Raw genomic sequence first — 111,902 nt, 5'->3', positions numbered from 1 at the left:
GATGGCCAGCCCGTCGTGCGCGGCCTCGCCCGGCCGCCCGTCCTCGCCGGCCGGGGCCACGCAGTGCGCGGCGGTCGCGACGACGTTGCCCTGCGGGCTGTCGACGACGCTGGCCGTGCACCAGTGCTCGCCGCCCGCCATGAGGACGCCGACGGTGGGGAACGCGAGCGCGGCCCGGTTCTCGTAGCCGCCGGAGTCCCTGGCGAACACCACGGCGAGCAGCGCGGCGACCCCCACGAGGGCGGCCGTCGCGGCGATCCCCTTGAGCCCGGGGCTCACTGCGGGGCGGCGCTGCTCGCGCCGCCGCTCGGGGCCGGCCGGGGCTTCGGGGTGGGTGCGGACATCACCTTGCTGATCCACTCCAGTGCGCCCTCCCTCATCCCGCGTACGTACGACTTCCCGTTGTGCTCACCATCCTGGATCACCTGCAGCTTGGTGTGCACGGGACCCTTGCCGTACTCCTTCATGAACTGCTCGGCCTTTTCGCGGCCGGTTTCCGCGGTGCCGATCTGGAAGTTCACGTAGACGTCGGGGCCGCCCGAGGCGATCAGCTTCGCGGCGAGCTTCTCGGGGTTGTTCTCGTCCATGGCCTGCTGGTTCCCCTTCCACAGCGGGGAATCGGGGGCGGTGTCGACCCCGCTCGCGATGGCCGCCTTGAAGCGGTCGGGGTGCTTCAGGACGTGCTTGAGGGCGCCGAACCCGCCCGACGAGGAGCCCATGAAGCCCCACCCGTCGCGGGAGGTGAAGGTCCGGAAATTGGCCTTCGCGAAATCCGGGACGTCTTCGGCCATCCAGGTGCCCATCTTGGGCTGTCCCGGGATGTCCGAGCCGTCGAAGTGGTGCTTGGTGTCGGCGTTGATCACCGGCATGACCAGGACGAAGGGCAGGCTCTTCCCGGTCTTCACCCCGTCGCTCACGGCCTGCTGGAGGCCGAGGCCGGGGCCCGTCCCCCAGTAGTTCGTGGGGTAGCCGCGGCCGCCGGGCAGGGAGATCAGGACCGGGAAGGCGCTGTCGGCGTAGGCCGGGTCGTCGTACTCCTTCGGCACCCACACCCAGACGTCGCCCGTGAATCCGGACTTCTGGCCCGTCAGGGTGGTCTTGGCGATCTGCGTGCCGTCGGGCAGCCGGGAGGTCCGGACGAACTCGGCCTTCGGCCCGGTCGGCATGCGGACGCCGGTCCCCTGGTCGGAGGCGGCGGCCGCCGCGGCCGGGGGCTTCCCGAAGGAGACGGGATCGCCTATGTCCGAGAAGAGGCCGTAGTGGTACGCGGCCGCGCCGCCGCCCGCCAGGAGGGTGAGCCCGAGTCCCCCGCTGATCAGGATCAGGCGCAGGCGACGCCGCGCGGGGCGGCGGTCCCCGGCCGGGGCGGCGGCTTCGGCGGTGGCAGGGGCGTCCCCGGTGGAGGCGGCCCTGTCACCCTGCAGGTCTTGGTGCACGGATCGTTCCCGTTCCTTCTCCGGCGCCCGGCGGGGGCGCTGGTTGGACCGATTGGTCCCCCCTCACATCCATAACAGAGGTATGAACGACCGGATGGGTTGCCTGGGACCGGCGGACGTGGCGAGGACCACGCGGGTCAGCCCGCCGCGGGCTTCGGGCCCTTCAGCACCTTGCTGATCCATTCCAGCGAGCCCTCCTTCATGCCGCGCACGTAGTGCCAGCCGTTGTGCTCGCCGTTCTGGATGTCCCGGATGGTCGTCTTGACCGGGCCCTTGCCGTACTTCTGCTGGAACTGCAGCATGCGGTCCTTGCCGCTCTCCTTGGTGCCGACCTGGAAGTTGATGTAGACCTCCGGACCGCCCTTGTCGATCAGCTTCTGGGCGAGCTTCTCGGGGTTGTTCGCGTCCATCTCCGCCTGGTGGCCCTTCCAGAGCGGGGAGTCCGGGACGATCTCGCCGCCGCTGGCGATCACGGCCTTGAACCGGTCCGGGTGCTGGAGGACCTGCTTCATGCCGACGAAGGCCCCGGAGGAGGAGCCCATGAAGGCCCAGCCGTCGCGGGACTTGTACGTACGGAAATTGGCGCGGGTGAAGTCCGGGACGTCCTCGGCGATCCAGGTGCCCATCTTGGGCTGACCGGGGATGTCCGAGCCGTCGTAGTAGTACTTCGTGTCGGGGTTGAGCACCGGCATGACCACGATGAACGGCAGGCTGGTGCCGGCCTGGACGCCCTCGCTGATGGCCTTCTGGAGGCCGAGGCTGCGGTCGGACCAGTAGTTGGCCGGGAATCCGTTGCCGCCGGGGAGCGCGATGAGCACCGGGAAGCCGCTCTTGGCGTACTTCGCCTCGCCGTACTCCTTCGGCGTCCACACCCAGACGTCGCCCTCGAAGCCGGACTTCGCGCCCTTGAGCCGGGTCTTGGCGATGATCGTGCCGTCGTCGAGCTTGGTGGTCTGCTTGAACTCGGAGGCCGGGCCGGCCGGCAGCTGTACGTCCGGGTCCCCGGCCGGCGCGGACGGGCTCGCGGGGACCTGGCCCGGGTTGCCCCGCGCCGCGCCCTGGTCGCCCGCGGGCGGGGTGCCGCCGAAGCTCACCGAGGAGCCGTTGCCGGAGAACCAGTCCAGCTTCCAGGCGGCGAAGCCGCCGCCGGCGAGGAGGAGCACGAAGGCGAGGGCCGCGCTGGTCCACAGCACGCGGCGGGAGCGGGTCCGGCGGGAGGGCCGCGGGGGCTCGGGTATGTGCGGGGGGACGTACGGCTGGTCCTGCTGGTCCTGCCGGTAGGGCTGGTGGGACTGATCCTGCTGGTAGGACTGGTAGGGCTGGTCCTGCCGGTACGGCGGGGGCGGCTGGTACGGCGGGTGGGACTGGTACGGCTGGTCATCGGGCCGCGGACGCTGCGGGTCCTGGTGCACGAACTTCGCTCCGAACGGTCATGACTGCCCCCCGGTGGGACAGAAGGGACTGGGCTCCCCCTAGTCCTGATGTGTCTTTCCCCCGGAAAGTTCCAAATCAGCGCAAAATCATGATCTCAGCCGCGCAGGTAGGCCAGGACGGCAAGGACCCGGCGGTGGGACTCCTGCGCCGGCGGCAGGTCGAGCTTCATCAGGATGTTCCCGATGTGCTTGCCCACCGCCGCCTCCGAGACGGTGAGCCGGCGCGAGACCTCGGCGTTGGAGTGGCCCTCGGCGACCAGGGCCAGGACCTCCCGCTCGCGGGCCGTCAGCCGCTCCAGGGGGTCGCGCCGGCGGCTGATGAGCCGTCGCACCACCTCGGGGTCGACCACGGTCCCGCCGGCCGCCACCCGGGCGACGGCGTCGCGGAACTCCTCCACCTGCCCGACGCGGTCCTTGAGCAGGTACCCGACGGCCGTCCCGTCGCCGGAGTCGAGCAGCTCGGCGGCGTACGAGCGCTGCACGTACTGGGAGAGGACCAGGACGGGCAGCTCGGGCCGGACCTCGCGCAGCCGCACGGCCGCCCGCAGTCCCTCGTCGGTGTGGTCCGGGGGCATCCGCACGTCGGTGACGACGATGTCCGGCCGGTGCTCGGCGACGGCGGCTTCGAGGGCGGCGGCGTCGCCGACGGCCGCCACCGTGCGGTGGCCGAAGCGGGCGAGCAGGCCGACGAGGCCCTCGCGGAGCAGGACGGAGTCCTCGGCGAGGACCACGCGCAGACCCGTCGGGGGGCCTGCCGGGTCTACAGGGCTTTCGGTGCCTTCGGGGACTTCGGTGCCTTCGGAACGCAAGGGATCTCCACACGCAGCAGGGTCGGACCTCCGGGAGGACTGGTCAGGGTCAGTCTGCCGTCCACGACGGACACCCGGTCGGCGAGCCCCGTCAGCCCGCTCCCCCGCCCGGCGTCGGCGCCGCCGATGCCGTCGTCGGCCACCTCCACCGTGAGGCGGGTCCCGTCGTGCCGGCCGGTGACGGTGATCCGGTCCGCGCCGCTGTGCCGGGCCGCGTTGGCCAGGGCCTCGCTGACGAAGAAGTACCCGGCGGACTCGGCCTGTTCGGACAGCCGGCCGGGGAGGTCGAAGTCGGTGTCGACCGGGATCGGCGAGCGGTCGGCGATGTCGGCGACGGCGTCGGGCAGGCCCCGGTCGGTCAGCACCTGGGGGTGGATGCCGTGGACGAGCTCGCGCAGCGAGGTCAGCGCCGCCCCGGCCTCGGCGTGCGCGGTGGCGAGCTGGGCGGCGAGCGGGCTGCCGGGCGGGGCGTCGAGCCGGGCGAGGCCCAGCGTCATGGACAGCGCGACGAGCCGCTGCTGCGCACCGTCGTGCAAGTCCCTTTCGATGCGGCGCCGTTCGGCGTCGAAGGCGGCCGCCAGCCGGGCCCGGGAGCTGGTCAGCTCGGTGACCCTGACGGCCAGGTCGACCGGTCCGGGGCCGAGCATCAGCCGGGCCAGGGCAGCGCGGGCGGCCGCCGCCGCGCCGAGCCCGTAGAGGAGGAGCGGGAGGAGCAGCAGGCCGGCGGCAGCGCACAGCAGGGCCTCGGGGTAGCCGGTGATGCCGTGGATCTTGAGGGGGTTGACCTGTTCCCCGTCGAGGGCGAGCAGGACCGGGGTCGCAAGGAGGTCGGCCGGCACGAGGAGCGCAGTGCCGACGGCGAGCAGCTCCAGCGGCCACAGGAGGGTGGCGGTGAGCACCGCGTACGCCAGTTCCCGCCAGGTCGCCTGCTCTCGGAAGCGGGTGCCGGCCCATGCCGCGAGCCCCGTACGGTCCGGATCGCGGTGCGGGTCGGCCAGCGGCGCGGACCCGGGCGCGTACAGCCGCAGCCGGCGGCGCTCCACCGCCGCGAACGGTACGCCGGCCAGCGCGAGCGCGGCGAGCAGCGGGAGCCCGACCAGGACGACGGCGAGCACCGTCCCGGACACGGCGAGCAGGGTCAGCACGATGAAGGCGAAGGCGCCGGTGATGCCGCCGGTGAGCAGGTAGCCGGCGGCGCGCCAGGGCCGGGCGGAGCGCAGGTAGCGGCCCGGGGTGGGGAGGGGGAGGGAGCGCGGCATGGGCTCCACGGTAGGCGGCGGGCGCGGGCGGCGCGGTAGGGCTGGCCCTACCCCCGGGAGTCGCCCCTGCCCCGCTGACCGGGGGCCGCGCGGCCGGTTGGCTGGGAACCATGCTGAAGATCGCGTTGAAGTCGCTGCGGCGGCGCTGGATGACACAGGTGGGAACGTTCGTCGCCGTGGCCCTGGGGGTCGCGCTGATGACGGTCATGGGGCTGGGGCTCGCCGCCTCGGCGGCGCTGCCGGCCGGGGCCGAGGTGGTGGCCCTCAACTCCATGCTGGGCACCGCGGGCGGGGTGAGCTCGTTCGTGGCGGCCTTCGTCGTGGCGTCGACCTTCTCGTACGCCGTGGCCGCGCGGCGGCGCGAGCTGGGGCTGCTGCGGCTGGCCGGGTCGACGCCGGGGCAGCTGCGGCGGCTGGTGATGACGGAGGCGGCGGCCGTCGGGCTGGCCGGGTCGGCGGCCGGGATCCTCCTGGGCCGGGAGGGTGCGCCGCTGATGGCCCGCTGGACGGTGACGCAGGGGCTGGCGCCCGCCGGGTACGCGATCGGGGACCAGAGCTGGCCGCTGCACACGGCGTTCTGGACGGGCGTGCTGGTCGCGCTGTCGGGTGCGTACGCCGCGTCCCGGCGGGCGGGCCGGGTCGCTCCGCTGGAGGCGCTGCGCGAGGACGTGACCGACGAGCGGCCCATGACTCCGGGGCGCTGGGTGGCCGGGGGCGGACTGCTGCTGTGCGCGGTCGCCCTCGTGGGGTGGCAGCTCGGGTCGGACCCGGGCGCACTGCTCAAGCGCAAGACGTACACCGTGCAGCCGATGCTGCTGATCTCCGCGTGCGGGCTGCTGGCGCCGGTGCTCGTACGGCCGGTGCTGCGGCTGCTGATGTGGGTTCCGGTCCGGCTGACCTCCTACGCGGGCCGGCTGGTGCGGGCGAACGCCTCCGCCGGGATCCGCCGGACGGCCGCGGTGGCGGCCCCGGTGCTGGTGATGGTGGCGCTGACCGGATCGCTGCTGGGCTCGGCCTCCACCCTGAAGGAGGCGAAGACGGTGGAGTCGCGTGCCCGGACCGGGGCGGACTACGTACTGACCGGCGGGCGGGCGGCGGGCTCCGCGGAGCTCGCTGAGGGGGTCGCCGCGATCCCGGGGGCGAGCGCCCTCGCGGTGGCCGACACCCGGCTGACGGTGCTGGAGGAGGGGTTCGTGAAGGTGCCGACGGAGGCCTTCGGGGTCGACCCGGCGGCGCTGGCGGCGGTCTCGCGGCTCCCGGTGGCGGCGGGCTCGGTGGCGGACCTGGACGACGACGGGATCATCGTCACGGAGGAGTGGTGGCAGCACCGGGTCGGCGACCGGGTACCGCTGTGGCTGGCGGACGGCACCGCCGTCCGGCTGCGGATCGTGGCCGTGATGCGGACGGGCACCGGCGACAACGGGGCCTACGTCACCCCGCGCAACGCGCCCGGTGCGAAGGTCTCGCGGATCGAGGTCCGGGCTCCCGCGTCCGCGGCCGCCGCGGTCCGCGAGGAGGCGGCCCGGTACGGGGCCACGGCCCTCACCAAGGAGGAGTGGGTGACGGCGACGCACCCGCGCACGAACCGCTTCACGGTGCTCGGCTTCGTCCTGGTCCTGGGCATCGCCCTGCTCTACACGGCGATCGCGCTGGCCAACACCCTGCTGATGGCCACCTCCGACCGGGCCGGCGACCTGCGCCTGCTGCGGCTGGCGGGAGCCACCCGCGGCCAGGTGCTCGCCGTGACGGCGGCCGAATCCCTGCTCGCGGTCACGGTCGGCGCCCTCCTCGGGACGGCGGTCACCGCGGTCAACCTGGCGGCCATGCGCGCGGCCCTCGCGGTCCTCGGCGTGGACTCGCCGGTGGTCGTCCCCTGGGCGGCGATGGGTGCGGTCGCCGGTGTCTGCGCCGTGCTCTCGGCCCTGTGCACCCTGCTCCCCACGGCCCGCGCCCTGCGCCGCCGGACGGGACGGCGCAGGGCGCGGGGCGGGCTGGGCGCCCAGGGGTAGGAGGGGTGGTGCCGGGTCAGTCCAGGGTCGGGGCCTGGCGCAGGATCTCGACCTCCAGGCGCTGGAGCGCGGGGCTCGAGGAGATGCCCAGGTCCTCGGCCATCCGCCGCTGGTGGATCCGCAGCACCGACAGCGCGTCGGCCTGCCGCCCGGCCCGGTACAGGGCCAGGCTGAAGAGTTCACAGCCGTACTCGCGGAGCGGGTGGGCCTGGGTGAAGCCCGCGAGTTCCGAGACGGCCACCTCGTGGGCGCCGACGGCGATCAGTGCAGCGCAGCGGCCCTCGACCACCGAGAGCCGCAGTTCTTCCAGGCGTACGACCTCGGGCGACACGTGGGTGGCGTCGGAGACTTCCGCGTACGCCCCGCCCCGCCACAGGGCGAGCCCGGCCTCGAACTCGTCGAGGGCCTTCTGCGGGTCGCACCGGTCCAGGGCCTGCCAGCCTGCGGTCGCGCAGGTGCCGAACCGGTGGGCGTCCACGTCGACGACACCGTTGTCGAGTAAGTACCCACGGCCCCGGGTGCGCAGCACCTTCGCGGGCTTGCGCGGTGCGCGGTCCGGCTCCAGCACCCGGCGCAGGTTGGCGATGTAGGCGTGCAGCGAGGAGATCGCCGACTGCGGCGGCTGGCCGTCCCAGAGCGCTTCCACGAGCACGTCGACCGAGACGGGCTGGCCCACCTGGCTGACCAGCAGGGTGAGGGCCGCGCGCTGCTTCGTGGCCCCGAGGTCCACGTGCCGTCCGCCGATGGTCGCCTCGATCGGGCCCAGCACCCGGAACTCCACCTTGGCCGGCGGTGCGTCCCGGGCCTCCTCCGGATCCTCCTGCGCCCACCGGACTCCGCCGTGCGGCCGCGGTGCGGGGGGCCGGGGCGCGACGGCGTGCGCACCGGCCCGTTCGCGGGCCATCTCGAAGACGGCGGCGGGGGGCGGGGACTGGAGGTCGAGCTCCAGCGCCATGGTGAAGTACATCTTCAGCGTCTCGTTCGCCTGCCGGAGTTCCCGTACTTCCCGTTCCAGCTCGGCGACGCTCCGTGTTCCCCTGCTGCTGCCTCCCAAACGCTGTCCGACGACATTGTCCTGACCACGCCTACCGCCGCCCCTGAGGTCCGCGGTCAACTCACCGAAATCAATTTCTTCGTTCACTGCCTCTGTACTCATCAAGCTCCCCCGAAAGATGCGTACGTCCCGGCCTCGGCCGGATGACGAGAGTCGCCACCTCTGCACCAGGAAGGATCCAGCATGGCGATCAAGAATGACAACCCCCGTAAAAAATCTGGTGAGTTGAACATCAGCCAGCCGGATGACATATGCCCGGGGCCCGTCACTGATCACGCTCGGAGCGCCGGGCCGGGGGCCATTCCGCTTCCCCTCCGACCGGCGCTCCGCATTAGGGCCGCCGACTACCGCGCGAAGATCAACGTGGTCGGCGAAGGCGTGCCCTGGAAGGTGATTTCACCGAAGCCCGCCTTGGTGAGCCAGGCGTGGTAATCGGCCCGGCTCCAGGTTCCCCCGTGCCTGCTCTTGAGCAGCATTTCCGAGGCGAAGGTCAGCGCGAAGGCGGGGCCGCTGCGGTCGTCCTCGACGATGTAGTCGGAGACGACCAGCGTGCCGCCCGGTTTCAGGGCACTGCGCGCCTTGGCGAAGATCGCGATGTTGTCCTCCGGCCCTTCCTGGTGGGCGATGTTGGAGTACATCACGATGTCGTGCGCGGAGTCGCCGAAGCCGGTGGTGTGGAAGTCCCCGTCGACGTAGCGGACGCGGTCACCCACGCCCCGCTCGGTGAGAAGCCGGCGGGCGATCGAGTTGATCGGCTCCCAGTCGAGCTGGGTCGAGCGCGCCTCGGGATTCAGTTCCAGCCAGATGCCCGAGCAGATGCCCGAGCCGCCGCCGATGTCGAGGATCGAGATCTCCCCGGCCCCGGCCAGGCGCAGCGTCTCTGCGGCGATCTTCGCGACGGGCACCGACTGGGCGGCGATGGCCTGGACCAGCTGTTCCCAGTGCGGGTTGTCGGCCACCTCCACCACGGCGTCCGTCAGCGGGCCGCCCGCGCGGACGACCTCGGGCAGCACCGAAAGGCTGCCCATGTGGCCCATCTTGAGCCGGGCGAACCCGCTGAGGGATTCGGCGCGGCCCTCCACCAGGAAGGCGGAGGCCTCGGCCGTGTTGCGGTAGCCCTCCGCGTCCACCTCGACGAGGCCGATGCCGACCAGGCCGTCGAGGAGGGCCCGGGCGCCCCGCTCGGAGATCCCGGCGCGGCCGGCCAGCCCGGCGGGCGAGGTCGCGCCCTCCTCCAGGTGCGTGAACAGGGAATGGGTCGCCGCCGTACCGAGGATTCCGGTCGCCCAGTACCCGGTGATGAGCCGCATGATCCGATCGGACGTCGGCCGGCCGTTGCTCATGCGGTCCCCACCATGCTTCCCGAGAGCTGACGCGGCACCGACCGGGCGGCCGGGTGCGCTCCGACGGGCCGCGGGGCGGCCGGAACCCAGCTCCCCAGGACCATTTCCGCGGTGATTCCCGGACCGAATCCGGCGATCACGCCGGTGGAGCCCGCCTGCAGGCGCTCGGCTTCCTCGAACTGCCGGCGAAGGGCGTCGAACACGACCGCGCTGGCGATGTTCCCGTATTCGGTCAGCGTGGACCAGCTGTGGCGGAAGACCGTGCGGTCCACGTGGAGGAATTTGGCGAGATCGTCCAGGATGCGCGGGCCTCCGGCGTGGATGATGTAGAAATCCAGACCGCCGATGTCCCAGCCGTGCCGCGAGGCCAGGTCGCCCAGGACCGGAGCGATCGGCTCCATCGTTCCGGGGACCCGGCGGTCGAGCTGGAAGTGGAATCCGGTGTCCCGGACGGAGTACGAGATCCAGTCCTCGGTGTTCGGAATGAGGTAGGAGGCGTTGCGCTCCAGCAGCACGCCCGCGCCACCGCTGCCCCGCACCACCGCGGCCGCGACCGCGTCACCGAACAGCCCGTCCGACAGCAGCGAGCCGACGTCGTCGGCCGTGGGCTGGTAGCACAGCGAGCACAGCTCGCAGGAGACGATCAGGACGTTGCTCTCGGGGTGCGCCACGCAGAAGTCGTGAGCGCGGTTGATCGCCGCACCACCCGCGGCGCAGCCGAGCTGCGCGATGGGGAGCTGCCGCGTGTCGTAGCGGAACCCCATCTCGTTGATCAGCCACGCGGTGAGCGAGGGCATCATGAACCCGGTGCACGAGACGTAGATGATCGCGTCGATGTCCGTCGCCACCAGACCCGCGTTCTCCAGGGCCTTTTCTATGACTTCCGGGCACCGCTTCTTCGATTCCAGCTCGTAGATGCGATTGCGCTCCCGGAAACCGGGGTGGCTCAGCGTCTTTTCGATCGGCTGGACCAGGTGCCGCTTCCGCACCCCCGTGTTCTCAATCAGTCGAAGGGCCAGCGGAAGCTGCGGCTTTCCCGCGTGCGCCTCCCTGGCGAATGCCAGAGTGTCTTCCATCGTGATGATGTGTTCCGGCACGCTCACCGAAGGCTTGCAGAGAATGGGCATACCCTCAACATCGCGCAGGGCGCTTGCTACTGGCTTGGCGGTGACTTGCGTTCCCCGAAACCCCTTTAGCCCAGACCATTCACCCGCGCCTTTAGCCTGGCCATTTCACCGGGAGGACGGTCCCGGACCGGAGTGGACCGGCTCCGGCACGCTGGCCGGAACTCGCCGTCACGGGGTCTCCGGACGCCAGGAAGCGCCGGCCAGCTCCTGGTCCACGAGGGCCGGCGCGGCGCCGGTGTAGCCCTCCGGATCCAGCAGCCAGACGATCTGGGCGTCCGTCAGGTGCCGTTTCACCTTGGGCAGGGCGCCCAGGATCTCGGCGAGCGAGCCTGCCGTGCGCTCCGCCTCGGCCGAGGCCCGGGCGAGCAGCTCCTTCGCCTCGGCCTTGCCCAGGCGCGGCGCCAGGACGGCGGACATCCTCTCCGACACCACTTGGCTCCCCGTCAATGTCAGGTTCTCCCGCATCCGTTCGGGCCGTACGACCAGCCCCTCGGCCAGTTCCACGGCGGTGTGCGCCGCCCCGCCGGCCAGCCGCAGGCACTCGCGCAGCAGCTGCCACTCGGCGTGCCACACCCCGGCCGAACGCTCGTCCTCACAGACCAGACACTGCGTCACCCCCGCTGCCAGGAGCGGCACTTGGAGCGCGGCACTGCGGATCAGGGTGGCGAGGACGGGGTTGCGTTTGTGCGGCATCGCCGAGGACGCGCCGCGCCCCTCCACCGCGGGCTCGGAGACCTCTCCGACCTCGGTCCGGGTCAGTGACTGCACGTCCACGGCGATCTTGCCGAGGGCGCCCGTGACGAACGCCAGGGCGGCGGCGAGATCGGCCATCGGGGTGCGCAGCGCGTGCCACGGCAGCGGCGGGCGGGCCAGTCCGGTCTCGGCGGCGTAGGCGTCCAGGAGCCGGTCCGCGTAATCGTGTCCGCGGTCCGACCCGGGCGGGGCGAACTCCAGGTACCCGGCGAGGGTGCCGGCGGCCCCGCCGAGCGATACGGGCAGTCCTCCGTCGAGTACGGCGGCCACCCGGTCCCGGGCGTCGAGCAGGAGCCTGCGCCAGCCGGCCGCCTTCAGGCCGAAGGTGGTGGGTACGGCGTGCAGGGCGAGGGTGCGGCCCGCCATGGCGGTGTCCCGGTGCCGGGCGGCGAGGACCGCCAGGGCTTCGGCGGCCCGGTCCAGGTCCGCGCGGATCAGCCGCAGCGTGCGGTCGGCGACCAGCATGGCACCGGTGTCGAAGACGTCCTGGCTGGTGGAGCCGTGGTGGACGAACTCGGCGGCTTCCGGTGATGCGGCGGCGACCAGCCGGGTGAGCTCCCGGACCAGCCCGACCACCGGGTTCGCGGTCTCCCGCGCGAGCACCGCGAGGGCGCGCACGTCGAGGTCCTCGGCCCGGGCCGCCCGGGTGATGGCGGCGGCCGCCCCGGCGGGCACGCTGCCGGTCCTGGCCTGGGCGCGGGCGAGGGCCGCCTCGGCGTCGAGCACGGCCTGCAGCCAGGCCAGGTCGGAGGTGGCGGCCTCGGCGGGCGTGCCGGCCCGGACCGGGGACAGCAGCCCGGCGTCGGGGCCGTACCCGGCCGGCGCCGTGGCGCCCCGGTGGTGGTCGGTCGTCATGCGTTCACCTCGACGGGGTCGGTGGGAGAGTGCCGGCACCGTCCGGGCGGACCGGCGTGGGCGGGGGTCAGCGCGAGCACGGCGCAGGCGATGGCGTCCGCGTCGCCGAGCGTCTGGGAGTTGACCCCGGGGCGACTGCCGGCGGCCGTCACCCAGTGCACGGCCTCGGTGGGCACGCCGTAGGCGAACCGGCGCGGGTGGGCCCGGCCGGCGGCGTCGAGGAGCCGGTAGGGGCGCTCGGTGACGGCCCGGCCGCCCGCCGGTGCATCCGGTCGATGGCCCGCGGGGTGAGCAGCCGCGGCTCGTGGCGCTCGTAGGGGCCCTTCTGGTTCTCGCCGCGCGCGTGGTACGGCACTCCGCGCCGGGACCCGGCGAAGATCCTCGGCTCCCGGCCCGAGGGCAGGTAGCGCAGCGCCTCCCCCTCGCGGGCGAAGGTGCCGCCGCGGCCCCCGGTGAGCAGCGCGAGCACGTCGAAGCAGTTCAGCCCGAGGCCCCGGACGAAGACCGTCTCACCCGGCGCCACCACGGACAGGTCCACGTCCGCGGGGTTGGCGGGCGCGATGTACGTCAGCCCGTGCGCGGCGGCGGCCCGCGCGAGCGCGCTCTCGACCCGGGTGGGCCGGGCCGGCACGTGGCCCAGGGAGAGGACGACGGCGTCCAGGCCGGTGAGCCGGGTGCCGTCGGCCAGCTCCAGGGTCTGCGGACCTCCGTACCCGGCCTCGTCGGTCAGGGCCACGGCCCGGGTGCGGTGCTCGACGATGGTGACGTGCCCGGGCGCGGCCGCGGCCACCGCGCGGAAGGCGTCCTCGAGGTAGGCGCCGTAGAACGCGCGGGTGGGGTAGTCGTCCGGCCCCAGCCGGCGCGCCTCCTCCAGGGTCGCAGCGGGGAAGCGGTCACGCGCCCCGGGCCCTTCGGCGGTGCGGGCGAGACCGGCCGCCCACTCGTACAGGCTGGGGCCCTCCTCCACGGGGCCGTCCATCAGGACGCTGTGGTCGGTGTAGACGGTGACCTGCGAGGCCACCGTGTTCATCAGCAGCTCGCGGGGCTGCTCGGTGCGCCACACCCGTCCGGGGCCCGGCGCGTGCGGCTCCACGACGTGCACGGTCACCGCTCGGTGGGACGGGGATTTACGCTCGCCGGCACAGAGCCGCTCCAGGACCGCGAAACCGCGCGGCCCCGCGCCGACAAGGGAGACCGTAAGCACCAGCACTCCTCACCACACAGGTTCACGGGACGGCGCGGCAGCAGTCGGTTCCTGCCGCCGCGCCGGGGAGGGGTCAGCGGCCGCGCGCGTGGGTGCGCAGCTCGGTCCGCAGGACGTTCACGACCCGCTCGACCTGCGCCCCGCTCAGCTCGGCGTGCATCGGAATGGCCAGGTTGCGCCGGAAGAGGTCGGCCGAGACCGGGCACTTGCGCTTGGACTGGTACACCGGCTGCACGTGGGTCGCCCAAGTGCCGTGCCCGCAGCCGATGTCCTGGGCGCGCAGCGCGGCGGCGAGTCCGGCGCGGTCGACGCGCGGGTCCAGGGTGACCATGTAGGACTGCCAGGCGTGGGTGCGGTCCGCGGGCACGTGCGGGAGCGTCACGAGCTCCTCCTGCGCGAGGAGTTCGCCGTACAGGGAGGCGATCTCGCTCCGGCGGAGCAGGAGTTCGTCGATCCGGTCCATCTGCACGCGCAGGATCGCGGCGGCGATGTCGGACATCTTGTAGTTGTAGCCGATGTCGGTGAACTCGGGGATCGGCAGTCCGACGATCCGCGACTGATCGAAGATGCTGCCGATACCGAAGGAGGACCGCAGCCGCGCGTCCTGCCCGATCACGGGATCGGCGGAGAGCAGCGCGCCGCCCTCGCCGCTGCTGGCCCCCTTGCGTCCGTGGAAGGAGAGGCAGGCCACCGGTGCCAGCGTGCCGGCCTGGCGGCCCTGGTAGGTGGCGCCGACCGAGCAGGCGGCGTCCTCGACCACGAACAGTCCGTGGCGGTCCGCGATCGCGTTCAGCTCGGCGTAGTCGGCGGGCAGGCCGACCGTGTCCACCGCGATGATGCCGACGGTGCGCGGCCCGATCAGGCTCTCCACCGCCTGCGGGTCCACGGTGCCGGTGTCGGCGCGCACGTCGGCGAAGACGGGGACGGCGTCGACGTAGCGCACCGCGTGGGCGGGGGCCGGGAAGGTGTAGTCGGCGACGATCACCTCGTCGCCGGGCTCGACACCGAGGGCGAGCACCGCCAGGTGGAGCGCGGCGCCGCAGTTGCTGAGCGAGACGGCGTCACCGACCCCGTAGCGCTCGACGAGCTGGGCCTCCAGCGCCTTGCCCTGGGGGCCCTGGCCGGCCGGCCAGCCCGAGGAGAACACCTCGGCGACGGCGGCCAGTTCCTTCTCTCCCAGACTCGCGTGAACGAGGGGAATCCTGTCCATGGTGGGCACCTCTCGTCAGGCCGTGCGGTCGGTCGCGGACCGGAGCTCGGGAAGGGCGGGCGGTTCGAAGCGCAGTGGCGTGATCTGGTGGACGTCATTGCGCTCGCGCATCGCCCGGATGGCCTCGATGTCCACCGAGGGGCCGGAGGAGAGGATCTCGATGATCTCCTCGAAATAGGTCTCGTGATGGGGCGAGGGGTAGCTCTGGAAGAGCATGCGCGCCGGCTTGTCGGAGGCGTTGCGGAATGCGTGCGGGGTGTTCGGGGGGACGAACATGCAGGCGCCGGCGGTGGCGCGTACGGCCTTGTCCCCCGCGGTGGATTCCCAGGTGCTCCAGCTGTCCGTCGTGCGTTCGGCGGGCTCGAACGCCAGGAGTTCCAGCTCCCCTTCCAGGACGTAGAAGAACTCCTGGGAATGGGCGTGCGTGTGCGCGCCGACGTCGAAGCCCGGCGGCACGATCACTTCGAAGACCGAGAGGGAAGAGCCGTCCGCCGCGGTGACCTTGAAGGTCACGTCCTGGGCCTTGGTGACCAGTTTTCGCCCCTGGCCTGGGGGGACAATTAGCCCGCTCATGTGATTGGTTTCCTCGTAGTCGGTGCGAATTCCCGCTCAAGGGAGAGGGGCCCGGCGGCCCGGGGCACCGGGGGCCGACGGGGCCGCGCCGCACGCCTGACGCCGGACGGGCGGTCGGGCGGGAGGGCGGACGGGCGCGGGCGCGGCGCGAAGAAATCGAGAAGGAAGAGCCCGACCCGCCTGGCGGCTTCATGCCGCCCCTCTTCAAATGGGTTGCACGAAGAGAATCACCGAGTCGCGACGGATCCGTCAAGCACCCCCTTTCGCCCGCCTAGAATTCCCCAAGTCGAATCGAAATATTCGCGAGAGGACAGGGGCGGGCAGGGGTTGACGGGGGTCCGCACTCCGCATTACAGCCGATACTCGGCGTCTCCGGCCAACCCGTGACTTGGCCGCGACTGTTCTCCGGATTGGTATCGGCTTGCGCCAAGACGACACCAATCCGGTCCGCAGTCCCCGGCAAGTCATTTGGCCGAAGATGACCGTCGCAGTTCGGAAAGCCCGAAATCCTGCGGCCTGAATTCACGAGGAGATCGTCTTGTTGAAACTTCCCGCGGAACCGGACCGGGCTGCGCCGCAGGCCTCCACCGGGAGCGCCGGCGTGGACCACGACGCCGGTGACGCGCTCCTCGCCCGGGTCTCGGTCGTCATCGACGAGCTCCTGGAGGCCGAGGCCGCGCACTGGGGAGCCGTGGACGCCCGCGTGGCGGTGCCGGTCGAGGCGGTCCGGGACATGGTCAGGGCGGGCGGGAAGCGGCTGCGCCCGGCCTTCTGCGTGAGCGGTTACCTGGCCGCCGGCGGTACGGCGGACAGCGAGCGCACGGACACGGTCGTCGCGGCGGCCGCCGCGCTGGAACTCCTGCACGTGTTCGCCCTCATCCACGACGACATCATGGACAACTCCGACACCCGGCGCGGGACTCCCACCGTGCACGCCAAGCACGCCGCCCGCCACGCGGAGCGGGGCTGGGCGGGCGAGCACCGCCGGTTCGGGGAGGGCATCGGCATCCTCGCGGGGGACCTGGCGCTCAGCTACGCCAACCGGCTCGCCGGCGGGCTGTCCGGCCCGGCCCTGCGCATCTGGAACGACCTGGTCACCGAGGTGATCATCGGCCAGCAGCTGGACATCGCCCTCGCCGCCGAGCTGAAGGCCGACCCGGCCCTGTCCCGCTGGGTCGCCGTCTGCAAGTCCGGCCGCTACACCATCCACCGGCCCCTCTCCCTCGGGGCGGCCATCGCCGGGCGGCCCGGGCTCCAGGGCGCCTTCGAGGAGTACGGGGTCGCGGCCGGCGAGGCCTTCCAGCTCCGCGACGACCTGCTCGACGCCTTCGGCGACGGGGTGGCGACCGGCAAGCCGGCCGGACTGGACCTCGTGGAGCACAAGATGACCCTGCTGCTGGCCCTCGCGGCCACCCAGGACGAGCGGGTGGCCCGGCTGGTCGAGGACGGCCGCAGCGGCGGCTGGGACCCGGCCGAGCTGCGCGACGCGCTGTCCGCCTCCGGTGTCCGCCGGGAGGTCGAGGAGCAGATCGACCAGCTCGTCGCGACGGCCTGCGCGGCGCTCGACGACGCCCCGCTGGCGGGCGACTGGCACAAGCGCCTGGTCAGGATGGCCGAGCAGGTGGCCTACCGCGACCGCTGAGCCGGCCGCACTCGGCGCGAAGGGCCTCCCGGCGGGCGCCGGGAGGCCCTTCGCGCGTGCGGAGCTGTCACTTGCCGCCGAGTGCGGGCTCCAGGTCGGGGGTCTCCACCCGGGGCTCGGGGTCGTCCTCCCGCAGGAACAGTTTGCTGGGCCACCACATCCAGCGGCCCACGTCCAGGGTCAGCGCCGTGACCAGCACCGAGCGGACGATCATGGTGTCCAGCAGGACGCCGAAGGCCACCGCGAAGCCCAGCTCGGCGGCGAAGACCAGCGGCAGCGAGGCCATCGCCGCGAAGGTGCCGGCCAGCACCAGGCCCGCCGAGGTGATCACGCCACCGGTGGTGGACAGGCCCAGCAGCGCGCCGCGCCGGGTGCCGTGCTCCATCGACACCTCGCGCACGCGGGTGACGAGGAAGATGTTGTAGTCGATGCCGAGCGCGACCAGGAAGACGAACGTCAGGAGCGGGAAGGAGGCCTCCGCGCCCGCGAAGCCGAAGACGTGGTTGAAGACCAGGCTGCTGACGCCGATGGCCGCACCGAAGGACAGCACCACCGTGGCCATGAGCAGTACCGGCGCCACGACCGACCGCAGCAGCACCATGAGGATCAGCAGCACCACGACCAGCACGATCGGGATGATCACCTTGGAGTCGCGGGCGGCGGCCGTCTGCGTGTCGAGCATGACCGCCGAGCTGCCGCCGACCTGGGCGTCGGCGCCCTCGACCGCGTGGACCGCGTCCCGGGCCTTCTTGACGGTCTCCATCGCGGCCGTGCCGCTGGGGTCGTGGTCGAGCTCCGCGAGCATGACGGCCTCGCCGTCCTTGGCCGTCGGGGCCGTGACCTCGGCGATGCCGGGGACGGTGAGCAGCGCGCTGCGCACCTGCACGCCCCTGTCGGCCTTGCTCACGACGAACAGGGGGTCGCCGGATCCGGCCGGGAAGTGCTCCGAGCGGATCTGCTCGCCGACGGCCATCTGCGGGGTGTTGGTGAACTGGTCCTTGTTGGCGAGGCCGTCGGCCTTCAGGCCGAGCACGCCCAGCGCCATGACGGCGAGCGCGAGCGCGGTGCCGATCCAGACGAGCCGCGGCCGGCCGGAGACGGCGGTGCCGACCTTGGCCCAGATGCCGCTCTCGGCGGTGGCGGGCGCACCGTGAACGGGCTTCACCGGCCAGAAGATCCAGCGGCCGCAGGCCACGAGCAGGGCCGGCATGAGGGTGACCATGGCGAGCAGGCCGACGAGGACGCCGACGGCGCAGGCCGGGCCGAGGCCCTGGGTGGAGTTGAGGGTGGCCAGCATCAGCAGCATCAGGCTGACCGCGACGGTCGCGGCGCTGGCGATGATCGCGGGGCTGGAGCGGTAGAGGGCCTCCGCCATCGCGTCGTGCCGGTCCTCGTGGCGCAACAGTTCTTCCCGGTAGCGGGAGATGAGCAGGAGCGCGTAGTCCGTGGCGGCGCCGAAGACCAGGACGGTCAGGATGAAGCTGGTCTGCTTGTTGACGACCAGGCCGGCGTTCTTCGCGAGGACGTAGATCACCGCCTCCGAGGTGACCAGGGCGACGCCCACGGTCAGCAGCGGAAGGAGCGGCAGCAGCGGGCTGCGGTACGTCAGGAGCAGGATCGCGACCACCACGAGCGCGGTGATCGTCGTCAGGGCCCCTCCCCCGCTGAACGCCTTGATCGAGTCGGCCGCGTAGCCGGACGGTCCGGCGACGTGGAAGCCGAGACCGTCGGCGTTCTTCTTGCCGACCTCGGTCATCGCGTCGACGACCGTGCCGATGCCCTCCCAGCCCGACTGGTCCTTCTTGACCTGGACCACGGTCTGGATGGCCTTGCCGTCGTCGGACTTCACCGGGCCCTGGGCCGGTCCGACGATGTTCTGGATGCCCTTGAAGGCCTCGGCGTCCGCCTTGGCCTTGGCCATGTCGGCGTCGGTGACGCCCGCGGACCGGTCGTAGATCACCACCGCGGGGATGGTGTCGGCGTTCATGAACTTCTCGGCCCGCTCCACGACCGCGGTCGATTCCGCGTTACCGGGAAGCCATGCAGAGTTGTCGTTCTCTTCGACGTCACCGAGCTTTCCGGCCAGCATGAGGGCCGGTACGAGCAGGGCCGCCCAGAGTGCGATGACGACCCATTTTCCCAGCCTTCCACTGGGCAGGGCCGCTATCTTGCGCATCATGTCAATTTCCTCGGTCTTCCGTCGAAGGGCAAAGAGCGCGCTGGTGCTTCTGAGTCGTTAACGGTCAAGAGGCTAGGGCACGTTGATCCCGCACGAAGGGAGGAGGAGGTCCGGGACCTCCTCCTCCATTTCGTACTTTCAGCGGCCGAGGTGACGCTGAGTGGGCGATTCCTCATAGCGCACCGCGAACGGTCCGTACCAATCCCTCAATTCGCTCCCTGAAGCACGGATTCCATGTGCCGGATTCGGGAGCGGACATGACCGAAAGCGAGGAGTACGGGCGCATCCGTCAAGATGGGAAAGCTGTACGGGAACGGGCGCGGGCCGACCATGTCGGGCGGGCCGCCGTAGCCGCCGTCCGCGTTCTGGCGGGCCAGCAGCCAGGACAGCGCGCCCCCGACGGGCCGGTGATCGGTCCCGTAGCACAGCGTGATGAGCCCGTACGCGGTACTGATGTCGTCGCTGGGGTCGCCCGGCTGCATTCCCCAGCCGCCGTCCTCGTTCTGCGTCTCCAGGACGGTGCGCTCGATCCGTTCTGCCATGCGGGCCACGTGGTGGTCCCGCGGGTCCGCGGTGCACGCGGCGAGGCGGGCACGGAAGATCGTGTGCAGCCGGCTGCGGCTCCAGCCGGGTTCGAAACCGCCGTCCTCCAGCTGGCTCCCGACGAGGAAGGCGAGGGCGCGTTCCCGGGCCGGCAGCGTGCCGGGGTGCGCGGCGAGCCCGCAGACGGCCGCGGCCGTCATGCACGGTTCGGAGGAGGCCCCGGCGACGTACGTGGGGAAGCCGCCGTCGGCGCCCTGGACCGCCAGCAGCCCCGCCACCCCGCGCTGCACGGAGTCCCCGTAGGCGATCGGGTCGACGGCCTGGAGGAACTCCAGGGCGCACGAGGTGTCGTCCACGTCGTTCTGCGCCACGATCTCCGACATCGACCAGCCGTCGGTGAGCGTCGCGCCCCGGGAGAGCGAGGCGGGCGCAGCCCCGCCCTGGTGCCGGGCGAGCATCCCCGCCATCCGGCGCAGCAGTTCCGTCGGGGCGCCCGCCGCCACGAGGGCCGTTCCGGCGGTGGAGGTGCACCAGTTGTGCATCTCCAGAACGAACGGGAAGCCGCCGTCGGCGCGTTGGTGGCGCAGCAGCGTCTCCAGGCCGCGGCGGACGGTCTCCTCGTTCCCGGGGAATCCGGCGAGCCCGTGCAGCACCAGCAGGTGCATCAGGGCGTACCCCTCCCACACCGTCGTCGCGGGCTCGGTGGCGGCCAGGGTCTCCAGCGCGGCGGCGGTGACCTCGTTCTCCACCCCCGCGGCGGCGGCGAGGATCAGGGTGACGGAGGCCTGCTGCACGGCCGCCCAGGAGTGCAGCGGGTCGGAGGGCACCTCGTCGGCGACCGCGGCCAGGACCTCGGGCGGCAGCGGGCAGCCGAGCACCGACAGCACCGCGCACACCATCATGCGGCGGCGGGCGGAGATGAACCCCGGGGCGTCGCCGAGGACGCCCTCCGTCAGCTGGGCGACGAGCCCGGTGTCACCGGCGGAGCCCAGGCCGGTGGCCCGCCCGACGGCGAGCGTCGCGAGGACGCGTTCGAGCTGGTCGGGGGCGTCCTGGTGGGCGCGGAGGAACCCGAGCAGGCGCTCCCGGGCCGGAGAGTCCCCGCCGGCGCCGGTGCGCGTCATCAGCGACAGGGCGAGCGCCGATTCCAGGACCCGGCTCCGGCACTCCTCGCGCAGGGCGCCGTCGGCGTCGACCCGGCCGGCGACGTGGGCGATCAGCCGGTCCGTGGCCTCACGAACCCGATCCGGGTCGACTTCGGCGGGCCACGGCATCCGGGCCGCGTACTCCAGATCCGCCAGGTACACGGAGTGCTCCTTCCTGAGGTGCCGGGAGCGCGGTCAGCGGACGCTCTGCGCGAACTGGAAGAACTTGTACGGGTCGTACTTGGCCTTGACCGTGCGCAGCCGCTGGTAGTTCTCGGCGTAGTACGAGCGCTCCCAGTCGGGCAGCCGGGCGTCGATGAAGTTCTGGTAGGTCTCGCCGTTCGAGTAGGGGTCGATGGCGGCGAAGCCCGCGTCGACCCACCGGTTCGCCGAGGCCTTGGCCTCGTCGGACGGGGTGGTGGCGTTCGCGGTGAGGAAGCTGACCGAGAAGAGGGAGTCGCGGTGCACGTACGCGGTGGCTGTGCGCGCCACCGCGTTGGCCTGCCCGCCGAGGGCGGAGATCTGCAGCTGGCGCATCTGGCCGGGCATCCGGTCGCCCTCGAAGACCTCCAGGGCCTTGGCCCAGCCCTCGCGCGGCATCGTCTGCCGGAACAGACGGCTGCGCCAGGCGCCGAACGCGGCGCGCGGTACCTTGCCGCCCGGGCTGGTGTCGTCGCGGTGGCACTCCTCCACGGTGAGCTCGGCGCAGCGGTAGAGCTGCATCATCACGTTCTTGTACGGCGCGGTGAACTTCTGCTTGTACACCGGGGGCACGCCGACGATCGAGAGGAGGCGGGCGATCTCCTCGTCGAAGGCGGGACCGGTGTCCACGGAGCCGAGGAAGATCGACGCGGTGGGGACGGTGCCGGCGGCGGCGTCCGTGAGCGTGACGTTCATGCCGCTGCCGATCGAGTGCGGCGCGTCGACCAGCCACTTCGCCCAGCCGTCGAGCATCTCCAGCGCCTGGGCGTAGGGCCAGACGATATTGACGGCCGCCACGTTGGTGAGGGGCGAGGGGGTGACGTCGTAGTGGGTCACGATGCCGAAGTTGCCGCCGCCACCGCCGCGCAGGGCCCAGAAGAGGTCCCGGTGCCGCTCCGCCGAGGCGGTCACGATGCGGCCGTCGGCGAGGACGACCTGCGCCGAGGTGATCTTGTCCGAGGCCATGCCGATGTGGCGGGTGAACAGGCCCATGCCGCCGCCCTGGAAGAACCCGCCCGCGGCGACGGTCGGGCAGTAGCCGCCGGATATGCCGAACCCGGCCGGGGCGAGGGTGTTCGCGATGTCGACGAGCTGCGCGCCGGTGCCGATCCGCGCGGTGCCGTTGCCGGCCCCGAGGGTGACCTCGTTGAGCCCGGACACGTCGACGACGAGGCCCTGGGTCGTCGAGTAGCCGGCGGCGCTGTGGCCGCCGCTGCGCGCGGCGACCTCGATGCCGTTGTGCTGGGCGAAGGTCAGGCACTTCGCCACGTCGGAGGGGGTCTTGCAGTAGGCGACGGCGCGCGGGTTCACGGCGTCGAACTGGATCTGGAAGAGCTGCTTCGCGCGCTGGTAGTCCGCGTCGGACGGCAGGACCAGGTGTCCGGTGAGGCGCTCGTCCAGCCGGCCCCAGCGGATGCCGGACCGGGTCCGCGCGCCCACCGAAGCGGAGGCGGAAGCGGGGAAGACGGCGGCCGCGCCGGTCGCGGCGAGGGCTGCTCCACCGGCGCCGACAAGGAACTTCCTACGATTGATCATCTGCTGTCTGCCTCTTCTGCCCAGGAATCTTGCGTGCCGGATGGATGGGTTACGGGGCCCTGCTACGGGGCCCTGCTTTGGGGCCTTGCTACGGGGCCTTGCTACGGGGCCTTCTGCTCCAGGACCTGCGCGAGCGCCGCGGTCAGGGCCGCTGCCGGGTCCTGCTCGCCGCCGGTGCTGCGCCAGGCGACGTGGTTGTCGGGCCGGACCAGCACGGCGCCGTCGGCGGCCGTCTGCCGCACGGCCTCCCACGCACCGTCGGCGTCGGCGTACTCGGCGCCTTCGCCGATGGCCGCGGTGGCGACCGGCACCGAGAAGGTCTCCGACGCCCGGGCGGCCGCCTCGGACCAGGCCGTCCCCTCGGGGCCGGTGATCAGGACGAAGCCGGTACGGGTACCGGTCAGGTCGTGCGTGGACAGGCGGCGGCCGTCCCGCTCGATCCAGGCGTGCGGCAGCCGGTGGCCCGGGCGGGTGGTGGGCTCGTACACGTCGCCGAGCGCCGCGCGGGCCGGCGGGCGGCTGCCGTCGGGGACGACCGCGCCCGCCTCGTAGGCGAAGCCGATCTCCACGTCGTGGGCCTGGCACTCGCCGCGGTGGGTCGCGAAGACCTCCGCGGCCCGCTGCCGCTGGGCGGCGCCGACCGGGGTCGGGGCGAAGTAGCCGAAGAACACCGGGGTACGGCGCTCCGCCGGGATGTGCCGGCCGAGGCCGACGGCCCCGTCGATGACGACCTGGTGGTGGGAGGCCGCGGACATGGCCCAGCCCAGGTTGAACTGGCCGACGGGCCTGCGCTCCGCCTCGTAGGTGTCGAGCAGGCTGTCGGGGGCGTGGCCGGCGACGACCGCCGCCAGCTTCCAGGCGAGGTTGTGCGCGTCCTGGATGCCGGTGTTCAGGCCGAGTCCGACGGCGGGCGGCTGGCGGTGCGCGGCGTCACCGGCGAGGAAGATCCGTCCGTAGCGGTAGTGCTCGGCGAGCACCGCCTCCACGGTCCAGCTCGTCACGTCGTGCAGGGTCACCTCGAGCTCGGGCAGGCCCAGGACCTCGCGGATGCGGGCGGTGACCGCCTGCGGGTCCCTGCGGTCCACGCCGGCGAGGTGGAGGTGCAGGCCCCACTCCTCGCAGTTCTTCCCCCAAGTCGGGCCCATCTCGATGAGGGCGCTGGAGAGGTCCTGGTGGTAGGGGTTGAGGAACCAGGTGATGAGCGAGCCCTCGTTCCACACCTCCGACAGGTCGGCGGAGAAGTAGACCGTCGTGGCGTCGAACAGGGAGGGCAGGCCCTGCATGTTCACGCCGAGGGCCGCGCCGACCGTATGGCCGCCGTCGGCCGCGATGGCGTACTGGGCGACGACCGTGGTGATCTCGCCGGTCGCCAGGTCGCGGACCTCGGCGGTGACGCGGTCGCCCTCCTCGAAGATCAAGGTCAGCTCGTGGCCGAACAGGACGCGCCCGGGATTGCGGCGCTCGGCGTGCTCGCGCAGGATCGGCTCCAGCCGGACCTGCGGCAGCTTCGCCGACAGGACGGGCCCGTGCGCCGCGTACGTCGCGCCGAGCTCGCCGCCGCCGAAGCCGTCCATCTCGTGGATCAGCCGCTTGTCCAGCGGGCCCTGGCCGGTCAGCGTGGTCTGGTAGCGGACCTTGCCGAACTTCTCCAGCGGGGCGCCCTGTTCGAGCACCTCCGCGTCCAGACCGTGCTGGCGGAAGACCTCCATCGTGCGCTGGTTGATGTAGTGCGCCTTCGGCAGCCGCGAGGTGTCCGCGCGGCGCTCCACCAGCACGTGGCCGACCCCGTGGTCGGACAGGAAGGCGGAGGCCGACAGCCCGGTACCGCCCCCGCCCACGATCAGGACCGGAACTTCGATGGTTCCCATGTTCGTCTTCGTCCTTCCAGGAAATGACGGCCCGAAATCGAGCAATGCGCAGTGGGGCGAGGGTGGTTACACCGGGTTTTCCAGCGACCCGTCTTCCAATTGCATGAGGTCGAGCACTCCGGGCTGCCACCGGTAATAGGACTGGAGCTTGTAGTACTCGCCGTCGGGCTGGGAGGCGACGGCGTACACGAACCTGGTGGCGGGATCCGCCGCCAGCACGTGCTGCACGAACCGCTCGACCTTCGGGTCGAGCTGCACGGGGAGCGAGGCCGGGTCACCGGTGGCCACGGCGAAGCAGATCCGCTCGACCTTCGGAGAGTCCCAGCTCAGGGTCACGTAGATGCCGAAGGCCTGCCGGCCTAGTTCGAGCATCTGCTCGCTCGGCTCCGCCTGGTCGACCTCGCGGAGCATCGAGCGCACGGCGTCCGGTGCGAAGCCGCCCGTGGGGGGTTCGCCGAAGTACACGTTGACGGTCCGGTGCCGGTAGTCGATGCCGAGCAGGCCGGCCGTGTCGCCCATTCCGTACCGGTCGAAGAATTCGATGCTCTTGCCGAGGCTCGGCGGCATCGACGGAATTCCGGCGAGCTTCGCAACGGCCTGGAGGTCGTTCCGGGGAAAGACCAGCCAGATCTTCTTGAATCCGCCGACGACCCCGAAGTCGATTCCGTAGCTGTCGACCGGGCAGTTGTCCCGGATGTCCGAGAGCAGGGAGCCGACGGGGTGGTCCGTCCGCGGGGTCAGACCGCGTTCGACGGCGAGCGCGTACGGGTCCACCTCCAGCGGGGTCGTGAAGCGGCAGTCGAGCTCGCCCTCGTGCTTCTGGCCGGTCCCGAGCCGGAAGGCGACCACGGCCTGCGCGAGGGCGTCGCCGTACATGTCCAGGATGGGCAGGATCTCGTCCCGCACGCACTCCACGTCCAGCAGGCCGGCCGCTTCCTCGATGGCCGCGTAGAGACTCTGCACCGGGCCTTCTTCGATGCCCCCGGCCGCCTCACTCATGGCGGTCATCATCTTGACGCTTCATGTGGACAAGACTCGGACACCGATCTTGCCCGCCACTGTGCAGCGACTTGAGGCCGACTTGGAGGTTCTCCTCCAGCCGGCGGGACAGTTCCACCCGGCGCGTCTTCATCGTGGCCGTACGGGGCAGTTCGGCCAGCGGGATCTGGATCGGGTCGGCCAGCTGGGGATGGGCGGCGACGGCCGCGCGCCAGCGGTCCCGGTCGAGCGGCTCGTCCCCGCGGGTGCAGACGATCGGGACCCCCCTGGAGTCCGGGCCCAGGACGACGACGAGCTCGACCAGCTCCTCCAGCCTGTCCAGGACGAGGTCCTCGATCTCCAGGCTGCTGCCCACGCCGGGGATCATGTCGATCTCCCGGTCGAGCATGTGCAGGCAGCCGAACCTGCTGCGGTAGCCGACGTCACCGGTGCGCCACCAGCCGTCGTGCACGTTGGCTTCGTAGCGCTCCTGCTCGCCGTGGTAGGTCTTGGCGATGCCGTCCCAGCGGGCGTCGATCAGCCCGGGGTTCTGCGCGGAGGGCCGCTTGCCGTTCTGGCTCACCAGCCGCACCCGCGCGCTGCCCGGCAGCGGGTAGCCCACGCAGCGCCCGTCCATCCGGTGCGCGGACCAGCGGTAGTACGGGCGGCCGACGGCGGGGCCGACCTCGCTCTGCCCGTAGATCTGGAAGAACTGCGCCCTGCGCGCGGAGGCCCCGAGGAGCCGGCGGACCGTCCTCGGGTGGATCGCGTCGAAGGTGCTGCTGAAGTACTTCACCGAGGCGAAGGGCCTGCGGGGATCGTCGGCCAGGTTCTCCCACGCCAGGAAGGAGTTGGGGAGCGCCTCGATCAGCCCGGGCCGGTGCTTCAGGAAGAACTCGGCGACGTCCTCGGGGGCGCCGTGGTTGACCAGCAGCACCGGCATGCCCTTGGCGAGGCACAGGGCCATCGCCGCGAACATCCGGGAGTGGCCGAAGGCGATGTGGATCGCGACCGTCTCGCGCCTGCCCATCAGGGCCAGCAGCACCAGCTGCGGCCGCAGCCGGGCGCGCATCGTGCGCGGGGTGTGCACCACCAGCTTGGGGATCCCGGTGGTGCCGGAGGTGTGCGTGATCATCGCGGGCTCGTCCAGGCCCTGGAGCACGGGGCGCACCCCCGGGGAGCCGGCGAGCTCGGCCAGCGAGACCGCTCCGGGGGCGGCCCCGCCCACGCTGATCACGCCCCGGGTGAGCTCGGCGAGCGGCAGATCCGCCAGCGCCTCCAGCTTCGGGCCGTCGGTGAGCAGGTGCGGCCGGTCGAGCCGCTCCAGCAGGGTGGCGAGGGTCGGGCCGTCCAGCGTGTGCGACAGCATGACCGGGACCGCGCCCGTCCGCGCCACAGCGGTGGCGAGCAGCCAGACGTCGAAGTTGGCCGCCTTGTGGACCACCACGTGCTGGCCGGCCTTCACTCCGGCGGCCGAGATCCGGCCGGCGAGGTCCTCCACGTGCCCGGCGAGCTCGGTCACCGTCAGGTGCCGGCCCGCCGCGGGCAGCACGTCGAGGTCGTGGTCGAGGGTCAGCGGCGGTGAGCCGCCCTTGACCGCCGCCCGTTCCGGCACGGAGCCGAGATAGAGACCCTGCTTGTGGATGGAATTCCGCCTCATGAGACCTCCGTCCAGACCCGCGTCGCTCCTGGTGCTCGCTGGACAACGGCGGTCTGCATCACGACACTTCGGAGCTCCAGCATCCGCCGGGGGACTTGGGCGGAACTGACCCCCGAGTTGGGGTCCGCTTGGCCCCGGCGGGGCGGCCGGGTGACCGGGCGGCCTGGTGACCGGGCGCGGCCGGTCAGGATCCGGTCGCGCCCGGTCGTGATCCGGTCAGGACCCGGTGAGGTGCTCCGGGCGGACCGGGGTCTTGTTCAGCTCCAGCCCGGTCGCCGCCCGGATCGCCGCGAGGACGGCCGGGGTGGAGGACAGGGTCGGGGCCTCGCCGATGCCCCGTACCCCGTACGGGGAGTGCGGGTCGCCCATTTCGAGGTAGTCGACCGGGAGCGTCGGCGTGTCGAGGATGGTCGGGAGCAGGTAGTCCGTGAAGGAGGGGTTCCTCACCTTCGCGGTCTTCGGGTCCACGATGATCTCCTCCATGATCGCGACGCCCAGGCCCTGGACGGTGCCGCCCTGGATCTGGCCGACCACGGACAGCGGGTTGAGCGCCTTGCCCACGTCCTGGGCGGTGGCGAGCTCCACGACCTTGACGAGGCCGAGCTCGGTGTCCACCTCGACGACCGCGCGGTGCGCGGCGAAGGAGTACTGGACGTGGCCGTTGCCCTGGCCGGTGACCAGGTCGAAGGCCTCGGTGGGGCGGTGGCGCCACTCGGCCTCGATCTCCACGACCTCGTCCTCCAGGACGTCCACGAGGGCGGCGAGCACCTCGCCCCCGCCGGTGACCACCTTCCCGTCCTCCAGGAGGAGGCCGGTTTCGGCCCATCCCGCGTGCTCGGCGCCGAACTTGCGGCGGCCGAGCTCCAGGACCCGCGCCCGGACGAGCCCGCAGGAGTTCTTGATGGATCCGCCGGTCATGTACGTCTGACGGCCCGCCGAGGTGGAACCGGCCGAGCCCACCTGGGTGTCGGCCGGGTGGATGGTGACCTGCTGGACCCCGAGCTCGGTACGGGCGATCTGCGCGTGGATGGTGATGCCGCCCTGGCCGACCTCCGCCATGGCCGTGTGGACCAGGGCGACGGCCTCGCCGTTGATGACCTCCAGGCGGACCTTGGCGGTGGAGTAGTCGTCGAAGCCCTCGGAGAAGCCGACGTTCTTGATGCCGACCGCGTAGCCGACGCCCCGGACGACGCCCTCCCCGTGCGTGGTGTTCGACAGCCCGCCCGGCAGTGCGCGCACGTCGGCCGCGCCGTCGGCGCTCTCCCACTGGCGCTCGGGCGGCAGCGGACGCGCCTTGACCCGGCGCAGCAGCTCGGCGACCGGTGCCGCTCCCTCGACGACCTGGCCGGTGGGCATGACCGTGCCCTGCTCCATGGCGTTGAGCTGCCGGAACTCCACCGGGTCCATGCCCAGCTTCGCCGCGAGCCGGTCCATCTGGGCCTCGTACGCGAAGCAGGCCTGGACGGCGCCGAAGCCGCGCATCGCCCCGCACGGCGGGTTGTTCGTGTAGAGGCCGACCGCCTCGATCTCCACGTCGTCGATGACGTACGGGCCGACCGAGAGCGAGGCCGCGTTTCCGACGACCGAGGCCGTGGAGGAGGCGTAGGCCCCGCCGTCGAGCACGATCCTGCACTTCATGTGCGTGAGCTTGCCGTCCCGGGTGGCGCCGTGCTCGTAGTGGAGCTTCGCCGGGTGGCGGTGCACGTGCCCGAAGAAGGACTCGAAGCGGTTGTAGACCATCTTCACCGGCTTGCCCGTGCGCAGCGCGAGCACGCTGGCGAGGATCTGCATCGAGATGTCCTCGCGGCCGCCGAAGGCGCCGCCGACGCCGGCCATCGTCATGCGGACCTTCTCCTCGGGCAGCCCGAGGACCGGGGCGATCTGCTTGAGGTCCGAGTGCAGCCACTGGGTGGCCACGTAGAGGTCCACTCCCCCGTCCTCGCAGGGCACCGCGAGCCCGGACTCGGGGCCGAGGAAGGCCTGGTCCTGCATGCCGAAGGTGTACTCGCCGGTGACGACGACGTCGGCGCGCTCGCGGGCCGCCGCCACGTCTCCGCGGACGATCGGCTGGCGGTGCACGATGTTCGGGTGCGGCACGTGACCGGCGTGGTGGTCCTCGCGGTTCTCGTGGACGAGTACCGCGTCGGGAGCGAGGGCCGAGGCCTCGTCGGTGACGAGGGGCAGCTCCCGGTACTCGATCTTGATCTTGGCGGCGGCCCGGCGGGCCGTCTCCGGGTGGTCGGCGGCCACCAGGGCCACCGGCTCGCCGTGGTGGCGTACCTTGCCGTGCGCGAGGACCGGAGTGTCCTGGAACTCCATCCCGTAGTACTTCACCGGGGTCGGCAGGTCCTCGTAGGTCAGGACCGCGTGGACCCCGGGCAGGGTCAGGGCCTCGGAGACGTCGATGGAGAGGATCTCGGCGTGGGCGACGGTGCTGCGGAGCGTCTGGCCCCAGAGCATGTCCTCGTGCCACATGTCCGAGGAGTACGCGAACTCGCCGGTCACCTTCAGGGTGCCGTCGGGGCGCAGCGTCGACTCGCCGATGCCGCCCCTGGTCCGGGCCCCCTGGGTGACCTCGGTGGGAATGCCGGTGGTGGTGCCAGCCATGATCAGACCACGCCTTCCTGGAGTTCTTGCTGTTCCCGGCGGGCAGCGGCCAGGCGGACCGCGTCCAGGATCTTCTCGTAACCCGTGCAGCGGCAGAGATTGCCGGACAGGGCCTCGCGGATGTCCGCGTCGGAGGGCTCGGCGACCCGCTCCAGGAGCTCGTCGGCGGCGACCAGCAGACCCGGGGTGCAGAAACCGCACTGGACGGCCCCTGAGTCGACGAACGCCTGCTGGACGACGGAGAGTTGACTTCCCTCACCGTCGGCGCCGTCACCCTCGTTCCCGCCCACGACCAAGCGCATGTCGCGACCCCCGTGCGCGACACGCTGCTCGGCGTGGGCGGCCAGTCCCTCGACCGTCACCACGTCCCGGCCCTCGGTCTGACCGGCCGCGACGAGACAGGAACAGACCGGCACGCCGTCGAGACGGACGGTGCAGGAACCGCATTCGCCCTGCTCGCAGGCGTTCTTGGAGCCGGGCAGGCCCAGCCGCTCCCGCAGCAGGTAGAGAAGGGACTCGCCCTCCCAGACGTCATCCGCTTCCCTCTGACGGCCGTTGACCCTGAGGTTCACGCGCATGTCACGCAACTCCTTCCGCGCCGCGGTCCGTTCCGCGGCGGTACGACTCCCAGGTCCAGCCCAGCGCGCGGCGGGCCATGATGCCCACGGCGTGCTTGCGGTAGCTCGCGGTGCCGCGGACGTCGTCGATCGGGTTCGCGGCCCCGGAGCAGAGCTCCGCGAACCGCCCGGCGACCGACGGGGTGAGCGTGCGCCCGTTGTCCCAGAAGCCGCCCTCCTCCAGCGCGGAGTTCAGGAACTCCTCGGCCGCCTCGGCCCGGACCGGCGTCGGCGCCGCCGAGCCGATGCCGGTGCGCACCGTCCTGGTGGCCGGGTGCAGGGCGAGCCCGAAGGCGCAGACGGCGATCACCATGGCGTTGCGCGTGCCCACCTTGGAGTACTGCTGGGGACCGTCCGCCTTGTTGACGTGGACGGCCCGGATCAGCTCGTCGGGGGCCAGCGCGTTGCGCTTCACCCCGGTGTAGAACGCGTCGATCGGGATCAGCCGGGAGCCCCGTACGGACTCCACCTCCACCTGGGCGCCGGCCGCGAGCAGCGCCGGGTGCGCGTCGCCGGCCGGTGAGGCGGTGCCGAGGTTGCCGCCCACGCTGCCGCGGTTGCGGATCTGCGGCGAGGCCACGGTGTGCGCGGCGAGCGCGAGACCGGGAAGCTCCCGGCGGAGCTCCTCCATGATCCGCGCGTACGGGACGGAGGCGCCCAGCCGGACCACGTCCCCGTCCGCCTCCCACGCGCGCAGTTCCCTGATGCGGTTCAGGTCCAGCAGGTGTCCGGGACGCCGGTGGTCGAAGTTGATCTCGACCATCACGTCCGTTCCGCCCGCGATCGGCACGGCCGCGGGGTGGGCGGCCTTCGCGGCGAGCGCCTCCCCCCAGTCGGCGGGGCGAAGAAATTCCATGAGCGGCTCTCCTCGTTCGCATGTGGCCGGAAGTCGTCGGCCGCATGCGCAGAAGTACACCGCGCGCCCCGCGGGGCGAGGCAGTCACCGATCGCTCAGAACGTCCATCCCGGATGGCTGTGGACGAGCGTGCTTTCCTCCGTCAGCACCTCGGTGAGCTGCGACGATTCCCCTCCCTCGGACTCCGGACCGTGCGAAAGTAGCGATCATGCGGCTACGTGAACTCCTGGACGACACCGAGCTGGGACTGCTCCTGCTCGTGGGCCACGACGAGGACCCCTCGGGCGGAACACCGGTCGGAACACCGGGCGGGACCCCGCCCGCAGGCCCGCGCGAAAGCCCGCTCGACCGCACCATTTCCGCCGTCGCGACCAACGACCTGGCCGACCCCGGCCGCTTCCTCACCGGCGGCGAACTCGTGCTCACGGGGCTCGCCTGGTGGCGCGGCGACGGGGACGCCGAATCGTTCGTCCGCGTCCTGCACCGGGCGGGCGTGACGGCCCTCGCGGCCGGGGAGGTCGAGCACGGACTGGTCCCGCACGACCTCGTGCGCGCCTGCCGGCGGCACGGGCTGCCGCTGATCGCCGTACGTCCGGAAACCTCGTTCGCGGCGGTCACCGAGCACGTCCTGCGCCGGCTGCGCCGCCGGGACCCCGGCAGCCCCGGCCGCCTCGCCGGCCTGGCCGCGCTGGTCGAACGCCACCGGCGACTCCTCACCGACCGGGCCGCCCCGGACTCCGTACTGGAACTCCTGCGGCACACCCTCGGGCTCGACGTGCGCGTCCTGTCCGCGACCGGACGCCAGATCGCCGGAGCCCGGCCGGCGCTGCACGCCAGGACGGCGGCGGCACTGGCCGCCCGCCACCTGGCCGCCCGCCGCGCCCGGGAGACGGCCCCCCACCACGTCACGGTCGGCGCCCGCCGCTACTCCCTCGTACCGGTGCCCGCGCCCGCGCCGCTACCCGTACGGGGCCCCGGGCCCGCCCCCGACGCCGCCGAACTGGGCGACTGGCTGCTCGCCGTGGAGGCCGACACCTCGCTCTGGGCGGCCGCCGACCGGGAACTCCTCGACCGCACCGTCGAACTGGTCGCCGACGCCCGCTCCGCCCACGAGCAGGCGAAGACGGCCCGCAACGACCTGGCCGACCGGTCCCTCGCCCTGCTGCACAGCAGCGTCCCGGCCGAGGAGATCCCGGTCCGGCTGCGCAGCACCGCGCAGGCCGTGCTCAGCGGGGTCGGGTACTGGCCGCGCTGCCAGTTCGTGGTCGCCGCGGGCGAGTGGCACGGAGGCCGCCCCGTGCCCGCCGCGGCCCTGCGCGTCCTCCTGGAGGAGGCCCTGGTGCAGGAGGACGGCCCGGTGCCGGTCTCCTCCGAGGACATCGCCGCCACCGTCGACGGGGACCGGGCCGTCCTCCTCGTCCTGGTCCCCGATCCCCGGGAGGGACACCCCGGCCCGGCCTCCGGTCCCACCCCGGCCCCCGGCCCGGCCTCCGCCCCGGCCCTCGGTCCGGCCCCAACCCCGGCCCCCGGTCCCACCCCAGCTCTCGGTCCGGACCCGGCCCTCGAGCCGGCCCTCGACCACGCCGCGCTGGAACGCCGGCTGTCCGCGGCGCTCACCCGCTGGCTCGGCCCCGCGGACAGCGTCTCCGTCGGCGTCAGCAGCCCGGTGGCGGAGCCGGGCAACGCCCGCCGCGCGCTGGAGCAGGCCCACAACGCCCTGCGGATCGCCCGCTCCGCCCCCGGGCGGGTGACGGTCCGCGGCCCCGAGGACCTCACCTCTCACATCCTGACCCTGCTCCCCCTCATCCCGGCCGAAGCCCGCCGGGCCTTCGCCGCCCGGCTCCTGGGCCCCCTGCGCGAGCACGACGCCCGCCACCGGACCGAGCTCCTGGCCACCCTGGAGGCCTTCCTCGACTGCGACGCCTCCTGGACCGCCTGCGCCGCCCGCCTCCACCTCCACGTGAACTCCCTGCGCCAGCGCATCGCCCGCGTCGAACAGCTCACGCACCGCGACCTGTCCCGGCTGGAGACCAGGCTGGACTTCCTGGCCGCCCTGAAATCGGGCTGACGGGCCGGGCGTTCGCGGCCGGCCCGTCAGCCGGTCAGCCCGTCAGCCGGTCAGAGCCGCTTCGCGCTGCGCAGGGTCGCCGCGTAGTAGCCGTTGCCGTCCAGGCGGGAGGTGCCGCCCTTGTCGCCGATGGTCGGGCCGTTGGCCTCTTCACGGCTGGAGATGAAGATCTGGTGGCCGTCGGTGTCGGTGCCGAGGAAGATGCCCGTGTGGTCCAGCCGCTCCCCGGTGCGTCCGTCCAGCTTGAAGAACAGCACGTCGCCGGGCTGCAGGACGTCGATGGAGGTGGGCCGGGCATCGGCGCCGACCCCCTTGAGCGGGATGACGTCCACGCCGGCCTTGGAGCGGGCCATGCCGTTCGCGGTGCGCGGCAGGCCGTCACCGGTGGCATTGTCCGCGGCCATCAGCGGGAAGCGGGCCCGATAGCCGAAGACGGTCCGGATGAAGCCGGAGCAGTCCATCGACCGGGAGCGCATCGCCTCGGGCTTCGCCGTGGTCCCGTTGCGGAAGGTGTACGGGATGCCCAGGTAGTCGTAGAAGTCCGACTCCTCCAGGCGGTAGTCGTTGCCGACCGAGCCGTTGGGGTTGATCGGGCCGAAGTTCGCGTCACCGGCGTACGACACGCCCTCCGCGTCCTTCTTGACCGGCGCCTGGTCCCCGTACTGGAAGGCGATGGCGAACAGGTCGTCCTCCTCACTGGCCTGGTACTTCTTGAACCACTCCTGGAACCACTGCTCCTTCTCGGCCCCGGCCCGCCAGGTCTCCGGCATCAGCCGCACCCAGTTCTCGGTGACCACCCGGGTCTTGGTGGTGGCCGGCTCGGCGAAGGTACGGCTGGGGCCGGTGAGGGTGGCGGTGCGGGCGCCGTCCGTGAAGGTCGCGAGGATCCCGCCCTTGCCGTCGCGCAGCACGGAACGCTCGGGGTTCTTCAGCCGCTCCCACTTCTGGGCGCCCTCGTCGGCCCCCTTCGCCGAGCCAGCGGCGGGGGCGTCGACGAGCGACTGGATCGCGGGCGCCTTGGCCTGCTCCTCCTGGCGCAGCTCGATGGTGAAGTAGACGCTGCCGGCCAGCAGTGCGATCACGGTGGCCGCGTGCAGGACGGGACGTGTGCGGCGCTTTGACGTGGCGGTCATCGGTTGCTCCGGGCGGGGTCGGTCGGGCGGGCGAAAGGACGGGCGGAGGCGGAGGGCCGGGCCGGGGTCACGCGTGCGGCATGACGCCGAGCAGGATGCCGGCGGTCAGTACGACGTACGTCATGAGCGTCGCGGAGCCGGTGGCCAGCAGCGTGGCCCCCTTGGGCTGGCGGACCAGCTGGTAGGCGATCAGGCCGGGCACGATGAAGCCGAGGGTCTGGTTCGCGTACAGCAGCGGGAACTTCATCTGCAGCAGGATCACCACGCCGCCCTGGAGCAGCACGCCGATGAGCACGACGGTCGCGAACAGGCGCTTGCCGTAGAGGATCACGTAGCGCTGCGCGACGAGCGTGAGCGCGTACGTCAGGACGGTGACGCCGAGGACGATCGCGGCGCGCTGGAGGTCCTCGATGAGGGTGAGGGCCAGCCAGCCCGGGGTGATCATGCCGCCGGGCGACAGGTTCGTCGTCAGGTAGCAGACGAGGGAGAACAGCAGGCCCAGGGCGATGCCGATCGCGGCGATCTCGGGGGTGAGGACGGCGGGGATCAACGGGGTTCTCCTGGGTTAGACCACTGCGGGGGCTGCGGGCGCTGCGGGTTCTCGGGGTCGGGTCGCCGGGGCGGCGGCGGGAGCTGCGGCTGCTGCTGCAGGGGCAGGGGCTGGTGCTGCAGGGGCAGGGGCTGGTGCTGCAGGGGCACCGGCTGCGGCTGCTGCAGTTGCGGCCAGGCCGCGGACGTCAGCTCCGGACGGTGCTGGTGCTGCTGCGGCTGCTGCTGCGCCGCGGGCGGGAACTGCCCGTACGACGGGTCGTACTGCTGGGGCTGCTGCGGAAGCTGCTGGTGCGGGTACTGCTGGTTCAGGTACTGCTGGTTCAGGTACTGCTGCTCCTGGTACTGCTGGTTCTGGTACTGCTGCTGCCCGTAGGGCTGGTGCGCGTAGGGCTGGCCCCCGCCGCGCGGGATCGGGATGTACGGAGTGCGCATCCGGCGCTCCTCCTCGGCCGCGGGCAGGTTCGCGTACGGGTCGAGGTGCTTGACGTAGAGCGCCATGGTCTGGTCGTGCCGTACGTGCTGGGCCGGCGAGCCAGGCGTGGACGGGGGCGCCTCGCCGTCCTCCTCGAAGGAGGGCAGCTCGGCGAGGTGCTCCAGCAGGATCTCGCCCTGGCCGTGGATGTTGCCGATGGCCACGAGCGAGGACTCCTGGCCGAGGTGGCCGAGGAGCTCGTGCATGAACTCCTCGCCGTCGCGGTCGCCGCCGAGGTCGACGGCGCGGCCGCGCCATTCGGCGGGGATCGCGTCGATGGCGCTCTTCGTCGGGTGGCCGATGACGAACACCTTGTCGGGCTGCAGGTCGGGGACGATCTGGCCCATCTGGCCGTTGCGCTCGACCCGGTCGGGGCGGCAGTTGATGACCACGTTCAGCGGGCGGCTGATCGCACCGAGGTCGAGGAGCTGGTTGATGTTCATCAGCGTGGACTCGGGGTCGTTCGCCGCGAACACGTTGGCGAACCGCAGCCGCTTCTCGCCGGGGCCGACGTAGCGCTCGACGGAGAGCACGCCCGGGTCCGGCGGGGCGTCGTACATGCCCTGGAGCGCGGTCTCCCGGTCGATGCCGAGGAGCTCGGCCACGACGAGCGCGATGGCCACGTTCTCCTTGAAGGTGAACCAGCTGAAGCCGCGCAGCTCCTCGTCGCTGACGATCTCGGGGTCGGCGTAGATGAGCCGGCAGTCGCGCGCGTCGGCCTCCTCCTGGAGGACGTGGAAGCGGTCCTTCTCGGCGGTGACGCAGATGCCGCCGTGCGGCATGGAGCGGGACAGCGAGCGGCCGATGTCGTCGAGGGTCGGGCCCATCTCGGCGACGTGGTCCTCACGGACGTTGCACAGCACGCCGATGGTGGACTGGATCAGCTTTTCCTGGTTGAGCTCCTGGAGCGGGGGCATGACGGCCATGCACTCCATGACCAGCGCGTCGGGCTTGTAGGCCGCCGCGCGGCGCACGATGCCGATCTGCTCGACGACGTTGGCGATGCCGAACTTGCGGTAGACCGGCTCCTCGGTGGCGTCGGGGTGGATGAAGCGGGCCGCGGTGCCGGTGGTCTTGGCGACCGTGACCAGCCCGCCGCCCCGCAGGGCGCCCGCGACCAGCCGGGTGATGGAGCTCTTGCCGCGGATGCCGTTGACCAGCACCCGGGTGGGTATTTCTTCCAGGTTGGCGAAGTGGCGCCGCTGCTCGATGACGCCGGCTATCAGCATCACCACGCAGCACACGACCAGCACGCTGAAGAGAAAGAGCACGGGGTCAGTTCCTTCCGGCCTTGGCAGCCTGGCCGGACCGGCCGGCGGTGCCGCTCGCTTCCCGCTTGCGCAGCTCCTGGAGCTGTTGCCTGATGACTTCCAGGCTGCGGGTGACGGCGCCGACCTCGTCGTGGTGGCGCGGGTAGAGGACGGTACGGCGGTCGCCGTCCGCCAGGGCTTCGGCGCGCGCCGCGAGTTCGCGCAGGGCCCGGATCACCACGATGTGGAGCCAGCCGAGGCAGACCAGGGCGGCGGTGAGGCCGAGCAGGCCGGCCAGGACCGTCCGGTTCTGCAGGTTGTACTCGGGGATGGCCAGGCCCTTGGCGGGCTGCCAGCTGACCACGGTCCAGGTCAGCGGCTTCGCGGCGCCGCCGCCCACCATCGGTATCGCGGCGGCGATGGTGACGTCGTCGTTGCTGCCGCGCAGCAGGACGCTGCTGGGGCGCGGCCCCTTGCCGACCTTCTGGTTGGCGCCTGCGGCCAGCGCCCGGATGCTCTCGTTGGGCAGCTGCTGGAAGGCCAGGTAGCCGTTGTTGCCGGCGATGACGCGCTGCTTCTCGTCGATGACCCGGATCTCGCCCAGGCCGGGCCGCTTGAGCAGCGAGTTGAGGAAGTCGATGCGCAGCTCGCCGACGACGGAGGCGCCCTTGAGGCCGGGGGCCGCGGCGAACTCGATGATGACCGGAGAGTTGCCGGACTCGACCAGCACCACGGGCTCGTCGACGGGGACCTTGCCGTTCGGGCGCCGGGGCGGGGCCCCGACCTTGGCCATGACGGTCCCGTCCTCCTGGAGCACGTACAGGGACTCGTAGCGCTGGTGCTGGGTGAGCGTGCGCTCCAGGATTCCGGTGATCTCGGCGGGGGTGGTGGCCGGGCCGATCAGCGAGCCCACGGAGGTGAGGTCGGCGTGCCCCTCGTTGAGGGCGCGGCGGACCCGGTCGGCCATGGTGTCGGTGCGCTCGCGCTGGTCGTGTACGAGGGTCTGCGGGACGGGGACGGACTCACCGGCCCGGTTGAGCAGCAGCACCAGGGGCGCGGACCACAGCAGCAGCAGCGCGCCGCAGGTGGCGAGCAGGGCGCGGGCGCCGATCCGGCCGCGGCCGCGGCCGGGGCGGTGGGCCTTCTGGGCCTCGGCGGGCTCGCCCCTCAGCTGGCGGCGCAGCCGCTCCAGGGCGGTGCCGATGCGGGCGGCCTCGCCGTACTTGGGACGGTTGACCGGACGGTTGAGGTCTCCGCGGCTGAGCCGGCGGCTCTCCAGGAAGAGCTGGAGCAGCGGCTTCTGCACGGTGCCGATGAGCAGGGAGACCGCGAGGAGGCCGATGACGAGCAGGACGGCCGCGGCGGCGATGCCGAAGAAGGAGTCGACGACGGCGGTGCTGTCCTCGGTGACGTTGACGAGGGAGATCACGGTCAGTCCGAGGGCGGTGGCGGGGGTGCCCTTGCCCGCCTCGGGGCCGGTCAGGCTCGCGTAGCCGACGACGGTCCGCTCACCGTCGGCGGAGGGACCGAGGAGGCTGCCGCTGACGCCGCGGAAGCCGCCCGAGCCCGGCTCCTTGGTGGTGAGCGGGTTGACTTTGGTCTTCCGCGCGGCGATCTTGGCGTACTTCTTGAGCTGGTTGCGGGCCCGCTCGGTCTCTTCCTTGACGTCGTCCGACTGGATCTGCTCGTCGTTGGCGAGTCCGTCGCTGCTGAGCACGTGCCCGGCGGAGTCGGTGACCGCGATGGCCCGGAACTTGCCGAGGCTGACGCCGGGGAACCGCAGGCTGCTGGAGGCGACGAGCAGCTTCTGGGGCTGGCCGGGCCAGGACAGTACGGCGAAGGTGAGCAGGCGGGTCTCGCCGTTCTCCAGGCGCACCATGCGCGGGACGAGGCCGTTCGCCTCGGCGAGCTTGGTGTGGTCGATGGCGGTCAGCGGCACGTTCTCGCCGCGCTGGGCCTCCAGTCGTCCCGACTTGACCTCGATGACGGCCGTGCCGCGCCACTTCTGGTAGACGTTGCCGAGCTTGTCGAGCACCGTGTCGGCGGAGACCGGGCTGCCCGCGTTGAAGAGGGTGGCGGTACGGGAGATGTCGGTGATCGACTCGTCCAGGGAGGCCCGCATCGCGATGGCGCCGTCCTCCGCGAAGTACTGCTGGGAGGTGCGGACCGCCTCGGGAACGGACTCGTTGGCCACCTTCCCGAGGTGGAAGGCGGTGAGCGCGGCAAGGGCGAGCAGCAGCGCGGACAGCGCGGCGATGGGCGGCCGGATGCCGCCCAGCAGCGACATGTCAGCCCGGCGGCGGGCCTTCTGCCGCCGCTTCGTGCGCGACGCGGACAACGGGACTCCTGAGAATGTGGGTGCAGGTGCAGGTGCGGGTGCGGGTGCGGGTGGGTGCCGGTGGTTCACCGGCTGCTCGTCAGCGGCTCGTCAGGGGCTCCAGTCCGTCCTTGCCGCCGCCCCGGTTGAGCAGGGTGCCCTGGGTCCGCTCGTACGCGAGCTCGTAGCGGGCACGCCGCTCGGGCGTCACCGCGCTGCCGTTCTTCAGAGCGGTGGTGAGGTCGATCAGCCGGTGGTCCTTGACCTGTCCGGTGTCGGGCACCTTGACCGCGGGGTCGGCCACCTCCAGGTCCGGCGGCAGCTCCACGAAGGTGGGCACGTAGCGCGCCTGGACGTCCCACTTGCCGTTCTTCTCCGCGAACTCGAACCAGCCGATCACGCCCTCCTCGGACAGTCCGCTGGGCACCTCGTGCCGGGCGACCTGGTTGCCGAGCCCGTACGCGACCCAGATGTCGCCGACCTTCTCCATGGGCTGGACGACGTGCGCGTGGTGGCCGATGACCAGGTTGATGCCGGTCCTCTCGGAGATCTTCTTGGCGAGGCTCAGCTGGAGCGAGTTCGGGGCGGGCTGGTGCTCCTTGCCCCAGTGGATGCTGAGGATGACGACCTCGGCGCCGGCCGCCCGGGCCGCCTTCTCGGCGGCCGAGATGGCGTCCAGCGAGGTCTTGTTCACCAGCCAGGGCTTGTCCGCGGGCACCTGACGACCGTTGAACCCGCCGGCGAAGGAGATCTGCGCGACCTTGACGCCCTTGACGTCCATGATCAGCGGCGTCGTGCCCTCCTTCTCGTCGCGGGCGGAGCCGGTGTGCTTGAGACCCGCCTTGTCGAGGGTGTCCAGGGTGTCCTTGACGCCGCCCTCGCCGTGGTCGAGCGCGTGGTTCGACGCGGTCGAGCAGGTGTCGTACCCGATGTCCTTGAGGGTCGTGGCGATCTGCGGCGGCACGAGGAAGTCGGGGAAGCTCAGGAACGGCCCCTCCGGCTTGCCCAGCACCGGCTCCATGTGGCAGATCGCCAGGTCGGCCTTGCTGATGACCGGCTTCACCGAGGCCATGATCGGGCCGAAGTCCATGCCGCCCTTGCCCGCGGCCTTGCCGTCCTGCTCGGCCTGGGCGGTCAGCTCGGGGTGGATGAGTACGTCACCGGCCGCGGCCACGGTGAAGGAACGTCCCTTGGCTCCCGCCGCCAGACGGCCCCCGGCATCACCACCGGACCCGTCTCCGAGGAGTCCACAACCGGTGAGGGCGGTGGACAGGAACAGGGTGAGCGCTCCGGTTCGGAGCGTGACGAGAGAGGCGGATATCTTCACTCGGTCTATCTTTATCCGACCATGACTCCGTTCCTCGCGAAACGTATAACGATTAAGGCAACTCTCTGCGCGGTGCTGGCCGTGACGGCGATCGTGGCGTATTTCACGCTGTCGTCAAGGGAACCTGCACGCGAAATGCAGGTGAATTCCCGCCCCTCGGCGAGCCCGGAGGCCGACCTGGAAAAGCGGATCACAGGTTTCACCCAGGGGTTCGGCGAGCGCGGAGGCTACCGGGTCCCCACCGCGGACGAGCGCCGGGCCGTCACCCAGGGCGTCGCCCTGCTGCTGGACGGCGACCAGGACGGGGCGCACAGGCGCCTGGCCGAGGTCGACTTCGCCGTGCAGTCGTTCACGGACTCCGCGAGCGGTCGCCACTTCGCCGAAGTCGCCGACCAGGCGGGCGGTCCGGGCCCCGGGAACCGGGGTTGGGGCCGGGTGTACGTGGACCTCGACGCCCGGCCGAGCTGGAGCGTGCAGGTCCCGCACCCCATCGCCGACCAGGAGACCGAGCGGCTCGGAGCACGGGTGCTGCGGGGGGCGCCGGGCGGGGTGATGGTGCTGGCCGGAGCCCACCGGACGGCCGGCGAGGGGGACTCCGCGGATGTGGCGCACCGCACCGACTCGGTGTTCCACGAGGTGGTCGAGGAGCTGATGCAGCGCCGCCTGCCGGGGATCCAGTTGCACGGATTCGCAAATGAATCTTTCCCCGAATTCGACGCCGTGATCTCCACGGGGGCCGGGGACCGGGCATTGTCCGAGGCCAAGGCCCTGTCGACCGCGCTGACCGGGGAAGGGCTGGAGGTTTGCCGGGCGTACGTACGGAAATGCAAACTGGCCGGAACCTCGAACGAGCAGGGCCAAGTGGCGGCCGACGGGAATTTCCGATTTCTCCATATTGAGCTGGCCCGGGCGATAAGGACGGATAACGACCGCCTCAACGACGTGACCGACGCAATAGCGGTCCTCACCACCCGCTGGTCCCGGCCCTGACCGGACACATGATCGATTCGGGCGCCACCTCGGATCAGCGGGTGGACCCCTCTCGTGGCGGCCGCAATCGCTAGGGTTGCCCCATGACCGCGCTGCCCGACTGGATGCGCCCGCCGCGCGCGGAAGGCTGGTTCGCGGAGGACCTCGACCGCCTCCCCGAGGCGCCCCGCCACACCGAGCTGATCGACGGAGCCCTCGTCTTCATGCTGTGGCCCCAGCGGTGGTGGCACGACCACCTCGTCACCATGCTCACGGTCGCGCTGATGGAGCTGGTGCCCGCCGGCACCAGGGTCGGCCGCGAGATGACCATCAGACTCGACCCGCGCAACCGCCCCGAGCCCGACCTCCTGCTGACCACGGCCGCCTACGACGACGACCGCACCTGGTTCGAGCCCGAGGAAGTCCGACTCGTCATCGAGGTCGTCTCCCCCGAGTCCGCCCACCGCGACCGCACCGTAAAGCTCCGCAAGTACGCGGAGGCCGGCATCCCGCACTACTGGTGCATCGAGGACGGGGACGGGGCGCCCGTCGTCCACGTCTACGAACTCGACGAACCCACCGGCGCCTACGCCCCCGCCGGGATCTTCCGGGGCACCCTCCAGCGCCCGGTCCCCTTCGCCATCACCCTGGACCTCGACAGCCTCACCCCGCCGCGCAGCGGCTGAAGAGCGCACGCAGGCACGCGGAAGGGGCCGGACTCGGCAGAGTCCGGCCCCTTCCGTCGGGTCGACTACACGTTGAAGCGGAACGTTCAGCACAGAGCTCCGACCTGCGAAAACGCGGTTTCTGGAGCCCTCATCCAGCACCGATCCAGCACGGTGCGCGTTCATCCAGCACATCCAGCACACGCGACCGCAGCATCCAGATCTCGCGCCGCCCTCAGGCCGCCACTCGCCTAACTTATGCCGGGTATGGAGGCGCGGTGTCCGGCAGCAAGCCCTCGACCTTCACGTCAGGGTGCTTGAGGCTCCACGCACGGTTGAACCACACCATCACCCGCTCGCGAAGATCTTCCAGCTCCCCAGTGAGCCGATCAAGGTGTTCCACGCTTACGGCCTTGATCCTGAAGCCGCTCGGCTCAACACTGAAGGGCTTGCTGTTCATGGCGCTGAGCACGCCGTCGAGCTCCCCCCACGGCCCGTGAACGTAGGCGTTGCGGTGATCCATGCCAGCCTTCACATCCAAGACGATCCCCTCCAGCGCCGTCCGCATGGAGGGACTGAGGTAACTGGCAACCTTCGCGTACTTCAGGGCGAGCTTCGACAGGCCGCCTATCGTCTCACCCTTCAGCTTGGCTGCCTCGGCTGCGTCGGCGGCCAGCAGTGCCCCGGTTATCTCAACCGTCATCTCGACCGTTGCGGCCGTATAGACCATGCGCCCCAGGGCGGCGTGAACCTGGGCAAGATCCTCGTCAGACATGCGCTCGTCACTCATGCGGCGGATTCTGCCACCGCCATCAGGCCGCGGGGCCGTAACCCGAAGGGTCCTCGGGGGCCGCCGGGCGCATGGCCTTCTGCATGATGTCGCGGCACCGGTCCCACGCCTCGGGAACCAGGTGACCGTAGATGTCGACCGTGGTCTTGATCGACTTGTGGCCGAGCCAGCGGCTCACCTCGTGGATCGGAACGCCGTTCGCCAGGGCGGTCGAGGCGAAGAAGTGCCGAAGGCTGTGAGGGGTGTACTTCGGGCTGCCATCTGCGTTGACGAGACCAGCGGCCTTGAGCGCCTTCCGCCAGTGGTACCCGTACGTCGAGGCCGTGGGCATGACCCCCTTGCCCCGCTCGCGAGGGGCGAAGAAGACCTCAACGACCTTCTTCTTGCCGCTCTTGGCCTCGAACGCCAAGGGGATCGGGCTCCACAGCGCTATGTGCTCGTCGATCTCGTCCCCGATGAAGAGAGGCATGGGGATGTCTCGGTACTCCCCTTCCTCCCTGTGCTTGAGCGGGACCAGGCGGGTACGGGCGTCGCCTCTGTTCGCCTTCGAGCTGACCTGCCAGCGGACCCGTATGAAGTCGCGGCGCCGGCATCCGACGTGGAAGGCCAGGGCTTCGCTTATTCGCAGGCCGAGGCCCGCCTGAAGTGAGATCGTCAGCTTGTACTGGGGAGAGATGTGCTGGTGGATGAGGTTGACCTCGTCCAGCGTCGGGATCTCGTCCTCGTCGACCGCAACGTTGGTCGGCTTGATGTCGACGTCCCTGGCGGGGTCGTCCTGGATCAGCTTTTCCTCCTTGGCCGACCAGAAGATGTGCTTGACCATCTTCATGCGGTCGAACACCGTGCTCTCGGCGAGCACCTTCAGGATCGCCACCTTGAAGTGCTCGATGTCACGCTTCGTGATCGAGGACAGCGACTTTCGCCCAAGGTGCGGCAGGAGGTGGTTGTCGAGGAACCCCTCGTAGTTCGAGATCGTCGAGTCAGCGACCGTTCGGCGCCCAAGCCAGTCTTCGGCGTAGGCCCGAAGGCTGATCTTCCCGGCGTCCGGGTCGATGTAGACACCCTGGTCCTTGTCGGCCTCCATCTTGGTGCCGTGAGCTTCAGCTTTCGTCTTCGAGGGGAACGTCTCCTCGCGCTGCCGACCGGTACGCCCTCCCGGCTCGCGGTACCGAACCGTCCACTCATGCCGGCAGCGGACCGCCTCACACGGGTAGTTCTTGTTCCGCTTGTCGGTCTTGCATCTCTGGAAAACGGTAGCCATGTGGCCCCCCTTGCTTGCTGGGGCAGGGCTGTGCCCGTCTACCCGTAGTTGTCATCGAGGTAGGCGACGATGTCGCGCTCGCGGAACCGCAGGAGGCGACCGACCTTCTGCGGCCGAAGCCCCCACGCCCGGTACTTGTTCTTCACGGTGATCTCGCTGACCTTGAGCCAGGAGGCCACCTCTTCCGGCGTCAGCAGCCGGTTGCTTCCGCCCTGCATCAGCGCCAGGTCACCCGGGTCGCCGTATGCACGGCCCGCCACGCGGTCTCAGCGGAAGCGAGAGCCTGCTTGTGACAGTCCTGGAGGTGCTGGATGCGTGCCGGCACGAGGTCCAGGTCCTCCAGGCCGAGCAGCTTCGCGGCCCGTCCGAGCACCTCCGCCGGTTCGACCGCCGGGGGCTGCTGGGCGGGGCGCGAGTACACCCGACTGTCCTGTCCGCTGACGCCGATGACCCAGCCCCAGCCGTTCTTCAGCGCCTTCTCCGTGGGCTTCAAGCGGCGGCTCCGAAGTAGTCCGCGCGGGAGAGTGACGTCAGGTGGTACATGCCGTGCTCGCATTCGTAGTAGCGGTTCTCGAAGGCGACCCCGCGACCGGTGCCTCGCCGTTCGGCGACGCTGCGCCGCTTGGCCTGCGCCTTGCCGAGGGCTCGCTCGGCAGCTCGCGGATCGGGGTAGGCCCGCTTCGAGCCGCAGGGGCAGGCCCTGAAGTCGATGGTTCTGGTGGTCATCTCGTTCTCCTGGTCCTATTTGCGGAACCCGTTGCAGGGGCAGGTCGGTATCTGACAGGCCCCCCGGGCGGCGGAGGCCGCCGAGTGAGTGAAAGGGGCGTGGCCGCACTCGTCGTGCTGGCAGTAGCCCTTCCACTTCTTGCCGTCATGGTTGGCGAGCATCGCGCCGGGGCTGTGGAGCGGAACGATGCGCCCGGTGCCGCCGAAGGCCATCTTGGAGGCGAAGCTCTTGGCCTCGGCCTCGTTGCCGAAGGGGGCGAAGTTGAGGCCGCGGTGGCCATCGCTCCACGTGTGGACGAGAGCCACCCAGTCGCGCATTTGGAGGATGGATCCGACCTCTTTGATCAAGGCCTTGGCCATCTGATCGGCGTTGTCGAAGCCGGGGTCCTCCAGGACGGCCTTCACCGCGTCGACTTCCTCGCGGCGGGCGGTGATCCTCACGGGCGCCCTGCCGGGGCGAGGAGCCGCTCCAGGCGGCCCAGGACTTCGGGCAGGGCGCCGGCGGATGCGCCAGAGCGGATGTCGGCCACGACGCCGCGCAGCTCGGCCTTCAGCTTTGGCATTGTCACCGGGCCGGTGAGGTCCGCGACGAGTTCCGCCGTGCCCGGGGTGGGGTCGACGACCTCGACAGGGAACCTGAACCAGTCGCCGTCCAAGGTCCAGGCGTAGCCGATGACTTGCCAGCCGCCGCCTCGGGCCTTGAAGCCCACATCGCCGTCGGCGTCACGGACCTCGGTGCCGACCGGAAGCTCGTCAAGGACGGCGGGGGTGTTGATGGGGTTAGTGGTCACTGCGCTCCCCTCCTTCTGAGAGCACACTATTGCAATAACCCCATCAGTTCAACTCTTACATTCGCTCCGAGAAGAGCTGGAGCTTGTGGCCGAGGGCGTAGGCCGAGCGGTCGTTGACGAGAACCTCGTCGAAGGGCCAGCCTGCAAGGGCGCTCTCGCTGGAGTGGTCCGCGGTCGCTATCAGCCTCTGGCCGGGCCGCACGATGTTCACCACCACACCGCCTCGCCGGACGATCTCTGCGGCTTCGTTGGGGAATCGGACATCGGTGATGACCGTCGGACCCCACCCCGCCGCGTCGTGGAAGAGGGCATCGACCCAGACGTTCTCGCCGAGAACGCTCCTGCCGGCCTCGGTACCGCACCGTTGGAGGTAGGCCCGTATTTCAGGGTGGGCAGACTTGGTGTAGCTCCAGCCGAATCGGTCCACCTCGTCGGCGAGTGGGAAGCTGCCGTTGATCTCGTCATCCACGGTCCACGGGTTGACTGCGTAGAGGAAGTCCTTGACCTTGTCTGCGAAGGCGCGGCGCTGCCAGCCGTTCGCCACAAGGGCTTTGGCCGCGGTGTCCTTGCCGGAACCGGCAGCACCGGCCAACCCGATCAGGCTGACAGGACGCGGCGGCTCGCCGAGGAGCTCCAGGTCGGACTCTGCCAGCACGGAGACCCAGTTCTGTCGGTTGGGCTCCGCGTCGGGGTTCTCGTCCACGTGAAGACGAAAGACCTGGCGGCGCGGACCGTCCCAGGCTGCGGTTTTCACCTGGGGATCAGCAACGAGGTAGCCCTCGCGGGTGACAGTGTGGCCTCGCGTGTCGCGGCCGGTGGCGCGGACCCGCTGACCGGACTTCAGCTTGATCTTCATCTTCATTCTCAGATTTCCCTGCTGTCGATGAGGCGGTAGAGACCTGGCGCTCGAACACAGCCACGGCAGACGTCGCAGTCACAGTGGTGGAGACAGAGCGAACAGCCGGGCTCGTCGCAGTACGGATCGGGCCCATGCCAGGTGTGCAAGGGGTCAGGCTCCGGACATCCCCATGCGGCACAGGACGAGTCCCGCGACCACGTTGGGTACACGATGTGCTCGCGCTGGCCGAGGAACCCATGGACGACTTGTTCGCCAGGACAGTCGTCTCGTGAGCGGTCCGCGCTGCCCTGAGTCAGGAAGGCCGCCCGGCATCGGGTGCACTGGAGGCGACCCTCGGGGCGCAGCCGGAGGAGATGCTTCACTGGGCATCCTGCGCGGGCCGACCGTAGAGGCGGCCACACGAGTCCACACCCCACGTGTGGCCGGGGTCCAGCCACAGGTCGAGGGCGGCGTCGATGTCTGATCCGCAGCTAGAGCAGGAGAACTCCCCGCTCGGGACGGCGTACAGGCGGCCACGGCCGCACGGACCGCACCAGACGTAGTCCACCCCGGGCTTCACGCGGAGACCTGCCGCCGACCGACGTGCAGTGCGAGGGCCTGCTTGGCCGCGGTGACCGCCCAGTCGAATCCGTAGTGGCCCCAGCAGGCGTCTATCTCTTCCCAGGTGGACATGCTGGCGCCCTGGTCGTCGGCGCGCAGCCAGTCGACGGCCTCTTCGACGATGTAGCCGTACACGTCTCCCTCGGCCCATGCCTGGTACTCGGCGCGCTCGGCGTCGAGGTACGCCTCGGGCAGCATGCCGAGGTCTTCAGCGTCCTCGCGCATCAGGTACCAGAGGGATACGGGTCCTCGTGCCGGCCGGGACTCGATGACGATCGCGTTGTGGAAGATCCGGGCCCAGCGAGTGAAGGTGTCGATGCCCTTCCACCGGTTCCAGCTCACGCGCTCCCAGGCTTCGGCCAGGGGGCCGCCGTCCTTGTCGACAGGGGCGTACTGGCCGAGGTGGGTGTCGATGGTGATCACGTGCGCCAGGTGGTCGAAGTCCTCGCGCGGGTTGCGGGCGTCCTCGTCGGGGACCAGGCGGACGCGGAAGCGGCCGTCGTTGGTGGTGGTGATGGTCTCAGTCATGGTTCTCCGTACGGGTCAGAGGGTCGGGGCGGGGAAGTGGATGTCGCAGGACGTCCGGCGGCACAGCCGGCCGAGGGCGGTGATGAACTGCCGGTGGGCCTCGAAGGCTTCGGTCAGCCAGTCGTCGCCCTCGACGAAGTCGGGCCGCTTCTCGGCCCACCGGGCGCGGACCTTGGCGACGTCGGGTATCTCGTAGAACTCGCTGGCGCCGTGCTGGCGGATCAGGTCGATCCAGGAGGCTCGGACTCGGTCGTATCCGCGTCGGGAGTGGTCGTATCCGGAGGCAGGGTCGATGTCCTCGATCGCGACGCCGGAGGCGATGCAGATGCCGGCGCGGGCGTCAGCCATGGAGGTGAGCCGGTCCGCCTCGCAGACGGGGCAGTCGAGGGGGCTGCGGGCGTAGTGCATGAGCAGGAGGTTCGCGCGCATGGTCTCTTCCTCGGGTGGTCAGGCGGCGAGCACGTGAACGGGCTCGGCAGGGGTGAGGGTGGGGGTGTAGATGTCGGCGAGGTACCGGCGGAGGTGGTCCTCCCAGTGCCGAGAGAGGAGGCTGCCGATGACGACGGCGCTCATCGGTGGGGCAACGACGTCGCCGATCTGCTGCGTGCAGCTCGACCGGGAGCCGGTCCACGGGTAGCCAGGGCGGAAGCCCACCAGGAGGGCGGCCTCGTCGAGGCTGAATGTCCGGTCCTTGTCGTGCTCCCAGTACCAGCCGCGGATTTTGCTGGTGATGCCGGTCGCGGGTTTGTCCGCCGACCAGCAGTTCCCGCCCGCCGTCTTGCGGACGCCTCTGGTGTTGACGCGGATACCTTCGGGCCAGCCGAGCGCCTGGGCGGCGGCGGTGGCCGGCATGGGCGCCTTGGGCGTGAGAGCGTCCATGTCGACGTAAGCGTGGCGGGCCGCCATGAGGAAGACGCGCTTGCGCCGGGAGGCGAGGCCGTAGTCCACGGCGTCAAGGACGCGGTACTCCGCGCTGCACCAGTCCGCCGACCACAGTTCTTCGCGCAGTCCGTCGAGGATGAGCTCGGGCAGGGCCGAGCTCTGTTCCATGGCCAGCCAGCGGAGGTTGTCCCACTGGGCGGTGAGGGTGAGCGCCCAGATCAGCACCTCGGCGACGAGGCCGATTCGCTCGTCCGTCATGTCGGCGATCGGGGCGCGGACCTCGTCCAGGGTGAGCAAGGGGCCGGTGAACCCCGCGTAGCCGTCCCAGTCGGGGTTGTTGCAGATGAGGCAGATGTCCTCCACCTCGCAGGCGCCGCAGTCTGCGCTGTCGTGCCAGTGTCCGAAGGTGGCCTCGAACGCCGCCGTGAAGATGTCGAGCAGCAGTTCCTGATTGCGGGGGTCGAGTCCGGCGCGCTTGCCGGCCGGTGACCAGCACTGGCAGGGCGCGGAGACGATCAGTCCGCGTACCCAGCGCAGCGCCGGGTGCTTCGGGTTGAGGGAGCGGACGTCGGCGGTGATGCGTCGGAACCCTGCCGCGCAGGCTGTTGCTGAAGCGCCCTTGTGCATCTCGACGCCCACGATGTCGAGCTCGTGTTGCAGCACGTCCCGTACGCCGACGTCCCAGCCTCCCGGTCCCGCGAAGAGGTTGACGACTCGGTCGGGGTCCCCGGGCTTCGGGGGGTAGAGCCAGTGGGCGGGCCAGGGCGCGGCGATCTCCGCGAGTTCTTCCGGTGTCTTGCCGGAGAGATCCAGGTCGTCGGGGACGCCGAGCGCTCCGGCGGTGTCGAGGCGGGTCAGGGACATCAGGCCACGTCCACGACGTTGACAGATGAGCGGAGGGTGATCACGGCGTTCCCTCGGCGTAGGCGGCTATCCGGGCGTGGAGGTCGGTGATCTTCGTGTCGGCCTTGCGCAGCTCGTCGCAGACCTGTCCGCGGTGCGCCTCGGCGTTGCGGAGGTGGGCTTCGAGCTCCAGGCGCTCGCTGATCCGACGCCAGTGCGGGTACTCCGCCTCAAACCGGTCGGCGGCTTCATCAACCATCTGGCCGAGGCGTCGGGCTGCGGACGTGTCCCAACCGACCTCCTTTTCGACCTGGTTGGTGTACTCCCAGCGGTGCAGGGCGTTGTCCCATCGCCAGCGCCCCAGCCTGCTGACCTGCTCGTCAAGGGACCGGATACGCCGTGCGCCGACGCGGTAGTACCGCCCCCGGATCTTCAGGAAGCCGGGCTGCTCCTCGTCGGTCGAGGAGCTGATGGCCAGGCGGGAATAGACGACATGCTTCCGCGTGCCTCCCCAGTTCTCCTCCGCCGTCTTGGCCGGTAGGGCCGTGACGTTGAGGTCTCCCTCGGGGAACGTGAACGTCGCGTGGTGGTTCATGGAGGTCTCCATCGGTCAGGCGGGGATGCTGTAGGGCAGGCCGGCACGGAGGGCGGCTTCAAGTTCCTTGGCCGCGCGCTTGAACTGGCCGAGGGCTTCCATCGCGAGGGCCCAGTCGCCCGTGGGGAGGTCGCGGATGTCGTCCATCCACGTCAGGCAGGCGTGCGGGCTGAGGTAGTGGAGCAGGGTGCCGTCCGTGCCGACGACGACTACTTCGGCGGGGTCGAACCAGGCCGTATCGAGGTCGAGGAGGTGCCCGCAGTGATCGCAGAGGAAGAGGCCGGAGGGCTGGGCCCCGTAGGGGCCGATGCCGCAGTCGCGGCAGGTCATCGAGCTCATAGGTATCCCTTGGAGGGCGCCCGCCCCGTGTCCTTCGACGGGCGGGGCGGGCGCGGACTTGATGTGTGGGGTCAGAGGTCGAGCTGAGCGATGAGCTCGGTGACGAGCTGCTGCTCGTAGAGGGTCAGAGGGGGGCGCGCGGCCTTCGGCTCGTCCTTGAACCAGGCGGCCGGCCAGATGACGGTGGGGAGCGCGAGAATCAGCGCTTCGGCAGCGTCGGCCAGGTTCAGCCCGGCAACGTGCTCGTCTTCCCAGGACCAGGTACGGCCCGGCTCGGGCTCCTGGCGCATCGTGGCGATGGCCTCGTCCAGCTCGGTGACGAGGTGCTTGACCCGGTCGTTCAGCGGGATGTTCGTCGTCATCGGTACGCGTTGGCGATCTCGATGACTTCCTTCGACTGGATCTCCTCGAAGACGGGGCCCAGCTCGTACCACTTGTTCTCGTTCTCGTTGAGCCAGTCGCGCAGGCCGTCCTCGTCGAAGAGTTCACCGTCCTCGTCGACGAACTCCTCCGGTACGTCGAGGTCGATCTCGATCTCCCCGTGGGTGATGGTCTCGACGGGGAACTTCACGGTCATCTTCATCAGGGCGTCCTTCAGGTACAGGCCGATGCGGCAGAAAGCACAGGTCAGGTCTTCGTCGAGGAGCTCGGGAATGGCTCTGCACTCGACACAGGGTTCGGTGTTCATCGCGGGCTGAAGACGTAGATGCCGCCGTACGCGGGCTCGGCGTGAAGGCCGCTGGAGAAGAGCTCCTCGGCGGCGCGGTCCCAGTCGATCGAGTTCCACGGCCAGCGCGTCATGCGCTCCGTGTCCTCGGAAGACTTCTCCTCGGCCCACTCCTGGGCGTAGTGCCCCTCGGACTCGTGGAAGCCGCGGTACTCCTCGCGGAAGCGGTCGAGCCAGTGGGCGTTGTCGACGTCGTCGCCCCACTCGGCGACCCAGGCTGAGAACGGGCCGAGCTCGTCGTGCGTGAGGCCCTGAAGGGCCTCGGCGATCTCGGCGGCGTGCGCTGGGGAGCACTCCCCCTCAAGGGCGCCGTGGAACTCGTCGTGGTCCGTGACCCACAGCTCTTCGTGGTCCGTTGATCCACCATGAAGATCTTCGGGGGTGACAAGGTCTCCCGTGTCGGCGTCGTACCAATCCCCGGTCAGATAACCGGAGTTGTAGCAGGCCAGGCAGCAAATCCAGACGCGCGGCTGGACGGTCATGGACAGGGTTGAGGCGGTCATGTGGTCCTCGCTGTCAAAGGGGGCCGCCGGGCCAGTCGCCCGGCCCGGCGGAGAGTGTTCAGCTCTGGGTGGCGCGGCCGTGGACGTAGCCGCTGAGGGTTCGCACGCCCTTGATGGCGTAGTGGGCGACGAACACCGACGCCACGAACAGCACGATGTTGGGGTTCTTCTCGCCCAGCAGGGTCCAGACGGCGCTGGCGAGGATGACGGGCAAGAGGGCGTCGAAGATCTGTTTCATGGGACTCCTTGTGCGCGATGCGGGCTGGCATCGTCAGGCGGGGCAAACCAGCGCCCCGCGACCCCCTTTCGGAGGTTTCGCCTGGTGATCGCTTAGCGGTCGGAGTCTTCGAGGACGGGCCACAGCTCCCGTGTGCGGTAGGCCCCGCTCGACTTGTGCAGGTCGTCCAGGGCGCCCTGGAGGTCACGGACGCACGGGTCGCACAGGAACCGCCGGCCATTCGGAGAGCGCGTGTACGGGCCTCGGCGGCCAGTCGCGGGGCCGCACAGCTCGCAGAGCCCTCCGCCCTGGACGTGCTGGAAGACGACGGCCTTGCGGCCGTTGTGCGGGCTGGTGCTCTCGACGTAGGCGTGACCCTCGCGGGCGGCGGCCTCGAACGCCTGGCGGTAGCCGTAGTCGTGCCAGGTGCCGCCGTGCCTCCAGGCCCCGCACGAGCCGTCGTGGTCCTCGGGCTGTCCGTATCCGCAGTCGCAGATGTAGAGGTCGTAGGGCCAGGTCACGTGGCCCTCCCCTGCAAGGTCTTCTTGGTGGGCCTCCCGACCAGCACGGTCGCGAAGTTGGCCATGACGACCATGGCCACGTGTTCAAGGTCCGGACCGCCGTCCGGCACGGGCGCTCCGAGCATCCGCAAGGTGGACAGGCAGCGGGCCACGAGACCGGCCATGTCGTTCGTGTCGACGAGCTGCGCGCAGAGGTCGCAGGCTCGCCACCGACCATCGTTCAGGAGGGGGGCCACCACTCCCTCGTTACTCATCAGGGCGACGCGGGCCCGGTCCTGGGGGACGTAGAGCCACCGGGCGCCGGGCAGGCCGCAGAAGTCACACTCGACCATCGCTCCGCCTCAGGCCGTCAGGGCGAGCTGAGACGTCTCGCCCTTGTAGTGGGAGTCGCCTTCGTCGTCGCTCTCGGCGTGGCACTCCAGCCACAATTCGGCAGCACGGAACTGGTCGTGGGCCTTGAGGAAGTCCGCGAGGCGCTCGACCTCCCCGCAGTTCAGGTGCTCGGCGATACCGGACGCCAGCATGCCGTCGTCAAGGAGGTCCACCAGGTCGTCCGCTGCGGTCCGCAGTGCGTAGAGCTCGTCTTCCAGGGCGCCGACGATGTCGGCCGCGATGGTCAGCGCGACAACCGTGCTGTCACGGTGGGTACGCATGACACCCCAGGGATTCAGGAGGCGACGGAGCCTGGACGGGGCGGCCGGCATGCCCTTGCGGTTCATGAAGGGCAGGGTGAGGCGCTTGAAGGCACGCATGTGTGTCACTCCGGTGGTGGTGGGGTCGTCTACAGGCAAAGCAGGGGCGGGGTGATGAGGGAGAGCTCGGGCTTGACCTCCTGAACGGAAATGCCATGGGGCTCCCAGAACCCGCAGTCGGGATCGCCTTCGCACAGGCAGTCACGGCGGGAGGTCTCAACGAGGGCCTCGGCGCCGAAGCGGGCAAAGCTCAGGGCGTCGTCCCGGTCGTCGAACCGGGTCTCCTCGCGGTGGTCGTAGGTGACGACGTATCGGTCCTTGCCGGTCCGCCGGATCTCCCAGAGTCCGAGAAGGTCGGCGACCTCGTTCCAGACACGGACCTCGTACGGGCGGGTGGTAGTGCGCATGTGTCCTCGCATTCGGATGGAGAGCCACCCCTCCCCGGGAGGGGAGGCGCAGGGAGGGGTGGCGGTTCAGGGGAGGGGTCAGGCCGGCATGAGGGCGAGCTGCCCCGAGATCTCGTTGCGCAGGAAGTCACGACCCAGCGCGAGGAAGTGCTCACCGCGGCCGTAGTCGTAGGCGTCTCGCACGCCGTCCCAGTCGGCATGGCCGTCCGAGTCCCGGTACTCCAGGTCCCACAGGCAGTCGGAGGCGTGCTCGACGATGCCCTGGTGGTCGGTCTCGGAGTCGTACGGGTAGTGCAGCTTCACGTCCTCCAGGGCCTCGTCGAGGTTCCCCTCGAAGACCTGGCGGCGCTGGTCGTAGTAATCGTCCTCGTCGAGGAACGGATGGTCGTCCTTGACGAACTGGGCCAAGGCGACGGCCGCACGGAAGGCGGCGGTGTACGCACGGGTGCCGTGGCAGTCGCCCTCGCACTCGTCTCCGAGGCAGAAGTCGACGTCAGGGACACAGCCCGGCCGGCATTCCGCCGTGTGCGTGCCGGGGCAGTCCTCGGGGCAGCCGCCCTCGTAGACCTGGACGAAGAGTTGGGCGTAGTCCCAGGCGCTCGTACCGCGCCCGCAGTCATGCACCTGCTCGTCGGAGACCACGGTGTCCGTGCGTCCCTCGTCGGCCGCCGTGCGGATCAGGTCGCGGGCCACCTCGAAGTTCGACTTATCGCCGATCCAGCCGAAGCGGTCGTCGTGCCACGTGAACATCTCCACGTGGGTCGGGGTGTCCTCATTGGCGTACTTCCCCGTGTACCAGGAAGGCCAGGAGCGATGCGCGTCGTCGAGTCGCGCGGCGTACTCGGCCAGCACGTCTGCGGTTGGGATATCGAGAGTGCGGTACATGGTCCTCGTGATCCGGTCAGGACGGGCGCCCCTTCCTGCCTCAAGTGCGGAAGGAGCACCCATCTAGTTACACTCTTACATTGACGCGTCAGATCACGTCGGATTCTTCGAGCTCCACACCCTCGACGCGAATGTCGGAGTAGGCCCAGACGAACCCCGGCAGGTTCGGCGCGTCAGCGTCCACCGCAGCGCGAACAGCGGCCTCGATCACGTCGCGCCCATCCCGACTCCGGAGCCCTTCGTACGTGATGGTGATGGTGACGTCGGCGCGGTACTCGTCAACGATCGGGGCGAGCTTCAGGGCTTCGAGGATCTCATTGGCTGCATCCCTGGAGATCTCGTCAGCCTGATGGGAGGCAAGGAGCTGATCGCGCACACTGCCGCGGAACTGGCCGGCCTCACGATCGGCTTCCTGGTAGAGCCCCTCCCATCGCCCAGCCTCACCCTTGTAGTGATCGCGCAGTCCGATCAGCTCCGCGAGCTCCAGGCCGTGATCGGTGGTCAGGTCGTTGATCACCTCGCGAAGGAGCTCGAACGCGTCCGAGGCATCCCGCAGCTCCCTGCGGGTGCCGTCCAGCTCGTAGGCGATGGCGAAGTTGCGCTCGCTCAGGTTGCAGGCCATCTCGAAGAAGGAGAGGTCGCCAAGGGGGTGATCCTTGCAGAGGTTCACAGTCATGTTTCTCCAATCGCAGGCCGAGCGGTGCCCGGCTCCGTACCGCAGCGCGAACTGCACTGCGATCTCAGCCGCACTACTTAGTTACACTCTTTCAATCAGTGCGGCCTCAGCGCCTCCCGGTGGCTTCGCACCTACGCCCAAGGCGTCCGGGAGGCCCGGCCCGTAGGGCCGGATGTTCAATTCGAGTGATTTGGGTGAGGCTCACTCGACGCCTCGTTCACCATCCACCGTTCTGCCGTCCACATTCCGCGTGCCTCACTTTCGAAGCGCGCGGTCCGCGCGCCTCACTTTCGAGGTTCGCGGTCCGTTTCCGGCCGTCCGATGGACGGTGAGCCCTGACTCGCCTAGTCACGTTCCTGCCGACCACCTTGACTGACCCCCTGCACACCGAACCGCAGGGCATCCCACGGCGCGGCACAGCGAGTTACGCCAGACAAGGAGGCGTCCGACTACTACCGGCTGGATGACCGGTACGGACAGCGTTCTCTACACCTAAGCGGCTGTACCCGACGGGGTTCTCGATGCCGTCCGCTTTCGCGCCCATCAGCGGCAGGATGCCCTGCCTCCGGGTACGTCAGCTTCAGGGCCGTGGTCGCCCATCCTTCACCCCCGACGCCTGCCTCTCGGCGGTATCGGGACGGTGGTCGTACTGTCCGCTCAGCGGCATGTAGGCCAGCAGGCGGGGAGTGTGTGTGCCGTTCCGGCCGGGCCGGTCTGGCGTTGGCTCCGACCCTAGTGGGCCTCGACCTGGTTTCGCAACTCTTACATTCGCTTGGCTGCGATCCGCCGTTCCGTTCCCTCGGCGGCGCCGCTCATGCGGCCCGTTCTCGGCTTCCCGGTCTGGCGTTGGGTCCGAACCTAGTGGATCGGAACCCGGTTTCGCAACTCTTGCATTCGCTTCGAGTGCCTGCCTCCACCCCATCCGGCCTGCCGTGTGGCTGGCGTTCCGTGGTGGCGACATGGAGAACACTACGGACCGAGTGACACTCTTGCAAATCCACACTCAAAGTCGCAGGTCAGAAGGGGTTTCGACCCTGCCCGTAAGGCCCCTGAGTGGCGCTGTGAGGCCCGTTCTCGGCCTGTTCCTGCCCTCCCTCAGGCCCTGCCCGCCGTGCCCTGAGTCGGGCGCCTGTCCGCCTTGGGGGGTGCGGGGGGTGAGTGCCTGCACGACGCGCGGAGGGTAGCGCACGGGCCGTCAGCAGCCGGAGGCGGGAGCAGGGCAGGGGTGGGGGGTGACCCCCGGTATACGCGCACGCGGACCGCCACGTCTTAGCAGCTCGGATTTTGCCACGGTTCCAAGGTCGTCAGACCGTCGGTGCCTCGTCTTGGCGAAGCTGCGCGTCGAAGGTCATCCGCCCAAACTCGTGGCAGTTCGCACATAGGTGCTCGCACTTCGCGTCCGGCGGCGCCGGCACTCCATCCGGGCGGACCGGGATGCCGACGCGAAGGCCGTGGGGGAGCCGCAGTGGACGAAGACCCGGCCAGGTTCCCGGAACGTGCCAGGCTTGGGCCATCCAGTCCAGTTGCGTGATCATAGCGACCAACGGGTCCGTGGGGTCCGTCTCTGGCGGGCGATGCTCCCACATCATCAGGACGCTGTCGGCGGCCGGCCAAGGCCGGGCGCCGCCCGTCTCTCGGTCGCACCACATGATGTGCCCACGGTCTAGGACGGTTACGAACCGCGGCCACAGCTCTGGGGGTCTCCCCCGCGTCCACTCCGTGACTCGTTCAGCGATGGTGCTCAACTTGAGCTTGCTGCGGAACGCAAACACCCCGCCCTGGGTCGGGAAGTAGGGAAGGGGCGAGCCAGCCTCGCGGAACTCGAAGTGGTCCTCACCGACACGTCGGCGGAACGCTCCCTGGGCTCTGCTCACCTCGGCCAGCGCACTCTTTAGCTCCTTACCGTCAAGCGTGCTCTTCACCTCAACGGTGCAGTGGACGGCGCGAGGGTCGATGTAGAGGCGACCATTCCTCAAGACCCTGTGAGGCTGCACTTCTCTGGAGGCGAAGGCGATGTCCGGCATCCCGTAGCCCTTGTCGGACTCCTCGTCCGCGATGCTGGGCCGGTGGAGGAGCACGGCCTCTGGGAAGTGCTGCGCGAGAGCCTCACGCAGTGCGAACTCCCGGTCGTAGCCAATGTCGTCAGGGTGGTGGTGTGTCGCGCTACTCGCGAACTCTTCCTGGAGGGCGACCACATTGGAGAGGACCTGTCGAAGCCTGTGCAGTGCGGCGTGTGCCACGCAGTCGCGACACCCGTCGTTGGCGGAGGCTGCCGTAACAACATCACCCGCAGGGCCCACCGCAGCTCGGCCTTCGGGCTGGTAGTCACTCGCCATGATCGGAGGCTAACAAGGGCGGGCTCCGCGGGGCGGGTGTTTCCCTGAAGAGCTCGGCACGCCAAGGCCCGGCCGCACGCGAGACCATGCAGCCGGGCCGGGCTCTACTGAATTGCCTGGACTTGGCCGAGGTACCGGTACCCCGATCGAACCGAGCAGCCAAGTCGGTCTGCCAATGTCGGAGCGGTGACCTTCTCGCCGCTGACCTTCATCGCGGCGATGGTGTTCTGCACCACGGCGAGTGGGACGGCCTTCCGCCGCACTGTCTGACGGCGCGGCTTCGGCGCTGTGGCGGCAGGCTCCGCCAGCTCCTCGGCGATCTCGTCGACCAGGTCGGCGGCGTCGGCGGCCAGCTCGTCTATGATCTCTGCCAGTTCGTCGTACCCGTTGGCGACGCCGTGACTCTTCGAGACGAGCTGGCGGCCTGCCAGGTCGAGCGCCTCCGCCAGTTCGCCCGCCAGATAGGCAGCCGTCTCTTCGACTTCCCGTACGCGGTCCCAGGCCGCCAGCTCCTCGGCCGGCATGGCTGCCATGTGCAGCATGTGTGCCACAACGAGCGGCGGCACCGAGGAAACAACTGCCACCAGCAGGGCCGAGGTCGTCATGTACCCACGGTCGATCAGGTGTGCCACGACCTGAGCTGACAGCGCCAGTGCCAGCGCGACCCCGGCGCCGATGGTGGCAGTGACGCGGCCCGGCGCCTTGGCAAGGTGGCGCTGGGTGGCAATGACGGCGGCGCACGCGGCGTAGGCGGAGACGCAGACCGGCATGAGCCAGGTGACCCAGCCGTGCCACCCCGCGATCTCTGCCATCCGGATCTCGCCCGGTACGGACATAACGAGGGCCGCCACTAGGACGAGGGGCCTGCCGCCGACGAAGACGGCCTTGGCGTACCAGGGCATCTGCATGTTGGTCATCACTTCGTCCCTCACGCAGCCATCGCGGCGCGGCAGCGCTCGCGTCCCTGGCGGGCGGTGGCCAGGTCATCGACCTGCGGTTCCGGCTCGACCTGCTCAGTCCCCGCCAGAAGCGCGGCGGCCCGGTCGAGCTCGGCCTTGCAGGTAGCGCACACGTCGCCGTGGCGGCCGAGCGGGAAGGGCGCTCGGCAGACCTCGCAGCGGTCGCGGGTGTCCGGCAACGGCTTGGGCTTCGGTGCCGACCGGTCCGGCATCTGGTTCTTCAGGCGGTAGGACACCAGTGCGAAGGCGGAGTCGACGTGCTCGGGAAGGCGGGCAATCAGCGCTGCGGTGATCTTCGCGGCGTTGTGGCCTTCGGCCAGCCAGGCGGCGGCGAGCGGGGCCAGGCGCAGGACCTCGGCGGTGCTCAGCTTGAGGCGGGGCTCGATCCCGCCGAGGTGGGCAAGCGCAGCGGCTGCCCGGCCCGCCTCGGCGTCAGCCGGGGCTTGGCCGTTGGTTGCGTCGGAGACTTCTTCCTCCTCCTCGACGCTGACCTTGTCGGCCCGCTTCGGCGCCGGATCAAGGAGGAGGTTCTTTCCCCGGTTCTTTATCCCCTTGGGGAGATCGCCGACGCTCCGAGCGCTCGGCTCACCGGCCGCCGGGATGCGGTCCATCGGCAGATCAGAGATGTGGGACTGGGTGCCCCAGAGCCCTGTTTCCGGGTCCTGGCCGCGCTCGCGCCGCAGGTAGCCCGCGGACTCCAGGGCGGTAAAGGCCTTCGCGACAGCGCGCCGGCCTTCCTCGACCTGGTCAGTGATGGTGTCGATGGTGGCTCGTGTTCCGTCAGGCAGGGACAGGAGCGTGACGAGCAGGCCGCGGGCCGTCAGGGACAGGTCGCGGTGCCGCGCTGCGGCGTTGGGCACGACCACGAAGGCGCTGGTGTGCCGGTTACGATGCACTCGCATCTAGAGGTCTCTTCTCTAGGTGAAGACCCCGGCCCGGTGTTACAGCACCGACCGGGGTCGTTTACGTTCTGTGCTCCGCACCGTATGACAGAGTGTGACTCAATTGCAAGAGTTGATGACACGCGGGCCTCGTGCGCCGATTGAAAGAGTGTGACAGTCGTCACGAGTTGATCGCTTCCAGAACGGGCGTCGGCCTCCGTATATATGAGTAGAGGGACAAGCCTCCTGGGGCTTCCCTCTGAGGGCGCCTCCGGCGCCCACCTCTCGAAGCCTCCTTCGCCGCTGCCCCCTGTCGGGGGCTACCTGCCGCAGCTCCTCTTCGCCGCTGCGCCAGACCCGACGTAGGAGGCTCATGTCCTGGACTACGTCCGACCGAAGGCTTCGCCTGCCGCCGAACTGGCCGCAACTCCGGAGCCGAGTCCTGGCCAGGGACGGCCATCGCTGCACAGCCAGAGATCAATACGGCGTGCGCTGTGCCGACCTCGCCACTGACGTAGACCACGTCCAGCCCGGTGATGACCATCGCGAGGCCAACTTGCAATCACTCTGCGGGTGGCATCACCGGGTCAAGTCCTCCCGAGAGGGAGCCGCCGCGAAGGCGGCCAGCCGCAGGCGCCATGACCGCAAGTTCCGCAGGACCGAAACCCACCCGGGCCTGCTGTGACCGCGCAGAGCTCCAGGCCGTGAGCCCGTCGAGCCGCGCCGGCCCCCGAGAACCCCTCCCCTCGGGGGCCCACGACTTCTCCGGAGGTGAGCGAGATCCCCGGCCCCGTACCCAACCGCGAGTCAGACCTTGCTCGCCCCCGCGAGCGCAAGGGCAGCGACGTCCAGCCGGTAACCCGAGGACTCGCCCGCCCCGCCAAGCCTCCGAACGCGGATCGCGACTGGCATCCGATCGCACGACGCCTGTGGGACTCCCTGAAGCAGTCCGGGCAGGCCGACTTCTATCAGGCGAGCGACTGGGCCCTGGCCTACTCCCTGTGCGAAGACCTGTCGTACTACAAGAATGCCGGCAAACGGTCCGGCCAGATGCTCCAGACCATCTACAGCGCCTTCGAGCGCCTCCTCGTCGCCGAGGGCGACCGGCGCCGCGTGCGTATCGAACTGCACGAGCCGGAGCCTGAAGTGCAATCCGCGGCAGTGCTCGCCATCGCCGACTACAAGAAGGATCTCGGACTCGCCGAGTGAGGTCATGCCCACGCCGGGCGGGCCGACTACCGAGGGGAGGTGAGTCCTATCCCAGCCCTCACAGCAGAAGAGATCGACGCTCTCGACCCGAGCTTCCTCGGCCCCACCTGGCAGCAGGAACCGGATGGTTCCTGGAAGCTTCCGGAGCACACCCTCGGGTGGCAGATCGCAGGTTGGTGCGCCGAGTTCCTCAAGGCTGAAGACGGCGGGCCCTGGCGCTTCACGCGCGAGCAGCTCCGCTTCGTCTTGTGGTGGTATGCCGTCGACCAGACCGGCCGCTTCGTCTACCGCAAGGGAGTCCTTCAGCGCCTTAAGGGTTGGGGCTTACGGCAAGGACCCGCTCCTCGCGGTGATCAGCCTCGTTGAGTTCGTCGGCCCGAGCCGCTTCTCGTACTGGAGCCCTGGCGGGCAGCCGGTCGGCGTCCCTCACCCGCAGGCATGGGTGCAGATCGCCGCCGTGTCGCGCGACCAGACCCGCAACACCATGACCCTGATGCCGAGCCTCATGAGCGACAAGCTCATCGAGACATACGGCATTAAGGCCGGGGCCGAGCTGATCCGCGCGAACGGCGGCCGGCAACGGCTCGAAGCGGTCACGAGCTCGTTCCGAGCCCTCGAAGGCGGCCGGGTCACCTTCACCGTGCTGAACGAAACCCACCACTGGGTGACGGGCAACAACGGCGACCGCATGTACGAGACGATCGACGGCAACGCCACGAAGAAGGACAGCCGTTACCTCGCGATCACCAACGCATTCCTCCCTGGTGAGGACAGCGTTGCCGAGAAGATGCGCGAGGCCTTCGAGAAGATCCTCGACGGCCGCGCCGCAGACATCGGCGTCATGTACGACTCGATCGAGGCCCACCCTGCGACTCCGCTGACCCCCGAGGCGATCCGGATCGTGCTGCCGAAGATCCGCGGCGACGCTGTCTGGCTCCGGGTCGAGACGATCCTTCAGTCGATCCTCGACACGACGATCGCGCCCAGCCGCTCGCGGCGCATGTGGCTGAACCAGATCGTCGCGAGCGAGGACGCCCTGTTCGGCCCCGCCGAGTGGGATGTCCTACGCGACGACTCGAAGGTGCTTCAGCCCGGCGACGAGATCGTCATGGGCTTCGATGGCGGCCTCCGCGACGATTCAACTTGCCTGGTAGCACTGCGCGTCAGCGACATGTACGCGACGGTGCTCGGCCTCTGGGAAAAGCCCGACGGGCCACGTGGCGATGACTGGACCGTTCCCCGCGCCCAGGTGGACAGCGCCGTACACGACGCCTTCCGCGCCTTCGACGTGAAGGGCTTCTACGCCGACGTGGCACTGTGGGAAAGCTTCATCAGCGAGTGGTCCGACGCCTACGGCGAAGGCCTGGCTGTGAAGGCCCCCGGTAAGGATTCGATCGGCTGGGACATGCGAGCGTCACTGAAGGCGTCGACCATGGCGCACGAGCGACTGATGCGCAGCATCTTCGACCGCAAGCTCGTTCACGACGGTGACCGCAAGCTCCGCCGGCACGCACTCAATGCGCGGCGCCGGACGAACAACTACGGTATCTCGTTCGGCAAGGAAGGCCGTGAGAGCCCGAAGAAGGTCGACGCCTACGCCGCCCTCATGCTCGCGCACGAGGCCTTGGTCGACCTGCGCGCCCGAGGCAAGAAGATCCGCAAGCGGACCGGCCGCGGATTTTTCCTTTGATTCATTTGCAATAGTGTAACTAAGGTGGTGATCGCGTGGTCACAGCGACGTCCACCACCGCACTTGCCCGGCAGCTCCTTGGCATCCTTCATCGGGATGGCGAGCGGTTGCGGCATATCGACGACTACCTGCACGGTCGGCACGCGGACCCGTACATGCCGCCCCAGGCAGACGACGAGTACAGGCTCCTCGCTCGGCGCGCAGTGTCGAACTGGATGCCCCTGCTGGTCTCCACCCCCGCGCAGGCCCTCTACGTGGACGGTCATCGGCCGGGCACGGGAACCTCCGACTCGACCGAGCCGGACTCCGCCACCCCGGAATGGGAGCACTGGCAGAGGTCCCGGCTCGACGCCCGCCAGGCCGCCGTCTACCGGGGCGCCTTGACGTACGGGCACAGTTTCACCGTGACGGAGCGACGCCGTTCCGGCGCCGTCATGACGAAGGGCCTGTCCGCTCTCAAGACGTCCGCCCTGTACGAGGACCCGGCCAACGACCACACTCCGCACGCGGCGCTGACCGTGACGAGCTGGCCGCAGGACGACCAGCCGGGTACAGCCCGGATGTGGGATGCCAGGCGGGAGTACGCGGTCACCTTCCGGTCGCTGAGCGACGAGAAGTCGGTGCGCGTCCAGGGTGGCCTTCTCCATGGTTCTTCGGAGTGCCCGGTCACGCGCTTCGCCGCGTGGGTCGATCTGGAGGGCAGGACCCTTGGCGTCATCGAGCCGATGATCTGCGTCCAGGACCGCATCAACCAGACCGTTTTCGATCTTCTGCTCGCGCAGTCCTACGGCAGCACGAAGGTCAGGACCGTCACGGGCATGGCCCCACCGATCCAGCGCGATCCGGAGACCGGTGAGCCTGTGCTTGACGCCCAGGGCAACCCCATCCCCGTGCGGATCAACCACAACAGCCGCCGCTTCCTCTTCGCAGAGGACCCCGACGTCAAGTTCGGCTCCTTGGACGAAACGCCGCTCGGGGGCTTCATCGACTCCATCGACATGAGTATCCGCCACCTCAGTGCCCTCGCCCAGGTGCCCCCGCAGACAATCCTGGGGCAGATCGCCAACCTGTCCGCCGAGGCCCTCCAGGCCGCGGAAGTGTCCCTCAGCCGGATGATCTCCGAGGTCCGCACGGGCTTCGGCGAGTCCTGGGAGAGGGTCTTCAGGCTCGCGGCCGAACTAGCCGGCAATGCGTCCTCCGCTGAGGACTTCCGCGGTGAGGTCGTCTGGCGCGACATGGAGTCGCGCAGCCTCGGGCAGTCGGCAGACGCCCTCGGCAAGCTCCGTACACAGCTCGGCATCCCCGAGCGCGGCCTGTGGCGCAGGGTCCCCGGCGTCACCCAGACCGAGCTGGAGGACTGGGAGCAGATGCGCGAAGACGACGACTCGGTGGCCCAGCTCGCGGGCGCGCTCACCCGCGCGACCCCCGAAGCGGTGCCGACCGAGGAGGTGGCGGCGTGACCGGCCCGGCACGCCAGACCGAGACCGACGAGGCCTCGGCCGCCTTCCATGTCGCGCTGACACAGATCGGCGCGCAGACGACCGCCGAGGCCCTCACCCTGTGGGCGAACGTGCCGACCACGCTGCGGGCCGAGACGGCGGGAGGGTGGCTGCGGCAGGCAATCACCCTCGTCATGAGCCGCAGACGTCAGGCCCGCGATCTGGCGCGGGCGTACTTCCGGCTGGCCAGAGCGCTTCAGACCGGTACCACGGTGGCCGACCCGTACCACCCCGAGCCGTCCTACGTGACGCTCGGCGACCTGCGCCGTGAGTTCGCCGCCCTGGCCGGCACCACCGCTCCTCCCTCGTCGCAGGGTGGAGGTGAGGCCGCGACCGGCGAGTCCGGGGAAGTCTCGCCCCCGCCCGTGGCGGAGGAGTTCGACGAAGAGCCGGACGCTCCAGCGGGAGGCGGCGTCGAGGAGGGCCAGGAGCCCGACGACGACACCGACGACTGGGAGCAGGTCCTCGTCGAAGAGCTTGAGGGGCTGCGCGCGGAGGAAGAGCGCGTGGAGCGGGAGGCCGAGGACGAGCTCCGGACGGTCCTGGAGGCCCTCGGAACCCGGAACCTGGACAGACGTCTCGCTGACGTCGACAGCCTTCAACCCGCGAGGGACGCAGACGCGGCTCGCGCCGCAGCGCATCGCCAGGCCGGAGCCCAGCAGGCCGCCGCCTCCGCTCGGGTCGCCATGAACGGCGCCCGCTCCTCGACCTGGACCCACATGCGCCGAGACCGACGCTCCCTCGGGTACGTCCGCCTCTCCCGCAGCGGTACCCCTTGCGGCTGGTGCGCGATGCTCATCAGCCGGGGCCCGGTCTACAAGAGCCGGGCCTCCGCCACGTTCGGCGACGGCGACCGCTACCACGACAACTGCCACTGCTACGCGATGCCGATCTGGAGCTGGGGCCAGTACGAGTCGAGCGAGCTGACCGCGCTGTCGCGGCAGTACGAGTCCCTGTGGCCGAAGGTCACCAAGGGCCACACCGGCAAGGACGCGGTCAGCGTCTGGCGCCGCTTCATCCGTCAACAGCAGAGAACCTCCGCCCAGCAGGCGCGGACCGCGACCACCACCCCGGAGGCGTAACGCCATGTCCGAAGAGAACCCCGCTCCGGCCGAGGACGCCGAACCTGACGAAGAGCAGCCCCCGGCGGTGCCGGCTGAACAGGCGGACCCCGAGGGTGAAGGGGCGCTGCCGGAGTGGGCACGCAAGGAGCTGACGAAGGTGCGCGGCGAAGCCGCGAACTACCGGACCCGCCTGCGGGACGCCGAGACGAAGCTCAGCCAGGCAACGAGCCCCGAGCAGGTCGAGGCCGCGCTCGCCGAACTCAAGTCGCAGAATGCCGAGTTGGAGCGCTCCATCCTGCGGACCTCCGTCGCGCGGCGCTACGAACTCCCCGCCGACCTCGCGGACGCACTCCGCGGTGACGACGAGAAGGCGCTCGAAGCACACGCGAAGGTGCTGGCGAAGTACGTGCCGGCCGCGCTGCCTCCGTCGCTTGGCGGCGGACTTACCCCCGACGACGGGGGCGAAGGCGAGATGGACCCGCGCAAGCTGGCACGCCTCTCTCGCCGCATCTAGCACTCTTGAAGAAACGTTCCTTCTAAACCCCCGTGCCGAACTGGCCCGGGGGTTTTTTATGCCCGGGAGTTAGCACCACTTTGCCTACAGTCCAGCACCAGGTAGTAAAGCCGCAGAAGCTCGTCAACACTGCGGTCGGAATGCTTGAGCAGGAGCTCATCATTCCAAATCTGTTCACCAAGCAGGGCGTTGACCAGTTCAAGGGCGCCGAGAACGACACCATCTCCATGAAGGTCGAGGGAATTCTTCCCTTCCACGACTATGCGTGGCGAAACGACCGCTCCTCGCCGATCCAGTTCGACGAGTACAGCGAGCGGACCATCGCCGTGTCCTTCGGCGGCAACGTGTACTCGGCCGTCAAGCTGACCGACGAGCAGTACGACTTCGACATCGACGGCTGGGCCAAGCTGCTCCGCCCGCAGTCGAAGGCCGTCGCGCGAGGTCTCCAGCGACGGGCTATCAAGCTCCTCACCAGCCAGAACTACAACGTGACCATCGGGAACGTGGGGCGGAACTTGCGCTCCGCGCTGATCGAGGCTCGCCGAGTTCTGAACGCCTTCCACGCTCCGCGCGAAGGCCGCTACCTGCTGGTTGGCACGGAATTCGAGTCCGCTCTCCTCAACGACCCGGCGCTGAACTTGGCACAGAACGTGGGTGACTCCGAAGCCGAGAGCGCGCTGCGCACCGCCTCGATCGGTGAGCGCTTCGGTTTCCGCATCGTCGTCGACCAGACGATCCCTGCGGACAGTGCCTACGCCTTCGCGAAGTCCGGTTTCATCTTCCTCTCCGGCGCCCCGAGTGTTCCCCAGTCGGTTCCGTACGGTGCGACCACGAGTTTCGAATCCATCGCCCTGCGCTGGGTCCGCGACTACGACTCGCTCTACATGCAGGACCGCAGCGTCGTGAACACCTACGCCGGATTCCGCTCGGTACCCGACATCCTCGTGGGCTGGGACGCGGCCAAGGAGAAGGAAGTGATCTCCACCCAGGAGCACTTCGTGCGCGGCATCAAGCTGACCCTCGACGGCAAGAGCGACTACCCGGAAGCGGGCTCCGAGCTCGCCACCATCACAGGTGTCACCTCCGCCCGGGTCTTCACTCCGACCGGTCCGGCGGCAGAGAACGACCCCGCCAACGCCTGATCCGACCGGCGGCCGTGTGCACCTGATCTGAGGTTCGCACGGCCGCCGCGCCCTTCACGGAAGGAGCCGATTTGGCGTACGCCACCCTGGCCGATCTCACAGCCCGCCTGGACTGGGACCTCGACGACGACGAACAGCGCATCGCGGCCGGCGCCCTGGAGGATGCCTCTGAGCTCGCTGCGGCCTACGGCCGTGACTGGCCCGACGATCGCGCACCCCGACTCGTACGGACGCTCGTCCTCAAGGCGGCGTCGCGGTACATGAACAACCCGAACGGCTATACCCAGTCGCGCGCGGGCGACGAGACCCTCGCCTGGTCCGACATCGGCCGCGACGCGGGCACCGTCTTCTTCACCCACGAGGAGAAGCGCCTCCTGGAGGGACTGGCCGGTACCCGCCCCGGCCTCACCAGCGTGGTTGTCAGCTCCTGGGATTCACGCATCCGGGTCACGGACGGCGGGCGGGTTCCGGTCGACTACGGCGGTGACCGCTTCCCCCTGTACGGCGACTCGGTGAGCCCCTGGTGAGCGTGCAGCGTCGTCGCGGCCAGCCCGCACGCATCTGGAAGACGACCACGATCACCGACAGCCGCGGAAACGAAGTCGTGGTCGCGGACGCGGACGGCCCTCATCAGGTGCGGGTCGCCGCCATCCCGCAGCGCTCCGCCCGAGCCGAGGTGCCCGGCCAGCAGCAGATCAACGTGGTGCGGCTCATCGTCGACCCGCACCTCGACGACGTCACCCTCTGGTCCCGCGTGGAGTACGCCGGCCGCCAGTGGGACATCGTCTCCCCTCCCGCCTACCACCACGGCGACCGCCGCACCCGGCACTGGAGCATCGACATCCGGGAGCGGCCCTGATGGCCAAGGTCTACAAGAGCGTGGGCGGCCGGCAGCTGACCAAGATCCTGGCCCTCAACGAAGCCGTTCAGGCCGAGCTCGACGTCCGAACGTTCGAGATCGCCGTCCGGGCGGAGGAGCTGCTTGTCCAACACCGTGCCGACGGCCACGCCCAGATCGACATCGACGAGGGCAAGGTGGACCGCTTCGTCGTGCTGTCCGACGAGCGCGGCCAGAAGGCCGCTCTCAGCATCGAGTACGGCCGCCAGGCCAGCGTCGTCGTCCGCAAGGACAAGGACGGCAACGACTACTTCGACGTGGTCCCGCCCATGGACGGCCTCTACATCCTGGCCACGGCCGCGCACCTGCAAAAGAAGCGGAAGGGCAAGGTGAAGGTCGACTAGTGGCCGGCATCCCCCCGACCATCAAGGCCCTGGCTGAGCTCAGCCCGGTTGAGGACCTCCTCCTAGCCGTGCTCCGCCAGGGCCTTCCCGGTATCCGCGTCCAGTCCCTGATCAACCGAAGCCAGCAGTTCCCGCTCGTCCTGGTCCGCCGCGACCCGAGCTTCGGCGCGTGGGACGGCGACACACGCTTCACCGATTCCGCCCGGGTCGTCGTCAATACCTTCGCCGAGGACCCCGACGGCGACCAGGACGCCGCGATCCTGTCCGAGGCCGTGCGCGTCGTCCTGCGCGACGCCTGGCTCAACAACATCGTCGTGCCGGGTCGCGGCCACCTGACCCGCGTCGAGATGAACTCCGCCGGGCGCCGCGCCTCGGACTGGGCCACGGCCACCGGCCCCGTTCAGTACGCCGACCTCCCCACCGGAGTGTGGCGATACGAGTCGATCTTCGACATCACGATCCGGAAGCCGCGCGCCCGCCCCTTCCCCCTCTGACCACCCCCGGCACCAGCCCGGCCCGCTCCCCGGCAGGCCGGGCTTTCGCGTGCGCCCGCAAGAAGGATCCGCTCTTTGCCCATCAACGACCTGGCGACCCTTGTCGTCGGCACCGGCAACTACCTCACCGCCCCGGTGGGAACGCCGATGCCGGACAACCTGCTCACGCCCACCTCTCCGTGGTCTGCCGTCGGCCACACCTCCCTTGAAGACCTCTTCGGTCTGACCTCCGAGGGCGGCGAGGCCACCACCATCGGCACTCTCCAGAACAAGTCCCTCAGGACCAAGTACAGCCAGCGCACGGAGCAGATGACCTTCACGCTCCAGCAGTTCGACACCCCGGCGCTGAAGCTGTACTTCGGCGCCAACGCGCCGATCCTGCTGGACGGCTCCGTCGGCGTGCCGGCCGAACCGGTACCCACACAGGCCGCGTTCCTCGCCGTGTTCGTCGATGGCGAGAACCACTTCGCCTTCTACGCCCCCAAGTCTGAGATCTACCGGGCCGACGACATGTCCATCGCGGACACGGAGTCGCTGGCCGGTCTCCCGCTCGGCGTGAAGCCCATGGTCCACGGAAGCAACTCGTGGACGTACGCCGTGACCCCGCTCGGCGGAACCATCGCCACGGGCGCCACCGCAGGCGCCCCGGGCAGCTTCACGCCCTCCGGAGCCACCGCCCCGGCCAAGTTCGCGGCGCTGACCGGCATCACCGCCTCGCCCGCGACTGCCTGGACGACCGGCCAGCACGTCGTGCTCGGCGACGGCTCCAAGGCGAAGTGGACCGGTACGGCCTGGGCCGCCGGCATCGCCTGATCCCTCTTCCTCAGCTCCAGCACACCCCCTACCCCGGAGGTCCCTCCCCCATGGCTTCGTACTCCCTCGACGACATCCGCAACGCCGCAGAGGCCCGATACGGCTCCACCGACATCGACCTCGGCGCCGAGACCGTCCGCCTGCTCAACCCGCTTCGCCTTCCGAAGGAGCGCCGCGACCAGCTCGCCAAGCTCCAGGACCGCATGAGCGCCGAGGACGCTGACCAGGAGCTCCTGCTCTCCGAGGCCATCCGCCTCGTCGCTGAGCGCCCGGCGAGCGCGGACGCCCTCCTGGAGGCCGTGTCGGGTGACCTCGCGCTCTTGGCTGAGATCTTCGACGCCTACGGTCGGAGCACCCAGCTGGGGGAAGCCTCGGCCTCTGCCGCCTGATCGACGACTACGGGGAGGGCCTCTATCCAGACCTGCGGCTGCACTACGGCGTTGACCTCGCCGACGTCATCGCGGGCCGAGGGCCCTCCCCCGCTCTCGTCCTTCTTCTCGCGCGGAGGCTTCCCGACACCTCCCTCACGGTCGCGCTCGCCGCAGGCGGACGGGAGTTCCTCGGCTGGGGCCAGGACCGCCACCTGGTGGCCGATCTCTTCGACGCACTCAACGCCAACACGAGGGCGACCGGCCAGTGGGCGAAGGGCAAGGCCCCCAAGCTCCCCGAATACCCGCGCCCCAAGGCGACCACACCACAGCCCCAGCAGCGACCGGCGGTCACCGTCGCCCAGCTCTACGCCCAGTTCCAAGGGAGGTGACCGATGCCCGCAGGGCAGGTGATCGGCCGCGTGGCCATCAAGGTCCTCCCCGACACCGACGGCTTCCGTCGCCAGGCCGAGCGGCAGCTCGAACGCATCGAGCAGCAGCTCGACAAGCTCAAGGTCGGCACGAAGATCGACATGTCCGGAGCCTCGAAGGCGTTTATCGAGGAACTCCGGAAGATCAACTCGCGGAACCGGCAGTCCGACGCACGCAAGATCCGCTTCTACACCACGATCTCCACCGACGGTATGGCGACAGCCGTGCGGAACGCAGCACGCGAACTCCAGCACCGCGCCAACTCCCAGAAGATCGACTTCAAGGTCAACGACCTGAAGGCGACGGGGAAGGTCGAGCTTGACCTCGACCAGCAGTCGGCGGACCGCGTCAAGCGCAAGCTGAACGACTGGGCGAGCGACGTCTCGCCCCTGAAGGTCATGGTCGAGCTGGACATCGCCAACGGTGCCGGCGCTGCGGTCTCAGCTCGGCTCCAGGTGCTGACCCGCCCGCGCACGGTTCCCATCCTTCCCGAGCTGGACAACGGGGCGGTGGCCCGCGTCGGCACTGCGCTGGCCGCGCTCAGCGGCGCCCGGGTGATCAACTCGATCTTCGAGAAGCTCGGCAACACGCTGAAGAACCTCGACAGGAACGTTCCGATCATCGGGTCGCTCGCGGTCGCGATATCCGGCCTTGCCGCCTGGGGCCTCTCCGCGGCCTCGAACCTGGCCGCCCTGTCCGCGTCGCTCGCCCAGATCGGTTATGCCGGCCTGCTCCTGCCGGGCCTGCTCGGCGGCATGGCGGTCGGCCTGGGTGTAACGATCGCCGCCTTCAAGGACTTCAACAAGGTCATCCCAGAGGTCAAGAGCGCCCTCTCCGGCCTCCAGGACACGATCAGCTCGAACTTCTGGGCCCAGGCCGAGCAGCCCATCCGTGGCATGGTCGACGACCTGCTTCCGCGGTTCCGGACGGGCGTCGCCGACACTGCCACCGCGCTGGGAGGCTTCTTCGGAAGCCTCGCCACGAACCTCGGCACCTCGCTCTCTCCGGCCCTGGACCAGATGTTCCGGGACCTGTCCCAGTCCATCGCCAACGCGACCCAGGGCACGGACACCTTCGCGTCGATCATCGCCACCCTTGGCAAGGTCGGCACCTCGTACCTCCCTCAGCTGGCCAACTGGTTCGTCTCCATCTCGGAGAAGTTCGACGGCTTCCTCCAGAGGAAGGGCGAGAACGGGCTCAAGGCGGAGATCGACCAGGGCATCCAGTCCCTCAAGGACCTCGGGTCGGTCCTCTACAACACAGGCGGCATCCTCGCCGGAATCGCCCGCGCGGCCGAGGCGGCTGGCGGCTCCTCGCTCGGGATGCTCGCCGGAACCCTGGAGCGTATCCACAGCACTGTGGACAGCCCGGCGTTCCAAGAGGGCCTGACCGGCGTCTTCCGCGCTGCCCACGAGGCGATGAGTCAGATCGCCACGATCTCCGGACCGGCGGTCAAGAACTTCTTCGCAGAGTTCGCCCAGCTCGCGGAAACGATCCTGCCGCAGGTCGGCGGGATCATCGGCACGGCACTGGACGCCATCGCCTCGGCGCTCGCCCAGCCAGCTGTCACCGACGGCATCCGTGCGATGTTCAACGGCATAGGCTCTGCCGTCGCCGACCTCGCGCCGGCCATGGCCCCCGTCGGCCAGGCGCTCGGCGCCCTGATGCAGGTCGTCGGGGCCTTCGCCGCGATGCTCGGCCCGCTGGTCGCCGCAGTGATCACCCCGCTGGCCATGGCGTTCACCGCCCTCGCTCCCGCGATCATCCCGATCGTCAACCTGCTGGGCACACTGCTGACTGCGGCCGTTCAAGCCGTCGCCCCGCTGGTCGTCCAGCTCGCCGAAGGGCTCCAGCCGATTATCTCGGCCATGGCCGAGGGCCTGGCCCCGATCATCCCCGTCGTCTCGGCCGCCCTCCAGACCGTCGCTGCCGCGCTGAGCCCGCTGATCGAGGTAGCCCTCCAGCTCCTCGAAGCGGTGATCAAGCCGCTGATCCCGGTAGTCAACGAGATCGTCGCGGCGGTCCTGCCACCCCTCGCCGATGCCCTGGCGAGGGTTGCCGAGGCAGTCACGCCTCTTCTTGAGGTTCTGACCGAAGTCGTCGACTTCCTGATGCCGATCCTGGGCCCGGCCATTGTCTTCATCGCAGAGTTGCTGGGCGACGCCCTGACCCAGGCGATCAACGGCGTGGCGATGGTCTTCGAAGGCGCCATACAGATGATCAAAGGCGTCTGGGACATCTTCGCCGGCATCTTCACGGGCGACTGGGAACGCGTCTGGACCGGCATCAAGTCCTTCGCGTCCGGCATCTGGGACTGGATCAAGGGCGCCTTCCTGATCCTCATCAACATCGGGATCCTCGGCGTCGGGAAGAAGATCCTCGGCCTCTTCAAGGGCCTGTGGGACAACTCCTGGTCCGGCATCAAGTCCATCAGTTCGTCCATCTGGAACGGGATCAAGGACAGGTGGAACGGATTCCTCGACCTCCTTGGCTCGCTCGGCCGATCCGCGATGTCCGGACTGCGAACCCTCTGGGACGACGCCTGGAACGCGATCAAGAGCAAGGCGTCTTCCATTTGGGATGGGGTCAAGGGCCTGTGGAACTCCTTCCTCGACACCCTCAAGTCCCTTGGCAGCTCCGCCATGTCAGGCCTGAAGTCCATGTGGGACGACGCCTGGAACGGCATCAAGACCCTCTACTCCCGAGCCTGGGACGGCATCAAGGACGCCGTCAAGGACGGCATGCTGATCGTCGTACGCACGGTCGGCGAGCTCCCGGGCAAGGCCCAGTCCGTGCTAAGCGGGATCCAATCGGCCCTGATCGACGCGGGCAAGAAGCTGATCAGCGGCCTGATCGACGGCATCAAGTCCATGTTCGGCTCGGTCAAGGACACCCTCGGCAGCCTGACCAACAAGTTCAAGGACTGGAAGGGCCCCCCGAAGAAGGACAAGATCCTTCTCTACGAGGCGGGTCAGATCATCATCAAGGGCCTGATCAAGGGCTTGGAGTCCCAGTACGGCAAGGTGAGGGACTCCCTCCAGAACCTCACCGCACGGATCCCCAAGGACGCTTCTCAGGGACTGCGCGAGCGCATCTCCCGCGACCGCACCCAGCTCCTGAAGCTGGCCGCCCAGTGGGAGGCCGGTTCGAAGCGGCTGGAGGCGGCACGCGACAAGCTCGTCCAACTCCGCAAGGAGGCACAGGACTACGCGGGTCGCGTCGTTGACCGGATCGTCGACACCGGCGACGTCACCAAAACGAAGGACGGCTCCTTCGCCGGGATCGTCACCAAGCTGAAGCAGGCCGTCGACCAGGCGAAGCGGTTCGCCAAAGCCCTTGCAGTACTCAAGGCCAAGGGACTGTCCCAAACGGCGATCGACCAGATCGCCACGGCTGGCCCGGAAGCCGGGCTTACCGCAGCCGAGTCGATCGCTGCGGCCGGCAAGGACGGCATCGACAAGATCAATGCCCTTCAGGCCGAGCTCGCCAAGTACGCGAAGCAGGCCGGGAAGACCGCCTCTGACGCCATGTACGCCAACGGAGTCGCGGTCGCCGAAGGCATCGTCAAGGGACTGGAGGTAAAGCAGAAGGACATCGAAAAGCAGATGCTGAAGATCGCAGACGCCATGGTCGAAGCGATCAAGAAGGCCCTCGGCATCCACTCCCGCAGCGGGGTCTTCGCCACGCTGGGCGGAAACATCGGCCAGAGCCTGGCCCAAGGCATCACGGACGAGCGGCCTCGTGTTGCTCGCGCGGTCGACGACCTGGTGGACACGACGACGGTCGCACGCCCGAGCACAGTACGCGGCCTGTCCGCCGCCGTAGGCCGGGCAATGGCGGCGGCACCCGCGAACGGCGGGACAACGAAGATCCTCAACTACTACGCGGCACCCGGCAACAGCCTCTCCTCGCAAGAGGACCTCTTCGCCGCGGCTGGCCGAGCTCGGATGGTGGGCTGGTGACGCTGGTACTGGAGAACGACGTCGACACCCTGCGGCTGGACGAGGGTGAACAGACGGGCCACGGGATACAGGCCCTGGCCGGCATGACCGGCCTGGGCCTGCCCCCGGTCGCCGCTCAGTGGCTGGAGGGTGCCGGAGACGGAGCCCGCTACCGGGGTCAACGCGTCCTTCCCAGAGAGGTGGACCTCCCCCTCGACATCGCCGGCCGCGACCGGGCGCACCTTCAACAGCTCGTCTCGCGGCTGGCCCGCATGCTGTCCGGCCCATGCCGCATGGTCTTCATCGACGAGGACGGCGTGCGATGGTCCACCCTCGTCGTCCGCGTCGGTGGCGGCGACTACCCGTATACCGGCGGCCTGGACGTACAGACCACCGTCACCCTGCGCGCCCCCGATCCGTACCTCCACTCCTCCGTCATCTCGACGGAGCGGATTGGCATGCAATCGGGGCAGCCGTTCCTGTCGAGCCTGGCTGCCCTTCCTGTCGCCTCCAGTCAGGCCATCGGCGAGATCAGCGTGGACAACCCCGGCGATGTGGACGCCTATCCGACGTGGGAAATCGTCGGGCCGGGCAAGGACCTCACCCTCACGTCGCCCCGTGGCGAAATCCTTCGTTGGACGGGCACCCTCGCTGCGGGCGAACGGCTGATCATCGACACCCGGGCGGCGACCGTCAAGGACGCCAAGGGCGCGAACAGGTACACGCTGCTGGACACGGCACCCCGCTTCTGGACGCTACCGCCCGGCATCTCCACGGCCGGGGTCAGCCTCCTCGACACCACCACGGCATCCCGCATCACCTGCTCCTGGCGTCCCCGAATATGGATGGTGATCTGACCTGAACCTGTCCGACCTGACCGTGGAAGTCAGACGCGCCGACCTGACCCGCGTCGGGCTGATCCGCCCCGAGGACCTGACCCTCACCCTGGAGATCGCCCACAACAACATCGGGTCCTGGTCCCTCACCCTTCCCACGGAGCACGAGCTAGCCGACGTGCTGCTGACCCCCGGTTCGGGCCTGATCTTCACCGGCCCCACCGACGTCCTGGCATCCGGTCCCATGACGGCCTACGAGCACGCTGCCACCCCTGAGGACCGACGCGGTTCGATCGCCTTCAGCGGCGTTACCGACAGCCTGATCCTCTCCGACATGTTGGCTTGGCCCGAGCCCGCCAATCCCGATGTCTCCAAGCAGAAGCTCGGACACGACACCCGCACCGGGCCCGCAGAAAGCCTGATGCACGCGTACGTCGCCGCCAACATCGGCCCGAGTGCCCCACCGGCAAGACGGCGACCGTCGCTGGCCATGGGCATTGACCTCGCTCGCGGAAGCACCATCACGAAGTCCGCTCGGTTTCCCACCCTCGGCGAGCTTCTATCCGAGATCGCCGCCCCGGCCGGCCTCGCCTTTCGTATCGTGCAGCGCGGGTCACAGCTCGTGTTCGAGACCGCAGCAACGGCGGACCGTACCCGCGAAGTCCGCCTGGACGTTGCGGCAGGCACCCTTGCCGGCCAGCGGGTGGCGGTCACCACACCTGGAGCCACACGGGTCATCGTGGCTGGCCAGGGTGAGCAGGAAGCCCGGACCCTCCTGCCCATTGAGGATGCGACCTCCATCGCCGCCGAAGCAGCCTGGGGCCGACGCATCGAGCGCTTCGTCGACCAGCGCAATACGAACGACGTCGCCGAGCTCACCCAGGCCGGCAAGGAGGTACTCGCGGAGTCCGGGTTCACCGGCACCGCCGTGCAGGCCGTCCCCGTCGAGGACTCGTCGATGGAGATGGGAATTGACTGGGGGCTTGGCGACCGCGTCACCGTGATCGCAGGCGGACGAGAGCTGACCGCGCCCGTCACGGGCATGATCATCAAAGCGGGAGACAGCGGTTTCCAGGCCGGAGCCCTCCTCGGCGACCCCGTCCCCCTGGACCCCAACGCGGCTGCCACCCGGCAGGCCCAGACCGCAGACTCCCGGATCTCCTCCCTGGAACGTACGGCAGAGCCCGTACCGCCGGGCCCCCGCGAGCTCACCCCTGAAGCCTTCACCCAAGCCACACCGCCGCCCGACTATCCGAACGGCGCGTCCGTCCTCTACCTCACCGCCGCCGACGCAACCTCCGGCGCCTGGGACTTCGGCGGGAAGTACGGCTTCCTCCGAACCATCCGGGCCACCAACGGAGACGCCGCACAGACCTGGAGCCGCGTACACGCCGCGACCACGACTCACGAGGAATGGCACCGAGGCGGCAACAAGTCCAGCGGCTGGAGCGCCTGGCGGCAGGGCGCCTTCGACACGATCCTTCCACCTGCGGGCGTGACTCAAGCCGCGCTGCCCAGTACCTATCCCGCAGGAGTCTCCACCCTCACCATGAACTCCGACCAAGCCGCAGCAGGAAGCTGGGAGTTCGGCGCAGGGGGACGGTTCGGCGTGCTCCGCACCATCCGTCCGTCCGGAAGCACCTTCGCCTCCCAGCAGTGGCTACGCCTCAGCCCGACCACCGTTGAGGAGTGGCTTCGCTCAGGTGCCGACAGCGGTGGATGGACCCCTTGGCGCAAGGTCACTTTCGAGGCGGCGAGCACCCCGGCGTAACACGGCCTGCCCCCCTTCTGCCTCCCCCACCACTAAGGACAACCAGACCCTTTGGCCATCACCTCGTACCCCTTCGACGGTCAGGCAGTGTCCGAATCCCAGTTCGGTCTGCTGTTCCGCGAGTTCTCGGATTCCGGAATCGCAGCCTCGGCTTCCGCCTCCAACTTCTTCGCGAGTGCCGACGGCACCGCGATGACCGTCAAGGTGACGGGCGGCTTCGCGGTCGTCCGCGGACATGCCGTCCTCTCGACCGCGACCGAGACCCTGGCCATCGCGGCCCCCGGGGCCGCTGCCCGCACTGATCGCATCGTCCTTCGCCTCGACCCCGCCGCCAACTCCATCACTCTCGCCGTCCTTCAGGGCACGGTCGGTGCGGCGGCCCCCGCGCTCACACAGACGGACACGGGCATCTATGAGCTGCCGCTCGCCACCGTGGCCGTCGGTTCATCCGTCACAACGATCACCGCAGCAGCCATCTCCCCCGACCGCAGATTCGTCGGTGGCTCCGTTGGCGTCTGGACCACCTCTACCCGCCCGGCGTCGCCTCGCCTCGGCAAGGTCGGTCTCAACACCAGCACCGATTCCTTCGAGTTCTGGACCGGATCCGCCTGGACCTCGCTGATCCCACCGATCTCCTGGTCCAGCCTGACCGGCAAGCCCTCCACCTTCACCCCGAGCACCCACGGGCACAAGTGGGGCGACATCAGCGACGCTCCGGCAACCCTTCCGCCCGGACCCCACACCCACCCCTGGAACGAGGTCACAGGCAAGCCGAGCACCTTCCCACCGGAAAGCCACGCGCACTCCTGGTCGTCCGTCACGAGTAAGCCGAGCACCTTCCCGCCGGCAAGCCACGGGCACGACTGGGACGAGGTCACGGGAAAGCCAAACTCGTTCCCGCCCTCGTCACATCAGCACGAATGGGCGTCGGTCTCCGGCAAGCCGACCACGTTCCCCCCAGCCGGGCACTCCCATGGGTGGAACGACATCTCCGGCAAGCCCGGCCAGTTCCCGCCGACAGATCACTGGCATGGTCAGTACCTCGACTCCGGGGGCACGATCTCCTGGGCCAACGGCTCCAAGCAGCCACACAACAACTCGGCCAGCGGGTCCGGCACTTGGTACGCAGTATGGGTCGAGGGCGACGGCACGTTCTGCCGGAACACCAGCTCCATCCGCTACAAGGAGAACGTCCGGGACATCCGCATCCGACCTGAGGACGTCCTCGCGCTGCGGCCACGGATCTACGACCGAAAGCCCACCGAGGACAAGCCCGACGCCCGAAAGGACGAGTACGGCCTGATCGCCGAGGAAGTGGCGCAGACCCTCCCTGAGATCGTCACGTACAACGAGGAGGGCCAGATCGACGCCCTCCGGTACGACCTGCTCGGCGTCGCCCTGCTCCCCGTCGTGCAGGACCAGTCACGGCGCATCACCGACCTGGAAAGGCGGCTCGCCTCCCTCGAAGGCCGGTTCGCGGAGGCCCCGTGACCACAGCCCTCGCCCCCACCGCCCAGGCAGCCCTGATCTCGGCGGCCGGCGCGGTGCTGGTGGCCCTGGTCGGCGTCCTGGTCGAACTCGTCCGCCGCCAAGGCGCAGCGCTCGCAGAGGTACGCGACCACGCCCAAGAGGCCCGCGAGCAAGTTTCCAACGACCACACAACGAACCTCCGCGACGACGTCGACCGCGTCATCCGGGGCCTCGACCGAGTCCTCGACGGCCAGGAACACCACGCCGAAGAGCTCTCATCCCTCCGGCGCGAGATCGCCCACGAACGTGTCGAACGCCTGGCCGTCGCCGAGCGCCTCGACCGGCACCTCACCGAACCCAACTGACCCGCACTGCACCCAGGCCCCCTCCGGAACTCCGGACGGGGCCTTCGTCATGACCAAGGAGTTCTTCCTGAGCATCAACATCGTCTCCCGTTCGGCCTGGGGCGCAAAGCCGTGGAACGGCACCCCGGACACCGTGCCGCTGAGTGAGCGCACCGAATACTTCGTCCACTACGACGGCGGCGACCCCGTCAGCCGGACTGGCAGCTCGGTTCCGCAGGCAATCGAGCGGACCCACCGCGCCCAGGGCTGGTCGGGCATCGGCTACAACTTCGCCATCGACCAGAACGGCGTGATCTACGAGGGTCGCGGCTGGACCCTCCAGGGCGCCCACTGCCCTGACCACAACCGCTCCGGTATCGGCGTACAGATCGCCATCGGCGGCGATCAGGCCCCCTCGGAGGCGGCCCTGCGATCTGCTCGCGCCCTGTACAACGAGGCATGCCGGCGCACCGGCCGGAGCCTCGCGAAGAAGGGCCACAAGGACGGATTCGCGACCGAGTGCCCCGGGCCCCGCCTTTACTCCTGGGTGAAGGCGGGCATGCCCGTCAGCGGTACTGGCATCGACAACGGGGACACGCCGTTCCCGGGCCGCGGCGCCTTCGTCCTGGGGAAGACCCACCCGGCGGTGACGGCCCTCGGCAAGCGCCTCGTGGCCCACGGCTTCGGCCGTTTCTACAAGGAGGGTCCGGGGCCGCGCTTCACGGAGGCCGACCGGTCCGCGACCGCAGCGTTCCAGCGCGCACAGGGCTGGAGCGGGTCCGACACGGACGGATACCCGGGGCCGACCACCTGGTCCCGCCTGATGGCTCCGGCAGGCCGCTGATGAGCAAGATGCTGATGCCCGGCTCGAAGCCGCCCAGCCTCGTAAGCCTGCTGCCCGTTCGATACCGCACACGCGCCGGGGCGATTCTGGCCGTGATCGGTGTCGCAGTGAGCGTCGCGGCCATCGTGTACGCGGACAGCCCCGAGGTGGCGGTCATCGTCCAGATCATGACCGCCCTTGGCGTCGTGGCCCCGTCCGAGAGCGACGACACCGAGTGACAGACACAGCCCCCACCAGTCAACGCTGGTGGGGGCCTTCCCTTGTTTCCCTACGCCTTGCCCGCAGCCTTCGCGGCTTCGATTTCCTCTAGGGTCACGACCTTGCGTGCTCGTCGGCCCTTGGGCTCCGCGCGTGCAGCAGTCCGCGGTGCCGGCCGAGACTGCGGCTCGTCGACCGGCCCCGGGGACTCGCCCGGTTGGCCGAGTACCTCCTCGAAGGGTGCGGCATCGTCGCTGCAACGGACGGTGACGCCCGAGCGGCCGCTACCCGGCTCCGTAATGGTGTAACTAGCGACCGGGACGCCGACCCTCCGGCAGACGTCGCAAACTTCTACCTCGATCAGCACAACCCTTACGTCTCCTCGTTCGTCTTGACTCGTCCAACTATTACATGCCACTGTAGAGCCGTGCCTGCTGCCGCAACAATGGCCATGCACTCTTGAGAGGACCATCAAACCAGGGAAGGGTGGACACATGGGCCGTGCGAGCAAAGTCAAGAACCACGACGAGGCAAAGCGCTGGCTCGCTGAGGGCAAGTCGTACGCCTGGATGGTGCAGAAGTACCAGGAGAAGTACGAGACTGAGACCACGCCCAGCTATTGGGCCGTCTACAAGAACCGTGCTGGTCTCCCACTTCGGATCGCCCGCGACAATGACCTCATCCCCTGGAAGGTAGAACAGCCTCATCGCTGGGCCTACGACCTTGTGATGCTCCGTTTTGAGGCCCGGCGCCGCGCCGTCGAGCAGGGCGACACAAACCTAAAGCCTCTCTCGGATTACGACGAGACTCGACTTTCGTCCTGGAAACGGGGTCTCGCAGAGGCCAACGCGGTGGTCTATTACGACCCCACGACGGAGGACGGATTCTTTCTGGTCCCTCGGGAAGAATCCGACACCGACATCGTGCGCGCGATTCGCCCCGGAGATCCCGCAAAGCCTCGCAGTACGGATAAGTGAGATCCACCAATAGCAGCGTGAGCCACCCCCAAGATTGATCGGGGGTGGCTCACTGCTTTTCGCCCAGGTTGGCCGCGGAGGCGCCTCAGGGCGCCGCTGCGATCCGGCTGAGCACTTCGCCTGCCATGAGTGTTGCGGCGACCAGCCCGCTCACGTCCTCAGGCATCTCCTGCGCCGGAATCCACAGCAGGAGCGATCCCTGAATGGTCTGATCCCACATCACGGGAACAGCGACGGAGTCCCAGCCGCTCATGCATTCCTGCCGCCCGACGGCGAAGCCGGAGTCGAGGATGTCCTTGAGCGACTCGACAAGCACATCGTTGTCGCGGATGACGCCCGGGCCGACGCCTTCGGGCACCTGCTCGGCGAGCACCTTCTCCTGGAAGGGTGCCGGCATGTGCGCGAGGATTACCCGCCCGCTCGCCCCCGTGCGGAGGGAGCGACTGTACTTGACCAGCTCGAACGGATCGATCCCGATCGACTTCGGATCGAAGTCCCCGATCGCGTAGTCCGTACAGATGCGCCTGGTTCCGACGACCGCGTAGTAGGCAACCAACCCGCCCGTCGACCGCTGGAGCTTGTCGAGGACGGCGTGCGTCATCTCCTCATCGGGCGTCTGCGCAAGCGCCTGCATCGAAAGCAGGAACGCGCCAGGACCAAGGCGATAGAGCTGGCGCCCATTCTCCTTCACCTGGGCAAAAGTTCCGTCGGCGAGCCCGTCCTGTAGCACTCGATAAACGGTTGCTCTGTCGAGACCCGTCACCTTGGAAATAGCCGCAGGTCCGTGACAATCCCCGTCGAGGTCAGCAAATGCTCGCTGAACTAGAAATACCCGCTTGCCGTGTGCCGTGCCCTTGGCCGTGGTCATTGCTTCCCCTGAACAAAACGCAGCGCCGCCTCCCTGGGCGGCGCCGCGAATACCTGTGGTCTCAAGTCTGCGCCTGTGCGAAGTGCAGACTTAGAGATCGATGTTACTGCCGAGTTTGCTTGATCATTACCTTGCCCGTCGTCAGTCTGGCCTCAAGATCCATGTGCGCCCTCGCTGCCTCATCACTGTTGTAGCAGGTGCCTACGACAGGGCGCAGATCTCCGCGCGCCGTGGCCGCGAACAGGGCGGCCATCGAGTCGCGCAGGGCGTAGCGCACGCCGTAAAGGTTCGGCAGCCAGAATCCCGATACGGACTGCGACTTCTGCATGAGGTCCGTGATGGATGGTGAACGCCGCTCCCCCGACACGCATCCATAGACGGCCATGCGACCACGAGGGGCGAGAGCAGCGAGAGTTGAGTCGAAAACCTCGCCCCCCGTCATCTCCAGCGCACACGACACGGGGCCCTCATTGGCTTCGATGATGCGAGCCGTGAGGCTCTCCGTCCAGGACGAGTCCAGGACGACGTCGGCGCCCAGAGCGCGAACCAGCTCGACCTTTGCCGGGCCTCCCGCCAGGGCGACGACTCGGGCACCTGCAAGTTTCGCGAGCTGCACAGCGAGGGACCCGACACCACCGGCCGCGGCCGGCACCAGGACCGAATCCCCCTTGGTGATCCTGATCACGGAATGCAGCAGATGCCACGCGGACTGTCCCTGGAGGGTCAGAGCCACAGCCTGCTCGTCGCTGACCTCATCCGGAACATCCCAGGTCAGGAGGCGGCGCACGAGGGCCTTCTCGGCATAGCCGCCGCCCTGGCAAAGGGCGACCACGCGGCGGCCGTCGGCCAGCGTCCCCATGACTTCGTTGCCGGGGATGATCGGGTACTCAACCTGCGCCAGATAGTCACCCTGCCGCACATGAACGTCGGCGTAGTTGACGCCAGACCGCGACACGGTCACCACGTGGTGGCCTGCGATGGGCCTCGGATCCGGGACCTCCAGCTCTCGGAGCACCTCCGGTCCGCCGGCCTGAGACATCACAATCGCGCGCATGTTGATCCTTTGCTGGGTTAGCTGTATCGACCACCTTATGTGCGCCCCAGAAGGATTCGTCTCGTCATTTCACGTGGCGAAACGAGTCGACGCCGATTCTCGTTTCACGTGATGAAACGAGACCGCGCTCATTTCACACGGCGAAATGAAAGGCTGTTTCAATTCCTAGAAAGCGTCCTAAATCACTCGGGCCGGAACCTCAGAGTCCAGTACGGTTTGCAAGGGTTGACCAAAGGGTCACCCTGCGGGCAGGATCTAGGCTCGCACGAACGTTCGACAGTCCGGCGCGGGGAAGCGCCGGCACGGGGAAAGGGGCCGTCGGATGATGCATGACCAGGGGGCGGTCTCCATGTGTGAAGCCGAGCCGATCAGGCGGGCCGAAGTCCTGTACCTGCCAGGCGTCGCCCTGCACGTCGCCGAGGACCAGTCGGACTGCCACATCACGGTCAGCCCCAACCATGCCCCGGACCACCTGCGCCGCATCCTCAAGGTCGCCGAGCAGCGCGGCCTTGGACTCCTTGACCAGGACGAATGCGAGCCGACCTTGCTTGCGGACGACTCCGTGCGCCTCTACCTACAGACTGCCGCCTAGCCACTTGGAGCCCGATTTGCCCCTGACCCTGACCGCCCTTCCGGCCCCTGCTGTCCCTCGTGACGGATGGGGGCGCCCTCTCGTCGTACCCAAGAGCGGCGGGACTCCGAAGCCGTTGACGAGGACGACCACGTACATCGACTGCATTGAGGACAAGTCGGCCCTAACCGCCTGGAAGGGTCGCATGACCCTCGTTGGCGCATCACGCGAGCCCGCCCTTGTGGCACGAGTGAAAGAGTTGGACCCTGGCAGCCGGGAAGGCAAAGCCGCGCTGGACGAGCTCACCGAGCGGGCTGTGAGCCTCGCCGGAGCGAACAGGAAGCGTGAGCACGGCACCCATCTGCACACGCTCTCCGAGGCCGTAGACCGCGGGGAGCCCCTGCCCCTTGGCGCGTCGGACCGCGACCTGGCCGACATGGCGGCGTACAAGATGGCGACTGTCGGCTTCGACACGGTGGCCATCGAACAGTTCGTCGTCGTGGACGAACTCGGCGTAGGTGGCACCTTCGATCGCCTCCTGCACTACTCGGGCCCAGGTCCTGACGGCCGCCCGTTCGAGGGCCTGCTGATCGGCGACCTGAAGACCGGATCGGTGCAGTATGGCGGCCTCAAAATGGCCAGCCAGCTCGCCGTCTACGCCCATGGTGAGCGCTACGACCACACGCGCTTTCCGGTGGACGGGCGCGACAAGAAGGCCCTGGCGGCATGGCGAAAGACGGTGGTGCCGGCCGAGGAGGCTGCGGCTGCGTACACCGAAGCGCCTGGCGTATCTCAGGACTGGGGCGTGATCATCCACCTGCCTGCCGGGGAGGCGAGGTGCACCCTGTACTGGGCAGACCTGCGGGTCGGCTGGGAGGCGGCGCTCCTGGCCCGCGACATCCGCCGCATGCGATCCACCCGGGGGGCACTCGCCGAGTTCGGCAGCTCAGCCCGGCGAATCGTTTGATAGAGTGTAACTACGCACCGGGGGAGGTCCCCGGACCGCGTGAAGGGAGCAGCGATGCCCGAAGAGGGTCAGTCGATCATCATCAAAGTCCCATATGGGGCAGGCGCCTCAGAGGTTACCTTCGGCGGCACCGAGAACAGCCTCCGCGAAAGGCTCTGCCTCTTCTTCGGGCTAGATTGCAAGAGTGTAACCACCCTTTCTCTTCACGAGATTCTGGTGGAGGTCGGCCAGCTCGCCAGAGGCTCGGAGCTCATCGCGTCCGACCTGGGCGCGCATGTCGTCCCGCAGGCCTCCCCGCTACCGACTTCAGCACCGCAGGCGGCCCCCACGGGTAGCCCGTCCGCAGCCATCCTGGAGCAGATCGCCGCATGCCGAACGGCTGATGAGCTGCGGCGCCTCTGGGCAACGAACCAAGCCGCCTTCAGCGATTCGCCCGTCATGGACGCCTGGAAGGCGCGCGGCCGAGCACTCCAGGCGTCGTGATGGGTCGCCGCCTTCTCGGCGCGGCTGTCGCCGTCGTCCTCGCCGCCGGGCCGCTGAAGCCCCGCCTCCCCCACACCCCGTACCCCGTTCACCGAAAGAGTGGAGATCAGCACTAGTGACCCTGAACCTCAAGAGCATCCCGACGCAGGCCGGCGGTTGGTTCAAGCCGAAGGAAGTGGCCGACTCCGTCGCCATCCTCGTCGAGGTCTCGGCGTGGGAGCGACAGCGCCCCACCCCCAACGGCCCCAAGGACAGCGCACTTTGTGACGTATCCGTCTTCCGGACCCCGGAGCAGCTCTCTGCGCTGACACCCGAGGTCTCGAAGGGGATGCGAATCGAGCAGACCGTCCTGGCCCGCGATCTGGAGACGATGGTCGACAGCGCCGTCCTCGTCACCGTCGCCCAGGTGCCGCCCACGAAGCCCGGCGCGCACCCCGCGTGGGTGTGGCGGCAGGTCAACGATCCGGCGATCCGGGCCCAGGTCATCGCCTACGCCGAGCAGCGCGACAAGGCCGTCGAGGCCGCGGTGACCGCAGCGCCCACCTTCGACTGACGCATCGGCCAGCAGGAGGGGGCGGCCTCGCCGTCGCCCCCTCCCCCTTCACGATTGGAGCCGACCGAGTGCTCACCCCTGGACGGTCCCTGACCCTCCATGCCGAAGCGGGCCGCGAACTCCCCCGCATTGCCGCGTTCGAGGCCCTCTACAACCTCGGCTGCCGCCCACGCCAGGGCGAGGTCATCATGATCGCGGGCCGATCCGGCACCCAGAAGTCGGGCCTGGCCCTCTTCTGGGTCGCCCAGATGAACTTGCCGACCCTGTACTTCTCGGCGGACATGTCCGCCTTCACCGCCTCCTCACGCCTGGCGAGCATGGCGACGGGCGACACGACCGAGATGGTCGAGGCGGGCATGGCGGCAGGCGGCCGGCACCGCGAGGAGTACCTAACCGCCCTTGCGGGCTCACGCATCACGTTCTCGTTCGGTAGCCCGATCACCTGGAAGAACGTCGATGAGGAGCTGGAGGCGTACATCGAACTCTGGGACGCCTATCCGGAAGTCCTGGTGTTCGACAACTTGATGGACTTCGAGAACGCGGAGTCGGACTACACGGAGCAGATGGCCGTGATGTCGGGCCTGACGGAGCTGGCTCGCGCTACTGGCGCGACGGTGATTGTCCTGCACCACGCCTCCGACAAGTCGTGGGAGGCCAAGAGCGACCCATGGGCGCCACCGTCGCGTGATCAAGTCAAGGGCGGATTGTCCGAGAAACCGGAGCTGTCACTCTCCGTCGCACTGGACCCGTCCAGCCTCGAATACCGGATCGCCGTGATCAAGCAACGCATGGGGCCCTCCGATCCGACAGCACGCCGGTACGCCACCCTGCGCTGCCACCCGGACATCACCCGGTTCTCCGCGCTCGCACCACGTCAGTGGTCCCCTCTCGACGCCCTGAAACAGTGAGGAATGTAAGAGTTGACTGACGTAGCAGCGCGAAACCGCCGGAACCGGCGGCGAGGAGCCGACTGGGAGTCCGAGCTTCGAGATCGCCTTCGGGAAGCAGGCTTCGACATCGAGCGCCTCCGCCTCACCGGCAAGGACGACGAAGGCGATCACATCGTCCGGCGGCCTGGCGGGCGCCCTCTCATCATCGAGGCGAAGAACGCCACCTTCAAGCCCAGCGTGTTCGTACGTGAGGCCCAGCGCGAGCGGGACAACTACGCCCGCCATCGTGGACTGGCCCCAGCAGACGTTGATGCGGTGGCCATCGTCCGCCGCCGTGGGGCGAGTTGGCGGGAGGCCTACGTACTCACGACGGTTGCCGAGTATTTCGGCCTCCCGGGCGAGGCCGACCGATGAGGCAGTTCGAGGAGGTGGCCGAGCATCGTCGTCTCGCCCGTGAGCTTGCCGACCTGCTGGGTGAGCCGGAGCCGGATGGCCTCGACGACCTGGGGTGGGACAGGCACGCCGCCCACTTCCGTGGACGGAGGGTCGCATGAGACTCCGCGACATCGGCCGGCATGACGACGGAGATCAGCCGAGGCCCGACCTGGTGGCCGTCTTGGAGCACTACGGGGTCTCGATGACCCGAACCGGCATGGTCGCGTGCCCCTTGCACGAGGACCGCACCCCCTCGTGCTCGGTGGACGAGAACAAGGGCCTGTGGAAGTGCCATAGCTGCGGCCAGGGCGGCGATTCATACACGTTGATCATGCAGAAGGAGAGCACCAGCTTTGTCGGAGCGCGAACCCTTGCGGCCTCTCTCGGCCTCCCAGCGGACGATGCTGGAGGAGGCGACGAGCACCTATCAGGCAGCTCTTACGGCGGACGCCGCCCGGTACCTGGCCGATCGAGGGATCGGCGAGGAGGAGGTGGATACGTACCGGCTTGGCGTCGTCACTGACCCCCTGCCCGGCCACGGCCGCTACCGCGGAATGCTAGCCATCCCCTACCTCGCCCACGACGGGCACACCGTGACCATCCGCTTCCGGTGCTTGGAGGAGCACGACCACCGGGCCCTGGGGCACGGCAAGTACAACACGATGCCCGGCGACCCTCCGAGGATCTACGGCGTCGACTCCATCCACCAGGCCGGGGAGGAGATCCACCTCGGCGAAGGCGAACTCGACCGGATCATCCTCCGGAAGATCGGCTGGCACTCCGCAGGTGCTCCCGGCGTCGAGATGTTCTTCGGCCGGCACCGCCGCATGCTCGCGGGCTTCTCCCGCGTCTGGGTGTGGTCCGACCCGGACGATGCCGGCGCCCGCCTCACCGCCAAGGTCACCCGGTCTCTGCGCTCCGCTGCGGGCGTCCGACTACACGTTGGCGACGTGACCGAGACCTACAAGGCCGGAGGCGCCCAAGCCCTATACGACCTGCTCGCAGAGGAGAAGGCCAAGTGACCGAGAAGACCACCGTGAAGCGACAGCCCCGCAGGCTAGACCCGACCGCCGCAGTGCTGGCCGAGGTGAGGGCCGAGCGCAAGGTGCTCCCCGACGAGGGCCGCCCACTGGGCGGAGGGCTCCGGCCCGACCGCGCCCGACTGCACTACCGCCGGGAAGCCGATCGCTGGGCCGAAATCGCCTTCGCCCGCTCACTGGCCGACCACCCCGGTTGGGACGCCGAGCTCCTGGCCGCACTCAATACAGCCATCGCCTCAGCGGACACGGTGACCGCCCGCTCCGGACTTATCCAGGTGGCCGCACTGGCAACGGCCGCCGTCGAACAGCTCGACCAGGAACCCGCATGAAGAGCCCTTTGCCGGGACGCCCCGGCCCCCGCCTGCTTGCGATCTGGGAAGCCCTGGAAGGCCGCGAGCGCGAAGCCTTCGAGCGACACCTCCTCCAGGACACGGCGGCCGAGGAACTCGTCGGGATTCTCCACCGACACGGGCACCCGGTCTCCGCTTCAACCATCCGTACCTACCGGCGCCTCTTGCGCCAGGAAGGGGCGACCCCCCTTGAGCGACACCCTGCTTGATGAACTCCTCTCCAAGCCCGTAGGCCCCTCTCTCCCGGCCCGCCAGGTCGACCCCGAACGGGACTTCACCCGACGGATCGAGCTGGCCGGAGACGCGGCGGAGGTCACGGTGCGTGGCCCTCAGGGCATCGACCCCGAATCGACGGCGGCCGACGTACTTCGCGCACACCAGCTCGACCCAGCCGAATGGGAGGTCACGGCATTCCGGTCGTCTGAGTGGACGATGCCGGGCGGCGAGACCGGCGTCTCCGCACGCTTCAACTTCGGTCGGCGCAAGAGCAGCGTGGCCGAACGGCCCAGCCTCGACGAGCTGCTCGCGGTCTTCGACAACTACACCCCGCCCGTACGCTTGGCCGAGCGCGCCGAGGGTGAGTGGAGCTACGTCATCGCCCTTGGCGACATGCAGTTCGGCAAGGCCGACGGCGATGGCCCGGAAGGCACCCTCCGCCGGTCGATGGAGTGCATCGACCGAGCTGCCGTGCTGCTCTCCGAGTACCGCAAGCGCTTTACCATCGACCACGTACACCTCGCCTGGCTCGGCGATCACGTCGAAGGTTTCGTGTCCCAGGGGGGCGCGAACGTGTGGAGGACCCCGCTCACCCTGACCGAGCAGATCCGCCTTACTCGCCGCCTGATGGCCTACGCCATCGTGAAGCTTGCACCCCTCGTCTCCCGCCTCACGGTCGTGGCCGTACCCGGCAATCACGGTGAGGCCGTACGGCCAGGCGGCAAGGGCGTGACCCGGTATGACGACTCCCACGACACAGAGGCCCTGATCTCCGTCAGTGAGGCCCTGGCGCTCGCTGGCCGAGACTTCGCCCACGTCGAGATCTACGTGCCGGACTCGGACGAACTCACGGTCGTCGTGGACTGCTCGGGCACCGTGGTGGCACACGCCCACGGTCATCAGTGGCGTGCCGGCCGTCACTTCGAATGGTGGAAGGGCCAGTCCTTCAACAAGGCGTCCGCCATGCACACGGCTGATCTGCTCCTGGCTGGACATCTCCACCACGAACTGATCGACACCGACGGCCCCCGGACGTTCGTCCAGGTGCCGGCCATGGAGTCCGAGTCGACGTGGTGGCGCCACCGCACCGGCACGGTCGGGGCACCCGGCCTGACGGTCATGGTGACCAAGGATGGCCAGGTGCCGGTCAAGGAGGTGGTCCGATGAGCCTGAGTCTCGCCGATCTCGAATCAGCCGAAGCCCCTACAGCAGTCGACTGGTCCGTGCTTGCCGAGCCGCAGGTCGACAGCGTGGCCAAGGCCGTGGCCCGCGGCTTCGCTCGCGACTACGGACTGACCCTGGAGTACGACGACGCCTTCCAAGAGGCCGTCCTCGTCTGCGCCGAGCGGTCTCCCGACGTTCGACGCCTCCTCTCCGAGTCCGGCCCCGGCCTGCTTCATCGCTGGCTGTCGCAGCGCCTCCGGGACCGCTGGCTCACCGAGGCCCGGCACCGCGTCGGCCACACCTCGTACGAGGCCGCCCAGCAAGCGGCCGGGAGGGCCGAGCGGTGAGCGGCTACGACCGGCGGCTCGTTGAGCACCTCCTGCCGGCCGTCTGGGACGTAGAGGCTGCGTACGGCATCCGAAACCTCCAGGCACCCGACGCGGACATGCCCAAGGGCACTGTTGATAAGAAGGCCGCGGGAATCCTGTTCGCCCACCTCGCCGACATTCGGCATGCGTGGATGACAGCGCCGCTCTCGCTCGGCGAGCGCCAGGCCCTGATCCTTCGCTACGGCGCGGACATCCATGATGACGAGGCTGGCGCCCTCCAAGGCGTGACCGGAAGAGCAGCGCGGTACCGGTGCGAGCGAGGGGTGGGGAAGCTGGCAGCCTGGCTGAACGGCCATGAATATGTGGACGGCTACGACGAAGTGTCGGAGGGCGCGGCCTAAGCCGGGCAGGACGTCGATCAGCCCCATTCGGCCAACCCTGGGGCCCGCGAACGGCTGATCGACTTCTCACGCCTCCCCCTCTACCTGCATAGAGTCACCGTTGAAGTCCCGGCAAGTTTGGGCAAGTTCCTCGTCTTCCAGTGAAGGCGAGGGCAAGCTCTGGCATGGGAAGCGTCACCGGCGACGGAGGAGGACATCATGGCCCTGCGCATGCTCGGTAAGGACCCGAACAGCCCTGACGGCAACTCGCCCACGATCTACTTGGACGAGGAGACGGACAGGTACCTCGTCCAGGGGTACAACGTTGTGGACGAAGAGCGACTCAAGCAGCTGAAGCTCCCTCCGCACGAGGGGGCGGTCGAGATCCCCCGCTATATGGTGCAGTTCTTCCTGGAAGCCGACAGGGAGGTCGGCCCCAAGGGCGCCGAGCCGGAGGAGGAGAAGGGTGTCGAGTCCCCCGACGTTTAAGGACCTGTTCGGCGGCACCCAGCGGACGGCCGTTCACCTGGAGAGCCGGGACGCGTACAGCAAGACGCACTCGACTTTCGTCGACTGGAAGGCCGGCAGGCCGATCGATCCGGCCGAGCGGTGGTCAGCCTGGCACTCCATCGTCTCGGAAGCGGTCTCGCGAGGCGTCGTAGTACGTCGAGCCCGCATCGTGTCGATGCCCGCGAGTGAGTACATCCGCTTTGAGCATGAGGTCACGGAGGGGCTGAACATCGCCGCAGGCGAGCAGGTTGGTTGGCTTCCTCGTCGGGAGGCTTCCGACCTGCTTGTGCCGGCGAACGACTTCTGGCTGTTCGATTCCGGGCTGGTGTACCTGAACCACTTCGATGGGGAAGGCGAGCCCACAGAGCCCGAGATCACCGAAGATCCGGAGCTCGCAAAGCTCTGTGAGGATGCCTTCGAGTCCGTCTGGAGCAGGGCGATCCCGCACGCCGAGTTCCGAATCCGCTGAGCACCACATAGGAACGTCACCAATATGGAACCGGCATCTTCGAGCGCGCAGGAAGCGCGCAAGGCGCTCGGGAAGAGGCTCGCAGAAGTCCGGGTAGCGGCCGGGCTGACCAAACGAGCCCTTTCAGAGAGGCTGGGGTGGCACGAGTCGAAGGCATCGCGTTTCGAGAGCGCCACACGGGCGCCCTCGGAGCGCGATCTTCGTGATTGGTGCGCCGCGTGCGGTGTTGAGGAGGAAGCAGAGAACCTCGTCCGGACTGCTCGCCGCATCGAAGGCATGTATATCCAGTGGCAGCAGTTGGAAGGTAACGGGCTAAAGCAGGCCCAGCAATCAGCCCTTCCCCTCTGGGACAGAACCCAGCAGTTTCGGTTCTACTCTCCGTGGCTGATCCCCGGCCCTGTGCAGACAGCGTCCTACATCAAGGCCTTGCTTACCTCCATCCGCGACCGTCGCAACACGACCGACGACGTTGATGCGGCTGTTGAGGTTCGCCTTGAGAAGCAGAAGATCGTATATACGCAGCGCACATTCGCCATCCTGTTGGAGGAAAGTGCCCTCTACAACCGCATGGGCGGAACGGACGTGATGGTGGGCCAACTCGGCTATCTGCTGAGCGTCATGGCCCTGCCGAGAGTGGTCATCGGAATCATCCCCCGTGACGTCGAGCGCTCGCTCATGCCGGTCGAGGGATTCTTCATGTTCGATGACCGCACGGTCAAGGTCGAGCTGGTTTCGGCCCACCTCACCGTGGAGCAGGAGCATGAACTCCGCATGTACGCACAGACTTTCGCCGAACTCTACGAGATGGCTGTCTTCGGCTCGGCTGCGCGAGAAATAATCACCACCGCTATCGAATCGTTCCACTGATCGGCTGGCAAGCTCAGGCAAGTTCGTCTCGTGTGCGGCAAGTTACGGCACGTTCTCCTAACGGCTGGCAAGTGCGGGCAACTTCCTGGCGCTCCGATCGGCTCCATCTCTAGCTTTGTGCCACGGCTCCTGAACTTGCCCAGAGGAGGCAGGGATGGCTTTGGCAAGTACCGGCAAGGAAATCGAAACGGCGGAGGTCGAGCGGCTCTCCGTTGATGTCGAGAGCATCTCCTTACGCACTGAAGCAGTGCTCTCCATGAAGTTGCACTCGTCGACCCGCGGGGACATCGACGCCGTCACGCCGGCCATCGTCCAGCACATGAACGTCTTGCTGGGCGAAGACCTGGGGGCGGCTGAGGACGTCGAGGTACAGAAGCTCGCCCGCAAGGGCCGCGCCCTGATGGAGCACCAGGAGCGGCCGAACGAGAACACGCCGACTTTTGGCGCCTGGCTCTACCTTCGCGACGTAGCCCTCCTCACGCGACAGCTGCTCTGGATCTACATCGAGCGCAACGGGCTGGGTGCGCCATGAGCGTCGAGGAAGACCAGATCCTCCGCGAGCTCCACAGCTACCTCCAGGCCCACCCGTCCGAGGAGACGGCGATCATGCCGGTGTACGACGCGGCCCTGGATCACTCACGGCGCCGGACGTGCACCCATGATCAGCGCTGCCCCCTCGTGATGACTGCGGCCGTCATCGTCGACGAGTGGGGGCGCGTCCTCTGCTTGCGCCACGGGGGCGACTACGCCCTCGCGGAGGCCGAGCCCGAGGATCAGGATGACTCCCTGCGTGACGCCGCACTCCGCCTGCTGGCAGAGGAGGCCGGCATCCGGGACGTGTGGACCGAGCCCGGCAGGGAGAGCCCCTTCCTGGTCGACGTGACGCCCGCAGGCCGGCACCCTTACGGCCCTCGTCTCCGCGTCGGCATCCGCTACCTGTTCCGCGCGCACTCCGGCGCCGTGTTCCCCTCGATGCTCGAAACGGGTGCGGTGGCCTGGGTGCCCTTCGATGAGGTCGGCATACCGGCCCTCCGCGGCCGCCTCGAAGGGCTCCTGATCGGCTCCCGATGAGCTCGCGAAATCAGCAAGTCGCCTACGTCGTCGCCTACCTGGCCATCGGGGGCGTCCTCCTGTTCGCCATCTGGCGGAGCTAATGCCCGAGCGCAGGATTCATGGGCCGCAGGCCAGGCCGACTCCTCCGGTCGGAACCGTCGCGTATCCGAGCACGCTGCCGAGCGATGTCCGCGTAGGCGACTTCCTGTACCTCAACGGCAGCTTCCAGCGGGTCCAGGACATGAGGACCGCCAGCACCTCGGGTCACCGCATCTTGCACTTCGCCGGACGGGCACCGCTGATCATGCGCAAGGCCCTGACCGTCTACCGGCCTCTCACCCCGCGCTGATCACCGCACGCCCGCAGCACCACTTTCCTCACCTCAAGCCGCAAGGAGCTTCGCCATGCGCTTTCGCAAGGTCCACGGGGCAGGCAACGACTTCGTACTGCTCACCGACCTCTCGCCGGCTGTCGACCGGGAATGGCCGAAGGAAGCCGCACGCCTCTGCGCCCGACGTACCGGGGTCGGTGCAGACGGGCTCGTCATCAGCAGCCTGGTCAGTGATGAGCCGGCCGTCCTGGAAGTCGACTGCTTCAACGCGGACGGCTCCGTAGCCACTATGTGCGGCAACGCCCTCCGGTGCTCCGCCTGGGCCGCGCAGCAGGACCACGGATACAAGGAGATGCGTCTTCGCATGGCCGGGGTCATGCACGAGGCGAGCGTCACGGGCGACTCCGTGTGGGTCACCGCCGAGGTCGGCATGATCGACCCGCGCCGCGTGCAAGCCGTGATCAACGGCAAGCCGACCTGGTTCGACAGCGTGCACACCGGCACCGAGCACGTCGTCGCCATTGTGGACGACGTGGACGCGGTCGACGCGGCACTGATCGGACGACTCGTACGCCACCACAAGGCCCTCGCACCGCTGGGGACGAACGTCAACTTCGTCCAGCCCTTCGGCAACCAGGAGCTGAAGATCCGGACGTACGAGCGTGGCGTCGAAGAGGAAACCCTGTCCTGCGGCAGCGGAGCCGTCGCCGCCGTCGTCGCCGCCAGGATGCGCGGGCTCGTCGGCCCTCGCCCCGTCACGGTCCACAACCGTGCCGGCGAGCCGCTCACGGTCCGCTCCCACAACAACCGACCCGAGCAGACGCAGTGGGTCGGAGGCCCGGTCACCAACACCTTCGAAGGAGTACTCGCATGACTCTCTTCCTCACGTCTAGCTCGGAAGCCGCCGTGCAGGAGGCCACCGCGGCCCTTCATGAGTGGCAGCGCGACCACCAGGGGCTCAGGGTCGCCCTGGTCTACGGCCCGGTGTCGGCCGAGGACCGGCTCTACCACTCGAAGTGCCCCGTGGACCAGCGATCCGTGACCGCGCTCGCCGGGGCGTTGGACGAGATCGGCGCTGCCTGGCAGGAGCTGAACCCGTGCGAGGTCGACTTCATCCTGGAGCTGTCCACGTACGACGTCGCGCTCTCCAACCTCCACGGGCCCTACGGTGAAGACGGCCGCCTGCAAGGCCTGCTCGACTACATGCGCGTGCCGTACTGCGGCAGCGGGGTCGGAGCGTCGGCCGTGGCCGCCGACAAGATCATGTGCAAGCGGGTCATGCTGACCCTCGGTGTCCCCACGCCGGGTTGGTGGGTGTGGTCGGACGGTGGCGCGACCCAGTGGAACGGGCGGCCCGTCATGGTCAAACCGCCCTTCGGAGGGTCGAGCGTCGGCATGAGCCTGGTCCGCGAGCAGGCGGACCTCGCCATGGCCCTGGAAGAGGCGGCCGGCGAGGAAGGCAGCAACATCCTCGTCGAGGAGTACATGACCGGTGTACCGATGACCGTCGGCATGCTGGAACTGCCCGGCGGCAACGTGGTCGTGTTCCCCCCGCTGGCCACCGAGGCGACCGACGCGGAGTTCTACGACGCCGACACCAAGCTCGATGTGGACTCGAAGGGCGGCGTGGCAGTCAGGGCCGCCGAGCTGACACCCGAGGTGCTCGACAAGATCAACGAACACGCCACCGCGCTCTGGAGCGGCCTTGGGCTCCGCGGCTCCGCTCGCGTGGACTTCATCCTCACCGAGGCCGGCGACCCGTACGTGCTGGAGGTCAACAGCACTCCGGGCATGTCCCGAGAGAGCAACTTCGTGGTCGGCGCCGCGATGGTTGGGCTCACACACACCGACGTTGTACTGGCGCTCCTACACGAGGCCCTGACCCGCCAGCCGTACGATGTCCCCCTGCCCTCTCCCGCGTTCTCCGGCAGCACGGCGACTCGGGAGGCTGCCGTCTCCCCGTAGGAGCCCTGCCGTTGTGCCGCGCGTCCACGATGTCCCCCTGTGCCGACAGCTCATCACTCCCGCCGAATGGGCGCACCATGGGGGATGGGCACTCGGGGACAGGATCGAATGGTCCAACCGTGCGTGCGGCCTGGCATCACTGAGGGCCATCCTGCTCGCCTATGGGCAGGATGCGCCCACCGTCACGGAACTCCTGAAGCTCGCGGTCAAGCACGAGGTACTCACCCCGCGTGGAGCGCTCCACGCGGGGATTGCGAGCCTGGCTGACGACCTTGGAGTGCAGTCCGTCGCTGAACCCGTCCCCGTCGAGGGGCTGCTTGCCCGGATGGATTCCGCACCGCTCATTGTCTCCGTGACCGAGCAGCTTCCCGAAGACGGGAGGTCTGGCGGCCACCTGATCATCCTTCGCGGTTACGAAGATGGTCCCGATCCGCAGATCCTCTTCCGTGACCCGTCGGCTTGGGGGCAAACGCACGATCGAGTTCCGCTTAGTCGCCTGGCCGCTTCCTATACGGGTCGCGCCATCACCTTCGCCCCCCTCGTGCACAACGGAGAGTCCTGATGACCGAGATCGAGACCGGGGGCGTGCGACGCATCGCCGTACTGGGCGAGATGCTGGAGCTGGGTGACGAGGCCGTGGAGGCCCACCGTGAGGTAGGCCGTATGGCAGCGGAATACGGCGTTGACCTGGTTGTAGCGGTCGGAGGCGAGATGGCTCAGCAGCTCGCCCTTGCCGCCGGAGCGGCCGGCGTGCCGGACGTGGCGATGGTCGCCGACAACGCGACCGCCGCGGCCTTCGTCGATTCCGTCCTCCAGCCGGGGGACATCGTTCTGACGAAGGCGTCAAGGGGTGGGATGCTCTGGCAGGTCGCCCAGGCACTGACAGGACAGCCCGTCACGGGAATCTCAGGCCACTAGGCTCGCGGAATGGACGACGAATCCCTGTCGGAGTGGGCGGAGCGCCGGGACGCGAAGATCGGTCGGCTGCGGGCCGTCTCGATCTCCTCTGGCGACAACCCCCATGGCTCGCACGTGAACCCTGCTGCGCCGAGGGCTATCGAGCGGTGGAACGGTCACGCCTGGGAGCCTCACGGGTTCGCACTCAACCTGACCGAGGCAAAACTCATCCTGTACCCGGAGGCGAACGCCCCGACAGCTGCCGCGCGCGCCCCTGCGGACCAGCCGCTAGCCCCCGGCAAGGGCCGACACCGAAAGCCGTAAGCACCCTGGAGCCCCTGCTCATCCCTCGTCCGAGAGGAGAGAGCCGGGGCTCTTCTGCTCGCCCCAAGGGTCCTTTCACCATCCAGCACCGATCCAGCACGGTGCGGGTGACGAGGGGTGGTGAGGGGTGATGAGGTGTCAGATTATCCAGCACCTATCCAGCACGGTGAAAAGCTAGGGGCCCACCCCCGGAGGAGTGGACCCCTTCTGACCTGCATGTTTGCCAGATCAGCCACGTGATGCTATGTGACGCGTCACACGTTGAAGCGGAACTCCACCACGTCGCCGTCCTGCATGACGTAGTCCTTGCCCTCCATGCGGGCCTTGCCCTTGGCGCGGGCCTCGGCGACCGAGCCGCAGGCGACCAGGTCCTCGAAGGAGATGATCTCCGCCTTGATGAAGCCGCGCTGGAAGTCCGTGTGGATCACGCCGGCGGCCTCGGGGGCGGTGGCGCCCTTCTTGATCGTCCAGGCGCGGGTTTCCTTCGGGCCGGCCGTCAGGTAGGTCTGCAGGCCCAGGGTGTCGAAGCCGACGCGGCCGAGGGTGGCCATGCCGGGCTCCTCCTGGCCGACCGACTGGAGGAGCTCGAGCGCCTCCTCGTCGTCGAGCTCGATGAGCTCCGCCTCCAGCTTGGCGTTCAGGAAGATCGCCTCGGCCGGGGCCACCAGCGCGCTCTGCTCGGCCTTGAATGCCTCGTCCGTCAGCTCGTCCTCGTCCACGTTGAAGACGTAGAGGAACGGCTTGACCGTGAGGAGGTGCAGCTCGTGCAGGAGGTCGCCCTGCTCCGTGCCCTTGGCGATGCCCTGGGAGAAGAGGGTGTCGCCCGCTTCGAGGATCTTCTGGGCCTTCTCGACGGCCGCCAGGACCGCGACCTTCTCCTTCTGGAGGCGGGACTCCTTCGTCAGGCGCGGCACCGCCTTCTCGATGGACTGGAGGTCCGCGAGGATCAGCTCGGTGTTGATGGTCTCGATGTCGTCCTTCGGCGAGACCTTGCCGTCGACGTGGACGACGTTCTCGTCCTTGAAGGCGCGGATGACCTGGCAGATCGCGTCCGACTCGCGGATGTTCGCGAGGAACTTGTTGCCGAGGCCCTCGCCCTCCGACGCGCCGCGCACGATGCCGGCGATGTCGACGAAGTCGACCGTGGCCGGGAGGAGCTTCTGCGAGCCGAAGATGCCGGCCAGGACGCCGAGGCGGGCGTCCGGAACGCCGACGACGCCGACGTTCGGCTCGATCGTGGCGAACGGGTAGTTGGCCGCCAGCACGTCGTTCTTGGTCAGGGCGTTGAACAGGGTCGACTTGCCGACATTCGGCAGGCCGACGATTCCGATCGTGAGCGACACGTTGGCGACTTCCCGTAGCTGGAGGGGGCGGCGGCCCGGAGTGGGCCAAGGAGCAGTTTACTTTCCGATGAGGGCGCCCCGATGTACGCGTGTCCGGGCACGGGATCGGCGGCCTCCCCGCCTAGTTTTGGGGGGTGGAGCGATACAAGGCGCGTACGGTACGTCACCCAGCGGAGCGGGCCCCCGGGCAGCCCCCGGTACGCAGGCTGCCGCGGCCCCGGCTGACCGGGCTCGGCGGCGGGCTCTTCGCCTGCGCCGCGATGTTCCTGGTCGGCGGCCTCGACTGGCTGCTGTTCGACGCCTCGCTCTTCGTCTACGGCCTGTTCTTCCTGCCCGTCGCGGCCGCCACCGCCCTGTGGGTGCGGCCCGCCGACCTGATCACCGCGCCGATCAGCGTCCCCATCGCCTTCGCCGCCGGAGCGTGGCCCGTGTCGGGCGGCTCCGGCGGCTTCGCGGGCGAGGTGATGGCGCTGGTGTCCGTGCTGTCCCTGCACGCCGGCTGGCTGTACGCCGGCACGCTGGTGGCCGCGCTGATCGCGGTGGTGCGCAAGGCCGTCCTGATCGGCCGCCGGCGGATGCCCCGCCGCGTCGCCTGAGCGGCGGCCGCTCCGCTACTGGGCCGCCGCCCGCGCGGCCATCGCCGCGCCCACGATGCCCGCGTTGTTCTGCAGCTCCGCCGGCACGATCCGGGCCCGTACGCCCTGGATCAGCGGCAGGAACTTCTCCGGCTTGCGGCTCACGCCTCCGCCGATGATGAACAGGTCCGGGGAGAAGAGCATCTCCACGTGCGCCAGGTACTTCCCCAGCCGGTGCGCCCAGCGCTCCCAGGTCAGGTCCCCGTCGTCCTTCGCCTTCACCGAGGCCCGCGTCTCCGCGTCGTGCCCCTTCAGCTCCAGGTGGCCGAGCTCGGTGTTGGGCACCAGCCGCCCGTCCGTGAACAGCGCGCTGCCGATCCCGGTGCCCAGCGTGAGCAGGAGGACGGTGCCGCCGACCCCGCGCCCCGCCCCGTAGGCCATCTCCGCGACGCCGGCCGCGTCCGCGTCGTTCAGTACCGTCACCGGACGGCCCTCCAGGCGCGAGGAGAGCAGCGCCGCGGTGTCCACACCGACCCATGCCTTGTCCATGTTGGCCGCCGACCGGGTCACCCCGCCGGTGACCACCCCGGGGAAGGTCACCCCCACGGGGCCGTCCCAGTCGAAGTGGCGCACCACCTCGACGACGCCGCCCGCCACCCCGTCGGGGGTGGCCGGCCGCGGTGTCAGCACCTTGTGGCGCTCCTGCGCCAGGCCGCCACGGTCCAGGTCCACGGGAGCGCCCTTGATCCCGGAACCGCCGATGTCCACGCCGAAGATCTCCATGGACTCCACCGTAGAGAAGGACCCGCCGGAGCGCCCTGCCGTGGAGGGGTCTGCTTCGGTCCTACTTCACGAGCTCCGCCGCCTCCGCGCGCAGGTCGCGGCGGAGTTCCTTGGGCAGGGAGAAGACGATGGACTCCTCGGCCGTCTTGACGATCTCCACGTCCCCGTAGCCGCGCGCGGCCAGCCACTCGAGGACCTCGTCGACCAGCACCTCCGGCACCGAGGCGCCCGAGGTCAGGCCGACGGTGGTGACGCCCTCCAGCCAGGCCTCGTCGATCTCGGTCGCGAAGTCCACGAGGTACGAGGCCCCGGCGCCCGCGTCGAGGGCGACCTCGACGAGGCGGATCGAGTTCGAGGAGTTCTTGGAGCCGACGACGATGACCAGGTCGCAGTCCTTGCCCATGACCTTGACCGCCTCCTGGCGGTTCGAGGTGGCGTAGCAGATGTCGTCGCTCGGCGGCGAGACGAGCAGCGGGAACTTGGTCTTCAGGGCGTCGACGGTCTCCATCGTCTCGTCGACGGAGAGGGTGGTCTGCGAGAGCCAGACGACCTTCGACTCGTCGCGGACGGTGACCTTCTCCACGTCGTGCGGGCCGTCCACGATGGTGATGTGGTCCGGGGCCTCGCCGGAGGTGCCGATGACCTCCTCGTGGCCCTCGTGGCCGATGAGGAGGATGTCGAAGTCCTCGTTCGCGTAGCGGATCGCTTCCTTGTGCACCTTGGTGACCAGCGGGCAGGTGGCGTCGATCGTCGCGAGCTTGCCGCGGGCCGCCTCCTCGTGCACCACGGGGGCCACGCCGTGCGCGGAGAACATCACGATGGAGCCCTCGGGGACCTCCTCCGTCCGCTCGACGAAGATCGCGCCCTTGTTCTCCAGGGTCTTCACGACGTACTTGTTGTGCACGATCTCGTGCCGCACGTAGACCGGCGCACCGTACTGTTCGAGGGCCTTCTCGACGGCGATCACGGCACGGTCCACGCCCGCGCAGTAGCCGCGCGGGGCGGCGAGCAGGACGCGGCGGGATGCGGTAGCGGGGGCGTCAGCAGTCATGGGCTCCATCGTACGGGGGTGTCCAGCAGGCCGCGGGTCCCCCGTTCGGCACAAACTGGGGCGAACGTCCGCACCGGCCACACTTCCGGAGGAAAGATGGCGTCCGCGCCCGGCACCCCGCCCGGCCCGCCCGGCACCACGCCCGGCACCTCGTTGCGCCGCAGTCTCGGATTCCGGGACCTGGTGGTCTACGGGCTGCTCTTCATCGCCCCCATGGCCCCGGTCGGAGTCTTCGGCACCCTCGACGCCAAATCGCACGGGGCCGTCGCCCTCGTCTACCTCGTCGCGACGGTGGCGATGGCCTTCACGGCCTTCTCCTACGCGCAGATGGTGCGGGTGGCCCCGCAGGCCGGCTCCGTCTTCACGTACGCCCGCAAGGGCCTCGGCGAGGGCCCCGGGCTGATCGCCGGCTGGATGGCGATGCTCGACTACCTGCTGATCCCGGCGGTCGCGTACCTGTTCTCCGGGATCGCCATGAACGCCCTGGTCCCGGAGGTCTCCCGGTGGGTGTGGACGGCTCTGGCGGTGGTCGTGACCACCCTGCTGAACCTGTGGGGCGTACGGGCCGCCGCGCGCGTGGGCTTCGCCGTGCTGGCCATGGAGATCGCGGTCCTGCTGGTGTTCCTGGTCTCGGCGGTGACCGTCCTGGCCCGGGGCGCCGAGCACCGCGGCTGGCTCTCCCCCTTCACGGGCGACGGCTCGCTCGGCGGCTTCTCGACGGCCGCCGTGCTCGGCGCGGTCTCCGTCGCGGTCCTGTCCTACCTGGGCTTCGACGCCATCGCCTCCTTCGCCGAGGAGGTGACCGGCGGCAGCGCGAAGGTGGCGCGGGCGGTGCTGTTCTGCCTGGCGCTGACCGGGGTGCTGTTCGTCGCCCAGACCTACCTGGCGGCCCTGCTCTCCCCCCTCTCGGCGGCGGAGCTGGCGGCCGAACCGGGGAAGCAGGGCGCGGCCTTCTACACGACGGTCGAGGCCTCCGTGGGGATGTGGCTGCACGACCTGGTCGCCATCAGCAAGGCGATCGGGGCGGCCTTCGCGGCGCTGGCGGGGCAGGCGGCGGCGGGCCGGCTGATCTTCGCGATGGCCCGCGAGGGGCGGCTGCCCCGGGCGCTCGCGCACACCTCGCACGGGACCCCGCGCCCGGCCCTGCTGGTGGCGGCTACGGTCACGCTGATCGCCGCGGTGTGGGCGGCCCGGCGCGACGACGGGCTGGACCACCTGGTCTCGGTGGTGGACATCGGGGCGCTGGTGGCGTTCACGCTGCTGCACGCCTCGGTCGTCGGCTGGTTCGTGGTCAAGCGGCGCGAGGGGGCCCCGAACTGGTTCAAGCACCTGGTGATCCCGGTCCTGGGCGCCGCTGTGACCGTCGCGGTGATCGTCGAGGCCTCGTGGACCGCGCAACTGGTGGGGGCGGTGTGGCTGCTGGTGGGCCTGGGCGTGCTGGTGGCCCAGCGCGGGCGACGCGCGCCGGACGAAGGCTCCCGGCCCGACGCCGGTGTCGGTTCTGGCCGTTAGCCTGCGTACATGGGTCTGAATTCGTCGGCTGACGCGCCGCTGCCGGTCGGTCAGGTCTCCCGGCTCATCGGGGGCTGGATCGACCGGCTCGGCCAGGTGTGGGTGGAAGGGCAGATCACGCAGCTCTCGCGGCGGCCGGGGGCGGGGGTGGTCTTCCTGACGCTGCGCGATCCCTCGCACGACATCTCCCTGGGCGTGACCTGCTTCCGGCAGGTCTTCGACGAGGTCGCGGACTCCGTGACGGAGGGCGCGCGCGTCGTCGTGCTCGCCAAGCCGGAGTGGTACGCCCCGCGCGGGCAGCTGTCCCTGCGGGCCACCGAAATACGGCCGGTCGGCATCGGCGAGCTGCTCGCCCGGCTGGAGAAGCTCAAGCGCTCCCTCGCCTCCGAGGGGCTCTTCGCGCTGGACCGCAAGAAGCCGCTGCCGTTCCTGCCGCAGCTGATCGGGCTGGTGGTGGGGCGGGCCTCGGCGGCCGAGCGCGACGTCCTGGAGAACGCGCGGCGCAGGTGGCCGGCGGTCCGCTTCGAGGTCCGCAACGTCGCCGTCCAGGGGGTGCACGCGGTGCCCCAGGTGGTCCAGGCGGTCAAGGAGCTGGACTCCCTGCCCGAGGTGGACGTGATCATCGTGGCCCGCGGCGGCGGCAGCGTGGAGGACCTGCTGCCCTTCTCCGACGAGGAGGTCGTACGGACCGTCGCGGCGGCCCGTACCCCCGTGGTCTCGGCGATCGGGCACGAGCCGGACTCCCCGCTGCTGGACCTGGTCGCGGACCTGCGGGCCTCCACGCCCACGGACGCCGCGAAGAAGGTGGTCCCGGACGTCGGGGAGGAACTGGAGCGGGTGCGCCAGCTCCAGGGCCGGGGGCTGCGCGCCGTGCGCGGACTGCTCGACCGGGAGGAGCGCGGCCTCGCGCACGCGCTGGCGCGGCCCGTCTTCGTACACCCCCAGCGGATGGTGGAGACCCGGGAGGCGGAGGTGGAGGCGCTGCTGGCGCGCTCCCGCCGGACCCTGGGGCACCTGCTGGACCGGGCCGATTCGGAGCTGGCGCACACGCTCGCCCGGGTGGTGGCGCTGTCCCCGGCCGCCACGCTGGAGCGCGGGTACGCGGTGCTCCAGCGGGCCGACGGGCACGTGGTGCGCTCGCCGGGGGACGTGTCGGCGGGGGACGTGCTGCGGGCGCGGGTGGCGGAGGGGGAGTTCCCGGTGCGGGTCGCGGCCGAGGAACCCTCGTAGGCGATCGCCCGGCGCTGCCGTCGCACTGCCGCAGGAAAAAATTTCGGTGTATTACACAGTTAAGGTGGGAGCGGGAATGGCTGAAACCGATACGGCGCTGGGGTACGAACAGGCCCGGGACGAGCTGATCGAGGTCGTCCGCAAGCTGGAGGCCGGAGGCACCTCGCTGGAGGACTCCCTCGCGCTCTGGGAGCGCGGCGAGGAGCTCGCGAAGGTGTGCCGCCACTGGCTGGAGGGGGCCCGGGCCCGGCTGGACTCGGCGCTGGCGGCGCGCGAGGCGGCGGAGGGGGCCGGCGGGGAGTGATACCGCTCACGCAGGCAGGGATTTAGTTGAATATTCACCTATCCCGGGCGTAGTGTTCAAGCCATCGCTACAGCAGTCCCGCGATCCCGCAGTCCCGCACAGAAGAAGGCTTTCCGATGTCTCTCGTTCTCGACGCCGCCGCTCAGGACCTCCTCTTCCGCGAGGCCCGCACCGCCAACACGTTCTCCGACGAGCCGGTGACCGAGGAGCAGGTCCAGGCGATCTACGACCTGGTGAAGTTCGGGCCGACCGCCTTCAACCAGACGCCGCTGCGCATCACCCTGGTCCGCTCCCCCGAGGCCCGCGAGCGGCTCGTGAAGCACATGGCCGAGGGCAACCAGCCCAAGACCGCCGCGGCCCCGCTGGTCGCGATCCTGGCCGCGGACAACGAGTTCCACGAGGAGCTCCCGCAGCTGCTCCCGCACTTCCCGCAGGCCAAGGACGCCTTCTTCTCCGAGCGCCCGGTCCGCGAGCAGTCCGCGCTGCTCAACGCCGCGCTGCAGGCCGCGTACTTCATCATCGGCGTCCGCGCCGCCGGCCTGGCCGCCGGCCCGATGACCGGTGCGGACCTCGCCGGCATCCAGAAGGAGTTCCTGGACGGCGACCACACCCCGCTGATGATCGTCAACATCGGCAAGCCGGGCGATGACGCCTGGTTCCCGCGCTCCCCGCGCCTGGAGTTCGACCAGGTCATCACGACCGTCTGAGCCCAGCCCCGCAGGCAGTGAACGAAAAGGCCGCGCCCCCCGGAATCCCGGGGGGCGCGGCCTTTCGCCGCGTACCGCTCGCTCGGCGCCGAGGGCGAGGCGGGGGTTGAGCCCGTAGGTCGGATCCGGTTCTACGAGGTCCGGTTCTACGGGTCTCGTACTACGAGCCCTGCTTGAATTCCAGCGCCGCAGCCATCGCCCCGAGCTGTTCGAAGGAGGCCGTCCCGGTCACCACCGTGACGTAGCCCTGCTCCTTGCGCACGAGGGCGTCGTACTTCTCGCCGTCCCAGCGCTCCCAGACCTGGTCGCCGACCTGCTGGGTCTCCCCGGTGGCCGCCGCCCTGTGGGTGACCTTCCCGATGTACTTGTCCGTGACGTCCGCGGACTGCTCCACCGCCACGTACTGCTGCTTCGGGTCCAGGAAGCCCAGGTGCCAGGCGCTGGCCTCCTTGCGCGTGTACCCCACCGAGGTCGCCCGCCACTCCGGCGGCAGCCCGACGGGCACCGCCACGGGGTACGGCGCCGCGCGCCGGGCCGTGTTGCTCTCGACGCGGTAGTCGACCACCCGCGTCGGATCGGCCTTCTCGTCATGTGGGATGACCAAATAGATCCCCCCGACCACGAGCCCGATCACCGCCAGCGACCGGACCATGTCCACGACCGTCTGCTTGCCCTTCATACCTGCCACCACACCATCGTCCCGCATCCCCCCGGGCGATCTCCGCCGGGGTAGGGATGGCGCGCCCGGGACGGCGCAAGACGTCCGCTCAGGACAACCAGCTGACCGATATGGCGCTCATACGTGACCCGGTCTGCTCAATATGTCGACGTACCGATAGAGTCGAGGGACCCTCACTCCCGGCCGTCGCCGTACAGAAAGGTGCGCTCCGATGACCGAGCACAACCTGCCGCCCCAGCTCGAAGTCTCTCCGGAGGCACCCGACCGCAACCTCGCCCTGGAACTCGTACGGGTCACCGAGGCCGCCGCCATGGCCGCCGGCCGGTGGGTCGGGCGCGGTGACAAGCTGGGTGCCGACGGCGCCGCCGTCAACGCGATGCGGACCCTGATCTCCACCGTCTCGATGAACGGCGTCGTCGTCATCGGCGAGGGCGAGAAGGACGAAGCCCCGATGCTCTTCAACGGCGAGCGCGTCGGCGACGGCACCGGTGCCGAGGTCGACATCGCCGTGGACCCCATCGACGGCACCACCCTGAACGCCAAGGGCATGCCGAACGCCGTCGCCGTCCTGGCGGCCGCCGACCGCGGCACCATGTTCGACCCGTCCGCGGTGTTCTACATGGAGAAGCTGGTCACCGGTCCCGAGGCCGCCGACTTCGTCGACATCAACGCCCCGGTCTCCGTCAACATCCGCCGCGTCGCCAAGGCCAAGAACATGGCCGTGGAGGACGTCACGGTGATCATCCTCGACCGCCCCCGTCACGAGGGCATCGTCAAGGAGATCCGCGAGACCGGCGCGCGCATCAAGTTCATCTCCGACGGCGACGTGGCCGGCTCGATCCTGGCCGTCACGGAGGACAGCGGCATCGACCTGCTGCTCGGCATCGGCGGCACCCCCGAGGGCATCATCTCGGCCTGCGCCATCAAGTGCATGGGCGGCACCATCCAGGGCAAGCTGTGGCCCAAGGACGAGGCCGAGCGCCAGAAGGCGATCGACGCGGGCCACGACCTGGACCGCGTCCTGTTCACGAACGACCTGGTCTCCGGCGACAACGTGTTCTTCGTCGCCACCGGCATCACGGACGGCGAGCTGCTGCGCGGCGTCCACTACCGCTCGGAGACCGCGACGACCTCCTCGCTGGTCATGCGCTCGAAGTCGGGCACGATCCGGCAGATCGACTCGACCCACCGCCTCTCGAAGCTCCGCGCGTACAGCGCGCTGAACTTCGACCGCGCCCAGTAGGGCCGGGCCGGCACGGCACCACGGAAGGGGCGCTCCCGCGTGCGGCGGGGGCGCCCCTTCCGTGTGTCCGGACGACGAGGGTCCGGGCAGGCCTACGAGGCTTCGCGCAGCGCGGACCTACGAGGCTTCGCGCAGCTCCCCCGCCCGGCGGCGCCGGCGGGCCAGCACCACCCGGCGCTCGGCGGCCGTGAGCCCGCCCCAGACTCCGTAGGGCTCGGGCTGGATCAGCGCGTGCTCCCGGCAGGCGACCATGACGGGGCAGCGGGCACAGACCCGCTTGGCGGCGTCCTCGCGGGACAGCCGGGCGGCGGTGGGCTCCTTGGAGGGGGCGAAGAAGAGCCCGGCCTCGTCCCGCCGGCACACCGCGTCCGCGTGCCATGGGCCGTCCTCTTCCCTGGCCGGCACCCGCGGCTTCGGCACGACCGCCGCCGGGCGCCCCTGAAGACTCTGGACGGCGGCTACCTGCAGGGACTGGCGCGGCGGATGCGGCACGGTCTACTCCTGACGACGTATACGCGAGCGAGAGAGGCGACGCACCTGTCCCTACCCGCTGTGCGCTCCCCTATGCACCGTGTGCCGCCGATCCGGCCGGTTCGACCGAAAGGTGTCCCCGCCACCCGGACGTCACCCGGCGGACGGCGTCCAGTCGGGCCGGCGGCCCAGGAAGGCGAGCAGCGCACCGGCCGGGTCGGCGTCCGGACCGGGCGCGGGGGCGAGCGCCGGGGCGTACGCGAACCCGCGCAGCGGCTCGGCGAGCAGCCGGGCGGCCGGGGTCAGGGCCGCCGCGAGGGCGGGGGTCAGCGGGGAGTCCTGGCTGGTGGCGACCGCGAGGTCCCAGGCGTGGACGGCCGCGTCGAGGGCGGCCGCGGCGACGGCGGTCTCGGCGTCGAGGGTGAAGGGCGGCAGGGGGACGGCCACCTCGGCGGTGCCCGGCTCCACCCCCGCAAAGGCCTCGGCGGCGGCGTCGAGGGCGGGCTCCAGCAGCTCGGCGGGGCTGCCGGCCAGGGTTCCGGTGGGCGCGAAGGGGTCCTCGGCCGGTCCCGGGCCGCCGGTGAGGCAGGCCGCGTAGGCGAGCTGGTCGCCGGCCGCGTGCTGGAGCACTTGGCCGACATTCCACTGGTCGCACGGCGTCGGTGCGCCGAGCGCACCGGCCGGTATGGCGGAGGCCACGGTGCGCAGCGCCTCGTACGCCTGGTCGAGCAGGTCCCACTTCGATGCGGTCATGGGCCGACCCTACGGTCGCCTACCCGCCAAAGCGCCTGATTTCAGCGCCGGTTGCCCGCGCGTCGCCCCGGGCGCCGGCCTCGCGCGCCGGTCCCGAGCGCACGCCCCAGACGCCGGTCCCGGGCGCAGATCCCGGGCGCAGGCCCCAGACGCCAGCCCCGGGCGCAGGCCCCGGGCGCGATCCCGCGGCCCTACCGCACGCCCTCGCGGCCGGCGCCCTTGCGGAGTCGCTGTGCCAGGTCCACCAGGCGGGCGCCGGCCTTGGGGTGGGCCTCGATGTTGCCCAGCAGGGAGAAGCCGCGGACGATGACGACCGGGGCCTGCGGGTCCGTCTCGCCGAGGCCGGCGCCCCGCACCTCGAAGTTGCCGAGGACCCCGCTGCCGTAGCCGCGCACGGTCACGTTCTCCGGGACCAGGATCTCGACGTTGCCGAGGATGCTCGTCACGTTGATCTCGGTGACCTGCTGCTCGAAGACCGCCTGCGTGAGGTCGATGCCGATGTCACCCATGACGGAGACCGCGCGGGTGAGCGCGCCCGGCCGCCAGCGGCCCTTGCGGGAGGAGCTGCTGCACACGGCCACGATCGTCTCGACCGGGGCGCCCGCCGGCGCACCCGCGTACGCGGGCTCCTGCCGGGAGCCGACGGGTGCGCCGGGCACGGGCAGGTCCCGTACGAGCACCTCCAGCTCCCCGACCGTCTTCAGCGCGTACAGCGAGTCGAGCCGCTCCGCGTGCTCCTCGGAGGTCAGCCGGCCCTCGGCGACGGCGTCGGCGAGGATCTGCGCGATCCGGTCCCGGTCCGCGTCGGAGGCGCGCAGCCCCGGGGCGGGCGCAGGCGCGGGTGCGGGGGCCGGCGCGGGGGCCGGCGCGGATGAGGGCTGCTTTTCCAGGTCCACGGCCCCAGCATACCGAGACACGATAGATCGCGATACTGGCGAGTGAGCCTTACCTCACAACAAAAGCCACCGGAAGAGGTCCTACGCTGGATACCGCGCTGCCAAACGGTCGTCAGCGCCGTCTGCCGAGTGAGGGAATGACTGCCGTCATGCCAGAGTTTGCGTACACCGACCTGCTGCCCCTGGGCGAGGACTCCACCCCGTACCGGCTGGTGACCTCCGAAGGCGTTTCGACCTTCGAGGCCGACGGCCGTACGTTCCTCAAGGTCGAGCCGGAGGCGCTGCGCAAGCTCGCCGAAGAGGCGATCCACGACATCCAGCACTTCCTGCGCCCCGCGCACCTCGCGCAGCTGCGCCGCATCATCGACGACCCGGAGGCCTCGGCGAACGACAAGTTCGTCGCCCTCGACCTCCTGAAGAACGCGAACATCGCGGCGGCCGGCGTCCTGCCGATGTGCCAGGACACCGGCACGGCGATCGTGATGGGCAAGCGCGGCCAGAACGTCCTCACCGAGGGCGGCGACGAGGCGGCCCTGTCCCGCGGCATCTACGACGCGTACACCCGCCTGAACCTGCGCTACTCGCAGATGGCCCCGGTCACCATGTGGGAGGAGAAGAACACCGGCTCGAACCTGCCCGCGCAGATCGAGCTGTACGCGACCGACGGCGGCGCGTACAAGTTCCTCTTCATGGCCAAGGGCGGCGGCTCCGCCAACAAGTCCTTCCTCTACCAGGAGACCAAGGCGGTCCTCAACGAGGCCTCCATGATGAAGTTCCTGGAGGAGAAGATCCGCTCGCTCGGCACCGCGGCCTGCCCGCCGTACCACCTGGCGATCGTGGTCGGCGGCACCTCGGCGGAGCACGCGCTCAAGACCGCGAAGTACGCCTCGGCCCACTACCTGGACGAGCTCCCCACCGAGGGCTCCCCCCTCGGCCACGGTTTCCGCGACGAGGCCCTCGAACAGCAGGTCTTCGAGCTCACCCAGAAGATCGGCATCGGCGCGCAGTTCGGCGGCAAGTACTTCTGCCACGACGTCCGCGTGGTCCGCCTCCCCCGCCACGGCGCGTCCCTCCCGATCGCGATCGCCGTCTCCTGCTCCGCGGACCGCCAGGCCACCGCGAAGATCACCGCCGAGGGCGTCTTCCTGGAGCAGCTGGAGCGCGACCCGGCGCGGTTCCTGCCGGAGACCACGGACGACCACCTCGACGAGTCGGCGGACGTGGTCTCGATCGACCTGAACCAGCCGATGGACGAGATCCTGGCGACCCTGACCAAGCACCCGGTCAAGACCCGCCTCTCCCTGACCGGTCCGCTGGTCGTGGCGCGCGACATCGCGCACGCCAAGATCAAGGAGCTGCTGGACTCGGGCGCCCCGATGCCGCAGTACCTGAAGGACCACCCGGTCTACTACGCCGGCCCGGCCAAGACCCCCGAGGGCTACGCCTCCGGCTCCTTCGGCCCGACCACGGCCGGCCGCATGGACTCCTACGTCGAGCAGTTCCAGGCGGCGGGCGGCTCCAAGGTCATGCTGGCCAAGGGCAACCGCTCCCAGCAGGTCACGGACGCCTGCGGCACCCACGGCGGCTTCTACCTCGGCTCCATCGGCGGCCCGGCGGCGCGCCTCGCCCAGGACTGCATCAAGAAGGTCGAGGTCCTGGAGTACGAGGAGCTCGGCATGGAGGCCGTCTGGAAGATCGAGGTCGAGGACTTCCCGGCCTTCATCGTGGTCGACGACAAGGGCAACGACTTCTTCCAGAACCCCGCCCCGGAACCCACCTTCACCCACATCCCGGTCCGCGGCCCGGGCCTGGCGTAGCGCCTCACCGCGCCGGGGCGGACGCTCTGCCCCGGCCGGTGTGACGGTTCGTCAACTCACTCACCTGCATGCGAGTTGACGACTCAACCCTTGACGCGCCCCAGGGATCGCGGCCAGGGTGGCTCCCCGTGATCACGACTCGTTCCGCTCCCCGGCTGGCCGCGGCCCTCCTCGCGGTCGTCACCGTCGCCGCCTGCAGCTCGGGTGGCGAGAAGGCCGGGGGAAGTCACCGGGCGACGCAGCCCGCGGGGGAGCAGAGTGCGGTCCCCGAGGCCGGCAAGGCCGAGGAGAAGGACGTCACGATCGGGCTGGTCCTGCCGATCGACGCCTACGACGTGTCCGCCGACCAGATCGTACGGACCGGGCAGGCCCTCAACCTGCTGAACAAGCAGTGCCTTTCCCGCTTCGGCCTGCAGCAGGAGCAACTGCCCGCCTCGACGGTCGTCGAGGGCTCCCCGCACACCCGCCGCTACGGCACCCCCGCCTCTCTCGACATCGCCCAGAAGTACGGCTTCCACATGCCCCAGGGCGACCCTCGCGCCTTCACCAGCGACCAGATGGTGCGCCAGCCGGCGGCTGTCGTGGAGGTGTTGCGCGGCATGAAGGACGGCAGCGGCGAGCCCGTGACCACGTACAACGGGATGAAGGTGCCCGAGGGCGGCTGCGCCAAGGAGTCCCAGCGCACGCTCGCGAGCGGCGCCGACACCCGCGCCGGACACGCCGAGACCGCCGCGGCGATCAAGACGCGCTCCTTCGAGACCGCCAAGAGGGATCCGCGGGTGACCGCGGCCGAGAAGCAGTGGGCCGGCTGCATGGCCGCCAAGGGCTACAGCGCCTACAAGAGTCCGTTCGACGCGATCGGCGACCCGAAGTGGAGCGCCCCGAAGGCCACGCCGGAGGAGATCGAAACGGCGGTGGCCTCCTGGACCTGCGGCAAGGAGGCCAACATCGTCGGCACCTGGGTGACGGTGGAGACCGCCTACCAGCAGACCCAGATCACGCAGAACGCCGAGAAGCTCAAGCAGGAGCAGAAGACCCTGGAAGCCGAAGCCAAACGCCTCGACGACATCATCACGGCGGCGGGGACGCAGTAACACCCGCCCCGCCGGGGCCGCCCCACCCTTCGTCGCGGCTGCACGTCTCCGGGGCTCCGGCATGGCGTCACCCTGCCCTGCCCGGGACGGCCACCGCATCCGGTTAACGTCGGGGACACGACCCCGCACCAGCGCGTTCACTCCGGTTTGCAAGGATTTCCGTATGGCAGCGACGACCGACCTCCCCCCTGCCCGCCGCACGCGGGTCATCGCCCATCGCGGGGCTTCCCACGAGCATCCCGAGCACACCCTCGAGGCGTACCGGCAGGCCATCGCCGACGGGGCCGACGGGCTCGAGTGCGATGTGCGGCTCACCGCCGACCAGCGGCTGGTGTGCGTGCACGACCGGCGGGTCGAGCGGACCTCCGACGGGCGCGGGGTCGTCTCCGCGATGACGTACGAGGAGCTGCGCGCCCTCGACTTCGGCGCGTGGAAGGGGGCCGGGCACGCCGGGGCCCGGGTGCTGCTGTTCGAGGACCTGCTCAAGGAGGCGCTGGCCGCGCCCCACCCCGTCGGGCTGGCCGTGGAGACCAAGCACCCCACCCGCGCGGGCGGCCGGCTGGAGGCCGAGCTCGTGCGGCTGCTCGGGGAGTACGGGCTCGCCGACGGGGCGAGCGGCCGCGTCGAGGTGATGAGCTTCTCCCGGGCCGCGCTGACCCGGATGCACCGGCTCGCGCCGGGTCTGCCCGCCGTGTACCTGATCGAGCACAGGGTGCGGCCGGTACGGCCGCCGTACGCGACCCACGCGGGTCCGGGCATCGAGCTCGTGCGGCGGGACCCGGGTCTGGTGGGGCGGCTGAAGGCGAAGGGGCTCCAGGTGCGCGTGTGGACCGTGGACGAGCCCGAGGACGTGGAGCTCTGCGTACGCCTGGGCGTGGACACGATCATCACCAACAAGCCCCGCGACGTGCGCAAGCTGCTGCTGGACATGTGAGATGTGAACACCCGGCCGGGGTGCGCCGGCCGGGCGTGGGGGGTCGGGGTCAGGACCGACGGGGGTACTGGCCTGACGGGGGTGCTACGCGAAGCGCTGGTTCGCGGAGCCGTTGCAGGGCTGGAGGCGCAGCGGCTCGTGCGCCGCGGCCACGGTCAGGCACTGGCCGGGGGCTGCGGCGGGCCGGAAGGTGGCTCCGTCGCGGACGAACTGCTGGTTGGCGCCGCCGTGGCAGTTCCAGATGATGAGCCCGGTGCCGTTGGCGTAGTTGGCGCCGGGCGCGTCCAGGCAGCGGTCGTGGGTGAGTTCGATGTGGAGGGACTTCTTCGCGGAGTCGTACCACCAGCCCTGGTTGCGGCCGCCGTGGCAGTCCCAGCCGAGGACCTTGGTGTTGTTGGCGCTGGCGCCGCCGTTGGAGTCGACGCAGTTGCCCGTCGCCTCGTTCTTCAGCGGCTCGTAGAGGTCGTCCCAGGCCCCGGCCTGCAGGACGGGGGTGCCGGTGCTCGCCGGGTCGGCGCAGGAGGCCTCGCGCAGGCCGGAGGCGTAGAGCTGGGTGAGACAGGACGCGAAGGCGCCGTGGCCGCGGTAGTTGGGGTGGAAGGACTGCCGGGCGGTGTTCTCGTCCCACGGGAAGTGGTCCCCGAGGTCGAGGTAGAGGCCGCGGGCCCAGGTGTCCTCCATGCAGACCTCGTGGCCGTGGAAGAGTCGCGAGTTGTCGAGGTAGGTCGCGCCCGCGGCGAGGGCGGCCGCGCGCATGCCCTTCTCGAAGGTGGGCACCGCGTAGTTGCGGCCCCAGGTGGCGTCGGAGTCGTAGCCGGCGCAGCCTCCGGGGAGCTTGCCGGGGAAGTTGGGGTTGTCGTTGAAGTCGGGTCCGATGGGGCTGGGGTAGCCCATCACGACCAGCTTGTAGTCGGAGTCGGCGTAGCCCGCGTCGCGCATGACCGTCTTGAGGTCGCCGATCGTCGCCTCGACCTTGGGCTTCAGCCCGTCGACGCGTGCCTGCCAGCCCGGTCCGTACTTCGGCTCGCAGGTGCCCTGGCTGAGGACCCAGCGGGTGACGCAGTCGGTCATGACCGGGCCGAACTGCAGGTCGTCGTTGGCCCCGGCGACCAGCAGCACCATCTTGATCTTCGTGTTGCGGGCCTTGATGGCCAGGTTGTCGCTCTGCACCAGCTCGTCGGCGTACTGCTTGCTGCCGCCGATCCTGATGTTGCCCGTGTAGCCTCCGGAACACGACACGTTGAAGGTGTAGTCGGCCGCGATGCCGGTGCGGTGGAT

Annotated in this window: 120 protein-coding genes, 1 other RNA gene and 1 pseudogene (2 of these 122 cut by a window edge); 58 read left to right on the top strand and 64 right to left on the bottom strand. The window is 69.6% G+C overall.

What is annotated here, in order from left to right:
* The 5 genes from NLX94_RS13115 to NLX94_RS13095 form a co-directional block, all read right to left on the bottom strand.
* Positions 1-360 carry the 5' end (the start) of a serine protease gene (locus NLX94_RS13115; protein ID WP_254382847.1) on the bottom strand. The gene continues 528 nt to the left of window position 1, outside the view, so 360 of the gene's 888 nt are visible here — the first part of the coding sequence; its start codon is at positions 358-360; the stop codon falls past the left edge of the window.
* Positions 276-1,316: an alpha/beta hydrolase gene (locus tag NLX94_RS13110; protein WP_374683944.1), complete on the bottom strand. Its 1,041-nt coding sequence runs from the start codon at positions 1,314-1,316 to the stop codon at positions 276-278. The genes NLX94_RS13115 and NLX94_RS13110 overlap by 85 nt, the downstream gene beginning before the upstream one ends.
* A 257-nt stretch (positions 1,317-1,573) precedes the next feature.
* Positions 1,574-2,848 carry an alpha/beta hydrolase gene (locus tag NLX94_RS13105; RefSeq protein ID WP_374683939.1) on the bottom strand — a complete coding sequence of 425 codons (1,275 nt, stop codon included), beginning with the start codon at positions 2,846-2,848 and terminating at the stop codon, positions 1,574-1,576.
* Between the two features lie 116 nt (positions 2,849-2,964).
* Entirely contained in the window at positions 2,965-3,600 is a 636-nt protein-coding gene (locus NLX94_RS13100; protein WP_308402421.1) for a response regulator transcription factor, read from the bottom strand.
* A 29-nt stretch (positions 3,601-3,629) separates the two neighbouring features.
* Positions 3,630-4,937: a sensor histidine kinase gene (locus tag NLX94_RS13095; RefSeq protein ID WP_254382845.1), complete on the bottom strand. Its 1,308-nt coding sequence runs from the start codon at positions 4,935-4,937 to the stop codon at positions 3,630-3,632.
* Positions 4,938-5,047: 110 nt separating this feature from the next.
* Between NLX94_RS13095 and NLX94_RS13090 the strand changes: the two genes are divergently transcribed.
* A complete protein-coding gene (locus NLX94_RS13090) occupies positions 5,048-6,946 on the top strand; it encodes an ABC transporter permease (RefSeq protein ID WP_254382844.1) in 1,899 nt (632 codons plus the stop codon).
* 16 nt (positions 6,947-6,962) lie between these two features.
* Here NLX94_RS13090 and NLX94_RS13085 read toward each other — a convergent pair whose 3' ends face one another.
* From NLX94_RS13085 to NLX94_RS13055, 8 genes and pseudogenes are all read right to left on the bottom strand, one after another.
* On the bottom strand, positions 6,963-8,000 hold the full coding sequence (locus NLX94_RS13085; protein WP_254382843.1) for an AfsR/SARP family transcriptional regulator: 1,038 nt from the start codon (positions 7,998-8,000) through the stop codon (positions 6,963-6,965).
* 344 nt (positions 8,001-8,344) lie between these two features.
* Positions 8,345-9,310 (bottom strand): class I SAM-dependent methyltransferase, encoded by a 966-nt coding sequence (locus NLX94_RS13080; protein WP_254382842.1) that lies wholly within the window; start codon positions 9,308-9,310, stop codon positions 8,345-8,347.
* A gap of 29 nt (positions 9,311-9,339) precedes the next feature.
* Positions 9,340-10,470 (bottom strand): type III polyketide synthase, encoded by a 1,131-nt coding sequence (locus tag NLX94_RS13075; RefSeq protein WP_254382841.1) that lies wholly within the window; start codon positions 10,468-10,470, stop codon positions 9,340-9,342.
* Between the two features lie 168 nt (positions 10,471-10,638).
* Positions 10,639-12,078 (bottom strand): 3-carboxy-cis,cis-muconate cycloisomerase, encoded by a 1,440-nt coding sequence (gene pcaB / locus NLX94_RS13070; RefSeq protein ID WP_254382840.1) that lies wholly within the window; start codon positions 12,076-12,078, stop codon positions 10,639-10,641.
* Complete coding sequence (locus NLX94_RS39335) at positions 12,075-12,254, bottom strand: hypothetical protein (RefSeq protein WP_308402420.1); 180 nt, start codon at positions 12,252-12,254, stop codon at positions 12,075-12,077. The genes pcaB and NLX94_RS39335 overlap by 4 nt, the downstream gene beginning before the upstream one ends.
* Positions 12,255-12,334: 80 nt before the next feature.
* A pseudogene (locus NLX94_RS13065) lies at positions 12,335-13,288 on the bottom strand (FAD/NAD(P)-binding protein); the annotation flags it as partial.
* Positions 13,289-13,355: 67 nt separating this feature from the next.
* Positions 13,356-14,492, bottom strand: a complete 1,137-nt coding sequence (locus NLX94_RS13060) for a DegT/DnrJ/EryC1/StrS aminotransferase family protein (protein WP_254382839.1) — start codon at positions 14,490-14,492, stop codon at positions 13,356-13,358.
* Positions 14,493-14,507: 15 nt separating this feature from the next.
* Positions 14,508-15,065 (bottom strand): cupin domain-containing protein, encoded by a 558-nt coding sequence (locus NLX94_RS13055; RefSeq protein WP_254382838.1) that lies wholly within the window; start codon positions 15,063-15,065, stop codon positions 14,508-14,510.
* A 538-nt stretch (positions 15,066-15,603) separates the two neighbouring features.
* Here NLX94_RS13055 and NLX94_RS13050 point away from each other — a divergent pair.
* Complete coding sequence (locus tag NLX94_RS13050; RefSeq protein WP_254382837.1) at positions 15,604-16,707, top strand: polyprenyl synthetase family protein; 1,104 nt, start codon at positions 15,604-15,606, stop codon at positions 16,705-16,707.
* Positions 16,708-16,774: 67 nt separating this feature from the next.
* On the opposite strand, the gene NLX94_RS13045 is transcribed toward NLX94_RS13050, so the two are convergent.
* The 9 genes from NLX94_RS13045 to NLX94_RS13005 form a co-directional block, all read right to left on the bottom strand.
* Positions 16,775-18,886 carry an MMPL family transporter gene (locus NLX94_RS13045; RefSeq protein ID WP_254382836.1) on the bottom strand — a complete coding sequence of 704 codons (2,112 nt, stop codon included), beginning with the start codon at positions 18,884-18,886 and terminating at the stop codon, positions 16,775-16,777.
* Positions 18,887-19,092: 206 nt separating this feature from the next.
* Positions 19,093-20,736 carry a prenyltransferase/squalene oxidase repeat-containing protein gene (locus tag NLX94_RS13040; RefSeq protein ID WP_254382835.1) on the bottom strand — a complete coding sequence of 548 codons (1,644 nt, stop codon included), beginning with the start codon at positions 20,734-20,736 and terminating at the stop codon, positions 19,093-19,095.
* A 33-nt stretch (positions 20,737-20,769) separates the two neighbouring features.
* A complete protein-coding gene (locus tag NLX94_RS13035; RefSeq protein ID WP_254382834.1) occupies positions 20,770-22,311 on the bottom strand; it encodes an FAD-binding oxidoreductase in 1,542 nt (513 codons plus the stop codon).
* Positions 22,312-22,412: 101 nt separating this feature from the next.
* Positions 22,413-24,179, bottom strand: a complete 1,767-nt coding sequence (locus NLX94_RS13030) for an FAD-dependent monooxygenase (RefSeq protein ID WP_254382833.1) — start codon at positions 24,177-24,179, stop codon at positions 22,413-22,415.
* 66 nt (positions 24,180-24,245) lie between these two features.
* Positions 24,246-25,178 (bottom strand): aromatic prenyltransferase, encoded by a 933-nt coding sequence (locus NLX94_RS13025; protein ID WP_254382832.1) that lies wholly within the window; start codon positions 25,176-25,178, stop codon positions 24,246-24,248.
* Complete coding sequence (locus NLX94_RS13020; RefSeq protein ID WP_254382831.1) at positions 25,171-26,817, bottom strand: class I adenylate-forming enzyme family protein; 1,647 nt, start codon at positions 26,815-26,817, stop codon at positions 25,171-25,173. Before NLX94_RS13020 ends, NLX94_RS13025 begins: the two co-directional genes overlap by 8 nt.
* Before the next feature lie 216 nt (positions 26,818-27,033).
* A complete protein-coding gene (locus tag NLX94_RS13015; protein ID WP_254382830.1) occupies positions 27,034-29,424 on the bottom strand; it encodes a xanthine dehydrogenase family protein molybdopterin-binding subunit in 2,391 nt (796 codons plus the stop codon).
* Positions 29,425-29,426: 2 nt separating this feature from the next.
* Complete coding sequence (locus tag NLX94_RS13010) at positions 29,427-30,002, bottom strand: (2Fe-2S)-binding protein (protein ID WP_254382829.1); 576 nt, start codon at positions 30,000-30,002, stop codon at positions 29,427-29,429.
* A gap of 1 nt (position 30,003) precedes the next feature.
* Positions 30,004-30,897, bottom strand: coding sequence for a xanthine dehydrogenase family protein subunit M (locus tag NLX94_RS13005; RefSeq protein ID WP_254382828.1), 894 nt, complete (start codon positions 30,895-30,897; stop codon positions 30,004-30,006).
* Positions 30,898-31,105: 208 nt separating this feature from the next.
* Here NLX94_RS13005 and NLX94_RS13000 point away from each other — a divergent pair, with 208 nt between their 5' ends.
* On the top strand, positions 31,106-32,965 hold the full coding sequence (locus NLX94_RS13000; protein WP_254382827.1) for a PucR family transcriptional regulator: 1,860 nt from the start codon (positions 31,106-31,108) through the stop codon (positions 32,963-32,965).
* Between the two features lie 50 nt (positions 32,966-33,015).
* Here the strand turns inward: NLX94_RS13000 and NLX94_RS12995 are convergent, their stop codons facing one another.
* The 5 genes from NLX94_RS12995 to NLX94_RS12975 form a co-directional block, all read right to left on the bottom strand.
* Entirely contained in the window at positions 33,016-34,098 is a 1,083-nt protein-coding gene (locus NLX94_RS12995) for an NlpC/P60 family protein (protein WP_254382826.1), read from the bottom strand.
* Positions 34,099-34,165: 67 nt separating this feature from the next.
* Positions 34,166-34,648 carry a poly-gamma-glutamate biosynthesis protein PgsC/CapC gene (locus tag NLX94_RS12990; protein WP_243335815.1) on the bottom strand — a complete coding sequence of 161 codons (483 nt, stop codon included), beginning with the start codon at positions 34,646-34,648 and terminating at the stop codon, positions 34,166-34,168.
* Positions 34,645-36,393: a poly-gamma-glutamate synthase PgsB gene (pgsB, locus tag NLX94_RS12985; RefSeq protein ID WP_254382825.1), complete on the bottom strand. Its 1,749-nt coding sequence runs from the start codon at positions 36,391-36,393 to the stop codon at positions 34,645-34,647. Before pgsB ends, NLX94_RS12990 begins: the two co-directional genes overlap by 4 nt.
* Before the next feature lie 4 nt (positions 36,394-36,397).
* On the bottom strand, positions 36,398-38,710 hold the full coding sequence (locus NLX94_RS12980) for a HAMP domain-containing protein (RefSeq protein WP_308402418.1): 2,313 nt from the start codon (positions 38,708-38,710) through the stop codon (positions 36,398-36,400).
* Between the two features lie 79 nt (positions 38,711-38,789).
* The gene (locus NLX94_RS12975; RefSeq protein ID WP_254382824.1) at positions 38,790-40,016 is read right to left on the bottom strand and encodes a CapA family protein; all 1,227 of its coding nucleotides are present in this window, start codon (positions 40,014-40,016) and stop codon (positions 38,790-38,792) included.
* Between the two features lie 135 nt (positions 40,017-40,151).
* Between NLX94_RS12975 and NLX94_RS12970 the strand changes: the two genes are divergently transcribed.
* On the top strand, positions 40,152-41,006 hold the full coding sequence (locus NLX94_RS12970) for a hypothetical protein (protein WP_254382823.1): 855 nt from the start codon (positions 40,152-40,154) through the stop codon (positions 41,004-41,006).
* An 83-nt stretch (positions 41,007-41,089) separates the two neighbouring features.
* Complete coding sequence (locus tag NLX94_RS12965) at positions 41,090-41,671, top strand: Uma2 family endonuclease (protein ID WP_254382822.1); 582 nt, start codon at positions 41,090-41,092, stop codon at positions 41,669-41,671.
* Between the two features lie 235 nt (positions 41,672-41,906).
* Here NLX94_RS12965 and NLX94_RS12960 read toward each other — a convergent pair whose 3' ends face one another.
* The 27 genes from NLX94_RS12960 to NLX94_RS12830 all read right to left on the bottom strand — a co-directional run bounded on the left by NLX94_RS12960 (position 41,907) and on the right by NLX94_RS12830 (position 58,689).
* The gene (locus tag NLX94_RS12960) at positions 41,907-42,440 is read right to left on the bottom strand and encodes a hypothetical protein (protein WP_254382821.1); all 534 of its coding nucleotides are present in this window, start codon (positions 42,438-42,440) and stop codon (positions 41,907-41,909) included.
* Positions 42,441-42,462: 22 nt separating this feature from the next.
* On the bottom strand, positions 42,463-43,701 hold the full coding sequence (locus NLX94_RS12955) for a site-specific integrase (protein ID WP_302169254.1): 1,239 nt from the start codon (positions 43,699-43,701) through the stop codon (positions 42,463-42,465).
* 38 nt (positions 43,702-43,739) lie between these two features.
* A complete protein-coding gene (locus NLX94_RS12950; RefSeq protein WP_254382820.1) occupies positions 43,740-43,919 on the bottom strand; it encodes a helix-turn-helix domain-containing protein in 180 nt (59 codons plus the stop codon).
* The gene (locus tag NLX94_RS12945; protein WP_254382819.1) at positions 43,919-44,194 is read right to left on the bottom strand and encodes a hypothetical protein; all 276 of its coding nucleotides are present in this window, start codon (positions 44,192-44,194) and stop codon (positions 43,919-43,921) included. The genes NLX94_RS12950 and NLX94_RS12945 overlap by 1 nt, the downstream gene beginning before the upstream one ends.
* A complete protein-coding gene (locus tag NLX94_RS12940; RefSeq protein WP_254382818.1) occupies positions 44,191-44,427 on the bottom strand; it encodes a hypothetical protein in 237 nt (78 codons plus the stop codon). The genes NLX94_RS12945 and NLX94_RS12940 overlap by 4 nt, the downstream gene beginning before the upstream one ends.
* 15 nt (positions 44,428-44,442) lie before the next feature.
* Entirely contained in the window at positions 44,443-44,868 is a 426-nt protein-coding gene (locus NLX94_RS12935; RefSeq protein WP_254382817.1) for a hypothetical protein, read from the bottom strand.
* Positions 44,865-45,218: a hypothetical protein gene (locus tag NLX94_RS12930; RefSeq protein ID WP_254382816.1), complete on the bottom strand. Its 354-nt coding sequence runs from the start codon at positions 45,216-45,218 to the stop codon at positions 44,865-44,867. The genes NLX94_RS12935 and NLX94_RS12930 overlap by 4 nt, the downstream gene beginning before the upstream one ends.
* A gap of 55 nt (positions 45,219-45,273) precedes the next feature.
* A complete protein-coding gene (locus tag NLX94_RS12925) occupies positions 45,274-46,080 on the bottom strand; it encodes a hypothetical protein (protein WP_254382815.1) in 807 nt (268 codons plus the stop codon).
* Positions 46,081-46,632: 552 nt separating this feature from the next.
* Entirely contained in the window at positions 46,633-47,205 is a 573-nt protein-coding gene (locus NLX94_RS12920; protein WP_254382814.1) for a hypothetical protein, read from the bottom strand.
* A 15-nt stretch (positions 47,206-47,220) separates the two neighbouring features.
* Positions 47,221-47,634, bottom strand: a complete 414-nt coding sequence (locus NLX94_RS12915; RefSeq protein ID WP_254382813.1) for a hypothetical protein — start codon at positions 47,632-47,634, stop codon at positions 47,221-47,223.
* Positions 47,635-47,652: 18 nt separating this feature from the next.
* A complete protein-coding gene (locus NLX94_RS12910) occupies positions 47,653-48,951 on the bottom strand; it encodes a DNA cytosine methyltransferase (protein WP_254382812.1) in 1,299 nt (432 codons plus the stop codon).
* A gap of 40 nt (positions 48,952-48,991) precedes the next feature.
* Complete coding sequence (locus tag NLX94_RS12905) at positions 48,992-49,525, bottom strand: hypothetical protein (RefSeq protein ID WP_254382811.1); 534 nt, start codon at positions 49,523-49,525, stop codon at positions 48,992-48,994.
* Between the two features lie 15 nt (positions 49,526-49,540).
* Complete coding sequence (locus NLX94_RS12900) at positions 49,541-49,864, bottom strand: hypothetical protein (RefSeq protein ID WP_254382810.1); 324 nt, start codon at positions 49,862-49,864, stop codon at positions 49,541-49,543.
* A 71-nt stretch (positions 49,865-49,935) separates the two neighbouring features.
* A complete protein-coding gene (locus NLX94_RS12895; RefSeq protein WP_254382809.1) occupies positions 49,936-50,226 on the bottom strand; it encodes a hypothetical protein in 291 nt (96 codons plus the stop codon).
* Positions 50,223-50,552, bottom strand: a complete 330-nt coding sequence (locus NLX94_RS12890) for a hypothetical protein (protein WP_254382808.1) — start codon at positions 50,550-50,552, stop codon at positions 50,223-50,225. The genes NLX94_RS12895 and NLX94_RS12890 overlap by 4 nt, the downstream gene beginning before the upstream one ends.
* Positions 50,549-51,094 carry an antirestriction protein ArdA gene (locus NLX94_RS12885; RefSeq protein WP_254382807.1) on the bottom strand — a complete coding sequence of 182 codons (546 nt, stop codon included), beginning with the start codon at positions 51,092-51,094 and terminating at the stop codon, positions 50,549-50,551. The genes NLX94_RS12890 and NLX94_RS12885 overlap by 4 nt, the downstream gene beginning before the upstream one ends.
* A 58-nt stretch (positions 51,095-51,152) precedes the next feature.
* Entirely contained in the window at positions 51,153-51,332 is a 180-nt protein-coding gene (locus tag NLX94_RS12880; protein ID WP_254382806.1) for a hypothetical protein, read from the bottom strand.
* A gap of 18 nt (positions 51,333-51,350) precedes the next feature.
* Positions 51,351-51,415, bottom strand: an RNA gene (locus NLX94_RS12875) — hammerhead ribozyme type II.
* Between the two features lie 9 nt (positions 51,416-51,424).
* Positions 51,425-51,832 (bottom strand): hypothetical protein, encoded by a 408-nt coding sequence (locus NLX94_RS12870; protein ID WP_254382805.1) that lies wholly within the window; start codon positions 51,830-51,832, stop codon positions 51,425-51,427.
* Positions 51,829-52,164 carry a hypothetical protein gene (locus NLX94_RS12865; protein WP_254382804.1) on the bottom strand — a complete coding sequence of 112 codons (336 nt, stop codon included), beginning with the start codon at positions 52,162-52,164 and terminating at the stop codon, positions 51,829-51,831. The genes NLX94_RS12870 and NLX94_RS12865 overlap by 4 nt, the downstream gene beginning before the upstream one ends.
* Before the next feature lie 9 nt (positions 52,165-52,173).
* The gene (locus NLX94_RS12860; RefSeq protein ID WP_254382803.1) at positions 52,174-52,584 is read right to left on the bottom strand and encodes a hypothetical protein; all 411 of its coding nucleotides are present in this window, start codon (positions 52,582-52,584) and stop codon (positions 52,174-52,176) included.
* Positions 52,585-52,613: 29 nt separating this feature from the next.
* Positions 52,614-52,931, bottom strand: coding sequence for a hypothetical protein (locus NLX94_RS12855; RefSeq protein WP_254382802.1), 318 nt, complete (start codon positions 52,929-52,931; stop codon positions 52,614-52,616).
* A 78-nt stretch (positions 52,932-53,009) separates the two neighbouring features.
* Positions 53,010-53,816 carry a hypothetical protein gene (locus NLX94_RS12850; RefSeq protein WP_254382801.1) on the bottom strand — a complete coding sequence of 269 codons (807 nt, stop codon included), beginning with the start codon at positions 53,814-53,816 and terminating at the stop codon, positions 53,010-53,012.
* Between the two features lie 88 nt (positions 53,817-53,904).
* The gene (locus tag NLX94_RS12845) at positions 53,905-54,492 is read right to left on the bottom strand and encodes a hypothetical protein (RefSeq protein ID WP_254382800.1); all 588 of its coding nucleotides are present in this window, start codon (positions 54,490-54,492) and stop codon (positions 53,905-53,907) included.
* Positions 54,493-55,796: 1,304 nt separating this feature from the next.
* On the bottom strand, positions 55,797-56,828 hold the full coding sequence (locus NLX94_RS12840) for a DUF6602 domain-containing protein (protein WP_254382799.1): 1,032 nt from the start codon (positions 56,826-56,828) through the stop codon (positions 55,797-55,799).
* Between the two features lie 104 nt (positions 56,829-56,932).
* Complete coding sequence (locus NLX94_RS12835) at positions 56,933-57,745, bottom strand: hypothetical protein (protein ID WP_254382798.1); 813 nt, start codon at positions 57,743-57,745, stop codon at positions 56,933-56,935.
* An 11-nt stretch (positions 57,746-57,756) separates the two neighbouring features.
* Positions 57,757-58,689, bottom strand: a complete 933-nt coding sequence (locus NLX94_RS12830; RefSeq protein ID WP_254382797.1) for a helix-turn-helix domain-containing protein — start codon at positions 58,687-58,689, stop codon at positions 57,757-57,759.
* A 750-nt stretch (positions 58,690-59,439) separates the two neighbouring features.
* Here NLX94_RS12830 and NLX94_RS12820 point away from each other — a divergent pair.
* From NLX94_RS12820 to NLX94_RS12715, 21 genes are all read left to right on the top strand, one after another.
* Entirely contained in the window at positions 59,440-59,877 is a 438-nt protein-coding gene (locus NLX94_RS12820) for a hypothetical protein (protein ID WP_254382795.1), read from the top strand.
* A gap of 349 nt (positions 59,878-60,226) precedes the next feature.
* Positions 60,227-61,567 carry a terminase gene (locus NLX94_RS12815; protein ID WP_254382794.1) on the top strand — a complete coding sequence of 447 codons (1,341 nt, stop codon included), beginning with the start codon at positions 60,227-60,229 and terminating at the stop codon, positions 61,565-61,567.
* Positions 61,568-61,602: 35 nt separating this feature from the next.
* Entirely contained in the window at positions 61,603-63,027 is a 1,425-nt protein-coding gene (locus NLX94_RS12810; RefSeq protein ID WP_254382793.1) for a phage portal protein, read from the top strand.
* Positions 63,024-64,148 carry a hypothetical protein gene (locus NLX94_RS12805; RefSeq protein ID WP_254382792.1) on the top strand — a complete coding sequence of 375 codons (1,125 nt, stop codon included), beginning with the start codon at positions 63,024-63,026 and terminating at the stop codon, positions 64,146-64,148. Before NLX94_RS12810 ends, NLX94_RS12805 begins: the two co-directional genes overlap by 4 nt.
* 4 nt (positions 64,149-64,152) lie before the next feature.
* On the top strand, positions 64,153-64,644 hold the full coding sequence (locus tag NLX94_RS12800) for a hypothetical protein (RefSeq protein ID WP_254382791.1): 492 nt from the start codon (positions 64,153-64,155) through the stop codon (positions 64,642-64,644).
* A gap of 140 nt (positions 64,645-64,784) precedes the next feature.
* Positions 64,785-65,786, top strand: a complete 1,002-nt coding sequence (locus tag NLX94_RS12795; protein ID WP_254382790.1) for a hypothetical protein — start codon at positions 64,785-64,787, stop codon at positions 65,784-65,786.
* A 71-nt stretch (positions 65,787-65,857) separates the two neighbouring features.
* Positions 65,858-66,313, top strand: coding sequence for a hypothetical protein (locus tag NLX94_RS12790; RefSeq protein ID WP_254382789.1), 456 nt, complete (start codon positions 65,858-65,860; stop codon positions 66,311-66,313).
* Positions 66,310-66,645, top strand: coding sequence for a phage head-tail adapter protein (locus NLX94_RS12785; protein WP_254382788.1), 336 nt, complete (start codon positions 66,310-66,312; stop codon positions 66,643-66,645). The genes NLX94_RS12790 and NLX94_RS12785 overlap by 4 nt, the downstream gene beginning before the upstream one ends.
* Positions 66,645-67,028 carry a DUF5403 family protein gene (locus NLX94_RS12780; RefSeq protein WP_254382787.1) on the top strand — a complete coding sequence of 128 codons (384 nt, stop codon included), beginning with the start codon at positions 66,645-66,647 and terminating at the stop codon, positions 67,026-67,028. Before NLX94_RS12785 ends, NLX94_RS12780 begins: the two co-directional genes overlap by 1 nt.
* Entirely contained in the window at positions 67,028-67,522 is a 495-nt protein-coding gene (locus NLX94_RS12775) for a hypothetical protein (protein ID WP_254382786.1), read from the top strand. Before NLX94_RS12780 ends, NLX94_RS12775 begins: the two co-directional genes overlap by 1 nt.
* A 75-nt stretch (positions 67,523-67,597) precedes the next feature.
* The gene (locus NLX94_RS12770) at positions 67,598-68,335 is read left to right on the top strand and encodes a hypothetical protein (protein WP_254382785.1); all 738 of its coding nucleotides are present in this window, start codon (positions 67,598-67,600) and stop codon (positions 68,333-68,335) included.
* Positions 68,336-68,385: 50 nt separating this feature from the next.
* Positions 68,386-68,724: a phage tail assembly protein gene (locus NLX94_RS12765; protein WP_254382784.1), complete on the top strand. Its 339-nt coding sequence runs from the start codon at positions 68,386-68,388 to the stop codon at positions 68,722-68,724.
* A gap of 197 nt (positions 68,725-68,921) precedes the next feature.
* Positions 68,922-69,095 carry a hypothetical protein gene (locus NLX94_RS12760; protein WP_254382783.1) on the top strand — a complete coding sequence of 58 codons (174 nt, stop codon included), beginning with the start codon at positions 68,922-68,924 and terminating at the stop codon, positions 69,093-69,095.
* Positions 69,096-69,098: 3 nt separating this feature from the next.
* Positions 69,099-73,097 carry a hypothetical protein gene (locus NLX94_RS12755; protein ID WP_254382782.1) on the top strand — a complete coding sequence of 1,333 codons (3,999 nt, stop codon included), beginning with the start codon at positions 69,099-69,101 and terminating at the stop codon, positions 73,095-73,097.
* Positions 73,094-73,933 carry a phage tail domain-containing protein gene (locus NLX94_RS12750; protein ID WP_254382781.1) on the top strand — a complete coding sequence of 280 codons (840 nt, stop codon included), beginning with the start codon at positions 73,094-73,096 and terminating at the stop codon, positions 73,931-73,933. Before NLX94_RS12755 ends, NLX94_RS12750 begins: the two co-directional genes overlap by 4 nt.
* Before the next feature lie 22 nt (positions 73,934-73,955).
* Positions 73,956-75,683, top strand: coding sequence for a siphovirus ReqiPepy6 Gp37-like family protein (locus tag NLX94_RS12745; protein ID WP_254382780.1), 1,728 nt, complete (start codon positions 73,956-73,958; stop codon positions 75,681-75,683).
* 87 nt (positions 75,684-75,770) lie between these two features.
* On the top strand, positions 75,771-77,174 hold the full coding sequence (locus NLX94_RS12740) for a tail fiber domain-containing protein (protein WP_254382779.1): 1,404 nt from the start codon (positions 75,771-75,773) through the stop codon (positions 77,172-77,174).
* Positions 77,171-77,518 carry a DUF2746 domain-containing protein gene (locus NLX94_RS12735; RefSeq protein WP_254382778.1) on the top strand — a complete coding sequence of 116 codons (348 nt, stop codon included), beginning with the start codon at positions 77,171-77,173 and terminating at the stop codon, positions 77,516-77,518. The genes NLX94_RS12740 and NLX94_RS12735 overlap by 4 nt, the downstream gene beginning before the upstream one ends.
* A gap of 49 nt (positions 77,519-77,567) precedes the next feature.
* The gene (locus NLX94_RS39330) at positions 77,568-78,341 is read left to right on the top strand and encodes a peptidoglycan-binding protein (RefSeq protein ID WP_308402417.1); all 774 of its coding nucleotides are present in this window, start codon (positions 77,568-77,570) and stop codon (positions 78,339-78,341) included.
* Positions 78,341-78,559, top strand: coding sequence for a hypothetical protein (locus NLX94_RS12720; RefSeq protein WP_254382777.1), 219 nt, complete (start codon positions 78,341-78,343; stop codon positions 78,557-78,559). Before NLX94_RS39330 ends, NLX94_RS12720 begins: the two co-directional genes overlap by 1 nt.
* Before the next feature lie 474 nt (positions 78,560-79,033).
* Entirely contained in the window at positions 79,034-79,516 is a 483-nt protein-coding gene (locus NLX94_RS12715; protein WP_254382776.1) for a hypothetical protein, read from the top strand.
* Positions 79,517-79,601: 85 nt separating this feature from the next.
* Here the strand turns inward: NLX94_RS12715 and NLX94_RS12710 are convergent, their stop codons facing one another.
* Both NLX94_RS12710 and NLX94_RS12705 read right to left on the bottom strand, forming a co-directional pair.
* Entirely contained in the window at positions 79,602-80,384 is a 783-nt protein-coding gene (locus NLX94_RS12710; protein WP_254382775.1) for an IclR family transcriptional regulator C-terminal domain-containing protein, read from the bottom strand.
* A 103-nt stretch (positions 80,385-80,487) separates the two neighbouring features.
* Complete coding sequence (locus tag NLX94_RS12705) at positions 80,488-81,438, bottom strand: zinc-binding dehydrogenase (RefSeq protein WP_254382774.1); 951 nt, start codon at positions 81,436-81,438, stop codon at positions 80,488-80,490.
* 322 nt (positions 81,439-81,760) lie between these two features.
* Between NLX94_RS12705 and NLX94_RS12700 the strand changes: the two genes are divergently transcribed.
* The 23 genes from NLX94_RS12700 to NLX94_RS12590 all read left to right on the top strand — a co-directional run bounded on the left by NLX94_RS12700 (position 81,761) and on the right by NLX94_RS12590 (position 95,232).
* Entirely contained in the window at positions 81,761-82,030 is a 270-nt protein-coding gene (locus NLX94_RS12700; protein WP_254382773.1) for a hypothetical protein, read from the top strand.
* A 184-nt stretch (positions 82,031-82,214) separates the two neighbouring features.
* A complete protein-coding gene (locus NLX94_RS12695) occupies positions 82,215-82,976 on the top strand; it encodes a hypothetical protein (protein ID WP_254382772.1) in 762 nt (253 codons plus the stop codon).
* A 54-nt stretch (positions 82,977-83,030) separates the two neighbouring features.
* Positions 83,031-83,459 (top strand): hypothetical protein, encoded by a 429-nt coding sequence (locus NLX94_RS12690; RefSeq protein WP_254382771.1) that lies wholly within the window; start codon positions 83,031-83,033, stop codon positions 83,457-83,459.
* 115 nt (positions 83,460-83,574) lie between these two features.
* The gene (locus tag NLX94_RS12685) at positions 83,575-84,012 is read left to right on the top strand and encodes a hypothetical protein (protein ID WP_254382770.1); all 438 of its coding nucleotides are present in this window, start codon (positions 83,575-83,577) and stop codon (positions 84,010-84,012) included.
* A gap of 68 nt (positions 84,013-84,080) precedes the next feature.
* On the top strand, positions 84,081-84,920 hold the full coding sequence (locus NLX94_RS12680; protein ID WP_254382769.1) for an AAA family ATPase: 840 nt from the start codon (positions 84,081-84,083) through the stop codon (positions 84,918-84,920).
* 12 nt (positions 84,921-84,932) lie between these two features.
* On the top strand, positions 84,933-85,316 hold the full coding sequence (locus tag NLX94_RS12675; RefSeq protein ID WP_254382768.1) for a hypothetical protein: 384 nt from the start codon (positions 84,933-84,935) through the stop codon (positions 85,314-85,316).
* 136 nt (positions 85,317-85,452) lie between these two features.
* Complete coding sequence (locus NLX94_RS12670; RefSeq protein WP_308402416.1) at positions 85,453-85,860, top strand: CHC2 zinc finger domain-containing protein; 408 nt, start codon at positions 85,453-85,455, stop codon at positions 85,858-85,860.
* Positions 85,742-86,359: a topoisomerase gene (locus NLX94_RS12665; protein ID WP_254382918.1), complete on the top strand. Its 618-nt coding sequence runs from the start codon at positions 85,742-85,744 to the stop codon at positions 86,357-86,359. Before NLX94_RS12670 ends, NLX94_RS12665 begins: the two co-directional genes overlap by 119 nt.
* Positions 86,356-86,706: a hypothetical protein gene (locus NLX94_RS12660; protein WP_254382767.1), complete on the top strand. Its 351-nt coding sequence runs from the start codon at positions 86,356-86,358 to the stop codon at positions 86,704-86,706. The genes NLX94_RS12665 and NLX94_RS12660 overlap by 4 nt, the downstream gene beginning before the upstream one ends.
* Before the next feature lie 210 nt (positions 86,707-86,916).
* On the top strand, positions 86,917-88,110 hold the full coding sequence (locus tag NLX94_RS12655; protein WP_254382766.1) for a hypothetical protein: 1,194 nt from the start codon (positions 86,917-86,919) through the stop codon (positions 88,108-88,110).
* Positions 88,107-88,454 carry a hypothetical protein gene (locus tag NLX94_RS12650; protein ID WP_254382765.1) on the top strand — a complete coding sequence of 116 codons (348 nt, stop codon included), beginning with the start codon at positions 88,107-88,109 and terminating at the stop codon, positions 88,452-88,454. Before NLX94_RS12655 ends, NLX94_RS12650 begins: the two co-directional genes overlap by 4 nt.
* Positions 88,451-88,837: a hypothetical protein gene (locus tag NLX94_RS12645; RefSeq protein WP_254382764.1), complete on the top strand. Its 387-nt coding sequence runs from the start codon at positions 88,451-88,453 to the stop codon at positions 88,835-88,837. The genes NLX94_RS12650 and NLX94_RS12645 overlap by 4 nt, the downstream gene beginning before the upstream one ends.
* Before the next feature lie 198 nt (positions 88,838-89,035).
* Positions 89,036-89,305 carry a hypothetical protein gene (locus tag NLX94_RS12640; protein ID WP_254382763.1) on the top strand — a complete coding sequence of 90 codons (270 nt, stop codon included), beginning with the start codon at positions 89,036-89,038 and terminating at the stop codon, positions 89,303-89,305.
* Complete coding sequence (locus NLX94_RS12635; RefSeq protein WP_254382762.1) at positions 89,283-89,795, top strand: DUF6879 family protein; 513 nt, start codon at positions 89,283-89,285, stop codon at positions 89,793-89,795. The genes NLX94_RS12640 and NLX94_RS12635 overlap by 23 nt, the downstream gene beginning before the upstream one ends.
* 24 nt (positions 89,796-89,819) lie before the next feature.
* Positions 89,820-90,662, top strand: coding sequence for a helix-turn-helix transcriptional regulator (locus NLX94_RS12630; protein ID WP_254382761.1), 843 nt, complete (start codon positions 89,820-89,822; stop codon positions 90,660-90,662).
* Positions 90,663-90,816: 154 nt separating this feature from the next.
* Complete coding sequence (locus NLX94_RS12625) at positions 90,817-91,194, top strand: hypothetical protein (RefSeq protein WP_254382760.1); 378 nt, start codon at positions 90,817-90,819, stop codon at positions 91,192-91,194.
* Positions 91,191-91,733: an NUDIX domain-containing protein gene (locus tag NLX94_RS12620; RefSeq protein ID WP_254382759.1), complete on the top strand. Its 543-nt coding sequence runs from the start codon at positions 91,191-91,193 to the stop codon at positions 91,731-91,733. The genes NLX94_RS12625 and NLX94_RS12620 overlap by 4 nt, the downstream gene beginning before the upstream one ends.
* An 82-nt stretch (positions 91,734-91,815) precedes the next feature.
* Complete coding sequence (locus tag NLX94_RS12615) at positions 91,816-92,064, top strand: hypothetical protein (RefSeq protein WP_254382758.1); 249 nt, start codon at positions 91,816-91,818, stop codon at positions 92,062-92,064.
* Positions 92,065-92,119: 55 nt separating this feature from the next.
* Positions 92,120-92,920: a diaminopimelate epimerase gene (gene dapF / locus NLX94_RS12610; RefSeq protein ID WP_254382757.1), complete on the top strand. Its 801-nt coding sequence runs from the start codon at positions 92,120-92,122 to the stop codon at positions 92,918-92,920.
* The gene (locus NLX94_RS12605) at positions 92,917-94,011 is read left to right on the top strand and encodes an ATP-grasp domain-containing protein (protein WP_254382756.1); all 1,095 of its coding nucleotides are present in this window, start codon (positions 92,917-92,919) and stop codon (positions 94,009-94,011) included. The genes dapF and NLX94_RS12605 overlap by 4 nt, the downstream gene beginning before the upstream one ends.
* A gap of 13 nt (positions 94,012-94,024) precedes the next feature.
* On the top strand, positions 94,025-94,573 hold the full coding sequence (locus NLX94_RS12600) for a C39 family peptidase (RefSeq protein WP_254382755.1): 549 nt from the start codon (positions 94,025-94,027) through the stop codon (positions 94,571-94,573).
* On the top strand, positions 94,573-94,929 hold the full coding sequence (locus tag NLX94_RS12595) for a glutamate ligase domain-containing protein (RefSeq protein WP_254382754.1): 357 nt from the start codon (positions 94,573-94,575) through the stop codon (positions 94,927-94,929). The genes NLX94_RS12600 and NLX94_RS12595 overlap by 1 nt, the downstream gene beginning before the upstream one ends.
* Before the next feature lie 9 nt (positions 94,930-94,938).
* Positions 94,939-95,232 carry a DUF6087 family protein gene (locus tag NLX94_RS12590; RefSeq protein WP_254382753.1) on the top strand — a complete coding sequence of 98 codons (294 nt, stop codon included), beginning with the start codon at positions 94,939-94,941 and terminating at the stop codon, positions 95,230-95,232.
* Positions 95,233-95,486: 254 nt separating this feature from the next.
* Here NLX94_RS12590 and ychF read toward each other — a convergent pair whose 3' ends face one another.
* Entirely contained in the window at positions 95,487-96,575 is a 1,089-nt protein-coding gene (gene ychF, locus NLX94_RS12585; protein WP_254382752.1) for a redox-regulated ATPase YchF, read from the bottom strand.
* Positions 96,576-96,709: 134 nt separating this feature from the next.
* Here ychF and NLX94_RS12580 point away from each other — a divergent pair, with 134 nt between their 5' ends.
* Positions 96,710-97,171 carry a DUF6542 domain-containing protein gene (locus NLX94_RS12580; RefSeq protein ID WP_374683938.1) on the top strand — a complete coding sequence of 154 codons (462 nt, stop codon included), beginning with the start codon at positions 96,710-96,712 and terminating at the stop codon, positions 97,169-97,171.
* Positions 97,172-97,186: 15 nt separating this feature from the next.
* On the opposite strand, the gene ppgK is transcribed toward NLX94_RS12580, so the two are convergent.
* Positions 97,187-97,933, bottom strand: a complete 747-nt coding sequence (ppgK, locus tag NLX94_RS12575; RefSeq protein WP_254382751.1) for a polyphosphate--glucose phosphotransferase — start codon at positions 97,931-97,933, stop codon at positions 97,187-97,189.
* Positions 97,934-97,994: 61 nt separating this feature from the next.
* Positions 97,995-98,993 (bottom strand): 4-hydroxy-3-methylbut-2-enyl diphosphate reductase, encoded by a 999-nt coding sequence (locus NLX94_RS12570; protein WP_254382750.1) that lies wholly within the window; start codon positions 98,991-98,993, stop codon positions 97,995-97,997.
* Positions 98,994-99,080: 87 nt separating this feature from the next.
* Between NLX94_RS12570 and NLX94_RS12565 the strand changes: the two genes are divergently transcribed.
* The 4 genes from NLX94_RS12565 to NLX94_RS12550 all read left to right on the top strand — a co-directional run bounded on the left by NLX94_RS12565 (position 99,081) and on the right by NLX94_RS12550 (position 102,737).
* Complete coding sequence (locus NLX94_RS12565) at positions 99,081-100,496, top strand: APC family permease (protein WP_254382749.1); 1,416 nt, start codon at positions 99,081-99,083, stop codon at positions 100,494-100,496.
* Between the two features lie 9 nt (positions 100,497-100,505).
* The gene (gene xseA, locus NLX94_RS12560; protein WP_254382748.1) at positions 100,506-101,726 is read left to right on the top strand and encodes an exodeoxyribonuclease VII large subunit; all 1,221 of its coding nucleotides are present in this window, start codon (positions 100,506-100,508) and stop codon (positions 101,724-101,726) included.
* 76 nt (positions 101,727-101,802) lie between these two features.
* A complete protein-coding gene (locus NLX94_RS12555) occupies positions 101,803-102,030 on the top strand; it encodes an exodeoxyribonuclease VII small subunit (protein WP_250742764.1) in 228 nt (75 codons plus the stop codon).
* A 116-nt stretch (positions 102,031-102,146) separates the two neighbouring features.
* Complete coding sequence (locus tag NLX94_RS12550) at positions 102,147-102,737, top strand: malonic semialdehyde reductase (RefSeq protein WP_254382747.1); 591 nt, start codon at positions 102,147-102,149, stop codon at positions 102,735-102,737.
* Positions 102,738-102,897: 160 nt separating this feature from the next.
* Here NLX94_RS12550 and NLX94_RS12545 read toward each other — a convergent pair whose 3' ends face one another.
* Positions 102,898-103,416, bottom strand: coding sequence for a DUF4245 domain-containing protein (locus NLX94_RS12545; protein ID WP_254382916.1), 519 nt, complete (start codon positions 103,414-103,416; stop codon positions 102,898-102,900).
* A 211-nt stretch (positions 103,417-103,627) separates the two neighbouring features.
* Between NLX94_RS12545 and glpX the strand changes: the two genes are divergently transcribed.
* Entirely contained in the window at positions 103,628-104,659 is a 1,032-nt protein-coding gene (glpX, locus tag NLX94_RS12540; protein WP_254382746.1) for a class II fructose-bisphosphatase, read from the top strand.
* A gap of 117 nt (positions 104,660-104,776) precedes the next feature.
* On the opposite strand, the gene NLX94_RS12535 is transcribed toward glpX, so the two are convergent.
* From NLX94_RS12535 to NLX94_RS12525, 3 genes are all read right to left on the bottom strand, one after another.
* A complete protein-coding gene (locus NLX94_RS12535; RefSeq protein WP_374213444.1) occupies positions 104,777-105,151 on the bottom strand; it encodes a WhiB family transcriptional regulator in 375 nt (124 codons plus the stop codon).
* A gap of 132 nt (positions 105,152-105,283) precedes the next feature.
* Positions 105,284-105,883 carry a TIGR03086 family metal-binding protein gene (locus NLX94_RS12530; protein WP_254382745.1) on the bottom strand — a complete coding sequence of 200 codons (600 nt, stop codon included), beginning with the start codon at positions 105,881-105,883 and terminating at the stop codon, positions 105,284-105,286.
* Between the two features lie 191 nt (positions 105,884-106,074).
* On the bottom strand, positions 106,075-106,779 hold the full coding sequence (locus NLX94_RS12525; RefSeq protein WP_254382744.1) for a DUF1707 domain-containing protein: 705 nt from the start codon (positions 106,777-106,779) through the stop codon (positions 106,075-106,077).
* 149 nt (positions 106,780-106,928) lie between these two features.
* Between NLX94_RS12525 and NLX94_RS12520 the strand changes: the two genes are divergently transcribed.
* The 3 genes from NLX94_RS12520 (at position 106,929) to NLX94_RS12510 (ending at position 110,624) form a co-directional block, all read left to right on the top strand.
* On the top strand, positions 106,929-108,596 hold the full coding sequence (locus tag NLX94_RS12520; protein ID WP_254382743.1) for a fumarate hydratase: 1,668 nt from the start codon (positions 106,929-106,931) through the stop codon (positions 108,594-108,596).
* 128 nt (positions 108,597-108,724) lie between these two features.
* Positions 108,725-109,690, top strand: coding sequence for a hypothetical protein (locus tag NLX94_RS12515; protein ID WP_254382742.1), 966 nt, complete (start codon positions 108,725-108,727; stop codon positions 109,688-109,690).
* 163 nt (positions 109,691-109,853) lie between these two features.
* Complete coding sequence (locus NLX94_RS12510) at positions 109,854-110,624, top strand: glycerophosphodiester phosphodiesterase family protein (protein WP_254382741.1); 771 nt, start codon at positions 109,854-109,856, stop codon at positions 110,622-110,624.
* Between the two features lie 84 nt (positions 110,625-110,708).
* On the opposite strand, the gene NLX94_RS12505 is transcribed toward NLX94_RS12510, so the two are convergent.
* On the bottom strand, positions 110,709-111,902 hold the 3' portion of the coding sequence (locus NLX94_RS12505) for a ricin-type beta-trefoil lectin domain protein (RefSeq protein WP_254382740.1). 348 nt of this gene lie beyond the right edge of the window; 1,194 of the gene's 1,542 nt are visible here — the last part of the coding sequence; the start codon falls outside the window, past its right edge; its stop codon occupies positions 110,709-110,711.

It is taken from the genome of Streptomyces sp. TBY4, from assembly GCF_024213195.1.
Classification (GTDB): domain Bacteria; phylum Actinomycetota; class Actinomycetes; order Streptomycetales; family Streptomycetaceae; genus Streptomyces.
The sequence above is the reverse complement of the archived record's forward strand: the minus strand, read 5'-3'. Positions and strand labels throughout refer to the sequence as shown.

Excerpts from the sequence above, each read along its gene's own strand:
- NLX94_RS13095 (WP_254382845.1), bottom strand. The coding sequence starts at position 4,937 with ATGCCGCGCTCCCTCCCCCTCCCCACCCCGGGCCGCTACCTGCGCTCC.
- NLX94_RS13090 (WP_254382844.1), top strand. The coding sequence starts at position 5,048 with ATGCTGAAGATCGCGTTGAAGTCGCTGCGGCGGCGCTGGATGACACAG.
- NLX94_RS13080 (WP_254382842.1), bottom strand. The coding sequence starts at position 9,310 with ATGCGGCTCATCACCGGGTACTGGGCGACCGGAATCCTCGGTACGGCG.
- NLX94_RS13075 (WP_254382841.1), bottom strand. The coding sequence starts at position 10,470 with ATGCCCATTCTCTGCAAGCCTTCGGTGAGCGTGCCGGAACACATCATC.
- pcaB (WP_254382840.1), bottom strand. The coding sequence starts at position 12,078 with ATGACGACCGACCACCACCGGGGCGCCACGGCGCCGGCCGGGTACGGC.
- NLX94_RS13060 (WP_254382839.1), bottom strand. The coding sequence starts at position 14,492 with ATGGACAGGATTCCCCTCGTTCACGCGAGTCTGGGAGAGAAGGAACTG.
- NLX94_RS13055 (WP_254382838.1), bottom strand. The coding sequence starts at position 15,065 with ATGAGCGGGCTAATTGTCCCCCCAGGCCAGGGGCGAAAACTGGTCACC.
- NLX94_RS13045 (WP_254382836.1), bottom strand. The coding sequence starts at position 18,886 with ATGATGCGCAAGATAGCGGCCCTGCCCAGTGGAAGGCTGGGAAAATGG.
- NLX94_RS13035 (WP_254382834.1), bottom strand. The coding sequence starts at position 22,311 with ATGATCAATCGTAGGAAGTTCCTTGTCGGCGCCGGTGGAGCAGCCCTC.
- NLX94_RS13030 (WP_254382833.1), bottom strand. The coding sequence starts at position 24,179 with ATGGGAACCATCGAAGTTCCGGTCCTGATCGTGGGCGGGGGCGGTACC.
- NLX94_RS13025 (WP_254382832.1), bottom strand. The coding sequence starts at position 25,178 with ATGAGTGAGGCGGCCGGGGGCATCGAAGAAGGCCCGGTGCAGAGTCTC.
- NLX94_RS13020 (WP_254382831.1), bottom strand. The coding sequence starts at position 26,817 with ATGAGGCGGAATTCCATCCACAAGCAGGGTCTCTATCTCGGCTCCGTG.
- NLX94_RS13015 (WP_254382830.1), bottom strand. The coding sequence starts at position 29,424 with ATGGCTGGCACCACCACCGGCATTCCCACCGAGGTCACCCAGGGGGCC.
- NLX94_RS13010 (WP_254382829.1), bottom strand. The coding sequence starts at position 30,002 with ATGCGCGTGAACCTCAGGGTCAACGGCCGTCAGAGGGAAGCGGATGAC.
- NLX94_RS13005 (WP_254382828.1), bottom strand. The coding sequence starts at position 30,897 with ATGGAATTTCTTCGCCCCGCCGACTGGGGGGAGGCGCTCGCCGCGAAG.
- NLX94_RS13000 (WP_254382827.1), top strand. The coding sequence starts at position 31,106 with ATGCGGCTACGTGAACTCCTGGACGACACCGAGCTGGGACTGCTCCTG.
- NLX94_RS12995 (WP_254382826.1), bottom strand. The coding sequence starts at position 34,098 with ATGACCGCCACGTCAAAGCGCCGCACACGTCCCGTCCTGCACGCGGCC.
- NLX94_RS12970 (WP_254382823.1), top strand. The coding sequence starts at position 40,152 with ATGCAGGTGAATTCCCGCCCCTCGGCGAGCCCGGAGGCCGACCTGGAA.
- NLX94_RS12965 (WP_254382822.1), top strand. The coding sequence starts at position 41,090 with ATGACCGCGCTGCCCGACTGGATGCGCCCGCCGCGCGCGGAAGGCTGG.
- NLX94_RS12960 (WP_254382821.1), bottom strand. The coding sequence starts at position 42,440 with ATGAGTGACGAGCGCATGTCTGACGAGGATCTTGCCCAGGTTCACGCC.
- NLX94_RS12955 (WP_302169254.1), bottom strand. The coding sequence starts at position 43,701 with ATGGCTACCGTTTTCCAGAGATGCAAGACCGACAAGCGGAACAAGAAC.
- NLX94_RS12950 (WP_254382820.1), bottom strand. The coding sequence starts at position 43,919 with ATGCAGGGCGGAAGCAACCGGCTGCTGACGCCGGAAGAGGTGGCCTCC.
- NLX94_RS12940 (WP_254382818.1), bottom strand. The coding sequence starts at position 44,427 with ATGACCACCAGAACCATCGACTTCAGGGCCTGCCCCTGCGGCTCGAAG.
- NLX94_RS12925 (WP_254382815.1), bottom strand. The coding sequence starts at position 46,080 with ATGAAGATGAAGATCAAGCTGAAGTCCGGTCAGCGGGTCCGCGCCACC.
- NLX94_RS12920 (WP_254382814.1), bottom strand. The coding sequence starts at position 47,205 with ATGACTGAGACCATCACCACCACCAACGACGGCCGCTTCCGCGTCCGC.
- NLX94_RS12915 (WP_254382813.1), bottom strand. The coding sequence starts at position 47,634 with ATGCGCGCGAACCTCCTGCTCATGCACTACGCCCGCAGCCCCCTCGAC.
- NLX94_RS12910 (WP_254382812.1), bottom strand. The coding sequence starts at position 48,951 with ATGTCCCTGACCCGCCTCGACACCGCCGGAGCGCTCGGCGTCCCCGAC.
- NLX94_RS12905 (WP_254382811.1), bottom strand. The coding sequence starts at position 49,525 with ATGAACCACCACGCGACGTTCACGTTCCCCGAGGGAGACCTCAACGTC.
- NLX94_RS12900 (WP_254382810.1), bottom strand. The coding sequence starts at position 49,864 with ATGAGCTCGATGACCTGCCGCGACTGCGGCATCGGCCCCTACGGGGCC.
- NLX94_RS12895 (WP_254382809.1), bottom strand. The coding sequence starts at position 50,226 with ATGACGACGAACATCCCGCTGAACGACCGGGTCAAGCACCTCGTCACC.
- NLX94_RS12890 (WP_254382808.1), bottom strand. The coding sequence starts at position 50,552 with ATGAACACCGAACCCTGTGTCGAGTGCAGAGCCATTCCCGAGCTCCTC.
- NLX94_RS12885 (WP_254382807.1), bottom strand. The coding sequence starts at position 51,094 with ATGACCGCCTCAACCCTGTCCATGACCGTCCAGCCGCGCGTCTGGATT.
- NLX94_RS12880 (WP_254382806.1), bottom strand. The coding sequence starts at position 51,332 with ATGAAACAGATCTTCGACGCCCTCTTGCCCGTCATCCTCGCCAGCGCC.
- NLX94_RS12865 (WP_254382804.1), bottom strand. The coding sequence starts at position 52,164 with ATGGTCGAGTGTGACTTCTGCGGCCTGCCCGGCGCCCGGTGGCTCTAC.
- NLX94_RS12860 (WP_254382803.1), bottom strand. The coding sequence starts at position 52,584 with ATGCGTGCCTTCAAGCGCCTCACCCTGCCCTTCATGAACCGCAAGGGC.
- NLX94_RS12855 (WP_254382802.1), bottom strand. The coding sequence starts at position 52,931 with ATGCGCACTACCACCCGCCCGTACGAGGTCCGTGTCTGGAACGAGGTC.
- NLX94_RS12850 (WP_254382801.1), bottom strand. The coding sequence starts at position 53,816 with ATGTACCGCACTCTCGATATCCCAACCGCAGACGTGCTGGCCGAGTAC.
- NLX94_RS12845 (WP_254382800.1), bottom strand. The coding sequence starts at position 54,492 with ATGACTGTGAACCTCTGCAAGGATCACCCCCTTGGCGACCTCTCCTTC.
- NLX94_RS12840 (WP_254382799.1), bottom strand. The coding sequence starts at position 56,828 with ATGGCGAGTGACTACCAGCCCGAAGGCCGAGCTGCGGTGGGCCCTGCG.
- NLX94_RS12835 (WP_254382798.1), bottom strand. The coding sequence starts at position 57,745 with ATGACCAACATGCAGATGCCCTGGTACGCCAAGGCCGTCTTCGTCGGC.
- NLX94_RS12830 (WP_254382797.1), bottom strand. The coding sequence starts at position 58,689 with ATGCGAGTGCATCGTAACCGGCACACCAGCGCCTTCGTGGTCGTGCCC.
- NLX94_RS12800 (WP_254382791.1), top strand. The coding sequence starts at position 64,153 with ATGTCCGAAGAGAACCCCGCTCCGGCCGAGGACGCCGAACCTGACGAA.
- NLX94_RS12795 (WP_254382790.1), top strand. The coding sequence starts at position 64,785 with ATGCTTGAGCAGGAGCTCATCATTCCAAATCTGTTCACCAAGCAGGGC.
- NLX94_RS12780 (WP_254382787.1), top strand. The coding sequence starts at position 66,645 with ATGGCCAAGGTCTACAAGAGCGTGGGCGGCCGGCAGCTGACCAAGATC.
- NLX94_RS12765 (WP_254382784.1), top strand. The coding sequence starts at position 68,386 with ATGGCTTCGTACTCCCTCGACGACATCCGCAACGCCGCAGAGGCCCGA.
- NLX94_RS12755 (WP_254382782.1), top strand. The coding sequence starts at position 69,099 with ATGCCCGCAGGGCAGGTGATCGGCCGCGTGGCCATCAAGGTCCTCCCC.
- NLX94_RS39330 (WP_308402417.1), top strand. The coding sequence starts at position 77,568 with ATGACCAAGGAGTTCTTCCTGAGCATCAACATCGTCTCCCGTTCGGCC.
- NLX94_RS12720 (WP_254382777.1), top strand. The coding sequence starts at position 78,341 with ATGAGCAAGATGCTGATGCCCGGCTCGAAGCCGCCCAGCCTCGTAAGC.
- NLX94_RS12715 (WP_254382776.1), top strand. The coding sequence starts at position 79,034 with ATGGGCCGTGCGAGCAAAGTCAAGAACCACGACGAGGCAAAGCGCTGG.
- NLX94_RS12710 (WP_254382775.1), bottom strand. The coding sequence starts at position 80,384 with ATGACCACGGCCAAGGGCACGGCACACGGCAAGCGGGTATTTCTAGTT.
- NLX94_RS12705 (WP_254382774.1), bottom strand. The coding sequence starts at position 81,438 with ATGCGCGCGATTGTGATGTCTCAGGCCGGCGGACCGGAGGTGCTCCGA.
- NLX94_RS12700 (WP_254382773.1), top strand. The coding sequence starts at position 81,761 with ATGATGCATGACCAGGGGGCGGTCTCCATGTGTGAAGCCGAGCCGATC.
- NLX94_RS12695 (WP_254382772.1), top strand. The coding sequence starts at position 82,215 with ATGACCCTCGTTGGCGCATCACGCGAGCCCGCCCTTGTGGCACGAGTG.
- NLX94_RS12690 (WP_254382771.1), top strand. The coding sequence starts at position 83,031 with ATGCCCGAAGAGGGTCAGTCGATCATCATCAAAGTCCCATATGGGGCA.
- NLX94_RS12670 (WP_308402416.1), top strand. The coding sequence starts at position 85,453 with ATGAGACTCCGCGACATCGGCCGGCATGACGACGGAGATCAGCCGAGG.
- NLX94_RS12650 (WP_254382765.1), top strand. The coding sequence starts at position 88,107 with ATGAGCCTGAGTCTCGCCGATCTCGAATCAGCCGAAGCCCCTACAGCA.
- NLX94_RS12640 (WP_254382763.1), top strand. The coding sequence starts at position 89,036 with ATGGCCCTGCGCATGCTCGGTAAGGACCCGAACAGCCCTGACGGCAAC.
- NLX94_RS12630 (WP_254382761.1), top strand. The coding sequence starts at position 89,820 with ATGGAACCGGCATCTTCGAGCGCGCAGGAAGCGCGCAAGGCGCTCGGG.
- NLX94_RS12625 (WP_254382760.1), top strand. The coding sequence starts at position 90,817 with ATGGCTTTGGCAAGTACCGGCAAGGAAATCGAAACGGCGGAGGTCGAG.
- NLX94_RS12620 (WP_254382759.1), top strand. The coding sequence starts at position 91,191 with ATGAGCGTCGAGGAAGACCAGATCCTCCGCGAGCTCCACAGCTACCTC.
- NLX94_RS12615 (WP_254382758.1), top strand. The coding sequence starts at position 91,816 with ATGCCCGAGCGCAGGATTCATGGGCCGCAGGCCAGGCCGACTCCTCCG.
- dapF (WP_254382757.1), top strand. The coding sequence starts at position 92,120 with ATGCGCTTTCGCAAGGTCCACGGGGCAGGCAACGACTTCGTACTGCTC.
- NLX94_RS12605 (WP_254382756.1), top strand. The coding sequence starts at position 92,917 with ATGACTCTCTTCCTCACGTCTAGCTCGGAAGCCGCCGTGCAGGAGGCC.
- NLX94_RS12595 (WP_254382754.1), top strand. The coding sequence starts at position 94,573 with ATGACCGAGATCGAGACCGGGGGCGTGCGACGCATCGCCGTACTGGGC.
- NLX94_RS12590 (WP_254382753.1), top strand. The coding sequence starts at position 94,939 with ATGGACGACGAATCCCTGTCGGAGTGGGCGGAGCGCCGGGACGCGAAG.
- ppgK (WP_254382751.1), bottom strand. The coding sequence starts at position 97,933 with ATGGAGATCTTCGGCGTGGACATCGGCGGTTCCGGGATCAAGGGCGCT.
- NLX94_RS12570 (WP_254382750.1), bottom strand. The coding sequence starts at position 98,993 with ATGGAGCCCATGACTGCTGACGCCCCCGCTACCGCATCCCGCCGCGTC.
- NLX94_RS12565 (WP_254382749.1), top strand. The coding sequence starts at position 99,081 with ATGGCGTCCGCGCCCGGCACCCCGCCCGGCCCGCCCGGCACCACGCCC.
- xseA (WP_254382748.1), top strand. The coding sequence starts at position 100,506 with ATGGGTCTGAATTCGTCGGCTGACGCGCCGCTGCCGGTCGGTCAGGTC.
- NLX94_RS12555 (WP_250742764.1), top strand. The coding sequence starts at position 101,803 with ATGGCTGAAACCGATACGGCGCTGGGGTACGAACAGGCCCGGGACGAG.
- NLX94_RS12550 (WP_254382747.1), top strand. The coding sequence starts at position 102,147 with ATGTCTCTCGTTCTCGACGCCGCCGCTCAGGACCTCCTCTTCCGCGAG.
- NLX94_RS12545 (WP_254382916.1), bottom strand. The coding sequence starts at position 103,416 with ATGAAGGGCAAGCAGACGGTCGTGGACATGGTCCGGTCGCTGGCGGTG.
- glpX (WP_254382746.1), top strand. The coding sequence starts at position 103,628 with ATGACCGAGCACAACCTGCCGCCCCAGCTCGAAGTCTCTCCGGAGGCA.
- NLX94_RS12530 (WP_254382745.1), bottom strand. The coding sequence starts at position 105,883 with ATGACCGCATCGAAGTGGGACCTGCTCGACCAGGCGTACGAGGCGCTG.
- NLX94_RS12520 (WP_254382743.1), top strand. The coding sequence starts at position 106,929 with ATGCCAGAGTTTGCGTACACCGACCTGCTGCCCCTGGGCGAGGACTCC.
- NLX94_RS12510 (WP_254382741.1), top strand. The coding sequence starts at position 109,854 with ATGGCAGCGACGACCGACCTCCCCCCTGCCCGCCGCACGCGGGTCATC.